This window comes from Sulfitobacter sp. LC.270.F.C4 (genome assembly GCF_032922545.1).
GTDB classification, from domain to species: Bacteria; Pseudomonadota; Alphaproteobacteria; order Rhodobacterales; family Rhodobacteraceae; genus Sulfitobacter; species Sulfitobacter profundi.
Genome location: NZ_CP136692.1, coordinates 672,451 through 772,500, shown reverse-complemented (window position 1 = coordinate 772,500; position 100,050 = coordinate 672,451). Strand labels below are relative to the sequence as shown.

Here is a 100,050-nt window from a genome sequence, read left to right as displayed (position 1 = left end):
CTCAACGAGCGATTTCCGACCGCTCTGAGCCAACCTTCGCGCGCCTCCGTTACGATTTAGGAGGCGACCGCCCCAGTCAAACTACCCGCCACACAGGGTCCCGGAACCGGATAACGGTCCGCGGTTAGACATCAAGCAGAACAAGGGTGGTATCTCAAGGGAGGCTCCACCGAGACTGGCGTCTCGGTTTCAAAGCCCACCACCTATCCTGCACATGTTCGGCCTAATGCCAGTGTGAAGCTGTAGTAAAGGTGCACGGGGTCTTTCCGTCTAACCGCGGGTAACCGGCATCTTGACCGGTAATTCAATTTCGCTGAGTCTATGTTGGAGACAGCGGGGAAGTCGTTACGCCATTCGTGCAGGTCGGAACTTACCCGACAAGGAATTTCGCTACCTTAGGACCGTTATAGTTACGGCCGCCGTTTACCTGGGCTTCAATTCAGAGCTCTCACCCCTCCTTTTAACCTTCAGGCACCGGGCAGGCGTCAGACCCTATACGTCGTCTTGCGACTTCGCAGAGCCCTGTGTTTTTAATAAACAGTCGCCACCCCCTGGTTTGTGCCCCCAGCCTCTAGTTGCCTAGAAACCGGGCCTCCTTCTCGCGAACTTACGGAGGTATTTTGCCGAGTTCCTTCAACATAGTTCTCTCAAGCGCCTTGGTATTCTCTACCTGTCCACCTGTGTCGGTTTAGGGTACGATCTAGCGATGGAGCTATTTCCAGGGACCTCTAAGCAGCCCATTCAATCCGATAAGGATGAACTACCCTCGAGATCCGTCACTTCCATCTGGCCCAGGAATATTAACCTGGTTCCCATCGACTACGCCTTTCGGCCTCGCCTTAGGGGTCGGCTTACCCTGCTCAGATTAGCTTTAAGCAGGAACCCTTGGACTTTCGGCGAGAGTGTCTCTCACACTCTTTGTCGCTACTCATGTCATCATTCTCACTAGTGATCTCTCCACCGGATCGCTCACGCGCCAGCTTCACAGAAAGCTCCTTGTGTCCAATCCTACGGTCCGGTTGGGGTAAACCAAACGAACAAGTGTAGGTAAGGACACATGGAACTATGTCACACTACGCTCTGCTACCATGCAATAAATGCATCCTCAGCTTCGGCTCATGGCTTGAGCCCCGTTACATCTTCGCCGCAAGACAACTTATTTAGACCAGTGAGCTGTTACGCTATCTTTAAAGGATGGCTGCTTCTAAGCCAACCTCCTGGTTGTTTTGGTCGTCTCACCTGCTTTCCCACTTAGCCATGAATTAGGGGCCTTAGCTGGAGGTTAGGGTTGTTTCCCTCTTCACGACGGACGTTAGCATTCGCCGTGTGTCTGCCGACTAGTACTCCTCGGTATTCGGAGTTTGGTTAGGATCAGTAAGCCTGTGGGGCCCCATTACCCATCCAGTGCTCTACCCCCGAGGGTATTCGGTCGACGCTCTACCTAAATAGATTTCGCAGAGAACCAGCTATCTCCGAGTTTGATTGGCCTTTCACCCCTAGGCACAGCTCATCCCGATCTTTTTCAACAGATGTGGGTTCGGTCCTCCAATAAGTGTTACCTTATCTTCAACCTGGCCATGCCTAGATCACTCGGTTTCGGGTCTGATCCCACGAACTCAACGCCCTATTAAGACTCGCTTTCGCTACGCCTACACCTAACGGCTTAAGCTTGCTCGTGAGACCAAGTCGATGACCCATTATACAAAAGGTACGCTGTCAGGACGCAAGGTCCCTCCAACTGTTTGTAGGCGTTCGGTTTCAGGTACTGTTTCACTCCCCTCGTCGGGGTGCTTTTCACCTTTCCCTCACGGTACTGGTTCACTATCGGTCAGTAAGGAGTACTTAGCCTTCGAAGGTGGTCCTCCGATCTTCAGACAGAATTTCACGTGTTCCGCCCTACTTAATACGTCCAATCATGCTTCTTATACGGGACTATCACCCACTTTGGTTGCGCATTCCAACGCATTCTAACCACACTCATGGCTCGGCTGGTCCCCGTTCGCTCGCCGCTACTAGGGGAGTATCATATTGATTTCCTTTCCTCCGGGTACTTAGATGTTTCAGTTCCCCGGGTTTGCCTTTTTAAGCCTATATATTCAGCCTAAAAATACCTGGTTTACCAAGTTATTAGCTGCACCGAAGTGCAGTAATAACAAAGTATCAGGTGGGTTGCCCCATTCAGAAATCCATGGATCAAAGCTTATTCTCAGCTCCCCATGGCTTATCGCAGAGTATCACGTCTTTCATCGCCTCTTACTGCCAAGGCATTCACCAAACGCCCTTTTCGCGCTTGATTTGATCCAGAAAAAGCAAGACTTAGCGTCTCGCGCGAAGATCAGAAGCTGGTAAGAAACTGATCCTCTTTATCCTGTATCAAAAGCATACTTTTACCCGCCCAGACTATCGTCTGGACAATGAGCGATGCAGATAGCGAACCGTCCGTGCAGGAGGTCCGCGTCATCGCTCTGGTTAGTGTACTTGACTTGGACAACATATTCGTTTCGATCGCGATATGTCAGAAAGGCCGAGGAAACAGCCCGTCAAACACCGGCCCCGAAGGGCAGCAACCGAGATCATCCCCTAACGCGGGGCGATCAAACATGTTGTTAGTATCTCTCTTTACGATGTCAATTCGTCTGAAGGACGAAGCGATGCTTCATCCGGGAACAGACGTTCAAACACACTGTATGTGCTTGAAGGTATGTTCCGTGTACCACCTTAGGGAAGATGGTGGGTCGAGGAGGACTTGAACCTCCGACCTCACGCTTATCAGGCGTGCGCTCTAACCACCTGAGCTACCGACCCAGTGTGCGCCGGAGGCGCGCACGTCGCACAAACAGCATATTGCGAAGCAATGTGCGAGTTGTGCAAGAGATTTTGCCTAAGGCAAAACTCGTCGTTCCGGAAGGGCATTCCGAAGGAAGGGCCCGAGAGGAACCAGCCCTTAGTGGTTGAGGTAATAAGGGCCTTATACGCTGCCCTTCTCATCGTTGCTGCGCAACGACTGCCAGGGCGACGCCTTTTGCTCTGCAAAAGGCTTGGTGGAGCCTAGGAGGATCGAACTCCTGACCTCCTGAATGCAAATCAGGCGCTCTCCCAGCTGAGCTAAGGCCCCAAACTTTTGAGACCTACGCCGTCAGCGCAGGACCTATTTCTGAAGAGATATGAGGACGGCTCGGTTCTAATATAGTCGGCTTTGTTTGCCGACTTGCTAAGTGTTCCACGAGTGAGACAAGTCTCGCTGCTAGGAACATCCTTAGAAAGGAGGTGATCCAGCCGCAGGTTCCCCTACGGCTACCTTGTTACGACTTCACCCCAGTCGCTGATCCTACCGTGGTCCGCTGCCTCCTCGAAAGGTTGGCGCACGGCCGTCGGGTAGAACCAACTCCCATGGTGTGACGGGCGGTGTGTACAAGGCCCGGGAACGTATTCACCGTGGCATGCTGTTCCACGATTACTAGCGATTCCGACTTCATGGGGTCGAGTTGCAGACCCCAATCCGAACTGAGACAGCTTTTGGGGATTAACCCATTGTCACTGCCATTGTAGCACGTGTGTAGCCCAACCCGTAAGGGCCATGAGGACTTGACGTCATCCACACCTTCCTCCCGCTTATCACGGGCAGTTTCCTTAGAGTGCCCAGCCGAACTGCTGGCAACTAAGGATGTGGGTTGCGCTCGTTGCCGGACTTAACCGAACATCTCACGACACGAGCTGACGACAGCCATGCAGCACCTGTCACTGCGTCACCGAAGTGAACGCCCGATCTCTCGGGTTAGCACAGGATGTCAAGGGTTGGTAAGGTTCTGCGCGTTGCTTCGAATTAAACCACATGCTCCACCGCTTGTGCGGGCCCCCGTCAATTCCTTTGAGTTTTAATCTTGCGACCGTACTCCCCAGGCGGAATGCTTAATCCGTTAGGTGTGTCACCGAACAGTATACTGCCCGACGACTGGCATTCATCGTTTACGGTGTGGACTACCAGGGTATCTAATCCTGTTTGCTCCCCACACTTTCGTACCTCAGCGTCAGTATCGAGCCAGTGAGCCGCCTTCGCCACTGGTGTTCCTCCAAATATCTACGAATTTCACCTCTACACTTGGAATTCCACTCACCTCTCTCGAACTCAAGACCAGGAGTTTAAGAGGCAGTTCCAGGGTTGAGCCCTGGGATTTCACCCCTTACTTTCTGATCCGCCTACGTACGCTTTACGCCCAGTAATTCCGAACAACGCTAACCCCCTCCGTATTACCGCGGCTGCTGGCACGGAGTTAGCCGGGGTTTCTTTACCAGGTACTGTCATTATCATCCCTGGCGAAAGTGCTTTACGATCCTAAGACCTTCATCACACACGCGGCATGGCTAGATCAGGCTTGCGCCCATTGTCTAAGATTCCCCACTGCTGCCTCCCGTAGGAGTCTGGGCCGTGTCTCAGTCCCAGTGTTGCTGATCATCCTCTAAAACCAGCTATAGATCGTAGACTTGGTAGGCCATTACCCCACCAACTATCTAATCTAACGCGGGCCGATCCTTCTCCGATAAATCTTTCCCCCGAAGGGCGTATGCGGTATTACTCACCGTTTCCAGTGGCTATTCCGCAGAGAAGGGCACGTTCCCACGCGTTACTAACCCGTCCGCCGCTAGACCCGAAGGTCTCGCTCGACTTGCATGTGTTAGGCCTGCCGCCAGCGTTCGTTCTGAGCCAGGATCAAACTCTCAAGTTGAAAAGCTATTGCTAGCTTATCCTTGACGTCGAACCTCTGCACATCGACCTGTATCCCTTACTGAAAGATACAAGCCATTCTCTGTTTGTTGTGCTTGAGACTACAAAGTAGTCGAAAGCCGTCCAAACAGTGAAGCTGACACTCTATCATCGGGCCTAAACCCTAAGAGCGCGATATACAGACGTTGATCCATCGAATGAACCAAACCGCCCACATATCTCTTCAGATATCAAATTTTCAAACAGCGTTGAGACAAAAGAAACTGAGATGCGCCCTAACTTCTTGGCGCGCCCCGCCCTAATACCTCGAATTTTTATCCACCTTCCGAACCGAACTCAGCGTCTCCGCTCCCGTCCGCCCCGTCTGGCGCCCCGCCGCTGCATCTCTGCGCCGCCGGTAGAGGGGGTTCTAAGGCGAGTGACAGAAACCCGCAAGCCATTTTTTGAGGTTTTGTGGAGTTTTTGTGAAATGACTTCAAAGCCCAATTATAACAGTAACTTAACACCTTAAATCATTTGCGCAATCTTGCCCTATCCCCACTTGCGCAGCCCCATTATGTTAACGCCACCAGTTATCCACAGGCCATAGAGCCCATAGGCGCGATTCAGGGGCGTGAATCACGGCTCTTAACTGCGAATCCGATTCACCCCGCCCTGCGAAAGCCTCTGCCGGATGCGCTTGAAGGGAAGGCGGTAGATCAAGAGCGCCAAGATCACTCCGGCGTAGATCAGCGGTTCCAATTGAAGACCCTTTGCCAGCCATAGAAAATGAAGCGCCGCCAGCAGCGCCGCGACATAGGTAAGACGGTGGAGTTTGCGCCAGCGGGCGCCAAGCTTGCGCAGGGACCAGTTGTTGGAGGTGGCCGCCAAGGGGATCAGACAGAGGAACCCCGCCATACCAATGGTGATATAGGGCCGCTTTAGAATATCCGTCCAAACTCGCGAGAGCGTCTGCACATCCAACACGGCCCAGACGGTGAGATGCGCAAGCGCATAGACAAAGGTCATAACGCCAATGGCTCGGCGAAAGCGCAGTAAGTTCAGCCCAAGTGTCCGGCGTAGGGGGGTAACAATCAGCCCAGCAATCAAAAGGCGCAGCGCCCATAGGCCATAGAGATGCTCCAACCCCTTCACCGGGTCACGACCCAGCCCACCGTTGAGCCCCTGATAGAAGAACCACGGGATCGGCAGGGCCAGCAGCAGATAGACGGACCAAACCGGAACGCGGCGGGCGAGACTGTTCAGAGTGTCAATCGCCCCCGCCATCACACGGCCACCCCGGGCAACACGCGTCCGCCGAGGCGGTCAAAAGCTCTGTGCATATATAGTGTGTCGCGCATCAGAAGTTCGCGGTCAGGTCCATGCCCTCGTAGAGCCCTGCCACCTCTTCTTCGTAGCCGTTGAACATCAACGTCGGCTGACGCCGCGCAAACAGCCCGCCACCGATGGGGCGCTCATCGGCCTGCGACCAACGCGGATGGCTCACGTCGGGGTTTACGTTACTGTAGAAGCCGTATTCCCGCGGCGCGGCCTTGTTCCAGCTGGTGGGCGGCTGTTTGTCTGTCAGGGTGATCCGCACGACGGATTTGATCGACTTGTAGCCATATTTCCACGGCACCACCAAACGCAGCGGCGCGCCGTTCTGGTTCGGGATGTCTTTGCCATAGATGCCGGTGGCCATGATTGTCAGCGGATGCATCGCCTCATCCAGACGCAGCCCTTCGACATAGGGCCAGTCGAGCACGGGGAAGCGGACGCCGGGCATTTCCTCAGGCCGGTAGGCCGTCTCGAACGCGACGTATTTCGCACCGGATTGCACCCCGGCCATATTCAGGAGATCGGCCAACTCGAACCCGTTCCACGGCACCACCATCGACCAAGCTTCGACGCAGCGCAGGCGGTAGATGCGCTCTTCGATGGTCATGGCCTTCATGATGTCCTCAAAAGCGTAATCGCCTGGCTTGTCGACCATCCCTTCGATGGTCACTGTCCACGGCTTGGTCGTCAGGCTCCCTGCGTATTTCGCGGGGTCACCCTTGCCGGTGCCGAATTCGTAGTAATTGTTGTATTGGGTGATGTCCTCATAGTCATTCGGGGTAAGCTCCTCTTGGGCCATGGCCCCCTGCCCCAAGCCGGCCAGACCAAGCCCCGCCATCGCGCCGCCCATGATCTGACGCCGGTTAAAGTACTGCGCCTCGTCGGTCACGTCTCGGTCTGTCAGTCGATTGATCCAGCGATTGGCCATTTCAGCACTCCCTACTATACTCAATAGAAGTTAGCGCCCGCCGCGGGTGGCACCAAATCCTTTCGCCCGGATTTCAGCCAGCACACCGGAATGTTAGGCGCCGTTATTAAAGGAGTGCCGCCATGATCCGTTTCCTTTTTGCCGCCGGTCTGATGCTGGCCAGCGCCGCGCAGGCGGATGAGATGGTCACTTATACCACGGATCAGAGCTTCGGCGATGTGACCTTTGGGGTGGAGAATGCGATCCTGAACCAAGGGCTGATCCCCGAAAACGTCAGCCATGTGGGTGAGATGCTGGACCGCACACGCGCGGATGTCGGCTCTGACGTGGTGCTGTTCGAGGCGGCGGAGGTGTTCAGCTTTTGCTCGGCCGCGCTGTCGCGCAAGGTGATGGAGGCGGATGTGATGAACATCGGCTTTTGCCCCTACGACATTTTCGTGATGCAACTGCCAGAGAGCGACGAGGTGACCGTCGGCTACCGCGCCTTCCCTGAGGGCGCGATGCAAGAGGTGCAAACCCTGCTAGATACCATCGTGAAGGAAGCGATTGGCGAATAATGGGCGCCTTTCGCGGGTTTTAGTCCAAGCAAAAAGGCCGGGAAAACCCCGGCCTTTCTTAACGTCTTGGGCGTTTAATGCACCGTGGCATCATCCGGTTTGGGCCGGTTCGACGCGGCCACCTGATCGCCAATGATCAACCCATCGGCCCCGGCACGGACGGTGACGGTATCGCCGTCTTTCACGTCTCCGGCCAGCAGCATCTCAGCCAGCGGATCCTGCACGGTGCGCTGGATCACCCGCTTGAGTGGCCGCGCGCCGAAGACCGGATCATAGCCCTCATCCGCCAGCCATTTCCGCGCAGCATCATCCAGATCAAGCGTGATCTTCCGCCCCGCAAGCCGCTTGAGCAGCCGTGCCATCTGGATATCGACGATCCCGTCCATATCCGCACGGCCCAGACGGTCAAAGATGATCGTCTCGTCCAGACGGTTCAGGAACTCAGGCCGGAAATGCGCCCGGACCGCGTCCATCACGTCGCGCTTGGCCCCGGCCATGTCACCGCCCTCGGGCAGTTGGCTCAGCGCCTGCGCCCCGAGGTTTGAGGTCAGGATGATCAGCGTCTGCTTGAAGTCGACCGTGCGGCCCTGACCATCGGTCAGCACACCATCGTCGAGCACCTGCAACAGCACGTTGAAGACATCCGGATGCGCCTTTTCGACCTCATCAAAAAGCACGACCTGATAAGGACGCCGCCGCACCGCTTCGGTCAGCACACCGCCCTCGTCATAGCCGACATAGCCCGGAGGGGCACCGATCAGACGGGCCACCGAATGCTTCTCCATAAACTCGGACATGTCGATGCGGACCATCGCATTGTCGTCGTCAAAGAGAAACTCGGCCACGGCCTTGGTCAATTCGGTCTTACCCACGCCAGTCGGCCCTAGGAAGAGGAAGCTGCCAAGCGGGCGGTTTTCGTCGTTCAGCCCCGCCCGCGCACGGCGCACGGCATTGGCGACCGCTTTGACAGCCGCGCTCTGACCGATCACCCGATCATGCAATTGCTCCTCCATCCGCAACAGCTTGTCCCGCTCCCCTTCCAGCATTTTGCCGGCAGGGATACCGGTCCAACGCTCGACGACGCTGGCAATCTGATCCGGGCGCACGGCCTCTTCGACCATCATGTCGTCTTCGCGGCCCTCGGCGGCTTCAAGGTCGCGCTCCAACTGCGGGATCACGCCATAAGATAGCTCGCCCGCGCGCGCGAGGTTGCCTTCGCGTTTAGCAATGTCGAGGTCGGCCCGCGCATGGTCCAGCTTTTCCTTGATGTCGCGCGCACCGGCCAGCTTGTCCCGCTCGGCCTGCCACTGCGCCGTCATCTCGGCGCTGCGGTCTTGCAGATCGCTCAGGTCTTTCTGCAAAGCCTCCAACCGATCCTTGGACGCGGTATCGTCTTCTTTCTTCAGCGCTTCGGCTTCGATCTGAAGCTGCAGGATCTGACGGTCCAGCGCGTCCAGTTCTTCGGGTTTGCTGTCGACTTCCATGCGCAGACGGCTGGCGGCTTCGTCCATCAGGTCGATCGCCTTGTCGGGCAAGAAACGGTCGGTGATATAGCGATGGCTCAGCGTCGCCGCCGCGACCAGCGCGGTGTCGGAAATGCGCACACCGTGGTGCAACTCATACTTCTCTTTGATGCCACGCAGGATCGAAACGGTGTCCTCCACCGTCGGCTCCTGCACGATTACTGGCTGGAACCGCCGCGCAAGTGCTGCGTCTTTCTCGACATATTTGCGGTATTCTTCGAGCGTGGTGGCACCCACACAGTGCAGCTCACCCCGCGCCAGCGCAGGTTTCAGCAGGTTCGACGCATCCATCGCGCCGTCGGCCTTACCGGCACCGACCAGCGTGTGCATCTCGTCGATGAACAAGATCACCTCGCCCGCGGCTTCGGTCACCTCGGTCAGAACCGCCTTCAGCCGCTCCTCGAACTCGCCACGGTATTTCGCCCCGGCGATCAGCGCGCCCATGTCGAGCGCGAGCAGGCGTTTGTTGCGCAGAGATTCAGGCACGTCACCGTGCACGATCCGCAGGGCCAAGCCTTCGGCAATGGCGGTCTTACCCACACCCGGCTCACCGATCAGCACCGGGTTGTTCTTGGTCCGGCGGCTCAGCACCTGCATCGCGCGGCGGATTTCCTCATCCCGGCCAATGATAGGGTCAATCTTGCCCTCTTCGGCCCGCGCGGTCAGGTCGAGGCTGTATTTCTCCAAAGCCTCATAGCTGTCTTCGGCGGTGGCGCTGTCGGCCTTGCGTCCCTTGCGCACATCATTGATCGCGGTGTTCAGGGCTTGAGCCGTTACTTTGCCCGCTTCCAACGCCGTCTTCGCGCCGGACTTCACCATGCAAAGCGCGGTCAGAATGCGTTCGACAGTGACAAAACTATCGCCCGCTTTCTTGGCCATGGTTTCGGCCTCAGCCAACACTTTGGCGGTGGTGCCGTCCAAATAGACCTGCCCCGCATCGCCGGTGACTTTCGGGATTTTGCCAAGCGCGAGGTCAAGCGCCTGCATCACGCGCGCACCATCGCCGCCCGAGGCCGCGATCAGGTTGCGCGCCAGCCCTTGGTCGTCGTCCAGCAGTGCTTTGAGTACATGTTCAGGGGACAGCCGCTGATGGCTTTCCCGTGTCGCAATGGTTTGCGCCGCTTGAATAAAGCCGCGCGATCTTTCCGTGAACTTGCTCAAGTCCATGGGTCTCTCCTTTTCTACAAGCGCTCCAAAATGCCGCGCCCGATATGTGGCACGCAGCGGTCTGAGCCTCGGTATCAATTTGGGAAGCGGTGCTGCGGGTTCAAGACCGTACGGGCGCAAAATACCGCCGCCAAAGAAGCCGCCAATAGGAAGAATTCAGCCAATAAGGCGAAAATACGGCAACTTTGCGTCAAAAAATACCATCCTATGCCATTGATATAAATACATTGTTAACCTTTATCCACAGAAAGTGTAACCATAATGAAACCATTTGGCTGCCTCTCGCGTTTATTCCCCAGACGAGAGCAGGACGACAAAGCCTGCCAAGGTTCAGAAGAACACAAGAGGTGAAACGATGCAGACGCGCCCTATCCAGTTGACAGAAGTCACCTACAATGCGGCCACTCAGTGTTTCGAAGCGCTGGTGACCGTCCAAGACGGGGAGCAGCTGCGCCGCTACGCTTGTGCCATCGATGCCCCGATTACCATGTCATACCGCGATGCCGCTGACGGCCTGTCCCGTCAAGCGCTCCGCCGCCACGCCCAGAAACGTGGTTTGAGTTCCGAAGTCCTGCGCCACGTCCCCGCTCAGCGGGCCGGACGCCGCAGCTTCGATCCGCTGCGTTGGTTGGAAGAGGTCATGGACCTCCCCGGCCGCGACGCAGCCTAACCCTCTTCCGTGCGGCACCTGCCTGCCGCGCGGCTGCCCGCGGACCTGCTGCCACCTCATCTGTCCCGATGTGGCGTTCCGCATACCAGAGACCGGTGCCTGCCTGCTAAGTCTCTGATCACTTGGCCCGGACCCCGCAACGCGGTGTTCGGGCCTCTTTTTTGCGCCCCTATTTTTTTGCGCCCCTATTGCATGAATGATGGACTTGCCCCGCGCCGCGGCGTAGGTCAAAGCCGTTTGAAAATTGGCAGGAGCCCTCGCATGTCTGATGACCGTCTGATTGTCGCCCTTGATGTTCCCCATGCGGTCGCGGGGCTGGAACTGGCCGAAAAGCTCGGCGATGCGGTGGGCTTTTACAAAATCGGCCTCGGCATGCTGACGGGCGGCGGCTTGGCCTTGGCCAATGAACTGAAACAGGAACATGGCAAGCGCATCTTCCTTGATATGAAGCTTTTCGACATCGGTGCCACCGTTGAGGCGGCGGTGCGCGGGCTGGCCCAGTTCGATCTGGATTTCCTGACCGTCCACGGCGACCCGCATGTGGTGGCGGCGGCCAAGCAAGGTGCCGCCGGCACCGACATGAAGATCCTCGCCGTCACGATCCTCACCTCGCTTGACCGCGCCGACCTTGACGCCGCGCTGATCCAACCGGGCAATCTGGGCGATCTGGTGCTGACCCGTGCGGGCCGCGCGTTGGACGCAGGCGCGGATGGCGTCATCGCCTCCCCTCAAGAGGCCGCCGCGATCCGCGCCCTCCCCGAAGCAAACGGCAAGCTTATCGTCACGCCGGGCGTGCGCCCCCAAGGTGCCGCATTGGGCGATCAGAAACGGGTCGCCACCCCCGGTCAGGCCATCGCGGATGGCGCCGATCACATCGTGGTGGGCCGCCCGATCTGGCAGGCCGAAGACCCCGCTGCCGCTGCCCGCGCCGTGCTTCAGGAAATTTCTGAACTTTAACAAGAACCTCCCTCGCCCTGTAGCAAATCGACCACAGCGCGCCGGGATGCGCCGCGGGGGCGGCCATCAATGTTAGGCGAAAACCGCGTAACATGTTATGTTGAACTCAGGTGATACTCCCCGACGAACTGGTTCTTCCTGATGTTCGTCACCTCCCCCCGCTCACGCAGGCGGGGGGCCTTTATTTCCCCCTCTAGTGCTGGTCTTTTTCTGTCGCGCTTTGCGCCAGATAGACCCGCAAACGGTCCTGAAATGCGGGCACCGCTCGGGGGTGGGTCAGAAACTCATCCTGCGTCATCAAACGCCAGCGCTGCCCCTCGTCGCCAAAGACAATCTGGGCCTCGGCCTCGGCAGGCAAGCGCGCAACGAAGAACCATTTGATCCGCCCCGCCTCATCAAAACTGCCTTGCCAGATCACCGCGTCTTCGGGCACCACGATCCCCAACTCTTCGCGGCATTCGCGCAGCGCGCAGGCCAGCGGGGTCTCTGCCCCCTCGCGGCCCCCACCGGGCAGATCCCAATGATCCGCAAAGGGCAGGCCCGGCGTGTCATCGCGCAGGATCACGGCCAGCTTCTCTCCAAGGTACAGCGCCAGCTTTGCGCCATCAAAGCCCATGTTAAATCCCTCGCGATCTGGTTAGAATTGTCGCCCGAACCCTGCCCTCCCGGTGTACTCATGGCTACCCTCTGTCGCGACTGTCTTTCTGAAATCGCTCCGGCGCGGCGCTGTCCGCGCTGTGGCAGCCCGCGTGTGCTGTCCCACCCGGAACTCTTCGACCTGTCAATCGCCCATATGGATTGCGATGCCTTCTATGCCTCGGTGGAAAAACGCGACAATCCCGAACTGGCTGGCAAACCCGTCATCATCGGCGGCGGGCGGCGCGGGGTCGTGTCGACCGCCTGCTATGTTGCGCGGATACGGGGCGTGCGCTCGGCCATGCCGATGTTTCAGGCGCTCAAGCTGTGCCCCGAGGCGGTGATCATCAAGCCACGCATGGAGGTCTATGTCGAAGCCTCCCGCGCGATTCGCGCGATGATGGAAGAGATGACCCCGGCGATTGAGCCCTTGTCGCTGGACGAAGCATTTCTCGATATGACCGGCACCGCGCGGCTGCACGGTCAGCCCCCGGCGGTGATGCTGGCGCGTTTGGTGCGGCGGATGAAGGTGGAACTGGGGCTGACAGGTTCTATCGGGCTGAGTCATAACAAGTTTCTGGCCAAGGTCGCCTCGGACCTCGACAAGCCGCATGGGTTCTCTGTCATCGGCGCCGGCGAAACGGCGGCGTTTTTGCGCGACAAACCGGTGGGCATGATCTGGGGCGTCGGGGCCGCCACGCAGACCGCGCTGGAAAAGGCCGGCATCCGCAGTTTTTCCGATCTGTTGCGGTGGGACCAGACCGATCTCATCGCCCGCTTTGGCAGCATGGGCGACCGGCTGTGGCATCTCGCGCGCGGGCAAGACAAACGGCGCGTGTCGCGGCACCGTCCGGTAAAGTCGATCAGCAATGAGACAACATTTTCTGACGATACCGGCGATGCAGAGATTCTCGATGGCCACATCTGGCGCTTGGCGGAAAAGGTGGCGGACCGTGCCAAGGCGAAAGAGATGGCAGGCCGGGTGGTGACGCTAAAACTGAAGCGCGCCGATCACTCTTTGCTAACACGCCGCCTGTCGCTGCACGATCCGACGCAACTGGCCGACCGCATTTATCGCACCGCCCGCGCCCTGTTCGATCAGGTCGACCACAATAGCGCCTATCGGCTGATCGGCGTGGGGCTATCGGATTCTTCGGGCGCAGAGGGGGCGGATATGGCCGGCGATCTACTTGATCCCGGAGCCGCACAGCGCAGCCGCGCCGAACGCGCAGCCGACAACATTCGCAGCCGTTTCGGCGATAAAGCAATCGTGAAAGGCCGCGCCCTGCGCTGACCTACTCCGCAGCGAGGGGAAGCCGCTGCTGTCCGATCTGCGCCACTTCGGCCACCACACGCTGCAACGCTGCCTGCACCGCCTCGAAAGCACCGTTGGGCCGAATCAACCGCTCGTTCATATAGAGCGCCCGGTCGATCTCGACCTGCACGGCATGCTGCCCGCGCGAGGGACGGCCATAGGCTTGGGTAATATAGGCCCCGGCAAAGGGCGAATTGCGCGTCACCACGAACCCCGCCTCGACAAAGGCGGCTTCGATCCGGTCGACCACCTCCCCCCCCGCCGCCGCGCCAAAGCGGTCGCCCAACACGACATCGGGCCGCCGCATCCCGCCGCGCGCGACGCCATCCATCGCCTCATGCGGCATGGAGTGGCAATCGACCAGCACCGCCTGCCCGTGACGGCGATGCGCCCCGCTCAGCAACTCCTGCAATTTCGCGTGATAGGGCCGCCAGTAGCTGTCGATGCGCAGCTGCGCCTCCTCTTGGGAAAGCTTGCCACGATAAATCGCCCGACCATTGGCCACCACGCGGGGAATCACCCCAAGCCCCGAGGCCACGCGCGGGTTATGACCCTGCCGCGGGATCCCTTCGATGACCGATGGGTCCAACTCCTCTGGCGCGCGGTTGAGGTCGATATAGGCCCGCGGCGCACCAGCTTTGATGAAAGAGGCCCCATGCAGCGGCGCGCAATCGAACAACAGATCGACAAAAGCATCCTCGGACGAGCGGATCGCATGTTCGTCCAAAACCGACCGCCGCAGGAAAGACGCCGCATAATCCCGACCCGAATGGGGCGAGGCAAAGACCACGCAAGAGCGGTTTCGGTCGGGATGCAGTACTTCGTAGGCGGTCATCGGCATAATAATTCCTTCTAAGTCGAACATAGCGTGTTTATTCCGCTCCAAAAGCCCTTGATCCCGTCGCCGACTCCTTTTATAGCACCCCAACGGCGCGAAATTTCGCGCCCCATTTAGTTTTGGGGCCGGTATGGAAACGCTTAAAAGTGGGTGATTAGCTCAGCGGTAGAGCACTTCGTTGACATCGAAGGGGTCACTGGTTCGATCCCAGTATCGCCCACCATTATTCATCGACCTGCCTTTGGCAGGTTGCCCGCAACCCAGGCGCTGGCCCGCGCCACGACATGAGGAGACGACCATGAAGGTTCGCAATTCGCTCCGCTCGCTCAAGAATCGGCATCGCGATTGCCGTGTTGTGCGTCGCAAAGGCCGCGTTTACGTCATCAACAAGACGCAGCGCCGGTTCAAAGCCCGTCAGGGCTGAGCTTCGCAGCTTTTTAGAATTAAAGGCCGCTCCTTCGGGGGCGGCCTTTTTCGTTGCGGATAACGGCTTGCAACCCCGGCGCAAAACCCCACCTTCAAAGCAGACTTGAATAACAAGGAAGACCATCATGTCGGACACGCCCGAATATACGCCCCCAAAGGTTTGGAAATGGGAATCAGAAAGCGGCGGCAAATTCGCCAGCACCAACCGGCCCATCGCCGGTGCGACCCATGACAAGGACCTGCCCGTCGGCGACCACCCCTTTCAGCTTTATTCCCTCGCCACGCCCAATGGCGTCAAAGTCACGGTGATGTTCGAAGAGCTGCTAGAGGCGGGCCATAAGGCGGCTGAATACGACGCATGGCTGATTGATATTTCCGAGGGCGATCAGTTCGGTTCGGGCTTTGTCGAGGTGAACCCCAACTCCAAAATACCCGCGCTGATGGACCACTCTGGCGATGCGCCCCAGCGGGTCTTCGAATCGGGGGCGATCCTGCTCTATCTCGCTGAGAAGTTTGGCGCCTTTCTGCCCCAAGACCCCGCCCGCCGGACCGAGGCGCTGTCGTGGCTCTTTTGGCAGATGGGCAGCGCGCCCTACCTTGGCGGCGGCTTCGGCCATTTCTACGCCTACGCCCCAGAGAAGTTCGAATACCCCATCAACCGTTTCGCGATGGAAACCAAGCGTCAGCTTGATGTGATGGACAAGCATTTGGCCGAGCATGAGTATTTCGCCGATGAATACTCCATCGCCGATATGGCGATCTGGAGCTGGTATGGTCAATTGGTGCTCGGGCGGCTCTATTCGGCGGCTGAGTTCCTTGACGTGACCTCTTACAAAAACGTCATGCGTTGGGCCGAAGCGATTGACGCACGCCCTGCCGTGACCCGGGGCCGTATGGTCAACCGCGCCTTCGGCGACGACCTGTCGATGCAACTGCATGAGCGGCACGACGCCAGCGATTTCGACACCAAGACCCAAGACAAAATCGGCGGCAAAGACTGACCGCTTAGCCCTCGGCCTGATGCGGCCGGGGGCTTTCCGACCAAATTTATCGGAATTGGTTGCAGGGCCGGATAAAATCTGTTTCTTACTGTTTCAGTCAAGTTATCCCAAATGGAACAGGACCCTGATATGACCTTCTGCAAAACATCGACTGCCGCCGCCGCGCTGATGGCGCTGGCCCTTCCTGCGCTGGCCGATGGCGAGTTGAATCTCTACTCTTCGCGTCACTACGACACTGACGAGCGGCTCTACTCCGACTTTACCGAAGCAACCGGCATCACCATCAACCGCATCGAAGGCAAAGCCGACGAACTGCTGGCCCGTATGGAAGCCGAAGGCGCGAACTCCCCCGCCGACGTCCTGCTGACCGTGGACACCAGCCGCCTCAAGCGCGCCAAAGACATGGACCTGCTGCAAGCGGTCGAGAGCGACACGCTCGAAGAGCGCATCCCCGGCAACCTGCAGGACGACGACAACCAGTGGTTCGGTCTGTCCCAACGCGCGCGGATCATCTTCTACAACAAAGAGACGATGGACAATCCGCCAGCGACCTACATGGATCTTGCCGATCCGGCTTACAAAGGTCAGGTCTGCATCCGGTCTTCGACCAACACCTACAACCAGACCCTGCTGGCCTCCATCGTGACCCATGAGGGCGAAGAAGCCGCGACCGAATGGGCGCAGGGCGTGGTCGACAACATGGCGCGCGCACCCCAAGGCGGCGACACCGACCAGCTGCGCGGCATCGTTTCGGGTGAGTGCGACATCGCGGTCTCCAACAGCTATTACTTCGCGCGCGCGATCCGCACCGATGTCGACGGCGTGAGCGCCGATATCGGCAAGATCGGCCTGATCTGGCCGGACCAAGAAGGCAACGGCGCGCATATGAACCTCTCGGGCGGCGGCGTGGCCAAGAACGCCCCGAACCGTGAGAACGCGGTGAAATTCCTTGAGTATCTCGCCTCCGATCAGGCGCAGGTCTATTTCTCGGCGGGCAACGATGAATTCCCCACCGTGGAAGGCGTAGAACTGGCCGACAGCGTCAAGCAGTTGGGTGAGTTCAAAGCCGACGAGGTGAACCTGTCGGACGTGGCCGAGAACATCGGCACCGCGCAGAAGATCTTCAACTCGGTCGGCTGGGAATAATTCAACCTAGCGAGTAATGCAGAAGGCGGGCTTTCGGGCCCGCCTTTTTTTATGCGCGGCGCTTCCCGCAAGCGCCCGCCCGGGGGCACCCCGGGCATCACCCTCCCCCTCATCGCGCCCCGGCCCGGAATCAAGCCGCAGGCGCCGGGCCATCGCCTGCCCGTGGGGAGGCGATTTGGTGAGGCAGGGCAAGCCCTAGCGAACACACACCAAGATTGCACCCTAAAGTGGCACCAAGGCACGTCAGGATCGCCACCCCACGGGCAGGCGCTGGCCCTTCCGCGTTACCGCTGCCGCCCCACCTGCCGGCAGATCAGGATCACCGGCAGCAGCCCCATCGCCACGATCACCAAGCTCGGCACCGCCGCTCCGTTCAAGCGTTCATCACTCGCCAAACGGTAGGCCTGCACCGCCAGCGTGTCATAGTTGAATGGCCGCATGATCAGCGTGGCGGGCAGTTCCTTCATCACATCGACAAAGACGATCAGCAGCGCGGTCAGCAGGCTCGGCGCAAGGATCGGCAGATGCACCCGGCGCAGCGTCCCCAAGGGCGTCTGCCCCAGTGACCGCGCGGCGGCGTCCATATTCGCATGCACCATCGACTGCCCGCCCTCATAGGCCCCAAGCGCCGCAGCGAGGAAGCGCACCAGATAGGCCAGCACCAAGAGCCAAATTGAACCGGTAATCAAAAGCCCGGTGGAAACATCAAAGGTCTCGCGCATCCAAGCGTCGAGCGCGTTGTCGAAGGCCGCGAAGGGCACCAGCAGCCCCACGGCGATCACCCCGCCCGGCACCGCATAGCCCAACCGCGCGACATAAGCCGCCCCCTGCGAGACCCGGCCCGGGCGCAGCCGCCGGTAAAACCCCACGCTGATCGCCGCCAGCACCGTCAGCGCAGCCGCGACCCCCGCCAGCGTCACCGAATTGCGCATGAAACCGAGGTAGCGCGGGCTGAAAAGGCTCTGCTCGCTATCAAGCCCCATGGTCACGAGGATGACCACCGGCAGCACCGCGCCAAAGAGCACCGGCACACCACAAAGCACGATCGCCGCTGCGGCCTGCCAGCCTTTCAGCTCGGCTGGCGGTGCGGATTGGGTCCGACGCGCGGGGTCGTGATACTTGGCCTTGCCGCGCTGCGCCCGCTCCAGCATCGCCAGCAATAGCGCGAAACTCAGCAGGCAAAGCGCCAGTTGCGCGGCGGCGGCCCGGTCGAACATGGAGAACCAGCTGGTGTAGATGCCGGTGGCAAAGGTCTGGACGCCGAAATAGGCCACGGTGCCGAAATCGGCGATGGTCTCCATCACCGCCAGCAACACGCCGCCCGCAATGGCGGGCCGCGCCAGCGGCAAGCTGACCTTGAAAAACGCGGCCCAAGCGCTGGAGCCGAGCGCGCGGGCGGCCAGGAATGTCGTCCCGCTTTGTTGCAGAAATGCGGCGCGGGCCAGCAGGTAGACGTAAGGATAAAGCACCAACACCAGCATCGCCGCCGCCCCGCCAAGCGAGCGGATCTCGGGGAACCAGTAGTCACGCGGGCCCCAGCCCGTCACGTCGCGCAGCATGGTCTGCACAATGCCGGGATGGTCGAGCACATGGGTATAGGCGTAGGCCAGCACATAGGCCGGGAAGGCCAGCGGCAACACCAGTGCAATCTCCAACAGCTTGGCGCCGGGGAAACGTGTCATCGTCACCAGCCATGCCGCCCCCACACCGATGGCAAAGGTGCCGAGAGATACCAGCAGCACCAAAAGCAGCGTCGTCACCGTGTAGCGGCCCAGCACCGTGTCGATCAGATGCTGCACCGTCTCCGTCCCGCCGCTCAGCGCGGCGATCAGGACCGCCAGCATCGGCAGCGCACAGATGGTGGCGACGGTCAGGGCGACAGCCGACAGCGCGCGCAGCCCGTCGCGGGCGCGGCGCAGATGAGGCGTCTCAGAGGAGGCGGTGTTCAGCGTCATGCGCCCTATTTCGACGATTTCACTCGGAAATGCCAGAGGGCGCGACGCCGCGCCTCAATCGTAGCTGCGGGTATCTTCGATCACCAACCCGTCGCGCGGCAGGCTGCCGGGGGCAACCAGCTCGACCCGGCCCTTGAGCTTGAGTAGATCGGCGACGGATCGGGCATAGGCGTCCTTGTCCTCTCCGGCGGTTTCGATCTGAACTGTCATCACATCGGCCTCGCCTTCCCGGCTGGCGATGACGCGGGCCTTTTGGATCTCCTCGTGCTGGGCGACCAGTGCCGCCACCTGCTCGGGCCGGACGAACATGCCCTTGATCTTGGTGGTCTGATCGGCGCGGCCCATCCAGCCCTTGATCCGCATGTTGGTCCGCCCACAGGGGCTTTCGCCCTCCAAAACGGCACTAAGGTCGCCAGTGGCGAAGCGAATGAGCGGGTAATCGGGGTTCAGCGTGGTGACCACCACCTCACCGACCTCACCGGGCGCGACCGGGATTCCGGTGCCGGGAGTGACGATCTCGACGATGACCTGCTCGTCGACGATCAGCCCCTCCATCGCCGGGCTTTCATAGGCGATATTGCCCAGATCGGCGGTGGCATAGGATTGCAAACAGGTGATACCGCGCTCTTGATAGAAGGCCCGCAGGCTGGGGAAAAGCGCGCCGCCGCCGACTGCCGCCTTGGTGATTTTCAGCTCAACCCCCATGGCATCGGCCTTTTCCAAGATCACCTTGAGGTAATCCGGCGTGCCCGCATAGGCGGTTGAGCCCACATCACGGGCGGCGGTGACCTGTAGCTCGGTCTGGCCAGTGCCTGCGGGCAAGACGGTCGCCCCAACCGCACGCGCACCGGATTCGAAAATCATGCCGGCAGGGGTCAGGTGGTAGCCAAAGCAGTTGTGCACCACATCGCCCGCGCCGATGCCCGCGGCATGCAGGAAGCGCCCCATCCGCCACCAGTCAGGATCGTTGCTGGAGGGCTCGTAGATCGGGCCGGGCGACTGGAAGACATGGCTGAACTCCGTCACCGGCTTGGTCGTGAACCCGCCGAAGGGCGGCTGCCCCGCCTGCGCCTTGCCAAGCTCAGATTTGCGCAGCACCGGGAGGTCGGCTAGGGCGGCGGCTGAGGTGATCTGTGATGCGTCCACCCCTTTGAGCGTCTCGCCATAACCCGGCAAGCCCTGTGCGCGGGCGATCTGCTGCGGCAGCGCCTGCGCCAAATCGGCCGCCCGTTGGTCGGCGCTGCGGGTTTCCAGATCGTCGAAATGGGGCTTGGTCAGCATCCCTGTCACTTTCCTGCTATGGCATCACTGGAGAGGGCACAGGCCCGCTCTGGTCTTGTCTTGGGTCTTTCTGGTCCGGTCGGGTACCGGCTTAACTCAGCCAGCGTTTGCGGCGGCGGTAGCTGCGCACGTCGCGAAAGCTCTTGCGGCCTTCGTCGGACATGCCGAGGTAGAATTCCTTCACGTCTTGGTTCTCGCGCAGGTCTTTGGCGGGGCCGTCCATCACCACGCGACCGGATTCGAGGATGTAGCCGTAATGCGCAAAGCGCAGCGCGACGTTGGTGTTCTGCTCGGCCAGCAAGAAGGTCACGCCCTCCTGTTCGTTCACCGATTTCACGATCTCGAAAATCTGCTCAACCAGTTGCGGCGCAAGGCCCATCGACGGCTCGTCCAAAAGGATCGTCTCAGGCCGGGACATCAGGGCGCGGCCAATGGCGCACATCTGCTGCTCGCCGCCCGAGGTATAGCCAGCCTGCGAGCGGCGGCGCTCTTTCAGGCGGGGGAAATAATTATAGACCATCTCAAGGTCCTGCTGGATCGCGGCATTGCCATCGGTGCGGGTATAGGCACCGGTCAGAAGGTTTTCTTCGATGGTGAGGTGCTCAAAACAGTGACGGCCTTCCATGACCTGCACGACACCTTTCTTCACGGTCTCGGCAGGATCCTGATGCTGGATCGGACCGCCGCGGTATTTGATCGAGCCTTTGGTAACCTCGCCTCGCTCCGAGGCCAGCAGCCCCGAGATCGCCTTGAGCGTCGTCGTCTTGCCCGCGCCATTGCCGCCCAGCAGCGCGGTGATGCCGCCCTTGGGCACATTCAGGCTGACGCCCTTCAGCACGAGGATGACGTGGTTGTAGATCACCTCGATATTGTTGACCTCAAGCAGGTTGTCGACTGCGACGTCATTGGTGTTGGCGGCATCCAGCATGGGAAGGACCTTTCTTGGCGCTTGGGTAGGTTCCCGGCCACCCAGAAGGGCAGCCGGGAGCGGTATCTTAGCAGTTGCCTTCGATGGCGTTTTCGTCGGCATAGGCCGAGCTATCCGCATCGATCAGCGGCTGGATCACGTCTTGATCCGACTGCATGAAGTCCGACACGAGGTTCCATTCCTTGGCTTCCGCATCCCACTGGGTCACGGCGACAAAGCCTTCGCCACCATGGTTTTCACAGGAGACCGAGAACTCAGGCCCGAAGTCCGGCAAGCCAAGCGCCGCCATCTTCTCTTCGGTGATCTCAAGCTGCTCCATCCCGTCGCGCATCTGGCCGCCGGAGATGTCGCTCACACCGTGGATTTCCTGCGCCGTACGGGCCGCTTCAGACACCAGCATGGCGGCATAGACGCCACGGTTATAAAGCACCGAACCAACCTGATCGCCTGCACCGGCAGCTTTGCCCGCATCGACGACGTACTTCTGCAGATCGTCATAGAGCGGATAGTCGGAGCCCACGTTGTGGAAGGTCAGCGCCTTGTAGCCATCGGCCTTGGCACCCGCCGCCAGAACGTCGTTTTCCGAACCGGACCACCAGATGCCAATGAACTTATCCATCGGGAAGCGGATGTTGGCGGCTTCTTGAACCGCAACTTGGTTCATCACGCCCCAGCCATACATGATCACATAGTCAGGCTTGTCGCGGCGGATTTGCAGCCACTGCGATTTCTGCTCCTGACCGGGGTGATCGACGGGCACTTCTTTCAGCTCGAAACCATGCTTCTCGCTCAGCTCTTGCAGCGTGCGGATCGGCTCCTTGCCATAGGCGGAGTTGTGGTACACGAGCGCGATCTTCTTGCCCTCAAGGCTGCCGCCTTCCTGCTCCATGATGTGCTTGATCGCAACAGACGCGCCATCCCAGTAGTTCGCAGGGAAGTTAAAGACGTGGCTGAAAGTGTTGCCGTTCTTGGCCGAGGTACGGCCCAGACCCGATGTCAGCATCGGGATGTCGTCTGCGGTGACTTTGGGGATCAGCTGGTAGGTGATGCCGGTCGAGAGCGGCTGATACACCAGCGCGCCTTCGCCCTTGGTCGACTCGTAGCACTCAACGCCTTTTTCGGTGTTATAGGCCGTCTCGCACTCTGGCACACGGATGGTTTCGCCACCGATGCCGCCGTCACGCTCGTTCAGCAACGTGAAGTAATCGGCGTAGCCATCGGCGAAGGGGATGCCGCCCGCCGCGTAGGGCCCGGTACGATAGCTCAGCGATGGAAAGACAAGGTCCGCCATCACGGGGCTTGCGGCCATCAGGCCAGCTACGGCCAGTGTTCCCAGTTTATATTTCATCGGTGTTTCCTCCCTTGGATTGTCCGACTTGGGTGTTTGGGCCGGGTTTCCTCCCTCCGGCCTCGCTTTTCATGGCCGTCCCTTAGTGCGGGAAGGGCCACAATCTCAGTTTTTCCTTGGCAACGCGCCAGAGCTGCGCCAGCCCGTGGGGTTCTGCGATCAGGAAGATGATGATCAACCCGCCGACGATCACAAGCTGCAAATGCGCCACGATATCCGTGGGCCAGCCCAGCCAGTCGACGCCGACGATCTTCAGAAGCACCGGCAGCAGCACAAGGAATGCGGCCCCCGCAAAGCTGCCAAAGATGCTGCCCAATCCTCCGATGATGATCATAAAGAGCACAAGGAACGATTTGGTGATGCCGAAGGCTTCGCCCACTTCGACCGCGCCGAGATAGATCGAAAAGAACAACGCGCCGGAGATGCCGATGAAGAAAGAGCTCACCGCAAAGGCCGTCAGTTTCGCCCGCAGCGGGTTCACCCCGATGATCTCGGCGGCGATGTCCATGTCGCGGATCGCCATCCATTTACGGCCCACCGAGCCGCGCGTCAGGTTGCGCGCCACCAGCGCCGAGAAGACGGTGAAAATCAGGCAGAACATATAGGTGGCCCAGGCTTCGGCGCTCGGTCCGGTGATCAGGATGCCAAAAGTGTCCCGCTCAGGTGCGCTGATCTGGCCGGAGGCCGAGTAGTTGTAGAACCACGGCACCCGGTTAAACAGCCACACAAGGAAGAACTGCGCCGCAAGTGTCGCCACGGCAAGGTAGAACCCCTTAATCCGCAGGCTTGGCAGGCCGAAGAGCGCCCCAACGGCGGCGGTGATCAACCCGGCGAGCAGGATATGGATGAACATGCTCACATCTGGCATCGCCGTCATCAGTTTGTAGCAGGCGTAAGCGCCCACCGCCATGAAGCCCCCGGTGCCAAGGCTCACCTGCCCGCAATAGCCGACAAGGATGTTCAGCCCAATCGCCGCAATGGCGTAGATCAGGAAGGGCAGGAACAGCGAGTTTACCCAGTAGTCATTGACCATAAAGGGAATGACTAAGATCGCGACGAACAGCACCACATAGTAACGGTAGCGGTCGAATTTGATCGGAAAGGTCTGTTGGTCTTCGGCGTAAGTCGTGCTGAAATCGCCTGCTTCACGATAGAACATTAGACTGATTTCCCTTCTGCGATCATTGTGTCGTTGGATGCACAGTGGCGCATCATGCCTGTATCAAACCCGTTCAATGATCTTCTCCCCAAACAGGCCCTGTGGGCGGAAGACGAGGAAGACCAGCGCCAGCATATAGGCGAACCAGTTCTCAGTCGCGCCGCCCAGGAAGGGGGCACCGATCAGGAATTCGAACAATTTCTCACCCACACCGATGATCAGCCCGCCGACAATCGCACCGGGGATCGAGGTGAAGCCACCCAACATCAGCACTGGCAGCGCCTTCAGCGCGATGAGCGACAGCGAGAACTGCACGCCCGACTTGGCGCCCCACATGATGCCCGCGACCAAGGCCACGAACCCCGCCAGCGACCAGACCAAGATCCAGATGAAGTTGAGCGAGACCCCCACCGACAGCGCGGCCTGATGGTCGTCCGCCACAGCCCGCATGGCGCGGCCCTGCTTGGTGTATTGCGCGAACATCACCAACCCAATCACAAGGATCGCCGCGACGATGGAGGCCACGATATCGAGGTTGTCGATAAAGAAGCCGTAGCCTGTGGCGTCAAAGGTAAATTCATCAATCCAGATGTTAATGCCCTGCGGCAGCCCCACGTCGAGCGTCTTGATCTCAGACCCCCACATCAGATCGCCGACGCCTTCAAGGAAATAGGCCAGACCGATGGTCGCCATGAACAGAATGATCGGCTCTTGGCCCACAAGGTAGCGGAATACGAACCGCTGCACGCAATAGGCCAGCACGATCATCACCACCATCGTCAGCAGGATGGCAAGGAAGGCGGGCACATGCCAACCGAAGTGATGCACCTCGGTGCCGAGGATCGCGTTAATCAGATGGCTAAAGGGCACCTGCCCGTCCATGATCCCGACCAGTGTCAGCGCGGCAAAAAGCGCCATAACACCTTGAGCATAATTAAAAATGCCCGAAGCCTTGTAGATCAGCACGAAGCCAAGCGCCACGAGCGCATAGAGCACCCCGGCCATCAGCCCGTTCATGAAGACCTCGATTGTAAACGCCAGTTGCTCAGGCATCATTGGCCCTCCCCAAAGTCAGAACGGCAGTGTTGCTGCCTGCGGTCGCCATGCAAAGATCACTCATGTGCCACCCCCAGATAGGCGTCGATCACCTCTTGATTGTTGCGCACGTCGTGGGGCGAGCCGTCACCGATCTTGCGGCCGTAATCCATCACGACGACGCGGTCGGACAGGTCCATGACCACGCCCATGTCATGCTCAATCAGCGCGATGGTGGTGCCGAATTCGTCGTTCACGTCGAGAATAAAGCGGGACATGTCCTCTTTCTCTTCGACGTTCATGCCAGCCATCGGCTCATCCAGCAGCAGGATCGTTGGCTCAGCCGCCAAGGCGCGGGCCAGTTCAACGCGCTTTTTCAGACCGTAAGGCAGACGCGCGACCGGGGTTTTACGGATCGCCTGAATCTCCAGAAAGTCGATGACCTTCTCGGCGATCTCGCGGTTCTCGACCTCTTCGCGCTCGGCCTTGCCCTTCCACAAAGACTGCGCCAGCAGGCCCGATTTCATCTGCGTCAGACGACCCGTCATCACGTTGTCGAGCACTGACATGCCCTCAAACAGCGCGATGTTCTGAAAGGTCCGTGCGATGCCCTGCTGCGCCACCTGGTAGGGTTTCATCGGCGGACGCTGCGCGCCTTTGTACCAAACCTCACCCTCCTGCGGGACGTAGAAGCCGCTGATTACATTGAGCATCGAGGACTTCCCCGCCCCGTTCGGCCCAATAATCGCGCGGATTTCACCCTCGCGGATGTCGAATGAGATGTCCTTGATCGCCTCCACGCCGCCAAAGCGCAGGGTGATGTTCTTCATCTCCATCACCGTCGGGCCGATGGTGCGGCCGTCGTCGGTGACATAGCTGTCAGGATTATCTTTCATTATGATGGCCCACCCATTATGCCGCGACAAATCAACCAGTAAATAAGCAGAGCAAACGCCTCGATTACGAACCCATCTGAGAAGCCAGTGATTTGGCGTTCGGCATACAATGCCCCCGTCCCGAAGATGATAGCGATGAATGAGTACCCATAGTCGCTATGACGATTCTCTGCTCCAGCTAACCAACTCGGTGCGCCATCCTTCCAAAGGACGCTTATACCCAAGCCTGCAGCCCCTATTATCCAAGGCACTACTGTAATCATTCCGCTGCCATCTTGTGGCTGGTCGGCTGCACCGCGGCGTCGCGAATCTCGAGCGTCGCCTTGATTGAGCCCTTGCGGCCATCCTCATAAGTCACTTCCGTCTCGGTGCTGACCTGTTTGGAGCCGTCATAAAGCGCGGTGATGATGTCGGCGTATTTCTCTTCGATGATCTTGCGGCGCACCTTGCGGGTGCGGGTCAATTCACCGTCGTCGGCGTCCAACTCTTTGTGCAGCACGACAAAACGGTGCACCTGACAGCCCGAAAGCATCTCATCCTCGGCGACCGAGCGGTTCACCTCCTCCACATGGCTTTGGATCGTGTCCATCACCTGCGGATGCCGCGCGAGTTCTTGGTAAGAGGCGTAGCCGATGTTGTTGCGCTCGGCCCAGTTGCCCACCGCCGTGAGGTCGATGTTGATGAAAGCGGTGCATTCGCTGCGCTGGTTGCCAAAAACCACAGTCTCAAGGATGTTGGGGAAGAACTTGAGCTTGTTCTCCACATATTTCGGCGCAAAGAGCCGCCCATCGGCCATCTGGCCCACATCCTTGGCGCGGTCGATGATCCGCAAGTGGCCCGAACCTTCTTCGATAAAGCCCGCATCGCCCGTGGCGACCCAGCCCTCGGCATCCTTGGTGTCGGCGGTGCTTTCGGGGTTCTTGTAGTATTCCACAAAGACGCCGGGCGAGCGGTAGAAGACCTCGCCATTGTCCGCGATTTTCAACTCAACGCCGGGGCAGGTCACGCCCACGGTATCGCTGCGCACCTCGCCGTCGGGTTGGGCGGTGATGAACACCGTCGCCTCGGTCTGGCCGTAGAGCTGTTTGAGGTTGATGCCGAGCGAGCGGTAGAAGTCGAAAATCTCCGGCCCGATCGCCTCGCCGGCGGTATAGCCCACGCGCACGCGGCTGAACCCCAGCGTGTTCTTCAGCGGGCCATAGATCATCAGCTCACCAAGCGCATATTTCGCGCGGTCCATGAACGAGACCTTCTTGCCGTCCAAAATCGCAGGCCCAACCTTGCGGGCATGGGCCATGAAGGTATCGAACAGCCATTTCTTAAAGCGGCTCGCGTCTTCCATACGGATCATAACGCTGGTCAGCTGTGTCTCGAACACACGCGGCGGAGCGAAGTAATAGGTCGGCCCGATCTCGCGCAGATCGACATGCATCGTCTCGGCGCTTTCGGGGCAGTTGGTGCAGAACCCGGTCCAGAGCGCTTGGCCCACGGAGAAGATGAAATCACCAACCCATGCCATCGGCAGATAGGCGAGGATCTCATCATTGCGTTTGAGATTGTCGAATTCCGAAGACGACTTTGCCGTCTCAATCACGTTGCGGTTGCTCAACACCACGCCCTTGGGCTTGCCTGTGGTGCCCGAGGTGTAAAGCATCACGCCGGTCGAATCGTAGTTCAGCTTGGCCTGACGCGCCTCCAACTCGGCGATGTGCTTTTCGCGATTGGCGCGGCCCAGTTCCTGCACGGCGCTGTATTGGTCAAGTTTGGAGTGGTCGTATTTACGCAGGCCCCGCGGGTCGAGATAGACCATCCGCTCAAAGTCGGGCAGCTGCGCCTGCACTTCGATGATCTTGTCGACCTGCTCCTGATCGCCCACCACGGCAATACGCGCGCCACAGTGGCCCATGACATAGGCCATCTCTTCGGCGTTGGCGTCTTGGTAAAGCGGCACGGGAATGGCGCCAGCCATCTGCGCCGCCATCATCGCCCAATAGAGGTATGGTCGGTTGCGCCCGATAACGGCGACGAAATCGCCCTCATCCAACCCCAGTTCCAAAAATCCGAGCGCCAGCGCTTCAACCTCGTCGCGGGTCTGCGACCAGGTCCAGCTTTGCCAGATCCCGTATTCCTTCTCCCGATAAGCGGGGGCGTTTGCGAATTCACTTGCGTTGCGATGCAACAGCGCCGGCACGGACTGAGGTCCGTCGGCACGCGTCAGCGGCTTGGCCAAATTGTCTTCCTCCCATGCCCGCCCTCCCCGGCGGGTTCGATCGCTTGTGCGATTTCTATGATCTCACAAGTGACGTTCTCTTTTTTGTGGAGGTCAACTTTTTCCTGATCTTTTCCGAATCCTAACGAATTGTTACAGCGCGATTTAGCCGCCTTTTGCGCCTACTTTCTTTCGCGCCTAATCAATGCCATTGGCGCGCTGCACCTCGCGCACATAGGTCACGATGGATTTAACCTCGGCCTGGGTGATCCCTTCGACCGGGGGCATATTGCCGAAAGACCAGTGATGCTGGCGTACGCCATTGGTTGCCGCGACCAGAAAGGCGCCATCGCCGTGGTGGCTGGGTTCATAGATTTTATGGATCAGCGGCGGGCCTGCGCCTTCGCGCCCGGCGGCATTGACCCCGTGACAAGCCGAGCATTTCGCCTCAAATGCACGCGCGCCGATCTGCGCCTGCTCGCTCAGGCTTTCCGGCAGGGTGACGGCTGCCATCGCCGCGCCGCTTGCTGTGGGGGCCGGGGCCTCTTCGGCACGCCACCACATATATCCGCCAATCGCGACCACCGCAGCCACCGCCACCATTCCAAAGTTCTTGTCCATGCTCTGCCTTTCGGGTTTCATTTGCCGCGCTTCTCCGGGCCTCCAGCGCAAGAAGGTCAAGCGCCATTTGGCCTTTCCTCTGCGCGGTGCTGGCCCTACCGTCGACGGATGCCAATGCAGATCACCGATGACCAAACCAAAGCCCTGACCCAAGCCGGTCTGAACCTGATCGCTCAGGCGCTGACGATCTATGACAGCGACCTGCGCCTTGCGGTCTGCAACGGGCCGTTTCAATCCATGTTCGACCTGCCCGATGAACTGGTCACTCCCGGCGCGCCGTTTGAGGATACGATCCGCCACCTTGCCGGAACCGGCGAATATGGTGAGGTCACGGATGTCGATGCCTTCGTGGCCGAGCGTGTCGAACAGGCGCAGGCTTTTGTGCCGCATTACATGGAACGCACCCGCGCGAACGGGCGCACCATCAGCGTCGAAGGCTCCCCGCTGCCGCAGGGCGGCTGGGTCACCGTCTATACCGACATCACCAACACCAAACGGCAAGAGGCGCTGTTGCGCGCGCGGTCCGATGCGCTGAGCGATCAACTGCTCTCCCATGCCGAACAGCTCGCCGCCAGCAACCGCAAACTCGAAGCGACGATCACGGCGCTGGAAGAAGCCAAACGGCAGGTCACCGAAAGCGAAGCCCGCACCCGCCTGACAACCGAGATGATGCCCGCCCATATCGCCCATGTCGACGAGAATGGCCGCTATATCTATTCCAACCGCCGTCTGAGCAGTGTGATGCCGGGGCGGCCCAGCAATATCTACGGTCTGCATATCAGCGACGCGCTTGGGGCCTCCGCCTATGCGCGGATCAAACCGGCGCTGACCCAAGCCTATGCGGGCAGCCCGGCGGTGATCGAGTTCACTCATGACGCCTCTGCCCGCCGGATACGCGGTGCCTTCACCCCCGATGGGCGCGGCGGGGTTTACATCCTGTCGATGGACATCACCGAAGAAACCCAGACCCGCGTCGCCCTGCAACAGACGCTGAAACGCGAGCTCGCCTCACGGATGATCTCTGGGCTGGCGCATGATTTCTCAAACCTTTTGACGATCATTCTGGGGATGCAGTCGAAACTTGCCCGCCTGCCTGACATGCCGCGCCAAGCGGGCGAATTGGTCGAAGGCACCTTGGCCGCCGCGCGGCGGGGCGGCACGCTGCTGAGTTCCATCGCCGATGTGACCGAACCCCGCGCCCTGCGCCCCGCGGCCACCGATCTCGCCGACCTGCTGAACGAGCTTTCGACCCTCGCCGCCCCCACTCTGCCGCCGAAATGCGCGCTGGTGGTGCGCAATGACGCGCCGGAGGGGGCTGTCCTGCTCGATAAAGGGCGGGTGCAGGACGCGCTTTTGAACCTCATCCTCAACGCCCGCGATGCCTGCGGCGCGCAGGGCACGATCACGCTGACCCAACGGCTGGTGCATGACACATGGACCGAATGGGTGATCCACGATACCGGGCCGGGCTTCTCTCCCTCTGCGCTGGAGCGTGGGGTCGAGCCGTTTTTCACCACAAAGGGCAGCGAGGGGTCGGGGCTGGGCCTGTCGATGGTCTACGACATGACCAAATCCGCAGGCGGCGATCTGCGGCTGAGCAATGCCCCCGAGGGCGGCGCGCAGATCAGCCTGCGCCTGCCCTACCGCGCCACCGTGCCCGCCACGACAGGACTGGTGCTGCTGGTCGAAGACACCAGTGATATCCGCGCTGTGGTGCGCGACATGTTGATGGATCAGGGCCATTCGGTGATCGAGGCCACCAGCGCCGATGAGGCCACGGCCCTGATCGCTGATTTGCCCGACATCACCCTTGTCCTCTCGGACATCCAACTCACCGGCGAAGGCACCGGCATCGACCTTGCCCGGCGCGTCGGCAGCAGCCTGCCGCTGTTGCTGATGACCTCCTTGCCCCCCGACCACCCGCTTTTCGTCGAGGCGCAGACCCTCGCGCCGGTGCTGCGCAAACCCTTTGAAAAAGACGATCTGCAAGCGTTGATCGCCCCATTGAAAGCCACCGCCCCATGAGCCGTGATACCGCCCCGCGCCCACTGGTCACCATTCTGGATGACGAACCCGAGATCCGGCAGATGCTGTCGGACACGTTGCAGGAAGCGGGCTTCGACACGCTCAGCTTTGGCCGCGCGCGGGCTTTTGAGGCCGCCTTGGCCAACCATACGCCCGATGTCTGCCTTGTCGATCTTAGCCTGCCCGACACCGACGGGCTGACGCTGGTACATCGGCTGGCGCTGGAACAAGGCGCGATCGTCATCATCATCTCGGGCCGCGCGCAGGTGCAAGACCGGGTGACAGGGCTGGAGCTTGGGGCCGACGATTACATCATCAAACCTTTCGACCCCGCCGAAGTGGTCGCCCGCATTCGCGCCCGCCTGCGCAGTGCCAAGCCGACGCCACAGGCTGGCACCACCGCGCGGTTCAACGGCTGGACCGCGCATTTCGACCGCTATGTCTTGCAGGATGCGACAGGCACCGAGGTGACATTTTCCCACGCCGAAGGCGAGGTGCTGCGCCTGTTCCTAGACGCACCGAAACGCCTGATCAGCCGCGCGCAGATGCAAGAAAGCCTTGGCGGCGTCGCCTCGGAAAGCTTTGACCGGGCGATGGACGTGCGCATCTCGCGGTTGCGCACGAAACTTGGCGAAGACCCGAAGAACCCGCAGTTGATCAAGACGATCTATGGCGCGGGCTATATCTTCCTTGGCGATGTGGATTGGGACTGACGGCGCTCAAAGCGCCGCGACGGCCCGGCCCAGCACCTCAACCGCCGCGACCAGATCGTCTTCGGCTGTGTCCTCTTCGAAAGCATGGCTGATCCCGTTGATCGACGGTGCGAACAACATCGCCACAGGCATCAGCCGGGCCACATTGGTCGCGTCGTGCAAAGCCCCCGAGGGCATCTTGCGCCACTTGCCCGGCGCTACCGTCTCCGCCGCATCGGCCAGCGCGTCGCGCAGCCGGGCATCCATCGCCACCGGCTCCAACCCCAACATCGGACCAAAAGACAGCTCCATCCCGCGGGTCTGGGCGACCTCTTCGGCAGTCTCGCGGATGATCGCTTCCATCCGGGACAGACGGTCGCTGTCGCCGTCCCGCCACTGCATGGAAAATACCGCTTTGCCCGGCACGATGGACGAGGCATTGGGATGCAGGCTGACATGGCCGATGGTCCAGACCGTGCTCGGCGTCACCACATTGCGCAGCCGATCGTTGAGCAGGCTGTTGAAGGCAGATACCGCTTGAAAGGCATCCTTGCGCACCGCCATCGGCGTGGTGCCCGCGTGGTTCTGCTGGCCTTCAAAGGTCACCTTCATATCGCGAATGCCGACGATATCAATGACGACACCGATCTGCTCGCCACTGTCATCCAGCGTCGGACCCTGTTCGATGTGCAACTCAATATAGCCGGTGAACTGCGCGGGATCGACGGGGCCGGTGACCATACCCGTCATCGCGCGGCGCGCCTCGGCCAGGCTGACCCCGGCGTGATCGGTGAGACTGTCAGCATCCATCTGATCCAAAGCGCCGGACCAGACGGTCGAACCGGTGGTCACGCCAAAGCGCCCCTCTTCGTCCTGAAACGACACGACCGAGACCGCAGGCCCCCCGGCCTCCTGTGCTGCGCGGGCCACTTCAAGTGCGGCGATCACACCCAAGGCACCATCAAGCCAGCCGCCTTCGGGCTGGCTGTCGGAATGCGACCCCAGCAGGATCGACGGCCCCTCGGCAAGTCCGAAGAGGTTACCCATGGCGTCGACCTCAACGGTCAGCCCTGCGTCGCGCATCCGCCCGGCAAGCCATTCCCGCGCCTCAACATCGGCGGCGGAATAGGCCGGGCGCACCACGCCCTTGCCCACACCCGCAGCACCGATGGCACGCAGGTCGTGCAGGTCTTTCAGAAATCGGGCGGCATCAATCTTCATCTTTAAAACTTTCTTTACTCGGCGGCGACGGCCCCTTTTGCCGCCTCCACCCTAACGGCAGAGAACTTAAACTCCGGGATCTTGCCGTAGGGGTCAACCGCTGGATTTGTCAGGATATTCGCCGCCGCTTCGACATAGGCGAAGGGCAGGAAGACCATGTCGGGTGATACTGCGCGATCCTCGCGGGCCATGATTTCGATACTGCCGCGTTTGGTCGACAGCCGCACATGTTCGCCCGGGGCGACGCCGAGACGACGCAGGGTCGACGGGTGCAACGAGCAATTCGCCTCCGGTTCCAGCCCGTCGAGCACCTTGGACCGCCGCGTCATCGACCCGGTATGCCAATGCTCCAACTGGCGCCCCGTGGTCAGGATCATCGGATACTCCGCATCGGGCACATCATCAGGGGCCACGATCGCGGCGGGGGTGAATTTGGCACGGCCTTCGGGACGCGGGAAACCCTCGCTAAAGACAATCGCCTGCCCCGGATCGCTTTCGCTGAGCGACGGGTAGGTCACTGCATTTTCATGCGCCAAACGGTCCCATGTGATGTTGTCGAGTGAGGCCATGTTGCGTTTCATCTCCGCAAAGACCTCCGCCGGGCTCTCGTAGTCCCAACCCAGCCCCAGCCGCTTGGCCAGTTCCACCTCGATCCACCAATCCTCGCGCGCCTCACCGGGGGGCGACACCGCGGGGCGGCCCATTTGGACCTGTCGGTTGGTGTTGGTCACAGTGCCCGCCTTTTCGGCAAAGGCGCTGGCGGGGAGGATCACATCGGCGTAATTCGCCGTTTCGGTCAGGAAAATGTCCTGCACCACCAGATGATCAAGCTTGGCAAGGGCCGCGCGGGCGTGGTCAACATCCGGGTCCGACATCGCCGGGTTTTCCCCCAGCACATACATCGCCTTGATGTCCCCATCATGCACCGCGTCCATGATCTCGGTCACGGTCAGCCCCTTCTCGGCGCTGAAATCGCCCGAGCCCCAAACCTCGGTAAACGCACTGCGCACCCCATCGTCGCCGACGGGCTGATAATCGGGCAGGAACATCGGGATCAGCCCCGCATCCGACGCGCCCTGCACGTTGTTCTGCCCCCGAAGCGGATGCAGCCCAGCGCCGGGGCGTCCAATCTGGCCGGTCATCAGCGCAAGAGAGATCAGGCAGCGCGAATTGTCGGTGCCGTGGATGTGCTGGCTCACCCCCATGCCCCAAAAGATCATCGCCGCATTGGCCCCTGCAAAGGTTCGCGCCACATCGCGCAGCACCTCGGCCCCGATCCCGCAGATGGGGGCCATCTTCTCGGGGCTGAAGTCCTTCAGATGTGCCTTCTCGGCCTCCCAATTCTCGGTATAGGCCGCGATATATTGTTCGTCATAGAGCCCCTCTTCGACGATCACATGCATGATCGCGTTGAGCATCGACACATCGGTGCCGGGGCGGAATTGCAGCATATGGCTGGCGAAACGCCGCAGCCCCACACCACGCGGGTCCATCACGATCAGCTTGCCGCCGCGTTTGGTAAACTGTTTGAAATAGGTTGCGGCGACGGGGTGGTTCTCAACCGGGTTCGCGCCGATCACGATGGCCACATCGGCGTTCTCAATCTCGTTAAAGGTTGCCGTCACCGCGCCCGATCCGACGTTCTCCATCAGCGCTGCCACGGATGAGGCATGGCACAGCCGTGTGCAGTGATCGACGTTGTTATGGCCAAAGCCCTGACGGATCATTTTCTGGAACAGATAGGCTTCCTCATTGGTACATTTCGCACTGCCAAAGCCCGCTACTTCGCGCCCGCGTCCTTTGAGACCCTTTGCTGCAAAGTCCAGCGCCTCCTCCCAAGACGCTTCGCGAAAGACCTCGCCCCAATTGCCGGGATCGACGTTCAGCCCTTTCGCGGGCGCATCGTTGCGGCGGATCAGCGGTTTGGTCAGGCGGTGATCGTGGTGGATATAGTCAAAGCCAAAGCGGCCTTTGACGCAGAGTCGCCCTTCGTTGGCAGGGCCGTTGATGCCTTCGACATATTTGACCTTATTGTCCTTCACCTTCAACGAAATCTGGCAACCCACGCCGCAGAAGGGGCAAATGCTTTGGACCTCGCTGTCGTAATCCGCACTGTCACCGACCTGCGCCTCATCCACCACCGTGGCAGGCATCAGCGCCCCCGTCGGGCAGGCCTGCACACATTCACCGCAGGCCACGCAGGTCGATGCGCCCATCGGATCGTCGATGTCAAACACCGGATAGGCATCGTGACCGCGCCCGGCCATGCCGATCACGTCGTTGACCTGCACCTCGCGGCAGGCGCGGACGCAGAGGTTGCACTGGATACAGGCGTCGAGGTTCACGCGCATCGCGACATGGGTGTCGTCGAGAAGCGGCACACGGTCGCGCTCCAACTTCGGGAAACGGCTTTCTTCCACGCCATTCAGCGCCGCCATTTCGCGCATGTGGCTCGATTTGTCGTGGGCCACCTCCTGCGCGGGTTGGTCGGCCAGCAGCAGCTCCATCACCATTTTGCGGGCATTCTCGGCGCGCGCATTGTTGGTGGTGACGACCATCTCCTCGGCAGGCTCGCGGATGCAGGAGGCCGCCAGCACCCGCTCTCCTTCGATCTCGACCATACAGGCGCGGCAGTTGCCGTCGGGGCGGTAGCCGGGGGCGGGCTTATGACACAGATGCGGGATTTTAAGACCCCGACCATTGGCCACTTCCCAAATGGTCATGCCAGCCTCTGCCTCAACGGTTTGCCCATCAAGCGTGAATGTGATCCTCTCGGCCATGGCTGCCCCTCCCGCTAGCTATTGCCCAAACTATAAGCAAAACTCGGCCCTTGTCAGGGGCCAATCCCGACACCCCGTCACGGATAAACGCCGCGGCGGTGCATTGCATTGTATGGCCCGACAAGCTGCCCTATCACTTGGGCGAACAGTGAAAGCCATTTGATGTCCCACATTACCCTGATCCGCCACGGCCAAGCCAATTCCACCGCCAAGGACGAGTTGAGCTATGACCGTCTCAGCCCGCTGGGTCATGAGCAGGCCGCGTGGCTGGGCGACCATTTGCGCCAGAGTGAAACCCACCACACGCGGCTTTATACCGGCACGTTGACCCGCCACATCGAGACGGCGGAGGGGATGAACACCGGGCTGGAACCCATTCGCGACGCACGGCTGAACGAGTTGGAGTATTTCACCCTCGCCAATCTGATGGAGCAGCAGCACAAGGTGCCCTTTCCCCGCGCGGGCGAGTTTGTGCATCACCTGCCGCAGGTCTTTGACTATTGGAAAGCGGGCAAGCTTGCCGACACGCCCGAAACCTATGAGAACTTTGAAACGCGGGTGCAATCGGCTCTGGCTGAAATTGCCGAAGGTGAAGGCCCGGCGCTGGTGGTGACTTCGGGCGGGCTGATTTCTTTAGCGATGGCGCAGGCCATGGGCGTGGGCATCCCGGCCATGGCGCGTTTGGCGCTGGCGATCATGCATACTTCGATGCACCGGCTCTTTCCCATCGGCGGGCATTGGTCGCCCGTGCTGTTCAATGCCGTGCCGCATCTTGACCGTCCCGACCGCCGCCTTGCACAAACGCATATCTGATCCCTCGCCCGCGAAAGGCTGCCCCCATGCTGAAACTCCACTACGCCCCCGGCACAATCTCAGTCGCCGTTGCCATTGCACTTGAAGAAGCGGGGCTGGCCTATGAGCCGGTGAAGGTCGATTTCGCCGCCGCCGAACAGACCGGCGCGCCCTATCTGGCGTTGAACCCAAAAGGCCGCGTGCCGACCCTCGTGACCGAAGCGGGCAGCGCCCTGACCGAGACCGGCGCGCTTTTGGACTATGTCGCCGCCCGTGCGCCCGATGCGGCGCTGGTCCCGGCTGACCCTGAGGCCGCGGCGCATATGCGCGGGGTGATGTACTACCTCGCCTCGACCATGCATGTGGCCCACGCGCATAAAATGCGCGGCCACCGCTGGGCCGACCAGCAATCGAGCTTTGACGACATGAAAGCCAAGGTGCCGCAGACCATGGCCGATTGCGCGGCCTATGTCGAAAACCACGCCTTCCGGGGCGATTACGTCGCGGGCGACAGGCTCTCGCTGGCCGATCCTTATCTCTTTGTCGTGTCGGGCTGGCTCGAGGGGGACGGGGTCGACCGCGCCAATTTCCCCCAGCTAAAGGCTTTCGCCGCCCGCATGGAGGACCGCGCCAGCGTGAAAGCCATCCGGGAAAAAGGAATGTTGGCATGACCCATCTGTGGCTGCGTGCCGAACAGCGCGACAATGAGACCCGCACCGGCCTGACGCCCGAAGGGGCCGCCGCGCTGATCGCGACAGGCATGAAGGTGAGCGTCGAAGACAGCGACAGCCGCGTGATCCCCACCGCCGCCTATGCGCAAGCGGGCTGCGAGATCGTCCCCGCGCATAGCTGGCCTGACGCCCCGCACGATGCCGTGATCTTTGGCCTGAAGGAACTGCCCGAAGACGGGACGCCCCTGCCCCATATCCACATCATGTTCGGCCACGCCTACAAGGGCCAATCCTCGGGGCGGACGCTGTTGGAACGGTTCAAGGCCGGTGGCGGCACCTTGCTGGATTTGGAATATTTGACCGATGATACTGGCCGCCGCGTTGCCGCCTTTGGCTATTGGGCGGGATTTGCCGGGGCTGCGGTGTCTGTCAAATGCCGCATCGCGCAGCTGCGCGGAGAGACTTGCGGCCCGGTGCAGCCCTACCCCGACGCCGAAGCCTTGAAATCGGCGCTGGCCGAAGACCTCGCGCAGGTCGATGCAGGCCAAGACCGCGCGCTGGTGATCGGCGCTTTGGGCCGCGTGGGGCGCGGGGCGAGCGATCTTTGCGAGGCTTTGGGCATTCCCGTCACCGGCTGGGATATGCCTGAGACCGCCCACGGCGGGCCATTCCCTGAGATCCTCAAGCATGCCTATTTCTTCAATTGCATCCTCGCAGGCCCCGAGACTCCGGCCTTCGTCCGCCCCGATGCCTCAAAGGCAGAGCGCGCGCTGCGGGTGATCGGCGACATCGCCTGCGACCCAGACAGCGCCTTCAACCCTGTGCAGGTCTATGCCCGGGCGACCACTTGGGCGGAGCCAGCGCTGCGTGTGCATGACGCCCCGCCGCTGGATGTCATGGCCATCGACAACCTGCCCTCAATGCTGCCGCGCGAAAGCTCTGAGGATTTTGCAGGCCAGTTGCTACCGACCCTTCGAGCCTTGCCAGAGGCGGGAAATCCCGTCTGGCAAGGTGCGCGGGAGCTGTTTGACCAGCATGTCGCAGAGGTCTGAATTTAGGAAAAGAACCGGTAGTAAAGCCAGTCTGGCAAGAACCGCCCCAAACGGAACAGCAGCGAAAACCCGTAAGGGAAATCCAGTTTGAAACTGTCGCCGTTCATATGCTCATAGACCCGCCGCGCGGCGTCTTTCGGCTCCATCAAAAAGGGCATTTTGAAATCGTTTTTGTCGGTCAACTGGGTCTTGATGAAACCGGGGTTGATCACCTGAACCTGTACGCCGGTCTTGCGCAGATCGGCGTGCATCGATTCCGCCAAAGACAGGGTCGCCGCCTTGGAGGCCGTATAGCCGATTGAGCCGGGCAAACCGCGATAGGCGGTCAGGCTGGAGGTGATGACGATATGCCCGTGGTCGCGCGCGACCATCTCTGGCACCACTTGTCCCAGGACACGCATCAACCCGGTGAAGTTCACATCGGCCATGGTCACGCCATGCTCGGCCTGCCACTCCTGCGCAGCAAAGGGCCAATAGGCCCCCGCCAGATAAACCAACCCGTCGATTGGCCCCACATCCTTTGCCGCCTGCGCCACATCCGCGTCATCGGTCACATCCAAGACCCGCACCCGCGCCCGGCCCGGCAGGGCCTGCGCCAGCTCGATCAGCTTGTCCTCGGAGCGAGCCGAGAGGATCACCTCGACCCCGGTGCGGCTAAGCTGATGTGCCAGTGCCGCCCCAAGCCCGTCGCTTGCGCCCACCAGCCAATAGGTCTTGCCTTGCCAGTCTTTCATCTTTCCTCCGCCGGTCGCAACGTGGCGACCAATTCTGCTACTTTGATCCCGAATTTCCGAAACTGGCTGCGGTTCACGATGGTGCCATCGGGGGTGAGATACATCCAATCGACAGTTTTCAGCACATGACTGCCCAGTTCTTCGGGCAGTCGGATACGATAGCGCAGCTGCAAGGTCGGTCCAGCCTGAACGCCCTGCCCCACGCCGATCACATCCGGGGCGGTGCTGGTGAAATTGCCGTTCTCGCCCAATGTGACGGTCCATTCGCGCTCCTGACGCGAACCGTCGTTATAGCGAAAGGTTTCGGCCACGGTGGCCACATTCCCCTCCCAAGACACGTCGAAATTGGCCGTGAAGCTGCTGGTGACCCGGCCTAGGGGGCCGAAAATCACGCCTTCGCAAATCATCTCATCGCGCAGATGCAACCGCAGGTCGAAGACGGGGAAAGAATCGACATAGTCGCTTGGCGACTGGCCATGAAACTCCCCCAAACGGCGGCGCAAAAAAGTGAGCAATAGACCAAGGCCAAGCCCGACAGCGATAAAGATCAACGGCTCTGTCACGGTGTCTCCACGTCTTTTGCACTGGCGAGCAGAGCGATCGCCAGCAATTTCAAGACGCAAGGTACACCGGCATAGAACCAGATCAACAGGGATATGGATGTGTCGGAACTGGTTCCCGCTGCGGTCTGCAGCCCTGCGCGTTCTAAAGCTGGAAGTAGAGCAACGGCCGCGAAAGCCAAGGTCAATTTGGAGACGAAGGACCAGAGGCCAAAACCTTCGGCAGCCGAGGGGGAAATCTGCGCCATGCGGCTGGCGAACATGGCAGGCAAAAGGGTCAAATCCGCGCCCAATACCGCGCCTGAGGCCAGACAGACTAAGGCGAAAAGCGCAACATCCCCCGGCCCCAGCAACAGCGCCCCGCCGAAGGATGCGATGCCCAAAGCCATTGCGACCAGCAGCACCCGACGCGGGCCGTGCCGCTCTGCCAAGATCCCCCAAAGCGGTGCCGCCGCTGCCGCTGCAAGGAAAAACAGCAGCAAAAGCGGCCCCTCCCACCCCGGCGCCTCAAGCGCCAGTTCGACGTAGAAAAGAAACAGGGTCGAGGTCACGGCAACCGGGGCGGCATTGACCAGCGCGATCAACAACAGCCGCCGCGCCTGCGCATCGCGCAACACGGTGCCGAAGCCACTTTCCATCGGCAGCACCGCCGCCCGCCACTCGCCCCGCATGGCGACCGTGGCCCAAAGCGCCAAGATCGCAAAGCCAACAGCAAACCCGGCAAAGGGACGATCCAGCCCGACGCCCAGTAGCAAAGGCGCGACAGAGGCCAGACAAACCCCCAAAAGCGCGCCCGTCTCGCGCCAGCGGGCAAGGGTCAAATGCCCCGCGCCCGGCAGGCTGTCGGCCTTGGCAACCCCTTGTGCATAGAAACAGATGGTCAGAAAGCTGAAGGCGGAAAACACCAGCGTCAGCATCAGCGCGAACCACAGCACCGGCGCCACCGGCGCGGGCATGGCAAAAAGCCCCAGCATCGCCAGCGCCATCACCGCGCCTGCCACCGTCACCGCAGTGCCGCGCTTGTCGCGCAGCTTTTGGGCCAACCAACCAAGGGCGGGGTCCTGCACCACGTCCAACAGCCGCAAACCAAAAAGCACCGACCCAAGTGCCGTCAGCGAGACCCCGTATTCATCGACATAGAACTTCGGCGCGTGAATGTAGATCGGCAGCCCCGCCGACGCGAGCAATGCCGCGAAAAGCGCATAGGCGGGCAGCCGGGCCGCGCGTCCTGTCATCGGCCACCCGTGCCATGCGCCGCATCACGGGATACGTCGATATTGGGCGCCTCGGGGCGGACGCGAAAACCCGCCCGTTTCAGCCAAAGCTTCAACGCCTGCCAATGGATCAGCGCCAGCACCCGTCGCGCACCGAAAGGGCGGCGCAGCAGCGACCAAAGGATACCGCGATTGGTCAGCGGCGCACGCGGCCCGGTCAAAGTGGCAATCAACCCGTTCTCCCCATCCGAGAAATCGATCCAGATGCCGATCCGCTCAGAGGTGATATCGAAACGAAAGACATAGCCACCCGAGACATCTTGGAAGGGGGAGACATGCATGAGCTTTGCCGCCTTCAGCCTGTCGTCGGGCGCGATCGGGCGTAGGTCTGCATGATGGCACAGATAGGAATGCCGGTCGCCATAGGTGTTCGTCACCTCGGCGATCACCGCGATCAGCGCATCATCCGCCCGACGGCACAGCCAAAAGCTGACCGGATTGAAGACATGGCCCAGCACCCGCGGCTGCGCCACAAGCTCAATCCGCGCGACCCCGACAATGCCATGCGCCGCCAAAACCTCGCGCACCCAAAGGGCTCCACGCCCCTGCCCCGGCGCGCCGCCGTGGTCACTGTCTTGCAGGCTGGTCAGGCCCGGCCCGTTGCGGGCGAAAAGCGCGGGCGTCCTCAGCGCCGTGGCCTCGGCATCGCAGATCACATAGTCGACCGAATAGCGGAAACGGTTCTCTACCGCACCTTTGCGGCCATGAAAGGTTTGGCCCCGGATATGATCGACGCCCGCCGTCACTCCGCCGCCAAGGGTGCCGCCCGCGCGGCCTGCATCCGCTCGACCACATCCACCGCGCTGGCCAGCCCGTCTTCGTGAAAGCCATGCCGCATCCAAGCGCCGCAGAACCATGTATTCTGGCTGCCGTTGAAGGCGCGCACCTCGTCCTGTGCGGCCAAGGCGGCAAGGTCATAGACCGGATGGCGCAGGGTGACTTGATCATAAATCAGATCTTCGCGGATGCTGCGTTTGGTATTGAGCGTCACGAAATGCAGATCGTCCTGTGGGATCGGCTGCAGCGAGTTCATCCAATAGGTCAGGTCGATCCGGTCTGATTTTTGTTCTCGATCCTCGGTATAGACCCATGACGCCCAAGTAGAACGCCGCTTGGGCATGATGCTGGCATCGGCGTGCAAAACGATGTCGTTGGGCTGATAGCGGATTGCGCCCAAGGCGCGCTTCTCGGCCTTAGTCGGATCGGAAAGCATCGCCAACGTGTCATCGGAATGAGTAGCAAAAATCACCTCGTCGAACGCCTCCCACTCGCCGCCCCATGCGCGTACCTCTGCGCCTTGCGCGGTGCGGCGCACGGCCTGCACCGCGCAATCGGTACGCAGGTCAACGCCATTGGCGCGCAGAGCATTCTCCAACCGGTCAACATACTGCCGCGAGCCGCCCTTCACCGTGTACCACTGATGCTGGCCGGAATAATTCAGCAGCGCGTGGTTCTCAAAAAAGTTGACCATGGCATGGGCCGGGAAGTCCATGATTTTCTTGGTCGGGGTGGACCAGATCGCGCCGGAAAGCGGCGAGAGATAGAAGTCGCGGAAATAGCGCCCGGTGCCAAGCCGGTCGAGAAACTCTGCGATGGTCATCGACGGGTCACGCGACACCGCCAGCGCGTTCTTGTTGAAATGCACGATATCGCGCAGCATCCGCAGGAAAGGCGGGCTGAACATATTGCGTTTCTGGGCAAAGACCGCGTTGAAACTGGTCAGCGCATATTCCAGCCGCCCGCCATCAATCGACGCGCCAAAGCTCATGTTCGACGGCACCACCGGCACGTCCAATTCGGCAAACAGCGCCGCGAGATGCGGATAGTTGGCATAGTTGAACACGATAAACCCGGTATCGACCGGCTGATCGCCGTTCTTTCCGGCCATCACCGTCCGCGCATGGCCGCCGATCTTGGCTCCCGCCTCAAAAAGGGTCACGCGGTCCGTTGGCGCCAGCATATGCGCCGCCCCCATGCCGGAAATACCGCCACCAATCACGGCGACGCGCCGGCCGCGCGGATGCTGGGGGTCGGTGCTGTCGTTCAGAGCTTCAAAAGGCATAAGGGTCCTGCTTTGGTCCGGGACTTTGGATATGGGGCACACACGGGTAAAAAGGAGTTAAAGTTGCACTGCCCGATACATTTTCTTGGAGAGGGTCTCGCCGCCGAAAGACTGCCTGCGACCGCGCAAAGGGGTGCTATGACAGCAGGCTTTCAAGCGCCGCTTGGCCGCGGCTCAACTGGCCCAGATAGGTTTCGGTGTCGATATTGGCCCCACAGACGATCACCCCCACACGCCGCCCCGCCAGTTGCGCGCGCAGGGGCCCGAGCGCCCCGGCCATCGCAGCCCCGGCGGCAGGTTCCACCGCCAATTTCGCGGCCTGCTGCAGCACCACCATCCCGGCGCAGATCGCATCGTCGCTGACCGTCACCACATCATCGACATAGACCGCACAAAGCGCATGGCCAAAGGGCAGCGCCATCGGCGGGCCAAGGCTGTCGGCGATGGTATTGACCTCAGGGATGGTCACGGGCGCGCCAGAGGCGAGGCTTCGCGACATGCTGTCGGCGCCTATCGGCTCCACGCCGTACACCCGACAAGCGGGGTTGATCGCCTTGACCGCGGCGGCCACACCGCTGATCAACCCGCCGCCGCCAACAGAGACGACGACCGCATCCAAATCCGCCGCCTGCGCCATCAGTTCCAGCCCCACCCCCGCGGTGCCGAGCGACGTGTGCAGCCCCTCGAAAGGGTGGATAAAAAACCGCCCCTCTTCGCGCACCAGCCGCTCCGCCTCGGCAAAGGTCTCTTGCCCGGCAGGTTTCATCACGACCTCGGCCCCGGTGGCACGGGCAAGGGCGACGCGAAAGGGGTTGGCGTTATCCTGCATCACCACCTTGGCGCTGATCCCCAGCTTTGCCGCAGCCCAACCGGCAGCGATGGCATGGTTGCCCGCGCTGGCCGCAGTGATCCCTCGCCCGCGGGTGTCATCATCCAACTGTCGCGCCACCGAAAGCGCGCCGCGGGCCTTGAAGGTGCCGGTATGCTGAAAACACTCCAGCTTGAGCGCAACCTGTGCGCCGCCCAGCACATCATCGACCATGGGAGAAGAGAGGGTCACCACCGGTGTTTTCACGATATCGCTCCGCAACGCGGCGGCCCGCGTCTGCATCGCCTCCAGCGTCATCCCGGTAATGTCCACGTCGTTCATTCAGCCGTTCCCTTCGGGTGTCCTTAGGGGAACAATAGCCTCGGTTTTGTTTTCTGCCAGTTCTTCGAAGTCGAAATTATGCAAGCGGCCCGCGCGTTTGGCGGCTTTTTCGCTGCTGACTTTGATCTCTTCGACATCGCGCCGCGCTTGGCTGAAATGCCGATCAAGGTTGCCGACACGCATCGCCAGCCGTTCGACATCCTTGTTCAGATTGCCCAACTCTTTGCGAATCGCGCCTGCCTGTTCGCGCATCCGCGCATCCTTCAAGATCGCGCGCATGGTGTTGAGCGTGGCCATGCAGGTCGTCGGGCTGACGATCCAGACGCGCTTTTCAAACCCCTCGCGGACGAGTTCGGGAAAGTTGGCGTGCAATTCGGCATAGACGGCTTCGGAGGGCAGGAACATCAACGCGCCTTCGGCGGTCTCACCCTCCAGAATATACTTGTCGGCAATCGCATTCAGATGCACCCGCACGGCGACCTTCATCTGCTGGGCGGCGGCGCGGGTCTCGGCTTCGGTCTTGGCGCGGCGCAGGGCCTCATAGGCTTCCAGCGGGAATTTACTGTCGATTACGATCGGCCCCGGCGGGTTGGGCAGGTGGATCAGACAATCGGGCCGTTTGCCGTTGCTGAGCGTGGCTTGCAAAGAATAGCTGTCGCTCGGCAGGGCTTTCGACACGATATCGCGCAGTTGGATTTCACCGAAGGATCCGCGCGTTTGCTTGTTGCTGAGGATGTCTTGCAGCGACAGCACGTCGCCGGACAGTTTGGTGATATTATCCTGCGCCTTGTCGATCGAGGCCAGACGCTCCTGCAACTGCGCAAGACTGGTGGTGGTGCGTTTCGACGAGCCGTGCAGCGTCTCGGTCATGCGCTGCTGCATCTCGGCCAAGGACCGGGCCGAGCGGGCGGCGTTGTCGGCCAGCCGGTCCTGCATCTGCTGCTGCACATAGGCGAGCCGCGCCTCCATGCTCTGCATCATCTGCGCTTGGGTGTTGCTTTGTGTATCCGAGACCATCTGCAACCCGCCGCGCAGCTGCTCCTGCCCCTGCCCCAACTGCTGCACATGCCCCCCAAGCACGCGCATCTGCTGCGCCAAGGGGGCGGCCACACGGGCCGAGCGGCCAGCGGCGCGCACCGCCATGATCAGCAAGATAACGATGAGCAACAGCAACCCGGCCCCGGCAAGGGCGGCCAGCGTCACAGGGTCAGACAGGTTCAACGTCGTGCCGCCAAGCTCCATCAAGTGCGCCCGAAAAGCCGTTCGATGTCGGCGAGTTTGAGTTCGACATAGGTGGGCCGCCCGTGGTTGCACTGGCCGGAATGCGGGGTCGCCTCCATCTCGCGCAAGAGCGCGTTCATCTCTTCGGCGCGCATCCAGCGGCCCGAACGGATCGACCCATGACAGGCGACACGGCTCAGGATCGCTTCGATCTTGGCCTGCACGATGTTGCTGCTGTCGCCTTCGTCCAATTCGTCAAGCACATCAAGGATCAGCGCGCGGGCGTTCACGGTGCCAAGGATCGCGGGCGTTTCGCGCACGGCGATGGCATTGCCGCCGAAAGCTTCGATGCCAAGGCCGAGTTTGGCAAGCTCGTCCGCCAGTTCCAGCAGCCGCGCGCAGTCATTGGCGGAAAGCTCGACAATCTCGGGGATCAGCAGCGCTTGGGCCGCGACGCCGTTGGCTTCCATCTGGCGCTTCAGCTTCTCGTAAACCAACCGCTCATGCGCGGCGTGTTGGTCTACGATGACCATGCCACTGGCGGTTTGCGCGATGATGTAATTCTCATGCACCTGCCCGCGGGCGGTGCCGAGCGGGTAGTCGGGGGCGGGGGCCGCCTCCTCGCCCTCGGGCTTGGCATTGAACGGCGCGGGCGCTTCGGGCATCGGCGTGCCCTCCACCCGGCCCCAGACGCCTGCAGTTTCGGCAAAGCCCGGCGCCTGCGCGTTATAGGCCGCTTGCCGCGCGGCGGGGCTGGGGCGGTCCATGCCCGCGCGGTCCATCTGGTAGACCCGCGCGCCCTGCGGTTCCGGCTGCATCGCGCCCAAAGTCGCCTGAGCCACGGTGGTCGAAGCGCGGTGCCCCGCCTCGGCCAGCGCATGGCGCAGGGCCGAGACGATCAGCCCCCGCGCCAGACCGGGATCGCGGAAACGCACCTCTGATTTCGCCGGGTGCACGTTCACATCGACCAGCGTTGGCGGGCATTCCACGAACAGCGCCGCCGCTGGGTGGCGGTCCCGGCTGAGGAAATCGAAGTACGCGCCGCGCAGCGCACCAGTCAGCAGTTTGTCCCGCACCGGGCGGCCATTCACGAAGAGATACTGCGCCACCGCAGAGCCACGCGAGTAGGTCGGCAGTGCTGCGAACCCCGTCAGATGCAGCCCTTCGCGCATGGCGTCGATGGGCAGGGAGTTTTCCGCGAACTCTCGGCCCAGCACCTGCGCCAAACGGCCATGCAGCGCCTCAAACAGATCGCCCTGCTCAGCCTCGGCGCGGAATACATCGCGGCCCTTACCGTCACCCGAGACATCGCGCAGCACGAAGCGCACGAAGGGTTCGGCCATGGCCAGCCGCTTGATGACATCGCCAATCGCCTGCGCCTCTGCCCGGTCGGTGCGCAGGAACTTGAGCCGCGCAGGTGTGGCGAAAAACAGATCGCGCAGGGTGACGATGGTGCCGCTGTTCAGCGCCGCCGGGCGTACCTCGCCCATGCGGCCACCGTCGACGGTGATCTCGGCCCCGTCAAACCCCGACGCTCGGCTGGTGATCGTCAGCCGCCCGACAGCACCGAGGGACGGCAGGGCCTCCCCCCGAAACCCGAAAGTGTGGATATCAAGCAGGTCAGAGCCATCGATTTTGGAGGTCGCGTGGCGCGACAAGGCCAGCGCCAAATCCTCGGGCGCGATGCCGCAGCCATCGTCGGTCACGCGGATCATCGTCTTGCCGCCGTCGGCATATTCCACGGTGATGCGCCGCGCGCCCGCGTCGATGGCGTTTTCGACCAGTTCCTTCACGGCGGAGGCGGGGCGCTCGACCACCTCGCCCGCAGCGATGCGGTTGATCGCGGAATCGTCCAACTGGCGGATGACGGGGCGGTTTTCGCTTATATTGGGGGTCGGGCTTGGCATACCGCAAGACCTAGCATGGGCCATTCCGATTCTGCCAGATCGGATTGCGTCTATCAGAGGGGGAAGACAGAGTCAGCGGACCGCCGCCAAGACTGGGGCGATCCGCTTCTGGGTCGGCTACTCGGCGCACTGGTGCTTTTGTTATTCCGGTCTTATCAGAGCGGCGGGCGACCCGGGTACAAGTCGTCTCCGGCGGAGCTTGCACCCTGTATAAACGCAGGACGAATCACAGGTCAAAGCAAAATCGAATCGGTTGCCCAGAAAACGAATCGTTGCGATTCGATTAAGCGGCGGGGGCAGCGGCGCCTCTTTGCCGATGCGGCCCCATAAGTGCCGCAAACCCAAGGATAACACCCGAAACCGTGGCGATCATCCCCGCCGCTGACACCGAATCCCGCATGCCGATCCACAGCGGCCCGTATCCGGCCAGCACATAGCCCAGCACAGCGGCCAAAGTGGCAAAGAGCACCGACCACGCAATCTGGTACTCCAATCGGTTGGTCATCATCCGCGCGGCGGCGGGGGGGCAGATGAACATGGCGATGACGATGATACTGCCCACCGCGTCAAAGGCAGCCACAGCGGCAATCGCCGCAACGATGACCAGACCAAGACCCAGTGGCCCGGTCTTCATGCCGATGGTACGGGCGAAGCCCTCGTCGAAGGTGCTGATCTTGAGCGGCCGCCAGAAGATCGCGGTAAAAAGCGCGACGAAGAGCAGCGTCACCGCCATGCGCGGCAGCTCCACCGGGAGGGTCGCTAGCGCCTCGGGGTCGAACAGCGACCCCCAGCCGGTCGCATCCAGCCAGATCAGGCTTTCAAGGTTGCCGTAAAGCGCATGTTCCACGTCGAGATGCACATTGCTGGTGTCCGATTGCTCAAGCAGCAGCACGCCGCCCGCGAACATCGCGGTAAAGACCACGCCCATCGCCGCGCCGGATTCGATCTTGCCCAAACGCCGCACGCCTTCGATGGCCAGCACGGCGACCAGCGCCGCCCCCGCAGCGCCCAGTAGCATCGGCCAAGTGCTGACCACGCCGGTCAGCAGAAACGCCACCACAATCCCCGGCAGCACCACATGGCTGATCGCATCGCCGATCAATGCTTGGCGGCGCAGGACGAGGAAATTCCCCGGCAGGGCACAAGCCACGGCAACGAAGATGCCCGTCAGCATCGGCACCAGCGACAGGGGGACAAATTCGGAACCGTTCATGCCATCACCCCGCCGCGCATGTCGATGCGGCTGTCAATTTCGCGGATTTGGTCGGCGGTCAGCACCGTCTCGATGGGGGTCAGACCATCATATTGCTGGGCCGCCGCCTCGTAAGCTGGATCGCGGCGGATCAACTGCCAGCGGGTTTCGTCCCGCAGCGCCTTGGCGGCGCGGCCCCGGCCCGCTTTGGTGGCGACCCCATCGGGCAGCGCATAGCCTTCGGCACGCAGCAGGCGCAGGGTCAGTTGTTCGTAGATCGGTTGTCCATGGGCAAGCGCCAGCAGCCCCTGTCGCAGATGCACCCGGCGCTGATACCGGCGGTGGCGCAGCAGAGCCGAAAGCGCGCCGCGCCCCGGTGCCAACAGCAGCGACAGCGCAAAGAGCGCAAAGCCCACCAGCACAATGATCGGCCCCGTCGGCAGGTTCGGCTGGGCCGCAGACAGCGCTGCGCCGACATAGGCCGCGATACCGCCAAGCGCACCGGAGATCAGCACCACGTGATCGGTGCGCTCGCTCCAAAACCGGGCGGTGACGGGCGGGATGATCAAGAGCGCGACAATCAGGATCAGCCCAACGATTTTAAGGCCCACCACGGTCACCGCCAGCACCAGCCCCATCATCGCCAGATCCGTGCGCGGTACGTTCTGGCCAATGGCGGTGCCATATTCAGGATCGAACGAGGCGAGCGTCAGCGGACGCCGAAGCAGCAGCACCAGCGCCAGCGTCAGCGCCGCGGCCACCGCAATGATCAGAGCGTCGTTGCGCAGCATCCCGGCGGTGGAGCCCAAAAGGAAATCCTCAAGCCCCGCCTGCCGTCCGGCACTCATGGTCTGGATCACTGTCAGCAAGACGATGCCAAGCCCAAAGAAAACCGACAGGACCGAGCCAATCGCCGCATCTTCGGCCAGACGTGTGCGGTTGCTGAGCCATGAGACCAAAAGCAGCCCCGCCGCCGCAGACAAGGCCGCGCCTAGCAGCAGGCCGATCAGGTTGCGGCCGTCCCCGCCAAACGCGACCATCACCATGAAAGCCAGCGCCACACCGGGCAGCGTCGCATGGGAAATCGCGTCGCTGACCAGCGCCCGTTTGCGCAGGAATAGAAAGGTGCCGCCAACGCCCGCAGCCATGCCCAGCAGCGTCGCCCCAAGTGTTACCAGCGTGGCGTTATAGCCCAGTTGCAGCGTCAGCGCGTCCCAGATCATGACAGTTGCAACGCATCCATCTGCGCACCCGCCAAGCGGCCGCCATAGGCATCTTGCAGGTGGTTGGCTTGGAATACCTCTTCGACGCTGCCTTCGGCGACGCGGTGGGTGTTGATCAGGAAGACGTTGTCGAAATACTCGGCCACGGTGGATAGGTCATGGTGAACCGCCACAACCGTTTTGCCTGCGTCGCGCAGGGATTTCAGCACGGCGATGATCGCCTTTTCAGTTGCCGCATCGACCCCGGCAAAGGGTTCGTCCAGCAGATAGAGGTCTGCATCCTGCGCCAAGGCGCGGGCGAGAAAGACCCGCTGTTGCTGGCCCCCAGACAATTGGCCGATCTGACGGGTGGCGAAATCTTCCATGCCGACGCGGGCCAGACAATCGGTGGCGCGGGCGCGGTGCACAGGGCGGATGCGGCCCAGCAGGCCCAGTTGCGGATAGAGCCCCATCAGCACCACGTCGATCACGCGGGTCGGGAAATCCCAATCCACGCTGGCGCGCTGCGGCACATAGGCGATGCGGTGGCGTTGTTCGGCCACCGGCTTGCCATAGACGGTGGCGGTGCCCGCCAGCGGGGTCAGAATGCCCAAAGCAGCCTTGAGCAAAGTCGACTTGCCCGCGCCATTCGGGCCGATGATCGCGGTCATCTTGCCGGGCGCAACGGTCATATCGACCGAAAAAACCGCAGGTTTCTGCCCGTAGGAGACGGTCATGCCGCGCACGGCGAGCGGGCTGTCGGCACGCGATGTCAGCGCGGTCTCACGACTGCTGGCGAGTTCAAGTGTCATGGATCAGCTTCCCTGTGCCAGCTTGCCGGTCATCCCGCCCGCAGCCACCGGCGCGCCGAGCGCGCGGGCGATGGTGGTGACATTGTGATCGATCATACCGATATAAGTGCCCTCATAGCTGCCCGGTTCCCCCATGGCGTCGCTATAGAGCGATCCGCCGATCACGACCTCATGACCGCGCGCCGCAGCCCCTTCGACAAGCGCACGCATGTTGCGGTCGGAAACCGACGTTTCGACAAAGACGGCGCCGATTTCGCGGTCGACCAGTTCATCGACCAACGCAGAGATGCGGTTCAGCCCCGCCTCGCTGTTGGTTGAGATGCCCTGAATGCCGATCACCTCGAACCCAAAGGCGCGCCCGAAATAGCTGAAAGCGTCATGGGCCGTGACCAGCACGCGCTGGCTTTCTGGCACCTGTGCCACGGTCTCGGCGGCATAGGTGGCCAATTGTTCCAGCTCGGCGCGGTAGGTGGCCGCGTTCTGGGCGAAAGTCTCGGCTCCTGCGGGATGGGCCTCGGTCAGGGCGCGGGTCACCTCATCAACCACGGCGATCCAAGTTTTCGGGTCCATCCAGACGTGGGGGTCATAGCGCCCCTCGTAATCCGGGTGGCTGAGCAGATCATCCTTGGGTAGCGCGTCGGCCACAGCGACCACGGCGCGCTTGCGGCCCAGATCCTCAAAAAACCGCTCCATCTGCGCCTCAAGGTAGAGACCATGCCAGAGCACCAGATCGGCCCGTGTCAGCGCCACGATGTCACTGCGCGTCTGGCGGTAGCTGTGCGGATCGACCCCTGAGCCCATGAGCGAGCGGACCTCGACCAAGTCGCCCCCCACGCGGCGGGCGGCGTCGGCAATCATACCTGTCGTGGCGACAACGTTAAGCTTTTGTGCCGCGAAGGCGGCTGGCGCGGCCCCGAGAAGTGCAAAGGCACTCATGCCACCGATCAATGCGGTGCGGCGGGACGGGCGAAAAGGGTCAGATGTATGTTTCATGAGGTATTAATGAGAACGATTCTCAATTAAGTCAACAGTTGCGAATGGTTCTCATTAACAATTGCGGTATCTTGCCTGTTTTTCGGGCAATCGCCCCGTGACGCGGGGTTAGCGTCGCTTGCTTTGGCCCCTGCCCCATGCCATTTTGCCCGCCTGACCAAACCGGAGAGACCCGATGGCCACCCAAACGACCCCGCGCGAAAGCACGACTGAAACCGGCGCCACCGGCCATCTGCCGCAGGTGACCGAACGACGTGTCGAGCCTATGCCGCTTGATATGGACTGGCTGCGCTCGGTGCAGGCGAACACCTCAGCGATCGAGCGCCGCGCCGCCGCCCTGCCCGCCCGCCGTTCGCTGAAAAAAGCACATCAGGCCGCGTGGCTGCTGCGCGCCGTGACCTGTATCGACCTGACGACCCTTTCGGGCGACGACACTGCGCGCCGGGTCGAGCGGCTCTGCGCCAAGGCCCGCCAACCGATTGCGCCCGATCTGCTTGATGCGCTTGGCATGGCCCCGATCACCACCGGTGCGGTCTGTGTGTACCACGAGATGATCCCCGCCGCGCGGCGGGCGTTGGAAGGCACCAATATCCCGATCGCTGCCGTTTCCACCGGTTTCCCGGCGGGCCTGTCGCCGCTGGAACTGCGCATTCGTGAGATCGAGATGAGCGTTGAAGCAGGGGCGACAGAGATCGACATCGTGATCTCGCGCCGCCACGTGCTCTCGGGCGACTGGCAGGCGCTTTATGATGAGATGCGCGCCTTCCGTGAGGCCTGTGGCGAGGCCCATGTGAAAGCGATCCTTGCGACGGGCGAATTGGGATCGCTGCGCAATGTGGCGCGCGCGTCGCTGGTCTGCATGATGGCCGGGGCCGATTTCATCAAGACCTCGACCGGCAAGGAAAGCGTCAACGCCACCCTGCCCGTCAGCCTCGTGATGATCCGCGCGATCCGTGAGTATTATGAACGCACCGGGGTGCGTGTGGGCTACAAACCTGCGGGTGGCATTTCCAAAGCCAAGGATGCGATCACCTATTTGGCGCTGATGAAAGAAGAGCTGGGCGACCGTTGGTTGCAGCCTGACCTGTTCCGCTTTGGCGCGTCTTCGCTTTTGGGCGATATCGAGCGGCAGTTGGAACATCATGTGACCGGCAATTATTCGGCGGCTTACCGTCACGCGACCTCCTGAGCCTGTTGCAGGCTGCGGGACGGTATTTGGAAAAGGATGAAGGCATGAGCGTGTCTGAGATTTTTGAGAGCATGGAATACGGGCCAGCCCCGGAATCGGCGGCAGATGCGCTGGCTTGGATCGTGGATCAAGGCGGGCGTTTTGGTCATTTCATTGATGGGGCGTTCACCGCGCCGGGCGCGGGTTTCGACAGCACCAACCCGGCAACGGGAGAGGTTTTGGCCAGCCTGACGCAGGCGACGCAAGGCGATGTCGATAGCGCCGTGAAGGCCGCGCGAAAAGCGCAGCGGAAGTGGGAGAAGCTGGGCGGCCATGGCCGGGCGCGTCATATCTATGCGCTGGCGCGGTTGCTGCAGAAACACGCGCGGCTCTTTGCCGTGCTGGAGGTATTGGACAACGGCAAGCCGATCCGTGAGGCGCGTGATATCGATGTGCCTTTGGCGCAGCGGCATTTCTATTACCACGCCGGCATGGCGCAACTGATGGAGAGTGAGCTGCCCGATGCGCAGGCGCTTGGGGTGTGTGGACAGATCATTCCGTGGAACTTCCCGCTGCTGATGCTGGCGTGGAAAATCGCGCCTGCGCTGGCGATGGGCAACACGGTGGTGTTGAAGCCTGCGGAGTATACTTCGCTGACGGTGCTGCTTTTTGCTGACATTTGCCGTCAGGCTGGATTGCCGAAGGGTGTGGTTAACATTGTCACCGGTGATGGCGCTGTGGGCGAGATGATTGTTACCCATGAGGATATCGACAAGATCGCCTTTACCGGCTCCACCGCCGTGGGGCGCCGCATTCGTGAGGCGACGGCAGGCTCGGGCAAGGCGCTGACTTTGGAGTTGGGCGGCAAGTCGCCTTACATCGTGTTTGATGACGCCGATCTGGATAGCGCGGTCGAAGGGCTGGTTGACGCGATTTGGTTCAATCAGGGGCAGGTCTGCTGTGCAGGCTCGCGGTTGTTGGTGCATGAGCCTGTTGCGGATCGCTTCTATGCCAAGCTGCGCACGCGGATGGAGAAGCTGCGTATCGGTGATCCGCTGGACAAGAGCATTGACGTGGGCGCGCTGGTGGACCCGGTGCAATACAAGCGCGTGAGCGAGATGGTGGAGGCAAACACCGCGGGCGAGCGTTTTGTTACGCCGGGCGACATGCCTGAGCAGGGATGTTTCTATCCGCCGACGCTGATCACCGGGCTGAACCCGGCCGATACGCTGATGCAGGAAGAGATTTTCGGGCCGGTGTTGGTCTCGACCACTTTCCGTACGCCTGGCGAGGCGGTGCAGCTTGCTAATAACACGCGCTATGGGCTGGCGGCGACGGTCTGGACCGAAAATGTGAACCTCGCACTCGACATTGCGCCGCAGTTGGAAACCGGGATCGTTTGGGTCAACGGCACCAATATGATGGATGCCGCTGCCGGGTTTGGCGGCAAGCGCGAGAGTGGCTTTGGCCGTGAGGGCGGCTGGGAAGGTCTGGCGGGCTATACCAAGCCCAAGACCGCCCAGAAGCCGTTGAAAGAGATCGAAGCATTCAGCGGTGAAGGTGGCCCGGAAGACGGGATCGACCGCACCGCAAAGCTTTATATCGGGGGCAAGCAGGCGCGGCCCGATGGGGGATATTCCGCGCCGGTCTGGGGCAAGTCTGGTGGGCTGTTGGGCCATGTGAGCCTTGCCAGTCGCAAGGATGTCCGCAACGCGGTTGAAGCAGCGCATGCGGCGAAGGGGTGGTCGAAAACCACCGGCCATCTGCGGGCGCAGATCCTCTACTACATTGCCGAAAACCTCTCGGCGCGGGGCGATGAATTCGCCGCGCGGCTGGATGCGATGCAGGGGACAAAGAATGGTCGCAAAGAGGTTGATGCCGCTATTGACCGGCTGTTCACCTATGCCGCTTGGGCCGACAAATACGACGGTCAGGTGCACGGCGTGCCGATCCGGGGCGTGGCCTTGGCGATGAAGGAGCCTGTGGGCGTGATCGGGGCGCTTTGCCCGGCAGAGGCACCGCTATTGGGGTTGGTCGCTTGCATGGCGCCAGCGATTGCCATGGGCAACCGGGTGATCCTGTCGGCGAGCGAACCCTTCCCGCTGGCGGCGACCGATTTCGTGCAGGTGCTTGAAACATCGGACGTACCTGCCGGGGTGGTCAATATCTTGACCGGGCCACAGGCCGATTTGGCCGAGCCGATGGCGCGGCATATGGATATTGATGCCGTCTGGTGCTTTGGCGCAGCGGAATTGTCTGGCGTGGTTGAGAAAGGGGCGGCGAGCAATATCAAGCGTACCTGGGTAAACCACGGTATGGCGCGCGATTGGTTCGGGACCGATGGCACGGGGCGCGAATTCCTGCAAGCCGCGACAGAGGTTAAGAATATCTGGGTGCCTTACGGCGAATAAGCCCTGTCACCAGAGACAAGTTGAAAGCGCCGCCCCTGTGGGAGCGGCGCTTTTTTCATTCTTGTGGTGGGGTAGAAGCCTCAAGCCCTTCAGGTTGGCCAACCACCACGAAATGCAGGTTTTCGGGGTCCAGCAATTCAGCCGCGACGCGCTTGACGTCGTCCAGCGTGACCGCTTCGACCTTGCCGCTGCGGGTCGCGATATAGTCGGTCGGCAGGCCAAGCATCTGCATCCCGACGAGGATATTGGCGATCGGGCTGTTGCCGTCAAACCGCAGCGGATAGGCGCCGGTGATATAGGTTTTGGCGGCCTCCAGTTCCTCTTGGGTGATGCCTTCGGTCGCGGCTTTGGCCCATTCGGCGCGGATCACCTCAATAGCCTCACCGATACGGTCGTTGGCTGAACTGACGGAGCCGAGGTAGGTCTCAGCCAGATCGCGCGGGGCGAGGTAGGAATAGACGCCATAGGTCAGACCGCGCTTCTCACGTACCTCGGTCATCAGACGGGATTCGAAACCGCCACCGCCGAGGACGTGGTTCAGCACTGTCGCAGTGAACCAATCGGGGTCGTCCTGCGCGAGGCCGGGCTGGCCGAAGATCGCAACGGATTGCGGTGTGGCGAAATCGACCACTGTCGTGCCCGCGGGGATATCCACATCTGCAGTCGGGGGCATCGGCGCGCCCTTGGCGGGCAGATCGCCCAACAGCGTATCGAGCAACTCGCCCAGTTCTTCGGGGGTGATGTCGCCTACCGCGCCGACATAGATGCGATCACGGGCCAGCACGGCCTTATGCGCCCCAATCAGGTCCTCGCGGGTCAACCCGGCCACCGTCTCAAGCGTGCCGTTCAGCGAACTGCCGTAGGGGTGGTCGCCGAACGCGATCTTGTCGAAGGTCTGGCGGGCGATGTCGTTCGGGTCTTTCTGGTTCGACTGGATGTTCGAGATCACCTGACCGCGCACCCGCTCTACCGCGTCTTCGTCAAAACGCGGCTCTAACAATGCGGCGCGCAGAAGCTCGATGGAGGCTTCGCGATTTTCGGTCAGGAAACGGGCCGAGACGGAAAGCGAATCGTCCGACACGTCAAAGCTGAGGTTGGTTGCCAGCGCTTCGGTCTCGCGGCTAAAGGCGCGCGCGTCCATGTCGCCTGCGCCCTCTTCCAAGAGGCCGGTCATCAAGTTGATCGCGCCGCGTTTGCCGGGGGCGTCCAGTGACGCGCCGCCCCGGAAACGGATTTCCAACGCTACAAAGGGGATCGAATGCTCTTCGACCAGCCAAGCGTCGATGCCGCCGGGGCTGGTGACGGGCTGGATGTCGACTTCGGCACGGGCGGGAAGTGCGGCGAAAACCGTCAGGATCAGGGCGTAGAACAGTTTCATTGCGCGTCCTCCTTCATCAGCCAACCGGTGACCGATGCGCGTTTGTCGAACAGGGTGCGGGCCGCCTGCATGATGTCTTCGGCGGTGACGGCTTGCAGCACATCGGGCCAGTCCTGCACGTCTTCGACGGTCAGGCCGATGGCAAGGGCCGAGCCGTAGCGATTTGCAACGCGGTCGGCATCGTCGCGGGCGTAAATCTGATCGGCGCGCAACTGTGATTTGAGGCGCTCAAGATGCTCGGGGTCCACCCCGGCTTCCATGAACTGCACGAGCACCTCGTCCAGCGCCTCTTCGGCCTGCTGGAGGCTGACACCGGGCACGGGCAGCACCACGACATCAAAGGTCGTGTCGTCGAGCGTATCGGCCTTGTAGAAGGCACCGGTGTAATTGGCGATCTGTTCGTCGAATTGCAGCTTTTCAGCGAGGTAGGAAGTGGTGCCGCCGCCCAGCAATTCGCTGAGAAGAAAGAGCGCCGCCGCCTCTTCCTGCGCACCGCTGTCACGCTCTTGAGCGAGGTAAGAGCGGCGCACATAGGGCTGGGCCACGCGGGCGTCTTTGTAGATCAACCGGCGCTCGGCAATCTGCGGTGGCTCTTCGGTGCGCAGGCGCTCGGGCAGGTCAGGGTTGGCGGGAATCTGGCCATAGGTGGCTTCGGCCAATTCGCGCACGTCCTCTGGCGTCACATCGCCGGAGACGACGAGGATGGCGTTGTTGGGCGAATAGTAGAGCTCATAGAACGACAGCGCATCTTCAAGGTCCAACTCCTCCATCTCATGTTTCCACCCGATGATCGGCACGCCGTAGCGGTGGTTGAGAAATTGCGCGGCGTTGAGTTGTTCGCTGAAGAGGGCGGCGGGGTTGTTCTCGGTCCGCTGGTTGCGCTCTTCCAAGATCACATCGCGTTCGGTTTCGATGTTTTCGGGCGTGAGGCGGATGTTCTTCATCCGGTCGGCCTCCATCTCCATCATCAGGCCGAGGCGGTCGGCGGCGACGCGCTGGAAATAGGCGGTGTAATCGTAGCTGGTGAAGGCATTGTCGCGCCCGCCGTTGGCCGCGACGGTGGCCGAAAACTCGCCCGCTTCCAGTTTGTCGGTGGCTTTGAACAGCAGGTGTTCAAGAAAATGCGCCACCCCGGATGACCCTTTGGGTTCATCGGCTGAGCCTGCGCGGTACCAGACCATCTGCTGCACGACCGGGGCGCGGTGGTCTTCGACGACCACGACCTCCATGCCGTTATCGAGGGTGAAATGGGTTACCGCCTCATTCTCGTTATCGCGCGCCTGCGCGGAGGGGGCTGTGAAGAGCGTCGCCACCAGGGCCGCCATCATCGGCAGTCGGATCATTGCTTACCTCGAAATATATCGCCTCCCGCATTACCTACGCGGTCTGGCGCTACTTTCAAGAAGCCTAGCGAAAACGTGTGTTTTGCGGCGGGTAAGACGGCGTGCGTCCGCCTGCGTCGCGCCAACGCTCTGCCTCGGTATAGGCATCGAGAGTTTGACGCTCATAGGCTTGGCTATAGCGGTCGACTGGCACGATGCGGAACTGGGTAAACCGCCCCTTACGCTTGCGGAACTCCGCGTCAGATTGCGCTAAAGTTGCCCGAATACCGGGCTGCACGCCCATACGGCCCGTATGCTGCACCAGCGCCGCGTCCCCGGCAGGGATCGCCGTAGAAGTATCCAAACGCCCGCCAAATGCCGCCACACCTTCGGCCACTGCCGAGCGGTCTGTCAGGTTCGCCTGCCCCGGTACGGGGGTCGGCAGGGTGTTGAGATTATCGGGGCGTTCCAAGGGCTTGACCGGCTGGATCAAGAATTCGTCCGGTCCTTCAGAGACAGGCTGCAAATCGCGAAGGCCCTGATTGCTGCAGGCGGCGAGGGCCAGCGGGATCAAGCTGATGAGGGCAATGCGACGCATGGTGTCTCCTTTCGGGGTCTGCTTGTTCAATATCGCAGGCAAGCGGGCAATGTCACTGACCTTTTTTGCCCCGGCGCTTGGGCGCGCTTTTTGGCTCTCCGGTAAAGAGGATCAGCCCCAAGGCCCCGGCAAAGATAAAGACATCCGCCAAGTTGTAGACGAAAGGGTTGTTAATGCCACAGCAAGAGTTGTTCAGGAAATCCAGCACATAGCCATAGATCAGCCGGTCCGCCACATTCGCCAGCGCCCCGCCGACCAACAGGCCGCCGCTCAGCTGTGCCCACCGCCCATGCGGGCTGCGCCAGAGCCACAGAGTGACGCCCGCGCAGATCACCAGCGCCACCACGACCAGCACCAATTGGCTCATGTCACCCCCGAGGCCAAAGTTGATGCCCCGGTTTTCGCCATAGCGGAAATTCAGCACCGGAGGCAGCACTTCGATGGAGCGGATACGTGCCAGTTCCATCATGTGAATGACCACATATTTGCTGATCTGATCGATCATAAAGGCCACGAAGGCCGCGATGCCGAATGTCCGCATGGTGCTGCCCTTCGCTTAGTGCCGGAAGTGGCGCATGTTGGTGAAGACCATGGCAAGGCCCGCTTCATCCGCTGCCGCGATCACCTCTTCGTCCCGCATTGAGCCGCCGGGCTGGATCAGCGCCGTGGCACCGGCTTCTGCCGCTGTGATCAGACCGTCCGCGAAGGGGAAGAACGCATCGGATGCCACGACCGAGCCTTGGGTCAGCGGCGCGTCGATGTCCATCACCTCGGCCATGTCTTGGGCCTTGCGCGCGGCGATGCGGGTGCTGTCCACCCGGCTCATCTGGCCTGCGCCAACGCCGACGGTGGCACCGTCTTTGACATAGATGATGGCGTTGGATTTGACGTGTTTCGCCACGGTCCACGCAAACAGCATGTCGTCGAGTTCTTGATCCGACGGCTTGCGCTTGGTCACGACCTTGAGGTCATCGCGGCTCACGCGGCCCACGTCTTTGTCCTGCACAAGGAACCCGCCCGAGACCTGACGCACGGCCAAAGCGGCGGCGGCAGGGTCGGCCAGACCTTCGGTGGTCAGCAGACGCAGGTTCTTCTTGGCGGCAAAGATGCGTTTGGCATCCTCATCCGCGCCGGGGGCGATGACGACTTCAGTAAAGATCGCAGCAATGGCTTCGGCAGTCGGGCCGTCGAGCGGCTGGTTCAGCGCGATGATGCCACCAAAGGCCGAGGTACGGTCACAGTCAAAGGCGCGTTTGTAGGCGTCGAGCATCGTCTCACCCCGTGCCACGCCGCAGGGGTTGGCGTGTTTAATGATCGCGCAGGCGGGGCCGTCTTTAGGGTCAAATTCGCTGACCAGCGCAAAGGCGGCGTCGGTGTCGTTGATGTTGTTGTAGGACAGTTCCTTGCCCTGATGCTGCACGGCGTTCGCCAGACCGGGGGCGGTGGAGCCATCGGTGTAGAAAGCCGCCTGCTGGTGCGGGTTTTCACCATAGCGCAGGGTTTGCGCCAGCGTGCCGCCAAAGGTCCGGCGGCGCGGGGTGCCTGCGACCTGCTCGGCCATCCAAGTGCTGACGGCAGTGTCATAGGCCGCGGTGCGGGCATAGGCGGTTTGGGCCAAGCGCTGGCGCAGGGCATAGGTGGTCTGGCCGTCGTTGGCCTCAAGCTCCGCGATCACTTCGGCGTAGTCCTCAACATCGACCACGACATTGACGAAGCCGTGGTTCTTGGCCGCCGAACGGATCATCGCCGGTCCGCCGATGTCGATGTTCTCAATCACCTCGCCGTATTCCGCGCCTTTGGCGACGGTTTCCTCAAACGGATAAAGGTTCACCACCACCAGATCGATCGCGCCGATGTTATGCTCATTCATCGCGCCGACGTGCTCATCGTTGTCGCGCAGGGCCAGCAGACCGCCGTGGACCACCGGATGCAGCGTTTTCACGCGCCCGTCCATCATCTCGGGAAAGCCCGTCACATCGGCCACATCCAGCACCTCAAGCCCCGCCTCGCGCAGCGCTTTAGCGGTGCCGCCGGTGCTGAGCAACTCAACGCCCCGCGCCGCCAAAGCTTTGCCAAGGTCCAAAAGACCGGTCTTGTCGGATACGGAAAGAAGCGCGCGTTTGATGGGATAGAGGTCGGGCATGGGGCTGGTTCCTTGGTCAGTCTTCATCAGCATAGGGATCGTCGATCGACAAATCTCGCACGCCAATCGCAGTTTCCTGCGCTTTTGACAACGACCAGCGCACCCGCGTGGCATAGTTCATGGCATATCCGGTCAGCACGATCTGCTGCGCAGCACGTGGCTTCAGCCGCGTCGTCTCAAGGTAAACCCCCGGTTCCAAAGACAGATTATGCGTACCGTCATGGCGAAACACCCAAATTTCACCGCTTTTCAGCGCCATGGATATTGCAGCCCCGCCAAGGTCGACCGTGGCATCGACATCCGGATGCAGGTGAAAACGGATGTCGAACGGCACGCCCTTCAGTTGTGTGGCGCTCAACACCTTATCAAAGCGCCGCTTCTCCGCCCCCTCTATCGCCAGCAGCATATCCTCCCCCGTCAGCCCGCGCCCGTCCGAGGTGAGTTCGAGCCGCCGCGCATGGGTCAGCCCGTGGCTGCGCAGATAGGCGTCATGGCCGCCCTCAAAACGCAGCCCATCCGCCGCCTCTCCGATCTCCACTGGCACTTGGCTCGGACCCGCGATGAGCGCCTCTGTCCCGCTGTGGGGGTCAGGCTCCGCCAGTCGGGCGCTGGAATGGCCGACAAGCGACAGGGCCGAATGCGACGGCGTGGCCCGCCCCGCCCGCCGCCATTCCAGCCCGAAAGACGCGCCTGAGCCGCAGTTCACCACCAAGGGCCGCCGCCCCGAGGTCAGCTCGAACGCCAGTGTCGAGGCATGGGCATTGCCCGACGCCGCGCCGCCCGGCGGAGCCGCCGCATCGACGATCACGCTGGTGCGCCCTGCCGACAGCCTTGCATAGCCCATGGCCAGCCCATCAGGCTGCCGCGTCTTGACCTTGGCCGCCGCCAGCGCGTGGTCCAGCCAGCCCTCCATACCGCGCCCGCCGCCATGAAACCGCGCCAAGGCGCCATCGGCATGACGCAGGCTGCGCAGGGTCGGCGCGATACGCTCAATCGCGGTAAGGTGCTCTTTGGGCGTGCTGCGGCCTGCATCGCTGAGCGCCGCTGCGGCCCATGTAAGCAGGGTAAAAACGGCGAGCAGTTCTTCGGGGTTTCGGGTCGGCAGACCGCCCTCGGCGTCGATCTGGCTGGCACATTCGCGTGCTAATGCCTTGATGGCGGGATCGGCCAGTTCCTCTAGCCCCTCCAGCGACAGGCCCGCGTAAATCAACCCGGTCAGCGCTTCGAAGCGCGGCAGGCCCGGCGCAGAGGCGCGCCAGCGTTTTGACAGGAAACGGGTCTGCTGTTCGAGGGACCGGTAGAAGGCATCGCTCTGCGCGGTGTCCGTCCCGCGCAGCATGAAAAGTGCGTGGTTGATCCAGCGGATCAGCCGCCGACCGGTCAGCGCCGGGGTCCAGCCCGGCCCCTGCCCGCGCCCGAAACAGTCGATCCAGCCCCAAAGCCAATCCTGCGCTGACGCCCGCGCCCGTGCATCCCCCACGGCGGCAAGATCATCCAGCCATGCAAAACCGTGCAGTTCCGCCGCAAAGGCAGGGCCAGGCGGGGTCAGATCCCACATCGCGGTCTGCGGCGCGGTTAGCAGGCTGCCGGCAAAAAGGTAATTGCCCGCCATCAACTGCCGCCCCCGCGCGAAAGAGCCGATGGTGCGCGGCTCGGGCGACGCGGTGAAACCCGCCACCCGCCCCCGGCCCCGGGTCGCACGCCAAGCGTGCCAGCGGTTCAAAAACCGCACCCTTCGGGCCATGACGCTGGAAAGATTAATCATATCAAGCTGCCCCTGACGCTCTGATGGCGTTTGGCGGCAGCATAACCGCGGCCCTGCAATGAGTCACCGGATTTTCCCCGCGCGCCGGGGGATCGGCGGGGAACGGACGGTTGCCAGCCCGCAGGGGTGCCGCCTAAACAAGGGCACCGCAACCGGAGCGCACCGATGATCGCCAGCCTGATGATGTACCTACGGCCAGAAACCGCCGCGGCCACGGCCCGCTACTGGGCGTTGATCCGCGACGGGCTGCGCGCGCGAGGCGTTGTGGCCCCGGAAGAGTTGGACAATGCGCGAGAGGAATTCGCGGTCTGGAAAGCCCGCGACCTGACCCTTTCGCAAACCTGCGGGATGCCCTACCGCCTGTGGCTGCACGACCATGTTACGCTGATCGGGACACCAGACTTTGCCGTTGAGGGCTGCCCGCAGGGCTATTACAACAGCGTCTTCGTGGTCCGCGCCAATGATCCCCGTGAAACAATTTCCGACTTTCGCGCGGCGCGGTTCACCTACAACCAGACGTTTTCGCAGTCAGGCTACGCCGCCGCCTACGCGCATTGCAGCGCAGAGGGTTTCTGGTTTGCAGATCGCAGTCAAAGCCACGGGCACCGGAACTCCGCCAAAACCGTGGCCGAGGGGCGGGCGGATATTGCGGCGCTGGACGGGGTGTCGTGGCGGCTGATCCAGCGGTATGACGCTTTCGCGGGTGGCTTGCGGGTTCTGGAAACCACGACGCCGACGCCCGGCCTGCCCTATATCGCGGCGGCAGATACCGATCGCGAAGCCACATTTGCAGCGGTCCGCGATGCCATCGCCGGGCTTACGCCCGAGGATGCCGCGACGCTGGGCCTGCGCGGCCTGGTCGAGATACCGAAATCCGCATACCTCGCTGTGCCCTCCCCACCCGACGGGGCGTGAGGGTCAGCCCTTCCGCAGACACGCGATATAGAAACCGTCCATCCCGCCTTTGTCAGCCCAAAAGTCAGGACGCAGACGCAACCCGCCCTCTTCGGTGACCCACTCAGCCGCGACCCCCGGCAACTCCAGCGCAGCGCGGTCGACCGTCATGTCGCCGTGCCGTTCCAACGCCTCATCGACCTGCACTTCGCCCTCGTCGGGCAGCAGGCTACAGGTACAGAACACCAGCCGCCCGCCGGGTTTCAGCAGGGTCCATGCGTGGTCGATCAACTCGGATTGCAGTTCAATCAGGTCCCCGAATTCCGAGCCATCCTTGGCATGGGGCAGATCGGGGTGGCGACGGATGGTGCCGGTGGCGGAACAGGGCGCGTCGAGCAGGATCGCGTCGAACGCGCCCTCTACGGCACGGGCGTCCTTGGTGAGCGTCTTGGCCTTAAGCCCCACGCGGGCAAGGTTTTCCTTCACCCGCTGCATCCGTGGATGCGATTGGTCGACGGCAGTGACAACGGCCCCCGCAGCGGCAAGCTGCATGGTCTTGCCCCCCGGCGCGGCGCAGAGGTCGAGCACGGCTTCACCTTCCGTCGGGGCCAGCACCCGCACCGGGATCGCGGCGGCGGCATCCTGCACCCACCAGTCACCTTCGGCAAATCCCGGCATGGTGGAGACCTGCCCTGCGTTCATTACGCGCACCGACCCTGTCGGCAACAGCGTGCCGCCCACGGCCTCGGCCAAGGCGGCCGGATCCCCCTTGGCGGTCAGATCCAGCGGTGCGCCCGCGAAATGCGCCTCTTCCATCTTGGCGATGGCGTCGGTGCCCCAAGCCTCGGCCAGTGGACCGCGCAGCCATTTGGGCAAGCGCGGTGCGCGCAGGGCGCCCCAAGCCTCAGGCCCCTGTGCGGCGATCTTGCGCAGCACGGCGTTGGTCAGCCCCTTGAGATGGCTCAGCGTGCGATGCTGCGACACGAGATTGACCATCGTGTTCACGACCCCATGCGCCGCGCCGCCCTGACACAGCTCAATCGTGCCGACGCGCAGCACGTTGCGCACGGTCAACGGCGGGGCCTTTTGCAGATGTTTTTGCAACAGCCGGTCGGCACGCTCCAACCCGCGTAGCGTGTCCTGTGCCAGACGTTGTGCCCGCGCCCGGTCATCGGGGGGCAGCTTGTCCAACGCGCCGGAGGCGAGCAGTTCCGACATCAGACGTGGCTCATCGCCCAAAACCTGATCCAGCAGATATACCGCGCTTCTGCGGGCCTGAACGCCTGTGTCTGCCATGGTCATGTCCTATCTGGGTCTCGCTTGAGGGGTTGCCGGGTTGTCTGGGCCAGCGCGCGACGTATATCAAGGGAGAACTTGGCTCAAGAGGACCATGATGCCCGATCAACGCCCCATTCCCGACAGCAAACCCGGCCCTGACCCAACCCCTAGCCCCGCGCCGGACCTGCCACCGCAGCCCAAACCGGGGCCAAAGCCGATCCCCGACACGCCGCATGACCCGACGCCGCAGCCCGGCCCCGATCTGCCTGCCGCCGCACAGCGCGCGCTGGCCGAGGCCGCCGCGCGCCGCAAGGCCGCAGCCGCGCTGGACCTGCCCGCTGAACTGGGCGGGCGCGATGGGCCGGAGCCGGTGCGCTATGGCGATTGGGAGAAAAAAGGCATCGCCGTCGATTTCTAAGCGGCCTTAGCGCAGGGTCAGCACCGCCAACTCGCCCGCACCCTTGTCAGAGGTGAAGCGGAGTTTCGCGCCATCGCGCATCACGACTTGGCAATTATAGCCCAAATCCTTGCCGCCCCAAACCAGCGTGCGGCAGAAATAGCCGTCTTTCCACGACCAACTGCCGGTGATCTGCCAAGCGGCCCCCTTGCCAGCGATGGCCCCGCCGGGGGTCACCTGCAGATTGACGAGCGGACGGGTCAGCCTTTTGCCATTCACTGCCGCGACAAAATCTGACTTGCTCTGAATACGGGCATACTCCGCCGCCGCGGGCAGGCCGCTTAGCGCCAGCACCGCAGTCGCGGCGAGTGCAAAGGTAATCCTCATCGAAACCTCCCTTGGTGAATTGCCTTTGGCATTCACGTAAGCAAAAGAGGTAAAGTTTCAGATAATCTGCATCTGGTTCAGCGTTTCAGGCCCAGCACATCAAGCATGTCATATTCGCCCGGCGTCTGCCCCCGCCCCCAAAGCGCGGCCTTCAGCGCGCCGCGCGCGAAAAGGGCGCGGTCAGACGCGATGTGGCGCAGGATGATCCGCTCCCCGGCGGCGGCGAACATCACGTCATGCTCCCCCACGATGTCACCGCCCCGGATCGCGGTGAAACCGATATCGCCCTGCTGCCGCGCGCCGGTGATCCCATCGCGGCCCCGGTCTGACACATCAGCCAGCTTTACGCCGCGCCCTTCGGCGGCGGCTTCGCCCAGCATCAGAGCCGTGCCAGAGGGGGCATCGACTTTCTGGTTGTGGTGCGATTCGATGATCTCAATGTCGTAATCCACGTCCAGTGCAGCGGCGACCTGACGGGTGAGCTGTGTCAGCAGGTTCACGCCAAGGCTCATATTGCCTGCACGGATGATGATGGCCCCCTGTTCGGCGGCTGGGGCAAGCTGCGCGATTTCCTCATCGGTCATCCCGGTGGTGCCGATGACATGCACGATCCCGGCCTTCGCAGCCGCAGCGGCAAAGGCGATCGTGGCTTGGGGCGCGGTGAAGTCGATCACGGCCTGCACCTTGGCAAACGCCTCAGCGGCATCATCGGTCACGGTGACGCCCAGCGCCGCACCGCCCATCGCCTCGCCCACATCGCGGCCAACCCAATCATGACCCGTCCGCTCTACCGCTGCCGCCAGATGCATCTTGTCGCTGACGGTGATCTCACGGATCAACATTTGGCCCATGCGGCCAGAGGCGCCTGTAACGGCGATGCCGGGGGTCTGTGTCATGAGGTAACTCCTGCGGTTCGGGGGCATGAATGGCTCGGCTGGTTTAGCCCGTCGGCGAGCGCTTGGCAAAGTGCAACCGAAGCCTTAGATGGGGTTCATGGCAAAGAACAAGTTTCATGAGGGCGCAGGCCCGTCGCAACGACAACTCCGCGTGGGCGAAACCGTCCGCCGCGCCTTGTCTGATGTTCTCGCACGTGGGGACGTGCATGACACCGATCTCAACCGGCTGTCGATCACCGTGGGCGAGGTGCGCATCTCTCCTGATCTCAAGATCGCAACGGCCTATGTGCTGCCGCTGGGCGGTGAAGGTCAGGATGAGGTGCTCAAACTGCTGGCGCGCAATAAGAACGAATTGCGCCGGCAAGTGGCTAAGAAACTTACGCTCAAGTTCTCTCCTGATCTGCGGTTCCAATTGGATCGGACATTCGACCGGATGGACGACACGCGCCGGATGCTGAACCAAGATGTGGTGCGCCGCGATGCGGACGCGCCAGACGATGACGCTGCAGACAGCGCGCCGGATCAGTGATCCGCGCCGGTCTGATCGCAATGGCGCTGATCGCGCTGAAAGGCACGCCTTCGGACGCTGCTGAATGCCGCAACATCACGTTCGACGGCAGCTCCTACACCGTTTGCGAGGTCGATCTGGAGCGTGACGATCTGCGGCTCTTTCTCAACGATGACGCAGGCGCGGCCTATGGGTTCTTCGGCTCGCTTGATGAAGCGCTGAAAGCGCAAGGCCTCCGGCTCGGCTTTGCCATGAACGCGGGCATGTACCACGAGGATCGCTCTCCGGTCGGACATTACATCGAAGAGGGTGTCGAGGCGCGCGGCGTGATCGACAGCGCAGGGCCCGGCAACTTTGGTTTGCTGCCCAATGGCGTCTTCTGCCTGCGCGATGGCCGCGCCGATGTGATCGAGACCAAGCGCTATCTTAGGAACAGGCCCGCCTGCCGCTTTGCCACGCAATCCGGCCCGATGTTGGTAATCGATGGCGCTTTGCATCCGCGGTTTTTGCCCGACAGCACCTCGCGCTATATCCGCAATGGGGTTGGTACCAGCACCGATGGCAAACGCGCGGTCTTTGCGATTTCCAATGACGTGGTCACCTTTCATGAGTTTGCCCGGCTCTACCGGGATGAGCTGGACCTGCCTAACGCGCTGTATTTCGACGGCAATATCTCGCGCCTGCGGGCGCCGGGATTGCGCCGCACCGGGGCGGGGTTCACCACGCTGGGGCCGATCGTCGGCATCGTCACGCCTGCAAAGTGACCTTTTCCCCGCTTGGGGGCTGGGCAGCGCGGCATGGCTCCGTTAGAGGGCAGCACCACAAAGGCGAAGGGGCAAGACATGGCACGCAAACGCAAGGGTCGCGATATTTCAGGCTGGCTGGTGGTGGACAAACCCGCCGGGCCGACATCGACCGCCGTGGTCAACAAGGTCCGCTGGGCGCTGGAGGCCAAAAAGGCGGGCCACGCAGGCACCCTTGACCCCGAAGCGACCGGCGTTCTGGCCATCGCCTTGGGCGAAGCGACCAAGACCGTGCCCTATATCACCGACGCGCTGAAAGCCTATGAGTTCACCGTGCGTCTTGGCATTGCCACCAACACCGACGATGCCGAAGGCGAAGTGATCGGCACCTCTGATCTGCGCCCCGACGATGCAGCCATCAAGGACGCGCTGAGCGACTTCATCGGGGACATCCAGCAGGTGCCGCCGCAGTTCTCAGCGGTGAAGATCGACGGCCAGCGCGCCTATAAACGCGCCCGCGACGGCGAAGAGATGGACATCGCCGCGCGCGCGCTCTGGGTGGAAAGCCTGCTGCTGCTTGATCGGCCTGATGCCGATCACGTCACGCTTGAGATGGTCTGCGGCAAGGGCGGCTATGTCCGCTCCATCGCCCGCGATCTGGGGCAGAAGCTTGGCTGCCTCGGCCACGTCCGCGAGCTGCGCCGTACCTGGTCTGGCCCGTTTGAGGCCGCGAATGCCCTGACACTGGCACAGATCGACGAGATCGCCCGCACGCCAGAACTCGACACGCATCTGCTGCCGCTGGCCGAAGGCTTGACGGAACTGCCCGAGGTCAAAGCCACTCCCGAAGGCGCGACGCGTCTGCGCAATGGCAACCCCGGCATGGTGATCGCCCATGACGTGGAATATGGCGATGAATGCTGGGCCTCGCTGGATGGCCAGCCCGTCGCCGTGGGCCGCTTCAAGGCAGGCGAATTGCACCCCAGCCGGGTGTTCAACCTATCTTCGGACACGAACGAAGGCTGAATGGCCCTGATCACCCGCAGCCATACCAAGGGCGATGCGCCCTCGACGGCGGTCTATTCCCCTTGTGAGCAGTATCGCTACAGCCTCACACGGATCTGGGACAACGCTGCGCCGCGGGTGATGTTTGTCATGCTGAACCCCTCCACCGCGACCGAGGTGCAGAACGATCCCACCGTCGAGCGTTGCGAGCGTCGGGCGCGGGTGCTGGGCTTTGGCGGTTTCCGGGTGACCAATATCTTTGCCTTCCGCGCCACCGATCCGCGCGACATGCGCGCGGCGGTTGATCCCATCGGCCCCGAGAATGACGCCACGCTTATCGAGGGGGCCGGTTGGGCTGACCGGATCATCGCCGCTTGGGGCGTGCATGGCGCACATCTGGACCGGGGTTTGGCCGTCGCCGCTCGGTTGGCGCGGGGGGATAAACCGCTTTACCACCTTGGTCTCTCCAAAGCTGGCCACCCGCGCCATCCGCTTTACCTGCCCTATACCCAGGAGCCGGTTTTGTGGCAGCCCTAGCGCACTGCGCTAGCAACCACGCGTTAACCATTCTCCGTCTATTCCTTTGATTTTAAAGCCGCGCCATGGCCTTTTAAGGGTGGGATGATGTGTAGGGCATTAGGCAATGAACGGTGGAACTGCGGATGCTGTGGCTGGCTGGAATGATGGGATTAATGGCGGTTGGCGCTGTCACATTTGTGGAAATCGAAACACCGTCAGAGGATGATACGCCTGAAGCCGACACCCCGCGCGGCGGCAGCGCTACTTTGGGGGACATCCTTACCGGCAGCGATGCCGGTGAGGCGGTGCAGGGCGGTAGCGGCGAGGACCAACTTGGCGGCTACGGCGGGAATGATTTGCTGAATGGTGCTGCTGGCAATGATGATCTGCACGGCCATGACGGCAATGACACGCTGCACGGCGACGAAGGTAACGACAGCCTGCACGGCAATGACGGTGATGATGACCTTTTCGGCGGCGCGGGCAACGACAGCCTTTTTGGCCACAATGGCGATGACTTTCTCTATGGCGGCGCGGGTGATGACGCGCTGCAAGGCTCTGCGGGTGATGACCTGCTGAATGGCGACGCAGGAAACGACGCACTCCAAGGCGGGCTTGGCGATGATGCGCTGCGGGGTGGCAACGACGAAGATACGCTTTTTGGCGGCTGGGGGGATGACACGCTCAACGGGGCGGATGACGAGCAGAGCCGAGACTACCTTAATGGCGGCGGCGGGGATGACCTGATTGTCGCAGGCGCGCAGGACGTTGTGACGTCAGGCGAAGGTACGGATCAAATTGTTTTGGGGGATTGGATTACCGAGCAGGGCGCGGCACAGATCATGGACTATCACGCACAGAATGATTCGCTTTTGTTTGTCTGGGATGACAGCACCGCCACCGGGTCAGAGCCGCCTCTTTCCATCCTTCCCGATCCCGACCAACCGAACCAGACGCTCGTCCTGCTGGATGACATCATCGTCGCGCGGGTCGCCGGAGATAGTGTCGCGCTGGAAGATATTGCTCTGATCCCGCTCAGCGCGGCCCTTGCACTTGTTCCTGCCGCGTGACGCATGCAACCGCCGCCGCACAAATCACCCTTTGCCAAAGGCGCAAATTCGCCCTATACGCCCCCATCGCCTGCTGATTCCGTCAGCGGGTGATATCTCCATGGGCCTGAGCTGGACGACATCCCGGCCTGCGCCATCCATTTAAACTCTTTTCGAAAGGAGACCCCGATGTCGATTACTGCTGAAGAAAAAGCAAAAGTCATGAAAGATTTCGGCACCAAAGAAGGCGACACAGGTTCGCCCGAAGTACAGGTTGCCATTCTGACCTCGCGCATCGTCACGCTGACCGAGCACTTCAAGACCCACAAAAAAGACAACCACGGCCGCCGTGGTCTTTTGAAAATGGTCGCGACGCGCCGCAAGCTGCTGGATTACGTTAAGGCCAAAGATGACGCCCGTTATCAGGACCTCATCAAGCGTCTGGGCCTGCGCCGCTAAGCGCACGCCACCGGGTTACCCGGTGACAGAACTGATAAAACCTCCCGGCCCGCGCCGGGAGGTTTTTTTGTGCGCGCAGCCTGCACGATAGCGCAGCGGAAAGAACCCGCCGCTTATAGCTCTGCCACGATAGAACGCTTCCCATTTGCCTTGAAAACCTGTATGTCCGCGCAATCTGAAATCCGGCGCGCGGACTCCTGCGCCTGAAAAAGAAGATACCGGAGTCAGGGGCAATACGGCCCCTATGCAATGGCCAATGGGCCAAAAAGGAAACGTAGATGTTTAATGTAACGAAAAAATCGATCCAGTGGGGCGAAGAGACGCTGACACTGGAAACCGGTAAGGTTGCCCGTCAGGCGGACGGGTCGGTGATTGCCACGCTGGGGGAAACCAGCGTTATGGCCAACGTGACGTACGCACGTCAGCAAAAGCCGGGCCAGGACTTCTTCCCCCTGACCGTGCACTACCAAGAGAAATATTATGCCGCCGGTAAAGTACCGGGTGGCTTCTTCAAGCGTGAGGCCCGCCCCACCGAGAAAGAGACCCTGACCGCGCGTCTGATCGACCGTCCGATCCGCCCGCTCTTTGTCCCCGGCTTCAAAAACGAAGTTCTGGTGATGTGCACCGTGCTGAGCCACGATCTGGTCAACGACCCCGATATGGTCGCCATGATCGCCGCTTCCGCCGCGCTGACGATCTCCGGCGCGCCGTTCCGTGGCCCGATCGCTGGCTGCCGCGTGGGCTATGAGGATGGCGATTACATCCTGAACCCAACAATCGACGACATGCAGGACCTGCGCCTGAACCCCGAGCAGCGCCTCGATCTGGTTGTCGCCGGCACCAAAGACGCCGTGATGATGGTCGAATCCGAAGCCTATGAGCTGTCGGAAGAGGAAATGCTGGGTGCGGTGAAATTCGCCCACGAGCAAATCCAGCCGGTTATCGACCTGATCATTGATCTGGCCGAAGACGCCGCGAAAGAGCCGTTCGACTTCCAGCCCGATGATTACTCTGAGCTGTCCGCCGCTGTAAAAGCCGCCGGTGAAGAAGAAATGCGTGCCGCATTCGCCATCGCCGACAAGCAAGAGCGCACCGCCGCTGTTGCCGCCGCCCGCGAGACGATCAAAGGCAAGCTCAGCGAAGAGCAGCTGGAGGACAAGAACCTCGGCTCCGCGATGAAGGGCCTTGAGGCCAGCATCCTGCGCGGCGACGTGGTGAAAACCGGCAAGCGTATCGACGGCCGTCGCACCGACGAAATCCGCGACATCGTGGCCGAAACCGGCATCCTGCCGCGGACCCACGGTTCGGCGCTGTTCACCCGTGGTGAAACGCAAGGTTTGGTTGTGACCACGCTCGGCACCGGCGATGACGAACAGTTCATCGACGCGCTGCACGGCAACTTCAAATCGAACTTCCTGCTGCACTATAACTTCCCTCCCTATTCGGTTGGTGAAGTTGGTCGCGTGGGCCCTCCCGGCCGTCGCGAAGTCGGCCACGGTAAGCTCGCTTGGCGTGCCCTGCAGGCGGTTCTGCCCGCAGCGACAGACTTCCCCTACACCATCCGTCTCGTGTCCGAGATCACCGAATCCAACGGCTCCTCGTCGATGGCATCGGTCTGTGGTGGTTCGCTGTCCATGATGGACGCGGGCGTGCCGCTGAAATCGGCTGTGGCCGGTGTGGCGATGGGCCTGATCCTCGAAGATGACGGCTCCTACGCGATCCTGTCGGACATCCTGGGTGACGAAGACCACCTCGGCGACATGGACTTCAAAGTGGCCGGGACCGAAGCGGGCATCACCTCGTTGCAGATGGACATCAAGGTTGCAGGCATCACGCCCGAGATCATGGAAAAAGCTCTGGCTCAGGCCAAAGAAGGCCGTATCCACATCCTTGGCGAGATGAACAAAGCGATCTCCGGCGCAGCGGACTTCTCCGTGCACGCACCGCGCATCGAGACCATGCAGATCCCCACCGACAAGATCCGTGAAGTGATCGGGTCCGGCGGCAAGGTGATCCGCGAGATCGTCGAAGTCTCTGGCGCCAAGGTCGACATCAACGACGAAGGCATCATCAAGATCGCCAGCGCCAATGGCGACGCCATCAAAAAGGCCTACGACATGATCTATTCGATCGTGGCAGAGCCCGAAGAGGGCGCCGTCTACACCGGCACCGTGGTCAAGATCGTCGATTTCGGCGCCTTCGTGAACTTCTTTGGCAAGCGCGACGGTCTGGTCCACGTGTCCCAGATCGAAAACCGCCGCCTGAACCACCCTTCGGACGTTCTGAAGGAAGGTCAGGAAGTGAAAGTGAAGCTTTTGGGCTTTGACGATCGCGGCAAGGTGCGCCTGTCGATGAAAGTCGTCGATCAGGAAACTGGTGAAGAAGTCGCTGCCGAGAAGAAAGAACCGGCAGAAGGTTGATTAAAACCTGCTGCGGACCCTCACCGGGGTCCGCAGTTTTTCCCGCAGGGCAGTACAAGACATGAGCGCAGAGAATCTGGTCACGATTTGCATCACCATGGGGCTGCGCCCCGATGTCCTGCAACAAACGCTCGAAAGCCTCGGCCCGGAACTGCGTAAGCTCCCCATCATTGGCATCAACGACTTTGGCGATGCCGAAACAAGCGCGGTCTTCGACCGTCTCTGCCCCCACGGCCAACGCATTGATCTGGGCAAACAGGTCGGACACCACCCCGCCGTTGACGCCATGTATGCCAAGGTGCGCACGCCTTATGTCTTTCACATGGAAGACGACTGGGAATTCACCCGCCACGATTTTTTAGATGACGCCCTGCGCCTGCTAGAGGCACATCCCGATGTTTCCTCGGTCTGTTTCCGCGACACCGATAACTTCTTCATCGAAGACGCGGCCCGCGCCCAGATCGTCAAGGAGGACTGTGCAGGCGTCTCCTACGCGCGCATGGATGCTCTCAGCCCTAAATGGTATGGCTATACGTTCAACCCGCATCTTGCCCCCCTCTCCCTCTGGAAAGAGGTTGGCGGCTTCAGCGGTTTCAAACGTGAAAGCCATATTTCGCGTCACCTGCGCAAACAGGGTAAATTCACGGCCTTTCTGAAACCCGGCGCTTGCCAGCACATCGGGTTTGTCAGCGTCGCCCACAAACCGCCTTCCGCCTTCAAACGATTCAAAAACTGGCTGCGCGGTCGACCCACCCCCAAAGTTTAACCCGTAAGAACCTGTTGCCGTCCCCCGGGCCGACAGGGATGAGGTCAAATCCATGCCGCAGCGCCCCAAGGGATTCGTCATCAATCTCGCCGCCTCCCCCCAACGGCTGGACAGCGCGAAGGCCGAACTGGACGGGGCGCAAGTCGACCCGATCCGCGTAGACGCATTTGACGGGCGTGAAATCGACCTCGCGCAGTTCGCGCCCTATGATGATAGCAAAGCCCGACGGTTCATGGGCCGCTCGATGACCCAAGGTGAGGTCGGATGCTACGTCTCCCACCAGCGCGCCGCCACGGCCTTTCTAGAAAGCGGCGATGAGATCGGCTTCGTTTTCGAAGATGATATCGCCCTGCAGCCTGATTTCAAAACTGCCGTACCGCAACTGATAAAATGGCTCCGCGCCCGCGACGATTGGCACTGCGTCAACTTAGGCGCAACGCCCTTGAAGATCACCAGTCCCATGGCCAAGGTCGCAGGCATTGAGGTGCTCCGCGCCCACTATTTCCCCATGCTCGCCCATGCGCTGATCTGGAACCGCGCCGGAGCCAATGCTTTCCTTGCCGCCTCCGAGCCTATTTTCTGCCCCGCAGACAATATGTTAAGACAAGTCCTCACACGTTCCGACATGGGGCTGGCAACCGCCCAAAGCCTCGTGACCGCTGGCCGGTTCGACAGTGACATTTCCGCCCGTTCAGGCGGAAATCGGGGACAATTCCGCCGGTCGCCGCTCTATGGCCTGCGCAAACAGCGCCGCTTGCTGCATGAAAAAGCGATGGCCTTCGCGCATAAGCTCGGCCATCGCTAACAGCGCATCAACCCGGCAGCTTGGCCTTACGCAGATAGGGCAACACAGTCTCAAACGCCCCGAACTTCGCCTTGGCGTCCTCGTCTGACACGGTCGCGGGAATGATCACATCCTCGCCCACCTGCCAATCCGCCGGCGTTGCGACGCCATTCTTGCCGGCAGTCTGCAACCCATCCAGCGCCCGCAGGACCTCGGCAAAGTTGCGGCCCACGTTCATCGGGTAGGTCATGCTCAGCTTCAACTGCTTATCCGGCGAAATGATAAAGACCGAGCGTACAGTGGCACTGTCATTGGGCGTGCGGCCATCAGGCATATAGGCTTCGGCGGGCAGCATATCAAAAGCCTTCGATACCTCGAGCCCTGCGTCAGCGATAATCGGGAAACCGGCCTTCGTCCCCGCAACCTTCTCAATATCGCCCTTCCACTTTTTATGCTCTTCCACCCCGTCAACACTCACGCCGATCACCTTGGTGCCGCGCTTTTCCCACTCATCGGAGAGCCGCGCCACGGCGCCGAATTCGGTCGTGCAAACGGGGGTGAAATCCTTCGGATGCGAGAACAGGATCGCCCAGCTGTCACCGACGAACTCATGCAGCGAAAAACTGCCCTGATCGGTTTCGACGGTAAGGTCGGGAATAGTGTCGTTGATACGCAAGCCCATGATATCCTCCGGGTCAATCTGTGAACAGATAGGCTAGAGGTAATCGCAAACCCCGCCATTTTCACCCCCCGATTGCCACAAAGCAAAACTTCACCGCAGCGCCACGGCCCCCTTCTCCTTCATCCTTTCTTAAATACCGATCCCGCCCCCGCCTCACATCGAAAGGCTGGGCACGGAGCGCCCTTCAGAACGGCGCCTTCGCCCGGACCTTGGTCGATGCCCCGCCCTGCGGATGGTTAAACCGCAACTCTTCACTGTGCAGCATCAACCGAGGAAAATCCCGCGCAGGCCCGGTGGCATAGAACGGATCGCCCAGAATAGGATGCCCAAGCGCCAGCATATGCACGCGCAGCTGGTGGCTGCGTCCTGTTTTGGGGAACAGGCGCATGCGCGCGGTCTCGCCATCGGACTTGATCTTTTTCCAGTCGGTCTGCGCGGGCTTGCCGGTCTCATGACACACCATCTGCAGCGGACGATTGGGCCAATCAACGATCAGCGGCAGATCGACCGTGCCGGACTTCTCTTCCGGCACACCCCAGACCCGAGCAACATAGGTTTTTCGCGTCATGCGTTTTTCAAACTGCAGCCCAAGATGGCGCTGTGCATGGGGTGTCATCGCAAAGATCATCACGCCCGAGGTGTCCCGATCCAACCGATGCACCAGCAACGCCTCGGGAAAGACCGCCTGCACCCGCGCGATCAGGCAATCGGCCAGATGCTCGCCTTTGCCGGGCACGCTCAGCAAACCAGAAGGCTTATCGACCAGCAAAACTTCGGCGTCTTCATGCAGAATGACCAGCGGGTCCTGCGGCGGGTTATATTCGCTATCCATGGTTCCCCCTCGCAGATGCCGCCCCGCGGATCAAGCGGCGCGTGGCGGTCAGGCGACCGCAGCGAAACTGTCTTTGAGGATCGCGGCCAATGCATCGGCATCCGCTTGGGTGAATGCATTGGGCTGGTCGCTGTCGATATCAAAGACCCCCAGCAAGTCCCCCGCGCCGTTCCAGACCGGCAGCACCAATTCCGACCGCGTCGACGAGGCGCAGGCGATATGGCCCGGGAAGGCATCGACATCTTCCACCAATTGCACCTCGCCCGTGCGGGCCGCAGCCCCGCAGACCCCGCGCGAAAACGGGATCACCAAACAGCCGTGTCCGCCTTGATAGGGCCCGATCTTAAGCAGCTCAGGCGCGGTGACACGGTAGAACCCGGTCCAGTCGAACCGGTCATCTGCGTGATGTACCTCGCAGGCGATGGTGGCCATCAGCGCCACGGCATCGTCTTCGCCCTCCGTCAGAGCGGCAATGGTTTTCGATAGGGTTTGGTAGTCGACTGTCATGGAAAAACTCATATTGCGGATAGAGAAAGGGAGGCAGCCCGCCCCCCTTTGGATACGTGAAAAAGCCGTGGGATCAGGGGCGTTCAATCGCGATGGCCGTGCCTTCGCCGCCGCCGATGCAGATCGCCGCGATACCGCGCTTCAACCCGCGCTTCTCCAGTGCGTTCAACAGGGTCACCATGATCCGCGCGCCTGAGGCACCGATGGGATGGCCAAGCGCACAGGCGCCGCCGTTGACGTTCACGATGTCATGCGAGAGGTCCATTTCATGCATGAAGGCCAGCGGCACCACGGCGAAGGCTTCATTGACCTCCCACAGGTCCACGTCTTCTTTTTTCCAGCCGATCCGCTCCAGCAGTTTCTGCGCTGCGGGCACGGGTGCGGTGGTGAAAAGCCCCGGCGCTTGGGCGTGGCTGGCATGGCCGACGATCCGAGCGCGGATAGTCTGGCCGCGGGTCTTGGCGGTCTCCTCATCCGCCAGCACCAACGCCGCCGCCCCGTCGGAGATCGACGAGGAATTCGCCGCCGTCACCGTACCCCCCTCACGGAAGGCTGGTTTTAACTGAGGGATCTTCTCAGGCCGGGCGCTGGCAGGCTGCTCATCCGCGCCGACCGTGGTGCTGCCCTTGCGCGATGTCACCTCAACCGGGGCGATTTCATCGGCAAAGGCACCGCCCTCTTGGGCCTCAATCGCCCGCGACAGCGACGCGAGTGCATAGTTGTCTTGGGTCTCACGGGTAAACTGAAACCGCTCGGCGCAATCTTCGGCAAAGGTGCCCATCAGACGGCCTTTGTCATAGGCGTCTTCCAAGCCATCAAGGAACATATGGTCGATCACCTGCCCATGGCCCAACCGCGCCCCGCCGCGCATTTTCGGCAGCACATAGGGCGCGTTGGTCATGCTCTCCATGCCGCCCGCGACCATCACATCGGTATGGCCAAGCGCGATCTGGTCAAAGGCCATCATCGCCGCTTTCATGCCAGAGCCGCACATTTTATTGAGCGTGGTGGCGGGCACACCTTCCCCCAGCCCCGCCTTGAACCCGGCCTGACGCGCGGGCGCTTGGCCCTGCCCTGCGGGCAAAACGCAGCCCATCAGCAGCTCCTGCACTTCGGCGGGGTCCGTCGTCCCCAACGCCGCCTTAATCGCACTGCCGCCCAATTCCGCGGCTGTCAGCCCTTGGAAAGCCCCTTGAAAACCGCCCATCGGGGTTCTGGCTGCACCGGTTATCACGACATTGCGCATCACGTTCTCCTAGAGTTGCACCGCACACCAGTTGGTAAGGTTTTACGGTTAATCACGTCTCGAACTTCAAAGTCTCGAGGCATGTTTATGGAAGTTTCCGCCAAAACAGAAGACCGCTTTTGCGTGGTCAGCGTGCTGCACGAACGGATCGACGCCGCCGCCGCGCTGGAGTTCAAGGACGCGGTGCGCCGCGCCACCACCCAAGCGCCATCGGTGGTGATCCTTGACCTGCACCGGGTCAACTTCATCGATTCCAGCGGGCTGGGCGCGATCGTGGCGGCGATGAAACATCTGGCACCGCAGCGGGCCTTGGTGCTGGCCGGGCTAACTCCGGCGGTGGAAAAGGTCTTTACCCTTACCCGGATGGACACGGTCTTTGGCATTTTTCACACGCTGGACGCCGCCCTCATCGCGCACCGGGGATAGCGCCATGCGGCAACCCGCCGCGCGCTCTGCGCTTTGCCCGTTTGAGATCACCGTTCACAGCGGCCCCCACGCCGCGCGGGAGGCTCTGACGCTTTTGCTGGACGGTCTCACTTGCCTCGCGCTTGAGGCCAAAGAGGTCTGCGTGGTGCGATTGGTCGTCGCCGAAATGCTCAACAATATCGTCGAACATGCCTATTCGGATGCCGACCTTCCCGGCCCCATCCATATTGCCTGTCATCATGCGCCCGATGGCCTGCACCTTGCCGTGTCGGACGAGGGGCTGCCGATGCCCGACCTGCAAGCGCCCTTAGGCCTGCCGCAAGAGATCGACCGCCCGGTCTGCGATCTTCCCGAAGGGGGTTTTGGCTGGTTTCTGATCCGCGATCTAGCAAAAGACCTGAGCTATCGCCGTCTGGCCCAAGAAAACCGGATCGACCTGCGGCTCCCGGTCGGGTTGCCGCCGCGTTAACCCCTGCGGCAGTGCAGCAGGCAGATTTCGCAAAACGGCCCCGCTGGGATCACAATTGCGCCTTGGTTGTAGGGCAAAAGAGTGCCTGTAGCTGCAAAAAGCTTCCCTCGGCACCGTGTTTAATAGCCCCCACCCAGTACGCGGTGCCGAGGATCTTTCCCCGCATTGGCAGAACCGAAATGACCGTCTAGGGTCACGCTGATATATCAGCGAGGGACAGCACATGCGCGATTTTCACTTTCCCGGCCGGTCACCGGTCTTGGCCACCAATGGCATCTGCGCCACGTCGCACCCGCTCGCCGCGCGGGCGGCGGTCGATATCCTTGCGCGCGGGGGCAACGCCATGGACGCGGCCATTGCCGGGGCCGTTCTGCTGGGCATTTGCGAGCCGCAGATGACCGGGATCGGCGGCGATTGCTTCGTGCTCTACTCTCCAGCGGGGAGCGAAGAAGTCCATGCACTAAACGGCTCAGGCCGCGCACCCGCGGCGCTGGACGCCGCCAAGCTGCGCGACAAGGGCGAGAAGACGGTGCCGCTGCGCTCAGCCGATGCGGTGACCATTCCCACCGCCATAGATGCCTTTTGCCACCTGTCCGACAGCCTCGGCAAGCTGGGGCTGGACGCGTTGCTGGCCCCTGCGATCCACTATGCCGACGCCGGGGTGCCCGTCGCCCCGCGCGTGGCTTTTGATTGGGCCACGGACGGCGGCACCCTTCAGGGGCGCGCGCGGGACCACTTCCTCATCAAAGGTAAAACGCCCCGCGTCGGTGATATTTTCCGCGCGCCGGGACAGGCCGAAGTGCTGCGCCGCGTGGCCGCGAAAGGGCGCGATGCCTTCTACACCGGAGAGATCGCCGAAGACATGATCGCCACCCTGCAAGCCGCAGGTGGCAGCCATAGCGCCGAGGATTTCGCCAGCGCCCGCGCCGAGGTCTCGACGCCCGTGTCGGGCCACTACAAAGACCTCGAAGTGGTCGAACATCCGCCCAATGGCCAAGGGGCGACCGCCTTGCTGCTGATGAATATCCTAGATCACTTCGACATCGCCGGAATGGACCCACTGGGAGCCGAGCGGCTGCATATTGAGGCCGAGGCCACCAAACTGGCCTATGACGCGCGCAACCGGTTTCTGGCGGACCCGGATCACACCACGCGGTTGGAGCATATGTTGGCGGCAGAGACCGCCCGCGCCCTTGCAGCGCTGATCGATCCCAAACGCGCCATGGCCGCCGCCGCGCCGATCAGCGAGGCGGTGCACAAAGACACGATCTATATCACCGTGGTGGATGGGGACGGGATGTCGGTCTCGCTGATCTATTCGATCTTCCATGGCTTCGGCTCTGGCATCGCGTCGGATAAGTTCGGCATCCTGCTGCAAAACCGTGGCGCGGGCTTCACGCTGGAACAAGGCCACCCGAATGAGCTGAAAGGCGGCAAACGCCCGATGCATACGATCATTCCCGGCATGATCCGCGAAAACGGTCGCGTGACCATGCCCTTTGGCGTGATGGGCGGGGCCTATCAGCCCTGCGGCCACGCGCGCTTTGCGTCCAACCTCACCGATTTCGGCATGGACGTGCAAAGCGCCATCGACGCGCCGCGCGCCTTTGCCGATGGGCAAGTGATGAAGGTCGAACGCGGCTTTGGCGACGACGTCCGCCAAACCTTGAGCGATCTGGGCCATAAGGTTGAGGTGCCTGAAACGGCAATCGGCGGCGCACAGGCGATCCGCATCCGCGAAGATGGCGTGCTGGAAGGCGCGAGCGACCCGCGCAAGGACGGCTGTGCCTTGGGGTATTGATGAAATGTCCGGCGGGCAAGCGACGGCCCGCCGGGCTCAGTTCATCTGGAAATGCAGCGGATAGGCACCGTCGGTGAAGGGGCCGAAAAGATCGGGGATATCGGGGTGGTCCACAGGCTCCCCCGAATAATCAGCCACGAGGTTCTGCTCGGACACATAGGCCACATAGTAGCTCTGATCATTCTCGGCCAAGAGATGATAGAACGGCTGGTCTTTCACCGGACGGTTCTCTTCGGGAATCGCCTCATACCATTCTTCGGTATTTGCGAATTCCGGGTCGACGTCAAAAATCACACCCCGAAAGGGATGCTTCTTGTGACGGACGATTTGCCCGAGGTGATATTTTGCGCGCGTACGTATCATAACATGCTGCCCCTACCCCTCGACGGTAGCCCTTTCAAGGGGCTTTTGTCCAATCAAGGCGGCTCCGCGCGGGGAAACAGACTGTGAACGCAGCACCGACAGTGGGTTTCCGGCAGCACTCCGGGCGGGCGATCAACAGGTTTGTCGGGATTTCGCGGAATACCGCCTGCGCAGGGCTGCGCGGTCAGCGCAATATCGCGCAACGCGGCGCGCATTTTCCCAATTTAGTGATGTGATGAAGGGGGTGAATCGGTTAAAGTCCTTTGAAAAAACGTCCCCTAACAAAAAACGAGAGGCGAGAGGCAGATGAGCAAGCATTTTTGCGCAATGATGATCGTACTGCTGGTGGCATCCTGCGGCGGCGGGCCTCAAACGGCCCCGCGTGATCTGGATAACGCCTGCACGATCCTGAAAGAGCATCCCGACTATCTGAGGGCATTCCGCGCGACCGAGCGCAAATGGGGTGTACCGATCCACGTGCAGATGGCCACCATCCACCAAGAAAGCAAATTCGTGGCCGACGCGCGGACGCCGTTCAAATACGTGCTGGGCGTGATCCCGATGGGCCGCCAGTCCAGCGCCTTTGGCTATTCACAGGCCTTGGACGCGACATGGGATGAATATCTGGAATCCGAAGGCCGCTGGCGTGCGAAACGCGATGAGATCCGCGACGCGAGCGATTTCATGGGTTGGTACATGAACCTGACGCGCGACCGGAACGGCATTTCCCTGCACGACGCCAGGAACCAATACCTCGCCTATCACGAGGGGCACACGGGTTTTTCCCGGCAGAGTTACAACAGCAAGGCTTGGCTGGTCGGGGTCGCGGGCAAGGTCGATTCCCGCGCCAAACTGTATGAAAGACAGATCGCCGGCTGCCGTTTGGGCCGCTGGTAAAAACGATCTAATCCAATGCAAAACGCCCCGGCTGGATCAGCCGGGGCGTTTTTTTGTTCAGCAGGGCCGCTTAGCGTTTGCTGCCTGCCCGTGCGCCTGCGGTGTCAAACAGGCTGTTGGAGATATTGCCCCCCACCTGCATGTCACCCAGCACAACGGTCGTGGCACTGCCATTGCCGTCGTTGATGATCCACTGACGCAGCTGCACCGGGTTGCCGGTGAACTTCATCTGGATGTTGCCATATTGCGGGTTGGCGGGGTCTTGGGCCGTGACTGTGGTGGCGGTGCCGTCATAGCTGTGACCGGTCACCATTTTCGCCCGGCCCAGATTGACGTTATCCGCCAAGATGATCGACAGCGGGGTGCGTGCCAGCGGATAGGTCTCGGCCGGCTGGTTGGATTTCTTGTCATAGATCACAACCGTATTGGCACCCGCAACGACCAGACCGGAATCAGGGGCGTTATATTCGAAACGTACCTTACCGGGGCGTTTGATATAGATCGTGCCCGTGCTGATCGACCCATCATCGTTGATCTGGGTAAAGTCGCCCTTGGCGGTGCGAAGCTGGTTCAGATAGCCCGAGATCTCGTTCAGCGACAGTTGCTGTGCCGCCGCCGCGAGGGGGGCCGATACGGCCAGACCAACCGCCAGAATAGCAGAAGTAAGTTTACGCATGTTGTTCGTCCTGTGTTGCCTCACGTTCTGACATAGGGCGGGTGGGCGTGATATTCGATATCAGGGGGCGGTTTTTCGCTATCGCGGCCTCTGCCCCATAAAAAAAACACCGCCGGGAGGGAGGCCCGGCGGTGTTTTTTATGCCCCCCCCCCCCCCCCGAGAGGGGAGGGGGGGGGGCGTAGCCTTTATGCCTGTTCCGGCACCAGAATCTCGCGCTTGCCGACATGGTTGGCCGGAGACACGAGCCCCTCTTCCTCCATCTGCTCCACCAAACGCGCGGCCTTGTTATAGCCGATCGCCAGTTTGCGCTGGATGTAAGAAGTCGAGCATTTGCGGTCTTTGATGACCACCTGAACGGCGGTGTCATAAAGCGCGTCTTCACCATCGGTATTGCCGCCAAGGCCCAGCACCGCGTCGATGTTGCTTTCTTTATCCTCGGACGGCCCTTCAACCACGCCACCGACATAGTCGGGCTCACCGAACTGCTTGAGGTGGTTAACGATCTCTTCGACCTCTTCGTCGCTGACAAAGGGGCCGTGACAACGGGTAATCTTGGCCCCGCCCGCCATATAGAGCATGTCGCCCATGCCCAGCAGCTGCTCGGCACCCATCTCACCCAAGATCGTGCGGCTGTCGATTTTCGAGGTCACTTGGAAGGAAATCCGCGTCGGGAAGTTCGCCTTGATCGTGCCGGTGATAACATCGACCGAGGGGCGCTGCGTCGCCATGATCAGGTGGATACCCGATGCCCGCGCCATCTGCGCCAGACGCTGAATGCAGGCTTCGATTTCCTTGCCCGCGACCATCATCAGGTCGGCCATCTCGTCTACGATAACGACGATATAGGGCAGCGCCTCGGGGGTATTTTCCTCGGTCTCAAAGATCGGCTCGCCGGTATCTTCGTCAAAGCCGGTTTGCACGGTACGAGAGAACATCTCGCCCTTGGCCAGCGCTTCGCGGACGCGGCCGTTGTAGCCTTCGATGTTGCGCACGCCCATTTTGGACATCTTGCGATAGCGCTCTTCCATCTCGCCCACGGTCCATTTCAGCGCGACAACGGCCTTTTTCGGGTCGGTCACAACGGGGGACAGCAGGTGAGGGATGCCGTCATAGACCGACAGTTCCAGCATCTTGGGGTCGATCATGATCATCCGGCATTCTTGCGGCGTCAGCTTGTACAGCAGCGACAGGATCATCGTGTTGATCGCCACGGATTTACCCGAACCGGTGGTCCCCGCGATCAGCAGGTGCGGCATTTTCGCAAGGTTGGCGACAACCGGATCACCGCCAATGTCCTTACCAAGCGCCAGCGGCAGGCGCTGGTTGCCGTCGCCGAAATCACGACTCGACAGGATTTCGCGCAGGATCACCTTCTCGCGGTGTTCATTCGGCAGTTCGATCCCGATCACGCTGCGGCCCGGTACGGTCGAGACACGCGCCGACAGCGCGGCCATGGAGCGCGCGATGTCATCCGCAAGACCGATGACGCGGCTGGCCTTGAGACCCGGCGCAGGCTCAAGCTCATACATGGTGACGACGGGGCCGGGGCGCACGGCGACGATCTCGCCCTTGACGCCATAATCATCCAGAACGGTTTCCAGCATCCGCGCGTTTTCTTCCAGCGCCTCGTCGCTCAGGTGCAAACGCTGCACGCCTTCGGGGCTTTCCAAAAGGCTCAGCGGCGGCAGTTCGAAACCGGGGTGCGTGTCGTCGAAGGTCAAGGTGGGCTGCGCTTCGACCTGCGCCTGTTTCGAGGGTTGGACGGCCTTGCGGACTGGCTGCTGCACCACTTTGCGCGGCTCGGCCACGGGAATTTTCATCGCTTCGGGTGCAGGCGCTTGCTGCAAAGGCAGGGTTTCAGAGGCCACTGTATCCTCGTAGCCCTGAACCATCGGCTCTTGCATCACCCGCTCTTCGTGCATCGGTGCCGGTGCCGGCTCGGGCTGAACCTGCGGCCTACGCAGCAGCGGCTCGGGGCGCAAGGTCGCGGCGCCGGCGGTCAAAGGCGGCTCGGCGCGCAGGGTGGCGGGCTGGCTGGTGTTCAGCAACAGCGGGTCCGGTCCACGGCCCCGGCCTTTGGTCAGCGGCGCGGTTGTCGGCGTGTGGATCGCATTGGCATTACGGACGCGGTTCTTGATGACATCGGCGATCTTGCTCTTGATGCGCTCCTCGCCCGGTGTCTCATCCACGATGGCGTCGCTGTAGGTCTCGATCAGTTCCGGCTCGGGCATATCGTCCGCTTCGGGGCGTTTGATAAGACCGGGCATGCGGCCAAACAGGCTGCGCGGCTCTGCTTCCGGCTCAGGCATAGGGGCTTGCTGCGCGTAATAATCCTGACCAGCATCCTGTGCGGCCCAAGTCTCGGCTTCCTCAGCCTCCTGGCGGCGGCGCTCACGGCGTTCGGCCTGACGGGCCGACAGGTTCTGCGCGGCAACGACGGCACCGCTGGCCCCCCGGCCCAACAGGGTCATCAACCCGGCATAGGCCATGATCAGACCGACCAGCAGGAACCGCGTGATGCGCATCAACTCGGCCTTGGTGAAGCCCAGCACAAAAGCACCCAGAGCCACGATTGCCACGCCCATCAAAAGCGACATCAGCTTGACCGTCAGGGTCGAGCCGATGGGCAGGATCGTCAGCAGCGCGCCCATGACGGTATCGCCAAAAAGCCCGCCCAGACCGAAGCTATGGGTCAACAGCCATTCCTGACCGGGGGCCAAGGTCGCGGCATAGATGGCGCCAAGCGCCACGGCGATGGGGGCAAAGATCAGACGCCCGAGGGCGCGGTCATCGCCTTGATGCAGCGCGAAACGCCCGCCCCAGAACAGCAGGACAATGGCAATGCCCCAAGCGCCCCAGCCAACGATCATGAACAACGGTGCAGCGATGGAGGCACCGATCCGGCCCATCCAGTTCTGCACCGGCGCATCCGTCGAGACCATCCAGTTGGGATCGTCGGGCGTATAGCTGCCGATCATCATGGCGGCCATAATGCCCAGCATGATCAGCGCCAGCCCCAGCAGTTCACGACCGCGCTTTTCGATTGCCTCGGCCATGTTGCTGTCTAGCAATGGATCGCGTCCCCGTGTCTGATATGCCATGTCGTCCCTCGCTTATGTCGAATACAGACAGTCGCGGATCGCTTCCAACCCGCGCGTCGTTTCGTCTTTTGGGGCCACCAAGGCGACCCGAATGTAATTCTGACCGGGATTAACCCCGTCTACGTTCTGCGCCAGATAGCTGCCGGGCAGCACCCGCACGCCTGTCTCGCGCCACAGTTTCAGCGCTGCGGCCTCGTCATCCTCGACCGGGAGCCACAAGAAGAACCCCGCCTCGGGGCTCGCATAGCCCGGCACATTGCCAAAGATCCGGTCGGCGATGGCGTATTTCTCTTGGTAGAGCGCGCGGTTCTCTTTCACATGCGCCTCATCCGCCCAAACAGCGGCAGCGGCCTGTTGCAAGGGCAGCGGCAATGGCGCGCCCGCGTAGTTGCGCAGCTGCTTGATCTCGCGCATCGTCTCTGCCCCGCTGGCGGCAAAGCCCGAACGCAGCCCCGGCAGGTTGGAGCGTTTCGACAGCGAGTGAAAGATCACCACCCGGTTGCGGTCGGTGCCGAGCTCCTTAACCACCTCCAGCGCGCCAGTTGGCGGCGTGTCGCGGTAGATCTCGGAATAGCATTCATCGGCGAAGATCAGGAAATCATATTTCTCGGCCAGCGCGATCAGTTCGGCCCGATAATCGCGCGAGGCGACAACGCCCTGCGGGTTGGCGGGCGAGCAAAGATAGGCCGCCGTGGTGCGGCGCAGCACCTCTTCGGGCAGGCTGGCGAAATCGGGCAGATGGCCCGTCTCCGCCGTGGCGGGCACCATGATGGGCTCTGCTTCTCCGGAAATCGCGCCGATCATATAAACTTGGTAGAACGGGTTCGGCATCAGGATGGCCGATTTCTCCCCATTCTTCGTCGCGGGGCAAAGCGCTATGACGGCATTGTATAGCCCCTCGCGCGTGCCGTTCAGGGCCATAACCTCGCTGTCGGGGTCCATTTCAACACCGTAGCGCCGCGCGATCCATGCGGCGATGGCGGCGCGCAACTCGGGCGAGCCGTCGTTTGGCGGGTATCTGTTGAAACCTTCGGCGTGTTTCGTGATCTCATCCGTGACCCAAGCCGGGAAAGCATGTTTCGGCTCGCCAATGGTCATATGGATAGGCGTACCGCCGCCCTCATGCCCATCAAGCAAGGCACGCAGGCGCGGCCACACGTGGGCCGGAAGGTTCGAAAACCGCTCGGAATACATCATCAAAACTGCCTCGGATCGGGATCATTTGCGCCCCGTTTGCCCCAAGGTACCCAAGGCCGCCTCTCCCGTCCAGAAAAACCGGGAGATTTGCGGCCCTTGTGGCTTTTCGGTCGTGCGCTGTTATGCCTCGCGCAGGGCCGCTTCAGCCGCTGCACCAAGGCGCAAAAGCTGCTCTTCTGCGTTGGGGGCGGACATGAAAGAGATGCCGCAGGACGGCGCACCAGTCGGCAACGTAAGCGCGCAAAGCCCCATGAGATTCGCGACTCGCGTATTGCGCAGCGAAAGGAGATTCTGCGCGAGGTAATAGTCGTGATCGCTGTTCAGCCGCTCGATGTTCGGCGGCAGCATCGGCGCGGTCGGCACCAGCACCGCGTCATAGCCCGCAACGGCCCGGTCATAGCCCGCCCGCGCAAGATCAAGCTTGGCCCACGCGGCGACGTAATCGGGGCCGGAGAACCCCTTACCCAACCGAAAACGCTCAAGAATTTCAGTGAACATCGCTTGCGGATCGGCCTCGATCACATCGCGCCACAGCCCATAGGCTTCGGTGGTGTAGAGACAAGAACTCAGCGGCATCGCGTCTTCGACCTCGGGCACGGCGATTTCATCAACCGTGGCACCGGCCTTTCTCAGCCGCTCCACTGCCGCGTCGAAAGCAGCTTTCGGCTCCTCGGAAAGCGCTTCCATCACCACATTGGTCAGCACCGCAAAGCGGCAGCCTTCCAACTCACTCTCTTGCAAATCGGCGGGTTTAGCCCCTTCCAGAACGCCCAGCAGCAGTGCCGCATCCTCGACAGAGCGGCAAATCGGGCCAACCGTGTCGAACTTTGCCGCCAGCGGCACCGTCCCGGCGAGGGAGACCCGTCCCGCCGTGGTTTTAAGCCCGACCAGATCATTCCACGCTGCAGGAATACGCACTGACCCGCCGGTATCCGACCCAATCGCCGCCGCCGCCAGTCCAAAGGCGACCGAGGCCGCAGCCCCCGAGGACGATCCACCAGAGACACTGTCAGGCTCGTTCACGCAGGGCGGCGTCGCAGTGCTGGGGTTATGGCCAAGGCCCGAGAAGGCCAATTCGCTCATGTGGGTCTTGCCAAGGCAGACCAGCCCCATCGCCGTGGCATTGGCCAGCACTTCTGCATCACGCTCCGGCACACGACCTTCGAGCAGTTTGGTCCCCGCCTCCGTCGCCGTGCCGGCGGTGTCAAAAAGGTCTTTCCAAGAGATTGGCACGCCATCAAGCGGCGAAAGGCGCTGCCCATCGCGGGCGCGCTCTGCCGCCGTCGCCGCTTCGGCGCGGGCGCGCTCGGGGGTGACGCGGGCATAGATACGGTCGCGCATCGGATGCGCGTCGATGGCATCAAGAAAGGTATCGCAAAGCGCCACGGGGTCGATATCGCCCGCCGCGATTCCGCGCCCCAGATCCGCTGCCGTCATTTCCAACCATTCGCGCATGTCGTACCCCTTGCCGATGTTCGTGGCGAACCTAGCGACCGTTCGGCGCATGGACAATCCCTGCGCGCAGGTCATATCTAGGGCCATGGATTTTGACCACGATATCGCGATCATCGGCGGCGGGCTGAACGGCCCTGCCCTTGCTCTGGCCCTCAGCCGCGCGGGTTTGCGCGTGGCGGTGATTGACGCCCTGCCCGCGCAGACCTTTGAGAATGCCGACTTCGATGGCCGCGCCTATGCGCTGGCGCTGACCTCGGTCAGGTTGATGGAAGGCATCGGCATCTGGCCCGAGATCGCCGGCGACGCCCAGCCGATGCTTGAGATCAAGGTCACCGATGGGCGCGCCGGAACCGGCCCCTCGCCCATGTTCATGCATTTCGACCATGCCGAGATCGAAGAAGGCCCGATGGGCCATATGGTCGAAGACCGCCACCTGCGCCGCGCCTTGCTAAAGGCCGTTGCGGCCGATCCGGCGATCACCCTGTTGAACGACACCCGCGTCACCGATCAAACGGTAGAGCCGACAGGCATCACCCTGACGCTGGAGGGTGGCAAGACCCTGCGCGCGCGACTGGCAGTCGGGGCCGATGGGCGCGGCAGCGGCACCGCCGAACGCGCCGGGATCAAGCGCATCGCATGGTCCTATGCACAAACCGCATTGGTCTGTGTGGTCAACCACGAGAAACCCCACCACGGCACCGCGCATCAGTTCTTCATGCCGCCCGGCCCGCTGGCAATCCTGCCGTTGACGGGTAACCGCTCGCTCATCGTCTGGAGCGAAGCCAAAGCCAATGCCGCCGCGATCGACGCCCTGCCAAACGCGCAATATCTCGACGTCCTGCGCCCGCGTTTTGGCAGCTTTCTGGGTGAGATTTCTCTGACCGGCCCGCGCTACAGCTATCCACTTGGCCTATCACTTGCGCATTCCATGACCGCCCCGCGTGTGGCGCTTTTGGGGGATGCTGCGCATGGGGTCCACCCCATTGCAGGTCAGGGATTGAACGCAGGTCTGCGCGATGTGGCGGCCTTGGCCGAGGTGATCGCCGATGCGGTGCGACGGGGCGAAGACCCCGGAAACGACGCGGTACTGGCGCGTTATCAGGAATGGCGGCGCTTCGACAATGCCAGCCTCGCGCTGGCGACAGACAGCTTTAACCGGCTGTTTTCGAACGACAATGCACTTTTGCGCTTGGCCCGCGACATGGGCATGGCCGCGATCAACGCCCTTCCCGGCCTGCGCCGGACCTTCATCCGCGAAGCGGCGGGGCTGACGGGTGAGCTGCCCAGATTGATGCGTGGAAAGCCCCTGTAGCGGGGGCCAGTTACAGCGTCCGCGCTTCGTCCGGCAGCATCACCGGAATGCCATTGCGGATCGGATAAGCCAGTCCGGCGGCCTTCGACAGCAGCTCTTGTTTTTCCGCATCATAGGTCAGCGTGGTTTGGGTGCGCGGGCAGATCAATGCCTCCAACATCCGGCGGTCGAATTGAACGGTCGCATCCGTCATTGCATCAAGCCCTCTTCCTGACCGCCGCGCATCGCGAATTCGATCAATGTCACCAATGTCTCGCGCCGGGTTTCCAGCGACGGCGCCTCTAGCAACGCCTGTTTGTCCTCGGCCTCAAACTCCAACATCATCGACAGGGAGTTTATCAGCAGCTCATCCTCGGCATCTTTCAACGTGTCCCAATCAGCCGAGAGACCGCGGGTGTCGAAATACCGCCCCAAGAGATCAAGAAAACGCACCCGGTCGAAACTGTCGTCGACCTCATCCTCGCCCAAGTCACGGTCAAAGCCCGCCCAGTTCACATCGCAGCGGCGATAGGGGGAAAAGCCTTCAATCTCTTCCACCACGCGAAAGCGCGAGACGCCGCCAAGAGTCACCATATAGCGGCCATCCTCGGTCTCGGAAAACTGGGTGATGCGGCCCGCGCAGCCGATCTGGTGCAGCCCGTTGCCGTCGCGGCCGGGCATCTCGTTGGGCTGGACCATGCCAATCAACCGCGTATCGGTCTTGAGCGCGTCTTCGATCATCTGAAGGTAACGCGGCTCGAAGATATGCAGCGGCAGGCGCGAGCGGGGCAGCAGCAGCGCCCCTGCCAACGGAAAGATCGCAATAGTCTTGGGCAATTCTGCGGGCTTGATCATGACAAAGGACTTAGTGCGCCCGTCTCCTCAGGCAAATATCATTGACGACAGTTTGCGACGGCCATTCAGCACCACCGGATCATTGGGTTTAAGCGCCTCAAAAATGGTGAAAAGCTGCGTCTTGGCGGCGCCCTCGTTCCACTCTTTGTCGCGGCGGAAAAGCTCCAGCAGATGATCGACAGCGGCCTCGGCATTGTCATGGGCGTAAAGCGCTTGGGCCAGATCGAACCGCGCCTGATGATCGTCGGGGTTCGCCTCTACCTTCTCGGTCAACTCGGCCACGGGGCCGGCATCGGCGGCCTGATGCGCCAGTTGCAATTGGGCATGGGCGGCTTCAAGTTCGGGGGCCTTGGAGATCTCAATCGGCGCACCGTTGAGCAGGGCTTCGGCCTGATCCAAAGCGCCCATGGCGATATGGGACCGGACCATGCCGCCATAGGCGGGCGCGTTCATCGGGTCTTCTTCCAGAATTGCGGCAAAGGTCTGCGCCGCATCCGTGGCGGCCCCCTCGGCCAGCATCTCTTCGGCTGCGGCGACGGCATCGGCCAGCGTATCACCGGGGGCTTCGCCGCCCCCCGCCTTTACCACGCGGTCGACGAAAGCCTTGATCTCGGACTGCGGCAGCGCGCCTTGGAAACCGTCGACCGGCTGGCCTTTGAAAAAGGCATAGACCGTGGGGATCGATTGGATCTGCAATTGGCCCGCGATGTTCTGGGCCTCATCGACATTGACCTTCACCATCTTCACCGCGCCCTTGGCCGCGCGCACGGCGTCCTCCAACATCGGGCCAAGCGTCTTGCAGGGGCCGCACCACGGCGCCCAGAAATCAACGATGACCGGCACCGTTTGCGAGGCATCGACCACGTCAGCCATGAAGGTCGCCTCGGTCGTGTCCTTGATCAGGTCGGCATCCGCAGGGGCGGCGGTGGAAAGGTTCAGGTCGGTCATGCTGTTATCCTCGCTAATCGCGTTTGGCCTTATATGGACGTGCGGGGACGCGATTCAAAGGTCAAAACTGGCAAAAACCGGCGCGTGGTCGCTGGGTTTCTCCCACCCGCGCGCATCGCGGACGATATGGCTGGAGTGCCCGGACTGCGCGATATCCGATGTGGCCCAGATATGATCGAGCCTGCGACCCTTGTCGGCGGCATCCCAATCGGCAGCGCGGTAGGACCACCAGCTATAGAGATTGCCCGCGGGCACATCTTGGCGGGTGATATCGACCCAATTGCCCGCATCCTGCACCGCGCCAAGCGCTTCGACCTCGACGGGCGTGTGGCTGACGATCTTCAACAGCTTTTTGTGGTCCCAGACATCATCCTCACGCGGGGCGATGTTCAGGTCGCCCACAAGGATCGACTTCTCGGGTTTGTCGCCGTGGAACCAGTCGCGCATTTCCGAGAGGTAATCGAGTTTCTGGCCAAACTTCTCATTGATCTCGCGGTTGGGTTTGTCGCCGCCTGCGGGGACGTAGAAATTGTGGATCGTGGTGCCGTTTTCCAGCTTGGCCGCCACATGGCGGGCGTGGCCCAACATGGCGAAATCCTGATCGCCCGCATCCACCAAGGGCAGCTTTGACAGGATCGCCACACCGTTGTAGCCCTTCTGCCCACGCGCAACCATATGGGTGTATCCCGCCGCCTTGAACGCCTCGACCGGGATCTTGTCGACCGGGCTTTTGCATTCTTGAAGGCAGAGCACATCCGGCCCGTGTTCGGCCAGCAGCTTCAACACCAAAGGCTCGCGCAGACGGACAGAGTTGATGTTCCAAGTGGCGAGAGAAAAGGACATGGGGGCAGGCTCCGGTCTGGGGGTAGGTCGGCACAATAACGCGGGTGGCGCGGCGGTGCCATGCGGAAATGGGGTTCCTTGCGGTAAGGGCCATCGCCTGCCCGCGAGTCGGCGACCCAAGGCCGCTTGTTGCCACTTTATGGTGCGGCCTTGATGTGTGTTCTGAAGGTCGCGCCCAGCCTCTCTAAATCGCCTATCCGGTCGCACCGGAGGTGCGCTCAGAATGATACGGCACGCCTTTGGCGTGACGGGCGGGCAGGCGATGGCCCGGCGCCTGCGGCGTGTCTCCGGGCAGGAGTGACGATCTCAACCCCGCCCCGGACAAAAAAAGGCCGGGCACTATGGCCCGGCCAGTCCAACAGGGAGGTATGTACCTTTACCCGGGTACAAAAGTCGGGCTTCAAACCGAGTGGCGGGTCATGAAAACCCCGCCTCTCAGGGTTTCCAACCAAACGAGGTTGGAAATGGTTCCCGGTTTTTATGCCATCAGGCGATAACCACCGGATTCGGTCACCAGCAAGCGGGCATTCGAAGGGTCAGGCTCGATCTTCTGCCGCAGGCGGTAAATATGGGTTTCAAGCGTGTGGGTCGTGACGCCCGCGTTGTAACCCCAGACCTCATGCAGCAACACATCGCGCGGCACCACACCATCGTTGGAGCGGTAGAGGAACTTGAGGATATTGGTCTCTTTCTCGGTCAGACGCACCTTGCGGTCGTCCTCCGTGGTCAGAACCTTCATCGCGGGTTTGAACGTATAGGGTCCAAGCTGGAACACCGCATCTTCGGACTGCTCGTGCTGGCGGAGCTGCGCACGGATACGGGCCAGAAGGACGGGGAATTTGAACGGTTTGGTGACATAGTCATTCGCCCCCGCATCAAGGCCGAGGATGGTATCGGCATCGGTGTCATGACCGGTCAGCATCAGGATCGGGCTTTTCACCCCCTGTTTGCGCATCAGACGGCAAAGCTCACGGCCATCGGTATCGGGCAGACCCACGTCGAGGATGATAAGATCATAGAGCGCCTCTTTCGCCTTGGTCATCGCCTCGGTGCCGTTGGCGGCCTCGAACACATCGAAATCCTCGGTCATGATAAGCTGTTCGCTCAGCGCTTCGCGCAGGTCATCGTCATCGTCAACGAGCAGGATTTTCTTAAGCTGGGCCATCTATCTCTCCGTCTGTTGCCTTATACATGCGCTTCGGCACGGGCTCCGACAAGGTATGTGACCTCTGTCTCACAGCCTCGTGTCAACAAAGCGTGAAATGTTTCAATTCCTTGGGAAATAACTTAGATAAACGCTGAAGCCTTTGCGGAGTTGCAACAAACCATGAGTTTCGCCCCGGACATCACCGAACAACTGGCGCGTGCGCGGGCCGATTTACGCATGGGCGTGCCCGTGGTTTTGGCCGGTGGGGCGCAGGCCGCGCTTGTTCTGGCGGCGGAAACGCTGACCGCGCAGCGCCTTGCGGATGTGCTGGCCTTGGGCGGTGCGCCGGTGTTGGCGATCACGGCGCGGCGGGCGGAAACGCTTAAGGCGCGCGCCTATGATGGCAATCTCGCGCGCGTGCTGCTGCCCCCCGGTGCAACGCCCGCTTGGGTGCAAAGCATCGCCGACCCGGCGGATGACCTGCGCGCCCCGATGAAAGGGCCCCTGCAGACCGCGCGGGGCGGGGATACGGCCGCCCACAGCGCCGCGCTTGATCTGGTAAAGGCCGCGCGGATGCTCCCCGCCGCATTGGTGCTGGACCTGCCGCAGGGCGCTGACTTCGCGCGACTGCATGGGTTGACCCTGATCGATCTCACCGCCGCCGCCCCCATCCTCGCCCGTCGCAGCGCCCTGCACCCGGTGGTCAACGCCCGCCTGCCGATGGAGGTGTCCGAGGCCGGGCGTCTGCATATCTTCCGCCCTGAGGACGGTGGCGAAGAGCATTACGCCATCGAGATTGGCCGCCCTGCCCGCAACACGCCCGTCCTCTGCCGGCTGCATTCGGCCTGTTTTACTGGCGATCTGATGGGCAGCCTAAAATGCGACTGCGGCCCGCAGCTTCGGGCTGCATTGGCGCAGATGGGCGGTGAGGGCAATGGCGTGCTGCTTTACCTCAACCAAGAGGGGCGCGGCATCGGCCTTGCCAATAAGATGCGCGCCTATTCCTTGCAGGATCAGGGTTTCGACACGGTTGAGGCCAATCACCGGCTGGGGTTTGAGGATGATGAGCGCGACTTCCGCCTCGGGGCCGACATCCTGCGCTCGATGGGGTTCTCCGCCGTTCGTCTGCTGACCGACAACCCCCGCAAGGTCGGCATGATGGAGCAAAGTGGCATTGCGGTGACCGAGCGCGTCCCGCTGGCCGTGGGCGAGAACCGCCATAACACCGCCTATCTGGCCACCAAAGCCGCGAAGTCTGGGCATCTGCTGTGACCCCGAACGATATGGTTTTGACCCCGACGGGGCTGCGGTTTCAGGGGCGGCGCTATGCCTGCAGCATCGGCAAGGGCGGTCTGACCCATGACAAGCGCGAAGGCGATGGTGCCACGCCGCGTGGGGTCCATCGCTTGGTCGGCATGCTCTACCGGCCTGACCGCATCCCGGCCCCAAGCGCTTGGGCGCAGCCGATCGGGCCCGGTGATCTGTGGTCCGACGCCAGCGGCCAGCCTGACTACAACCACCGCGTCCATGCCCCCTACCCCCATAGCCACGAGGCGCTGCGCCGCGCCGATCCGCTCTATGACTTGGTGATCCTGACCGATTGGAACTGGCCAGAGGCCGAGGCCGGGCGCGGCTCCGCGATCTTTATTCACCAGTGGCGGCGGCCCGGCTACCCGACCGAGGGCTGCATCGCCTTTGCGCGGGACGATCTTCATGAGATCGCGGCCCGTGTCGGCCCGGCGACGCGGCTGATTATTCGCTAACCCGCTCGCCAAAGATGGCAGAGCCGACGCGCACATGGGTAGCACCAAGCGCGATGGCCTGCTCAAAGTCACCGCTCATGCCCATCGACAGGCCGCTTAGATCGTTGCGCGCGGCAATCTTGGCCAGCAGGGCGAAATGCAGCGATGGGGCCTCATCCACCGGGGGGATGCACATCAGCCCCTTGACCGGCAGGTCCAGCGCACGGCATTCGGCAATGAAATCATCCGCCTCACGGGGCATCACCCCGGCCTTCTGATCTTCTTCGCCGGTGTTGACCTGAATGAACAGATCGGGACAGCGGCCCATTTCCTGCGCCAGACGCGCGATGGTCTTGGCCAGTTTGGGCCGGTCGACCGTGTGGATCGCCTCTGCCAGTTCCATCGCCTGACGGACTTTGTTGCTTTGCAAGGGGCCGATGATGTGCAGGTCGATGCCGTCGAATTCTTCGCGGAAGCCGGGCCATTTGCCCGCCGCCTCTTGCACGCGGTTCTCGCCGAAAGAGCGGTGTCCCTCTTCCAAGACCGCACGCACACGCGCGTCGGGCTGAACCTTGCTGACGGCGATCAAGGTGACCGACCCCGCCGCGCGGCCTGCATCGGCTTCGGCTTTCGTGATGCGGTTTTGGATGTCGCTCAGACTCATTTTCGGCCCTCCATTTCAGGCGCGCAGAAAACAACAGCCTTGAGTAAAAGAAAAGGGGCAGACCGAAAGGCCTGCCCCAATATTCAGAGTATGTCGTTCAACTTAGAAGTTGAAGCGAACACCCATGTCGGCGCGGTCGTCGCCGTTGAAGCGGTGAGCAACACCACCACGCAGGGAGACACCGCCGCCCAGGTCGTGGTTGAAGTCAACGCCGTAACCGGTGTCGTTGCCTGCGCCGTCTTGGTCAGCAACATAGACTTCTACGTCTGTCGCTGCGCCAACGTCGAAACGACCGGCCAGAACAACGCGGTCACCGTTGGTGCCGTTGTCAGCAAACGCCAGTGTCACGTCGGCGATGCCGAAGGAACCGCCAGCTGTTGCTGTGAACTCGGTGTCGCCTGCGTCGTCGGAGTCTTGACCACCAACTGCGAAGGTCCAGCCGCTCCATGTGTAAGCAACGTAACCAGCAACGCGGTCGTTGGTGTCGGAAGCCGACACGTGAACCGACAGATCGCCAGCGGAGTACATGACTTCAACGCCGTTGGAGCCAGCTGCGCCGTTACCACCGGAGGAGTATGCGTCGCCGTTGCCGGCGTAGGCGGTGTAGTCATAGCCCAGGCCGGTCAGGCCGAGGTCGATCGGGTACTGACCCGGCATGGATTCCAGAGCACCGAAGATGTTGCCAACGCCGACTTCAAAGCCACCGGAACGAGCGAAGAAACGAACGCCGTTGATGCCTGTGCCTGCGGGACCAGCATTTTCTGCGAAGTCGTCAGCTGTGCCGAGAATGTTGTCGGGACCAGCGTTGATCGACTGCTGCTCATCGGAGTTGTTCTGCTGGATACGTGCACGGGCACCAACAACAACGCCAGCGTCGGACTCAGCTGTCGCGTCGATCTGCAGACGGAAACGGCTGGTGACGTCTGTGGAGTCGCCTGCTGCTGTGTCGTTGTACAGGATACCAAAACGGCCGTAGCCGCCGAATGTTACGTCTGCTGCTGCTACACCGGCGGTCGCAACCAGGGCTGTTGTAGCGAAGAGAACTTTTTTCATGAGTTTTCCCTCGGTTTGAATTCATATGCCCAGACCGGGGAATCCGGTAAGGGTATGAAGGGTGTTTGCCCCCAATGCCCCGCACTTGGCAAGGTTCGCGCGCCCCCCGCCCTCAATGTCGCTGACGCTGGTGCAGCTATGCCACAGTTTCGCCGCCCGGGCCTGCCCCGCCTGCCCGTTACTGCCTTTGGCGCAGGGGCAGAGCGCCCGAACAGGCACCTATGACATAGACCTTGCCGATAAGGGCCTGCTTGGATAGACCGGAGCGCAAACAGGCAAAGGAAAGCTGCAATGGCCCTTCGTACCGCTTGCAAGATGGCGATCTCCGTTCTGGCGCTCAGCGCGCTTGCCGCCTGTGGTGGGGGCTTTGGCAGCCCAGCCACGGAACGGCCGGATCAATACACCAACCCGAACAATCCCAATAACATTGAGACCAATCCAGACAATACGATCTGGTCGATCTTCAATCGCAAGAACACGGATTCCAGCGTTTCAGTGAACAAGTACCTCTGGTCGGCCTCGCTGGAAGTGTTGAACTTCCTGCCGGTGCAATCGGTCGATCCTTTCACCGGGGTTATCGTCACGGGCTACGGCACCCCTCCGGGCGGTGGCCGTGCCTATCGCGCGACCGTGCTGATCGACGACCCGGCACTGGATGCCCGCTCGCTCAACGTGGCGCTGCAATCCTCGGGCGGCCAGCCGGTGGCACGGGCGACAACCCGCGCGGTAGAGGATGCGATCCTCAGCCGGGCGCGGGAGATGCGCGTGTCCGACAGCAAATTCTGAGCCCGCTTAACTCAACACGTTTCCAACGCCGGGCCTTGTGAGAGCAGCAGCCCGGCGTTTTTCATGTCACGAAGGTCCCCTCATGCCCCGCTATACCCCCGCCGAGATCGAAGCCCGCTGGCAGCAAGCCTGGGAAAAGGATGGCGTCTTTCAGGCCACCCGCAACGCCGAAAAGCCGAAATACTATGTGCTTGAGATGTTCCCCTATCCGTCGGGCCGGATCCATATGGGCCATGTGCGCAACTACACGATGGGCGACGTAATCGCGCGCTACAAGATCGCAACGGGGCATAACGTGCTGCACCCGATGGGCTGGGATGCCTTTGGTATGCCCGCCGAAAACGCAGCGATGGCCATCGGTGGCCACCCGGCGGATTGGACCTATGCCAATATCGCTGAGATGAAAAAACAGATGAAGCCGCTCGGCCTGTCGATCGACTGGTCGCGCGAGATCGCCACCTGCCACCCCGGTTACTACGGCCAGCAGCAGGCGCTGTTTTTGGACTTCCTCAAAGAGGGGCTGGTCTACCGCAAAAACGCCGTGGTGAACTGGGACCCGGTCGATATGACCGTGCTGGCCAACGAGCAGGTCGAAAACGGCTGCGGCTGGCGCTCTGGCGCGCCGGTAGAGCGGCGCGAGTTGACGCAGTGGTTCTTCAAGATTTCGGACCACTCCGAAGAGTTGCTCTCGGCGCTCGACAGCCTCGACAACTGGCCCGCGAAGGTAAAGCTGATGCAGGCGAACTGGATCGGCAAATCGCGCGGGCTGCAGTTTGCCTTCTCGACCATCGAAGCGCCTGAAGGTTTCGACCGCATCGAAGTCTATACCACCCGCCCCGATACGCTGCTGGGCGCGTCTTTTGTCGGCATTTCGCCCGACCACCCGCTGGCCAAAACGCTGGAGCGGGACGATGAAGCCGTCGCCGCCTTCTGCGCCGAATGCCGCAAGGGCGGCACCACCGAAGAGGCGATCGAGACCGCCGAGAAGCTGGGCTATGACACCGGCATCCGCGTGCGCCATCCCTTTGATACGGCCCATGAACTGCCCGTCTATATCGCCAACTTCATCTTGATGGACTACGGCACCGGCGCGATCTTTGGCTGCCCGGGCCACGACCAGCGCGATTTCGACTTTGCCAGCAAATACGATCTGCCGATCATCTCGACCTTTCTGCCCTCGGAAGATGCCTCACCCAAGTTCGACGAAGCCTTCGTGCCGCAGAAATCGGAAAAGGTCTTCTACAACCGTGGCTTTGCGGGTGACCCGTGGCAGACCGGCGAAGACGCCGTCGATGCGGCCATCGCCTTTTGCGAGGAAAACGGCATTGGCCAAGGCGTCACTAAATACCGCCTGCGGGACTGGGGCCTCTCGCGCCAGCGCTACTGGGGTTGCCCGATCCCGGTTGTCCATTGTGACGACTGCGGCGTGGTGCCCGAAAAGAAAGAGAACCTGCCGATCGAGCTGCCCTACGACGTCACTTTTGACACCCCCGGCAACCCGCTTGACCGCCACCCGACATGGCGCAACTGCGCCTGCCCCGCCTGCGGCAAGGACGCCCTGCGCGAGACCGACACGATGGACACCTTCGTCGACAGTTCGTGGTATTTCGCCCGTTTCACCGCGCCGCGCGCGGACACGCCCACCGTCATGGAAGACGCGCAATATTGGATGAACGTCGATCAATATATCGGCGGCATCGAACACGCGATCCTGCACCTGCTCTACTCGCGCTTCTTTGCCCGTGCGATGCAGATCACCGGCCACCTGCCCGAAAGCGCTGTTGAGCCTTTCGACGCGCTCTTTACCCAAGGCATGGTGACGCATGAGATCTACCAGACCCGCGACGATAATGGCCGCCCGGTCTATCACCTCCCCGAAGAGGTGACCGAGGGCAAACTCAGCGACGGCACCGAGGTTGAAATCATCCCCTCCGCCAAAATGTCGAAGTCCAAGAAGAACGTCGTCGACCCGCTGCACATCATCTCGAACTACGGCGCCGACACCGCGCGTTGGTTCGTGCTCAGCGATTCGCCCCCAGAGCGCGATGTGGAATGGACCGCCAGCGGGGCCGAGGCTTCTTACAAGCACCTGTCGCGCGTGTGGAACATCTGCGACCGCGTGAGCGAGATGGACCGCGAAGCACCCGGCACCGGTGATGATGACCTGCTGCGCGCCCTGCACAAGACGATCCATGACGTGACCATGGGCGTGGAATCCTTCGGCTTCAACGCGGCGATTGCCAAGCTTTACGCCTTCACCGCGACATTGCAGAAATCCAAGGCAGGCTATGCCGCGCAGCGCGAAGCGATCATGACGCTGGCGCAGCTCATGTCCCCGATGACCCCGCACCTGGCCGAAGACATCTGGGCACATCAAGGCGGCGAAGGGCTGATCACCAAGGCCCCATGGCCCAAGGCCGATGAGAAGATGCTGGTCGATGACACCGTGACCCTGCCGATCCAGATCAACGGCAAACGCCGGGCAGAAATTCAGGTACCTGCCGACATGCCCAAGGAAGAGGTTGAAAAAATCGCGCTGGCGCATGAAGCTGTCATTCGAACGCTGGACGGGGCCACACCGAAAAAGGTCATCGTCGTGCCCGGACGGATTGTGAATGTCGTTGCCTAAGCCCACCCATATGCGCCGCCGCTTCCTGTTGGCTCTGCCCCTGCTGGCGCTCGCCGCCTGCGGGTTCGAGCCGGTCTATGGCCCCGGCGGCGCGGGCACGGCCCTGCAAAACCGCGTGCTGGTCGATGCGCCCGAAGACCGGTTTGGCTATTTTCTGGTGCGCGAGGTGGAAACCCGCTTGGGCCGTGCCGCCACCCCCCGCTGGGGGCTGGCGCTGACCACCACCACAACCGAAGACGGGCTGGCCATCGACAGCGAAGGCAACACCCGGCGCTATAACCTGCTTGGCACCACCTCTTACGCGCTGCGCGATCTCGACAGCGGACAAATCGTGACCTCGGGCAAGGTCGAAAGCTTTACCGGCTATTCCGCCACCGGCACCACCGTCGCCACCCGTGCCGCCGAGTTGGACGCGCAAGAGCGCCTAATGGTGATTCTGGCTGACCTCGTCGTGAGCCGCCTTTATGCAGCTGACCTGCCGCAATGAAGCTCACCCCGCGCGAGGCGAAACCCTATTTCGCGCGGCCTGATCCCGCGCGGACGGGGCTTTTGATCTACGGCAGCGATGCCATG

At 61.7% G+C, this 100,050-nt stretch carries 89 protein-coding genes, 3 tRNA genes and 2 rRNA genes (2 of these 94 cut by a window edge); 37 read left to right on the top strand and 57 right to left on the bottom strand.

All coding sequences use genetic code 11. The annotated features are described in order from the left end of the window. From R1T45_RS07580 to msrP, 6 genes are all read right to left on the bottom strand, one after another. Positions 1-2,296 (bottom strand): 23S ribosomal RNA (locus tag R1T45_RS07580); it reaches 563 nt to the left of the window's first position. 432 nt (positions 2,297-2,728) lie between these two features. Continuing rightward, a tRNA-Ile gene (locus tag R1T45_RS07575) sits at positions 2,729-2,805 on the bottom strand. Between the two features lie 234 nt (positions 2,806-3,039). Next, positions 3,040-3,115: transfer RNA gene (locus R1T45_RS07570), tRNA-Ala, on the bottom strand. A 145-nt stretch (positions 3,116-3,260) separates the two neighbouring features. Next, positions 3,261-4,724: ribosomal RNA gene (locus R1T45_RS07565) — 16S ribosomal RNA — on the bottom strand. The 16S and 23S rRNA genes sit together here with 2 tRNA genes alongside, the layout of an rRNA operon. A 626-nt stretch (positions 4,725-5,350) precedes the next feature. Next, positions 5,351-5,989: a protein-methionine-sulfoxide reductase heme-binding subunit MsrQ gene (gene msrQ, locus R1T45_RS07560; protein WP_132444161.1), complete on the bottom strand. Its 639-nt coding sequence runs from the start codon at positions 5,987-5,989 to the stop codon at positions 5,351-5,353. Between the two features lie 73 nt (positions 5,990-6,062). Then, complete coding sequence (gene msrP / locus R1T45_RS07555) at positions 6,063-6,968, bottom strand: protein-methionine-sulfoxide reductase catalytic subunit MsrP (protein ID WP_317390545.1); 906 nt, start codon at positions 6,966-6,968, stop codon at positions 6,063-6,065. Between the two features lie 122 nt (positions 6,969-7,090). Here msrP and R1T45_RS07550 point away from each other — a divergent pair, with 122 nt between their 5' ends. After that, complete coding sequence (locus R1T45_RS07550; protein ID WP_067630017.1) at positions 7,091-7,525, top strand: hypothetical protein; 435 nt, start codon at positions 7,091-7,093, stop codon at positions 7,523-7,525. A gap of 74 nt (positions 7,526-7,599) precedes the next feature. Here the strand turns inward: R1T45_RS07550 and clpB are convergent, their stop codons facing one another. Further along, positions 7,600-10,215: an ATP-dependent chaperone ClpB gene (gene clpB / locus R1T45_RS07545; RefSeq protein WP_067630019.1), complete on the bottom strand. Its 2,616-nt coding sequence runs from the start codon at positions 10,213-10,215 to the stop codon at positions 7,600-7,602. Positions 10,216-10,570: 355 nt separating this feature from the next. Here clpB and R1T45_RS07540 point away from each other — a divergent pair, with 355 nt between their 5' ends. Together R1T45_RS07540 and pyrF are read left to right on the top strand one after the other, a co-directional pair. Further along, positions 10,571-10,885: an orotidine 5-phosphate decarboxylase gene (locus R1T45_RS07540; RefSeq protein WP_132444159.1), complete on the top strand. Its 315-nt coding sequence runs from the start codon at positions 10,571-10,573 to the stop codon at positions 10,883-10,885. A 261-nt stretch (positions 10,886-11,146) separates the two neighbouring features. After that, complete coding sequence (gene pyrF / locus R1T45_RS07535; protein WP_317390544.1) at positions 11,147-11,842, top strand: orotidine-5'-phosphate decarboxylase; 696 nt, start codon at positions 11,147-11,149, stop codon at positions 11,840-11,842. A gap of 193 nt (positions 11,843-12,035) precedes the next feature. Here pyrF and R1T45_RS07530 read toward each other — a convergent pair whose 3' ends face one another. Continuing rightward, complete coding sequence (locus R1T45_RS07530) at positions 12,036-12,458, bottom strand: NUDIX hydrolase (protein ID WP_132444158.1); 423 nt, start codon at positions 12,456-12,458, stop codon at positions 12,036-12,038. A 60-nt stretch (positions 12,459-12,518) separates the two neighbouring features. Between R1T45_RS07530 and R1T45_RS07525 the strand changes: the two genes are divergently transcribed. Continuing rightward, complete coding sequence (locus R1T45_RS07525; RefSeq protein WP_317390543.1) at positions 12,519-13,772, top strand: DNA polymerase IV; 1,254 nt, start codon at positions 12,519-12,521, stop codon at positions 13,770-13,772. 1 nt (position 13,773) lies between these two features. On the opposite strand, the gene R1T45_RS07520 is transcribed toward R1T45_RS07525, so the two are convergent. Next, entirely contained in the window at positions 13,774-14,634 is an 861-nt protein-coding gene (locus tag R1T45_RS07520; RefSeq protein ID WP_067630037.1) for an N-formylglutamate amidohydrolase, read from the bottom strand. Positions 14,635-14,779: 145 nt separating this feature from the next. On the opposite strand from R1T45_RS07520, the gene R1T45_RS07515 reads away from it, so the two are divergent. The 4 genes from R1T45_RS07515 (at position 14,780) to R1T45_RS07500 (ending at position 17,204) form a co-directional block, all read left to right on the top strand. Continuing rightward, a tRNA-Val gene (locus tag R1T45_RS07515) sits at positions 14,780-14,854 on the top strand. Positions 14,855-14,929: 75 nt separating this feature from the next. Next, positions 14,930-15,055: a type B 50S ribosomal protein L36 gene (gene ykgO, locus R1T45_RS07510; RefSeq protein ID WP_005850168.1), complete on the top strand. Its 126-nt coding sequence runs from the start codon at positions 14,930-14,932 to the stop codon at positions 15,053-15,055. 127 nt (positions 15,056-15,182) lie between these two features. Next, entirely contained in the window at positions 15,183-16,058 is an 876-nt protein-coding gene (gene yghU, locus R1T45_RS07505; protein WP_260011272.1) for a glutathione-dependent disulfide-bond oxidoreductase, read from the top strand. 129 nt (positions 16,059-16,187) lie between these two features. Beyond that, positions 16,188-17,204 carry a Fe(3+) ABC transporter substrate-binding protein gene (locus R1T45_RS07500; protein WP_132444155.1) on the top strand — a complete coding sequence of 339 codons (1,017 nt, stop codon included), beginning with the start codon at positions 16,188-16,190 and terminating at the stop codon, positions 17,202-17,204. 284 nt (positions 17,205-17,488) lie between these two features. On the opposite strand, the gene R1T45_RS07495 is transcribed toward R1T45_RS07500, so the two are convergent. The 9 genes from R1T45_RS07495 to R1T45_RS07455 form a co-directional block, all read right to left on the bottom strand. Next, positions 17,489-19,159, bottom strand: a complete 1,671-nt coding sequence (locus tag R1T45_RS07495) for an ABC transporter permease (RefSeq protein ID WP_260011269.1) — start codon at positions 19,157-19,159, stop codon at positions 17,489-17,491. A gap of 54 nt (positions 19,160-19,213) precedes the next feature. Next, positions 19,214-20,440, bottom strand: coding sequence for a phenylacetate--CoA ligase family protein (locus R1T45_RS07490; protein WP_120350063.1), 1,227 nt, complete (start codon positions 20,438-20,440; stop codon positions 19,214-19,216). Between the two features lie 91 nt (positions 20,441-20,531). Next, a complete protein-coding gene (locus R1T45_RS07485) occupies positions 20,532-21,368 on the bottom strand; it encodes an ABC transporter ATP-binding protein (protein WP_067630052.1) in 837 nt (278 codons plus the stop codon). Positions 21,369-21,435: 67 nt separating this feature from the next. After that, positions 21,436-22,716: an ABC transporter substrate-binding protein gene (locus R1T45_RS07480; RefSeq protein ID WP_067630058.1), complete on the bottom strand. Its 1,281-nt coding sequence runs from the start codon at positions 22,714-22,716 to the stop codon at positions 21,436-21,438. An 82-nt stretch (positions 22,717-22,798) separates the two neighbouring features. Then, complete coding sequence (locus tag R1T45_RS07475; protein ID WP_317390542.1) at positions 22,799-23,875, bottom strand: branched-chain amino acid ABC transporter permease; 1,077 nt, start codon at positions 23,873-23,875, stop codon at positions 22,799-22,801. A gap of 63 nt (positions 23,876-23,938) precedes the next feature. Next, positions 23,939-24,928 (bottom strand): branched-chain amino acid ABC transporter permease, encoded by a 990-nt coding sequence (locus tag R1T45_RS07470; RefSeq protein WP_132444191.1) that lies wholly within the window; start codon positions 24,926-24,928, stop codon positions 23,939-23,941. Positions 24,929-24,987: 59 nt separating this feature from the next. Next, positions 24,988-25,806 (bottom strand): ABC transporter ATP-binding protein, encoded by an 819-nt coding sequence (locus tag R1T45_RS07465; RefSeq protein ID WP_300054418.1) that lies wholly within the window; start codon positions 25,804-25,806, stop codon positions 24,988-24,990. A gap of 259 nt (positions 25,807-26,065) precedes the next feature. Further along, positions 26,066-27,997, bottom strand: coding sequence for an AMP-binding protein (locus tag R1T45_RS07460; RefSeq protein WP_317390541.1), 1,932 nt, complete (start codon positions 27,995-27,997; stop codon positions 26,066-26,068). 216 nt (positions 27,998-28,213) lie between these two features. Next, positions 28,214-28,636, bottom strand: a complete 423-nt coding sequence (locus R1T45_RS07455) for a cytochrome c (RefSeq protein WP_317390540.1) — start codon at positions 28,634-28,636, stop codon at positions 28,214-28,216. Positions 28,637-28,750: 114 nt separating this feature from the next. Here R1T45_RS07455 and R1T45_RS07450 point away from each other — a divergent pair, with 114 nt between their 5' ends. Continuing rightward, a complete protein-coding gene (locus tag R1T45_RS07450; RefSeq protein ID WP_317390539.1) occupies positions 28,751-30,661 on the top strand; it encodes a PAS-domain containing protein in 1,911 nt (636 codons plus the stop codon). Beyond that, the gene (locus R1T45_RS07445) at positions 30,658-31,374 is read left to right on the top strand and encodes a response regulator transcription factor (protein WP_132444152.1); all 717 of its coding nucleotides are present in this window, start codon (positions 30,658-30,660) and stop codon (positions 31,372-31,374) included. Before R1T45_RS07450 ends, R1T45_RS07445 begins: the two co-directional genes overlap by 4 nt. A gap of 6 nt (positions 31,375-31,380) precedes the next feature. On the opposite strand, the gene R1T45_RS07440 is transcribed toward R1T45_RS07445, so the two are convergent. Beyond that, positions 31,381-32,574 (bottom strand): hydantoinase/carbamoylase family amidase, encoded by a 1,194-nt coding sequence (locus R1T45_RS07440; RefSeq protein ID WP_317390538.1) that lies wholly within the window; start codon positions 32,572-32,574, stop codon positions 31,381-31,383. Between the two features lie 14 nt (positions 32,575-32,588). Further along, positions 32,589-35,354 carry a formate dehydrogenase subunit alpha gene (gene fdhF, locus R1T45_RS07435; protein WP_317390537.1) on the bottom strand — a complete coding sequence of 922 codons (2,766 nt, stop codon included), beginning with the start codon at positions 35,352-35,354 and terminating at the stop codon, positions 32,589-32,591. A 162-nt stretch (positions 35,355-35,516) separates the two neighbouring features. On the opposite strand from fdhF, the gene R1T45_RS07430 reads away from it, so the two are divergent. From R1T45_RS07430 to R1T45_RS07420, 3 genes are read left to right on the top strand one after another with little or no spacing between them, the layout of a single operon-like run. Continuing rightward, positions 35,517-36,167 (top strand): histidine phosphatase family protein, encoded by a 651-nt coding sequence (locus tag R1T45_RS07430; RefSeq protein ID WP_317390536.1) that lies wholly within the window; start codon positions 35,517-35,519, stop codon positions 36,165-36,167. Positions 36,168-36,193: 26 nt separating this feature from the next. Further along, entirely contained in the window at positions 36,194-36,817 is a 624-nt protein-coding gene (locus R1T45_RS07425) for a glutathione S-transferase family protein (protein ID WP_317390535.1), read from the top strand. Then, entirely contained in the window at positions 36,814-37,869 is a 1,056-nt protein-coding gene (locus R1T45_RS07420; RefSeq protein WP_317390534.1) for a saccharopine dehydrogenase, read from the top strand. Before R1T45_RS07425 ends, R1T45_RS07420 begins: the two co-directional genes overlap by 4 nt. Before the next feature lie 2 nt (positions 37,870-37,871). Here R1T45_RS07420 and R1T45_RS07415 read toward each other — a convergent pair whose 3' ends face one another. From R1T45_RS07415 to R1T45_RS07360, 12 genes are all read right to left on the bottom strand, one after another. Beyond that, on the bottom strand, positions 37,872-38,603 hold the full coding sequence (locus R1T45_RS07415) for an SDR family NAD(P)-dependent oxidoreductase (protein WP_317390533.1): 732 nt from the start codon (positions 38,601-38,603) through the stop codon (positions 37,872-37,874). Further along, the gene (locus tag R1T45_RS07410; protein WP_205570893.1) at positions 38,600-39,166 is read right to left on the bottom strand and encodes a DUF3833 family protein; all 567 of its coding nucleotides are present in this window, start codon (positions 39,164-39,166) and stop codon (positions 38,600-38,602) included. The genes R1T45_RS07415 and R1T45_RS07410 overlap by 4 nt, the downstream gene beginning before the upstream one ends. Further along, positions 39,163-40,398, bottom strand: coding sequence for an MFS transporter (locus R1T45_RS07405; protein ID WP_317390532.1), 1,236 nt, complete (start codon positions 40,396-40,398; stop codon positions 39,163-39,165). The genes R1T45_RS07410 and R1T45_RS07405 overlap by 4 nt, the downstream gene beginning before the upstream one ends. Then, complete coding sequence (locus R1T45_RS07400) at positions 40,395-41,183, bottom strand: DUF1365 domain-containing protein (protein ID WP_317390531.1); 789 nt, start codon at positions 41,181-41,183, stop codon at positions 40,395-40,397. The genes R1T45_RS07405 and R1T45_RS07400 overlap by 4 nt, the downstream gene beginning before the upstream one ends. After that, complete coding sequence (locus tag R1T45_RS07395) at positions 41,180-42,499, bottom strand: NAD(P)/FAD-dependent oxidoreductase (RefSeq protein WP_317390530.1); 1,320 nt, start codon at positions 42,497-42,499, stop codon at positions 41,180-41,182. The genes R1T45_RS07400 and R1T45_RS07395 overlap by 4 nt, the downstream gene beginning before the upstream one ends. A 136-nt stretch (positions 42,500-42,635) precedes the next feature. Beyond that, positions 42,636-43,649: a pyridoxal-phosphate dependent enzyme gene (locus R1T45_RS07390; RefSeq protein ID WP_317390529.1), complete on the bottom strand. Its 1,014-nt coding sequence runs from the start codon at positions 43,647-43,649 to the stop codon at positions 42,636-42,638. Continuing rightward, positions 43,650-44,894, bottom strand: a complete 1,245-nt coding sequence (locus R1T45_RS07385; RefSeq protein ID WP_317390528.1) for a DNA recombination protein RmuC — start codon at positions 44,892-44,894, stop codon at positions 43,650-43,652. Continuing rightward, positions 44,891-46,777, bottom strand: a complete 1,887-nt coding sequence (mutL, locus tag R1T45_RS07380) for a DNA mismatch repair endonuclease MutL (RefSeq protein WP_317390527.1) — start codon at positions 46,775-46,777, stop codon at positions 44,891-44,893. Before mutL ends, R1T45_RS07385 begins: the two co-directional genes overlap by 4 nt. Before the next feature lie 283 nt (positions 46,778-47,060). Further along, positions 47,061-47,990 (bottom strand): metal ABC transporter permease, encoded by a 930-nt coding sequence (locus R1T45_RS07375; protein WP_317390526.1) that lies wholly within the window; start codon positions 47,988-47,990, stop codon positions 47,061-47,063. Continuing rightward, on the bottom strand, positions 47,987-49,192 hold the full coding sequence (locus R1T45_RS07370; RefSeq protein ID WP_120350044.1) for a metal ABC transporter permease: 1,206 nt from the start codon (positions 49,190-49,192) through the stop codon (positions 47,987-47,989). Before R1T45_RS07370 ends, R1T45_RS07375 begins: the two co-directional genes overlap by 4 nt. After that, a complete protein-coding gene (locus R1T45_RS07365) occupies positions 49,189-49,983 on the bottom strand; it encodes a metal ABC transporter ATP-binding protein (protein WP_317390525.1) in 795 nt (264 codons plus the stop codon). The genes R1T45_RS07370 and R1T45_RS07365 overlap by 4 nt, the downstream gene beginning before the upstream one ends. Positions 49,984-49,986: 3 nt before the next feature. Beyond that, a complete protein-coding gene (locus R1T45_RS07360; RefSeq protein WP_411041358.1) occupies positions 49,987-50,976 on the bottom strand; it encodes a metal ABC transporter solute-binding protein, Zn/Mn family in 990 nt (329 codons plus the stop codon). Between the two features lie 175 nt (positions 50,977-51,151). On the opposite strand from R1T45_RS07360, the gene deoC reads away from it, so the two are divergent. Next, complete coding sequence (deoC, locus tag R1T45_RS07355) at positions 51,152-52,165, top strand: deoxyribose-phosphate aldolase (RefSeq protein ID WP_317390524.1); 1,014 nt, start codon at positions 51,152-51,154, stop codon at positions 52,163-52,165. Positions 52,166-52,209: 44 nt separating this feature from the next. Beyond that, positions 52,210-54,555 carry an aldehyde dehydrogenase family protein gene (locus R1T45_RS07350; protein ID WP_317390523.1) on the top strand — a complete coding sequence of 782 codons (2,346 nt, stop codon included), beginning with the start codon at positions 52,210-52,212 and terminating at the stop codon, positions 54,553-54,555. A gap of 55 nt (positions 54,556-54,610) precedes the next feature. On the opposite strand, the gene R1T45_RS07345 is transcribed toward R1T45_RS07350, so the two are convergent. The 6 genes from R1T45_RS07345 to R1T45_RS07320 all read right to left on the bottom strand — a co-directional run bounded on the left by R1T45_RS07345 (position 54,611) and on the right by R1T45_RS07320 (position 61,761). After that, positions 54,611-55,933: a pitrilysin family protein gene (locus tag R1T45_RS07345; protein WP_317390522.1), complete on the bottom strand. Its 1,323-nt coding sequence runs from the start codon at positions 55,931-55,933 to the stop codon at positions 54,611-54,613. Continuing rightward, positions 55,930-57,276, bottom strand: a complete 1,347-nt coding sequence (locus tag R1T45_RS07340; RefSeq protein ID WP_317390521.1) for a pitrilysin family protein — start codon at positions 57,274-57,276, stop codon at positions 55,930-55,932. Before R1T45_RS07340 ends, R1T45_RS07345 begins: the two co-directional genes overlap by 4 nt. Positions 57,277-57,340: 64 nt before the next feature. Continuing rightward, positions 57,341-57,853: a DUF3035 domain-containing protein gene (locus tag R1T45_RS07335; protein WP_317390520.1), complete on the bottom strand. Its 513-nt coding sequence runs from the start codon at positions 57,851-57,853 to the stop codon at positions 57,341-57,343. A gap of 52 nt (positions 57,854-57,905) precedes the next feature. Beyond that, positions 57,906-58,394 carry a signal peptidase II gene (lspA, locus tag R1T45_RS07330; protein ID WP_317390519.1) on the bottom strand — a complete coding sequence of 163 codons (489 nt, stop codon included), beginning with the start codon at positions 58,392-58,394 and terminating at the stop codon, positions 57,906-57,908. Between the two features lie 15 nt (positions 58,395-58,409). Then, positions 58,410-59,996 (bottom strand): bifunctional phosphoribosylaminoimidazolecarboxamide formyltransferase/IMP cyclohydrolase, encoded by a 1,587-nt coding sequence (purH, locus tag R1T45_RS07325; protein ID WP_317390518.1) that lies wholly within the window; start codon positions 59,994-59,996, stop codon positions 58,410-58,412. 16 nt (positions 59,997-60,012) lie between these two features. Then, on the bottom strand, positions 60,013-61,761 hold the full coding sequence (locus tag R1T45_RS07320) for a heparinase II/III family protein (protein ID WP_317390517.1): 1,749 nt from the start codon (positions 61,759-61,761) through the stop codon (positions 60,013-60,015). A 165-nt stretch (positions 61,762-61,926) separates the two neighbouring features. Here R1T45_RS07320 and R1T45_RS07315 point away from each other — a divergent pair, with 165 nt between their 5' ends. After that, positions 61,927-62,676, top strand: a complete 750-nt coding sequence (locus R1T45_RS07315) for a phosphate/phosphite/phosphonate ABC transporter substrate-binding protein (RefSeq protein WP_317390516.1) — start codon at positions 61,927-61,929, stop codon at positions 62,674-62,676. 3 nt (positions 62,677-62,679) lie between these two features. Here the strand turns inward: R1T45_RS07315 and R1T45_RS07310 are convergent, their stop codons facing one another. Next, on the bottom strand, positions 62,680-63,951 hold the full coding sequence (locus tag R1T45_RS07310) for an RsmB/NOP family class I SAM-dependent RNA methyltransferase (RefSeq protein ID WP_317390515.1): 1,272 nt from the start codon (positions 63,949-63,951) through the stop codon (positions 62,680-62,682). Positions 63,952-64,150: 199 nt separating this feature from the next. Between R1T45_RS07310 and R1T45_RS07305 the strand changes: the two genes are divergently transcribed. Beyond that, complete coding sequence (locus R1T45_RS07305) at positions 64,151-64,351, top strand: DUF1674 domain-containing protein (RefSeq protein ID WP_201722073.1); 201 nt, start codon at positions 64,151-64,153, stop codon at positions 64,349-64,351. Positions 64,352-64,357: 6 nt separating this feature from the next. Here the strand turns inward: R1T45_RS07305 and R1T45_RS07300 are convergent, their stop codons facing one another. Together R1T45_RS07300 and dapB are read right to left on the bottom strand one after the other, a co-directional pair. Continuing rightward, the gene (locus R1T45_RS07300) at positions 64,358-64,717 is read right to left on the bottom strand and encodes a dihydrodipicolinate reductase (RefSeq protein WP_317390514.1); all 360 of its coding nucleotides are present in this window, start codon (positions 64,715-64,717) and stop codon (positions 64,358-64,360) included. 77 nt (positions 64,718-64,794) lie between these two features. Next, entirely contained in the window at positions 64,795-65,613 is an 819-nt protein-coding gene (gene dapB / locus R1T45_RS07295) for a 4-hydroxy-tetrahydrodipicolinate reductase (RefSeq protein WP_317390513.1), read from the bottom strand. Between the two features lie 97 nt (positions 65,614-65,710). On the opposite strand from dapB, the gene rbfA reads away from it, so the two are divergent. From rbfA to R1T45_RS07250, 9 genes are all read left to right on the top strand, one after another. Next, the gene (rbfA, locus tag R1T45_RS07290) at positions 65,711-66,142 is read left to right on the top strand and encodes a 30S ribosome-binding factor RbfA (protein WP_067626238.1); all 432 of its coding nucleotides are present in this window, start codon (positions 65,711-65,713) and stop codon (positions 66,140-66,142) included. Then, the gene (locus tag R1T45_RS07285) at positions 66,139-66,885 is read left to right on the top strand and encodes a phosphodiester glycosidase family protein (RefSeq protein ID WP_317390512.1); all 747 of its coding nucleotides are present in this window, start codon (positions 66,139-66,141) and stop codon (positions 66,883-66,885) included. The genes rbfA and R1T45_RS07285 overlap by 4 nt, the downstream gene beginning before the upstream one ends. 78 nt (positions 66,886-66,963) lie before the next feature. After that, complete coding sequence (gene truB / locus R1T45_RS07280; protein WP_317390511.1) at positions 66,964-67,890, top strand: tRNA pseudouridine(55) synthase TruB; 927 nt, start codon at positions 66,964-66,966, stop codon at positions 67,888-67,890. A 6-nt stretch (positions 67,891-67,896) separates the two neighbouring features. After that, positions 67,897-68,406, top strand: a complete 510-nt coding sequence (locus tag R1T45_RS07275; protein ID WP_260012776.1) for a DUF1643 domain-containing protein — start codon at positions 67,897-67,899, stop codon at positions 68,404-68,406. A gap of 155 nt (positions 68,407-68,561) precedes the next feature. Next, positions 68,562-69,458, top strand: coding sequence for a calcium-binding protein (locus R1T45_RS07270; RefSeq protein ID WP_317390510.1), 897 nt, complete (start codon positions 68,562-68,564; stop codon positions 69,456-69,458). Between the two features lie 168 nt (positions 69,459-69,626). Beyond that, positions 69,627-69,896 carry a 30S ribosomal protein S15 gene (gene rpsO / locus R1T45_RS07265; RefSeq protein ID WP_007118755.1) on the top strand — a complete coding sequence of 90 codons (270 nt, stop codon included), beginning with the start codon at positions 69,627-69,629 and terminating at the stop codon, positions 69,894-69,896. Between the two features lie 278 nt (positions 69,897-70,174). Continuing rightward, a complete protein-coding gene (gene pnp / locus R1T45_RS07260) occupies positions 70,175-72,316 on the top strand; it encodes a polyribonucleotide nucleotidyltransferase (RefSeq protein WP_317390509.1) in 2,142 nt (713 codons plus the stop codon). A 61-nt stretch (positions 72,317-72,377) separates the two neighbouring features. Then, positions 72,378-73,082: a glycosyltransferase gene (locus R1T45_RS07255; RefSeq protein WP_067624305.1), complete on the top strand. Its 705-nt coding sequence runs from the start codon at positions 72,378-72,380 to the stop codon at positions 73,080-73,082. Between the two features lie 52 nt (positions 73,083-73,134). Then, positions 73,135-73,887 carry a glycosyltransferase family 25 protein gene (locus R1T45_RS07250; protein ID WP_317390508.1) on the top strand — a complete coding sequence of 251 codons (753 nt, stop codon included), beginning with the start codon at positions 73,135-73,137 and terminating at the stop codon, positions 73,885-73,887. 7 nt (positions 73,888-73,894) lie between these two features. Here R1T45_RS07250 and R1T45_RS07245 read toward each other — a convergent pair whose 3' ends face one another. From R1T45_RS07245 to R1T45_RS07230, 4 genes are all read right to left on the bottom strand, one after another. Continuing rightward, positions 73,895-74,548, bottom strand: coding sequence for a peroxiredoxin (locus R1T45_RS07245; protein ID WP_067937672.1), 654 nt, complete (start codon positions 74,546-74,548; stop codon positions 73,895-73,897). A 184-nt stretch (positions 74,549-74,732) separates the two neighbouring features. Next, positions 74,733-75,380, bottom strand: coding sequence for a pseudouridine synthase (locus R1T45_RS07240; protein WP_120350023.1), 648 nt, complete (start codon positions 75,378-75,380; stop codon positions 74,733-74,735). A gap of 48 nt (positions 75,381-75,428) precedes the next feature. Further along, positions 75,429-75,887 (bottom strand): GAF domain-containing protein, encoded by a 459-nt coding sequence (locus tag R1T45_RS07235; protein ID WP_259947224.1) that lies wholly within the window; start codon positions 75,885-75,887, stop codon positions 75,429-75,431. Positions 75,888-75,960: 73 nt separating this feature from the next. Beyond that, complete coding sequence (locus tag R1T45_RS07230) at positions 75,961-77,133, bottom strand: acetyl-CoA C-acyltransferase (protein ID WP_317390507.1); 1,173 nt, start codon at positions 77,131-77,133, stop codon at positions 75,961-75,963. Positions 77,134-77,220: 87 nt separating this feature from the next. Here R1T45_RS07230 and R1T45_RS07225 point away from each other — a divergent pair, with 87 nt between their 5' ends. From R1T45_RS07225 to R1T45_RS07215, 3 genes are all read left to right on the top strand, one after another. Further along, positions 77,221-77,559, top strand: a complete 339-nt coding sequence (locus R1T45_RS07225) for an STAS domain-containing protein (protein ID WP_132444187.1) — start codon at positions 77,221-77,223, stop codon at positions 77,557-77,559. A gap of 4 nt (positions 77,560-77,563) precedes the next feature. Further along, entirely contained in the window at positions 77,564-78,028 is a 465-nt protein-coding gene (locus R1T45_RS07220) for an ATP-binding protein (protein WP_317390506.1), read from the top strand. Between the two features lie 223 nt (positions 78,029-78,251). Then, positions 78,252-79,829, top strand: a complete 1,578-nt coding sequence (locus R1T45_RS07215; RefSeq protein ID WP_317390505.1) for a gamma-glutamyltransferase family protein — start codon at positions 78,252-78,254, stop codon at positions 79,827-79,829. A gap of 36 nt (positions 79,830-79,865) precedes the next feature. Here the strand turns inward: R1T45_RS07215 and hspQ are convergent, their stop codons facing one another. Continuing rightward, positions 79,866-80,192, bottom strand: coding sequence for a heat shock protein HspQ (gene hspQ / locus R1T45_RS07210; protein ID WP_067261750.1), 327 nt, complete (start codon positions 80,190-80,192; stop codon positions 79,866-79,868). Between the two features lie 306 nt (positions 80,193-80,498). Here hspQ and R1T45_RS07205 point away from each other — a divergent pair, with 306 nt between their 5' ends. Then, entirely contained in the window at positions 80,499-81,089 is a 591-nt protein-coding gene (locus tag R1T45_RS07205; protein WP_067936426.1) for a lytic transglycosylase, read from the top strand. A 70-nt stretch (positions 81,090-81,159) separates the two neighbouring features. Here R1T45_RS07205 and R1T45_RS07200 read toward each other — a convergent pair whose 3' ends face one another. The 4 genes from R1T45_RS07200 to R1T45_RS07185 form a co-directional block, all read right to left on the bottom strand. Further along, complete coding sequence (locus tag R1T45_RS07200) at positions 81,160-81,765, bottom strand: outer membrane lipoprotein carrier protein LolA (protein WP_317390504.1); 606 nt, start codon at positions 81,763-81,765, stop codon at positions 81,160-81,162. A 186-nt stretch (positions 81,766-81,951) separates the two neighbouring features. Continuing rightward, positions 81,952-84,867 carry a DNA translocase FtsK gene (locus tag R1T45_RS07195; RefSeq protein ID WP_317390503.1) on the bottom strand — a complete coding sequence of 972 codons (2,916 nt, stop codon included), beginning with the start codon at positions 84,865-84,867 and terminating at the stop codon, positions 81,952-81,954. Between the two features lie 12 nt (positions 84,868-84,879). Further along, positions 84,880-86,064 (bottom strand): aminotransferase class I/II-fold pyridoxal phosphate-dependent enzyme, encoded by a 1,185-nt coding sequence (locus tag R1T45_RS07190; RefSeq protein WP_317390502.1) that lies wholly within the window; start codon positions 86,062-86,064, stop codon positions 84,880-84,882. Between the two features lie 120 nt (positions 86,065-86,184). Beyond that, entirely contained in the window at positions 86,185-87,519 is a 1,335-nt protein-coding gene (locus tag R1T45_RS07185) for an amidase (protein WP_317391049.1), read from the bottom strand. Positions 87,520-87,604: 85 nt separating this feature from the next. Between R1T45_RS07185 and R1T45_RS07180 the strand changes: the two genes are divergently transcribed. Next, positions 87,605-88,831: an FAD-dependent monooxygenase gene (locus R1T45_RS07180; RefSeq protein ID WP_317390501.1), complete on the top strand. Its 1,227-nt coding sequence runs from the start codon at positions 87,605-87,607 to the stop codon at positions 88,829-88,831. A 10-nt stretch (positions 88,832-88,841) separates the two neighbouring features. On the opposite strand, the gene R1T45_RS07175 is transcribed toward R1T45_RS07180, so the two are convergent. From R1T45_RS07175 to R1T45_RS07155, 5 genes are all read right to left on the bottom strand, one after another. Continuing rightward, a complete protein-coding gene (locus R1T45_RS07175) occupies positions 88,842-89,024 on the bottom strand; it encodes a Trm112 family protein (RefSeq protein WP_317390500.1) in 183 nt (60 codons plus the stop codon). Next, positions 89,021-89,665, bottom strand: coding sequence for an LON peptidase substrate-binding domain-containing protein (locus tag R1T45_RS07170; RefSeq protein ID WP_067624388.1), 645 nt, complete (start codon positions 89,663-89,665; stop codon positions 89,021-89,023). The genes R1T45_RS07175 and R1T45_RS07170 overlap by 4 nt, the downstream gene beginning before the upstream one ends. A 27-nt stretch (positions 89,666-89,692) precedes the next feature. Beyond that, entirely contained in the window at positions 89,693-90,613 is a 921-nt protein-coding gene (trxA, locus tag R1T45_RS07165; RefSeq protein WP_317390499.1) for a thioredoxin, read from the bottom strand. A 54-nt stretch (positions 90,614-90,667) separates the two neighbouring features. Continuing rightward, complete coding sequence (locus R1T45_RS07160; RefSeq protein ID WP_317390498.1) at positions 90,668-91,456, bottom strand: exodeoxyribonuclease III; 789 nt, start codon at positions 91,454-91,456, stop codon at positions 90,668-90,670. Positions 91,457-91,934: 478 nt separating this feature from the next. After that, on the bottom strand, positions 91,935-92,621 hold the full coding sequence (locus R1T45_RS07155) for a response regulator transcription factor (protein WP_067261731.1): 687 nt from the start codon (positions 92,619-92,621) through the stop codon (positions 91,935-91,937). 162 nt (positions 92,622-92,783) lie between these two features. Here R1T45_RS07155 and ribA point away from each other — a divergent pair, with 162 nt between their 5' ends. Together ribA and R1T45_RS07145 are read left to right on the top strand one after the other, a co-directional pair. Further along, positions 92,784-93,875 carry a GTP cyclohydrolase II gene (gene ribA / locus R1T45_RS07150; RefSeq protein WP_317390497.1) on the top strand — a complete coding sequence of 364 codons (1,092 nt, stop codon included), beginning with the start codon at positions 92,784-92,786 and terminating at the stop codon, positions 93,873-93,875. Further along, positions 93,872-94,366: a L,D-transpeptidase gene (locus tag R1T45_RS07145; protein ID WP_259947209.1), complete on the top strand. Its 495-nt coding sequence runs from the start codon at positions 93,872-93,874 to the stop codon at positions 94,364-94,366. Before ribA ends, R1T45_RS07145 begins: the two co-directional genes overlap by 4 nt. On the opposite strand, the gene R1T45_RS07140 is transcribed toward R1T45_RS07145, so the two are convergent. Both R1T45_RS07140 and R1T45_RS07135 read right to left on the bottom strand, forming a co-directional pair. Next, positions 94,356-95,009, bottom strand: coding sequence for a YggS family pyridoxal phosphate-dependent enzyme (locus tag R1T45_RS07140; RefSeq protein WP_132444117.1), 654 nt, complete (start codon positions 95,007-95,009; stop codon positions 94,356-94,358). The genes R1T45_RS07145 and R1T45_RS07140 overlap by 11 nt on opposite strands. Before the next feature lie 102 nt (positions 95,010-95,111). Continuing rightward, entirely contained in the window at positions 95,112-96,062 is a 951-nt protein-coding gene (locus R1T45_RS07135; RefSeq protein ID WP_120350008.1) for a porin, read from the bottom strand. Positions 96,063-96,353: 291 nt separating this feature from the next. On the opposite strand from R1T45_RS07135, the gene R1T45_RS07130 reads away from it, so the two are divergent. From R1T45_RS07130 to holA, 4 genes are all read left to right on the top strand, one after another. Then, positions 96,354-96,848, top strand: coding sequence for a DUF3576 domain-containing protein (locus tag R1T45_RS07130; protein ID WP_259947204.1), 495 nt, complete (start codon positions 96,354-96,356; stop codon positions 96,846-96,848). An 82-nt stretch (positions 96,849-96,930) separates the two neighbouring features. After that, positions 96,931-99,477 (top strand): leucine--tRNA ligase, encoded by a 2,547-nt coding sequence (gene leuS, locus R1T45_RS07125; RefSeq protein WP_317390496.1) that lies wholly within the window; start codon positions 96,931-96,933, stop codon positions 99,475-99,477. Further along, a complete protein-coding gene (gene lptE / locus R1T45_RS07120) occupies positions 99,464-99,964 on the top strand; it encodes an LPS assembly lipoprotein LptE (protein ID WP_120350005.1) in 501 nt (166 codons plus the stop codon). The genes leuS and lptE overlap by 14 nt, the downstream gene beginning before the upstream one ends. Beyond that, positions 99,961-100,050, top strand: partial view of a DNA polymerase III subunit delta gene (gene holA, locus R1T45_RS07115; protein ID WP_093927856.1) — the beginning only. Its footprint extends 909 nt past the window's final position; the window shows 90 of its 999 coding nt (coding positions 1-90); it begins with the start codon at positions 99,961-99,963; the stop codon falls past the right edge of the window. The genes lptE and holA overlap by 4 nt, the downstream gene beginning before the upstream one ends.

Bases quoted from the DNA above. Each gene is read 5' to 3' on its own strand.
- R1T45_RS07340 (WP_317390521.1), bottom strand. From the start codon at position 57,276: ATGATCCGACTGCCGATGATGGCGGCCCTGGTGGCGACGCTCTTCACA.
- R1T45_RS07375 (WP_317390526.1), bottom strand. From the start codon at position 47,990: ATGAACGGTTCCGAATTTGTCCCCCTGTCGCTGGTGCCGATGCTGACG.
- R1T45_RS07205 (WP_067936426.1), top strand. From the start codon at position 80,499: ATGAGCAAGCATTTTTGCGCAATGATGATCGTACTGCTGGTGGCATCC.
- R1T45_RS07520 (WP_067630037.1), bottom strand. From the start codon at position 14,634: ATGCCGATGACCGCCTACGAAGTACTGCATCCCGACCGAAACCGCTCT.
- mutL (WP_317390527.1), bottom strand. From the start codon at position 46,777: ATGCCAAGCCCGACCCCCAATATAAGCGAAAACCGCCCCGTCATCCGC.
- rpsO (WP_007118755.1), top strand. From the start codon at position 69,627: ATGTCGATTACTGCTGAAGAAAAAGCAAAAGTCATGAAAGATTTCGGC.
- lptE (WP_120350005.1), top strand. From the start codon at position 99,464: ATGTCGTTGCCTAAGCCCACCCATATGCGCCGCCGCTTCCTGTTGGCT.
- R1T45_RS07465 (WP_300054418.1), bottom strand. From the start codon at position 25,806: ATGAAAGATAATCCTGACAGCTATGTCACCGACGACGGCCGCACCATC.
- R1T45_RS07170 (WP_067624388.1), bottom strand. From the start codon at position 89,665: ATGATCAAGCCCGCAGAATTGCCCAAGACTATTGCGATCTTTCCGTTG.
- R1T45_RS07405 (WP_317390532.1), bottom strand. From the start codon at position 40,398: ATGACAGGACGCGCGGCCCGGCTGCCCGCCTATGCGCTTTTCGCGGCA.
- leuS (WP_317390496.1), top strand. From the start codon at position 96,931: ATGCCCCGCTATACCCCCGCCGAGATCGAAGCCCGCTGGCAGCAAGCC.
- R1T45_RS07190 (WP_317390502.1), bottom strand. From the start codon at position 86,064: ATGATGTATTCCGAGCGGTTTTCGAACCTTCCGGCCCACGTGTGGCCG.
- R1T45_RS07185 (WP_317391049.1), bottom strand. From the start codon at position 87,519: ATGCGCGAATGGTTGGAAATGACGGCAGCGGATCTGGGGCGCGGAATC.
- R1T45_RS07320 (WP_317390517.1), bottom strand. From the start codon at position 61,761: ATGATTAATCTTTCCAGCGTCATGGCCCGAAGGGTGCGGTTTTTGAAC.
- R1T45_RS07500 (WP_132444155.1), top strand. From the start codon at position 16,188: ATGACCTTCTGCAAAACATCGACTGCCGCCGCCGCGCTGATGGCGCTG.
- R1T45_RS07395 (WP_317390530.1), bottom strand. From the start codon at position 42,499: ATGCCTTTTGAAGCTCTGAACGACAGCACCGACCCCCAGCATCCGCGC.
- R1T45_RS07315 (WP_317390516.1), top strand. From the start codon at position 61,927: ATGATCGCCAGCCTGATGATGTACCTACGGCCAGAAACCGCCGCGGCC.
- R1T45_RS07350 (WP_317390523.1), top strand. From the start codon at position 52,210: ATGAGCGTGTCTGAGATTTTTGAGAGCATGGAATACGGGCCAGCCCCG.
- R1T45_RS07300 (WP_317390514.1), bottom strand. From the start codon at position 64,717: ATGAGGATTACCTTTGCACTCGCCGCGACTGCGGTGCTGGCGCTAAGC.
- R1T45_RS07425 (WP_317390535.1), top strand. From the start codon at position 36,194: ATGCTGAAACTCCACTACGCCCCCGGCACAATCTCAGTCGCCGTTGCC.
- R1T45_RS07430 (WP_317390536.1), top strand. From the start codon at position 35,517: ATGTCCCACATTACCCTGATCCGCCACGGCCAAGCCAATTCCACCGCC.
- R1T45_RS07270 (WP_317390510.1), top strand. From the start codon at position 68,562: ATGGCGGTTGGCGCTGTCACATTTGTGGAAATCGAAACACCGTCAGAG.
- R1T45_RS07480 (WP_067630058.1), bottom strand. From the start codon at position 22,716: ATGAAATATAAACTGGGAACACTGGCCGTAGCTGGCCTGATGGCCGCA.
- R1T45_RS07220 (WP_317390506.1), top strand. From the start codon at position 77,564: ATGCGGCAACCCGCCGCGCGCTCTGCGCTTTGCCCGTTTGAGATCACC.
- R1T45_RS07240 (WP_120350023.1), bottom strand. From the start codon at position 75,380: ATGGATAGCGAATATAACCCGCCGCAGGACCCGCTGGTCATTCTGCAT.
- R1T45_RS07140 (WP_132444117.1), bottom strand. From the start codon at position 95,009: ATGAGTCTGAGCGACATCCAAAACCGCATCACGAAAGCCGAAGCCGAT.
- R1T45_RS07225 (WP_132444187.1), top strand. From the start codon at position 77,221: ATGGAAGTTTCCGCCAAAACAGAAGACCGCTTTTGCGTGGTCAGCGTG.
- R1T45_RS07215 (WP_317390505.1), top strand. From the start codon at position 78,252: ATGCGCGATTTTCACTTTCCCGGCCGGTCACCGGTCTTGGCCACCAAT.
- ribA (WP_317390497.1), top strand. From the start codon at position 92,784: ATGAGTTTCGCCCCGGACATCACCGAACAACTGGCGCGTGCGCGGGCC.
- hspQ (WP_067261750.1), bottom strand. From the start codon at position 80,192: ATGATACGTACGCGCGCAAAATATCACCTCGGGCAAATCGTCCGTCAC.
- clpB (WP_067630019.1), bottom strand. From the start codon at position 10,215: ATGGACTTGAGCAAGTTCACGGAAAGATCGCGCGGCTTTATTCAAGCG.
- pnp (WP_317390509.1), top strand. From the start codon at position 70,175: ATGTTTAATGTAACGAAAAAATCGATCCAGTGGGGCGAAGAGACGCTG.
- R1T45_RS07255 (WP_067624305.1), top strand. From the start codon at position 72,378: ATGAGCGCAGAGAATCTGGTCACGATTTGCATCACCATGGGGCTGCGC.
- R1T45_RS07335 (WP_317390520.1), bottom strand. From the start codon at position 57,853: ATGCGTCGCATTGCCCTCATCAGCTTGATCCCGCTGGCCCTCGCCGCC.
- R1T45_RS07175 (WP_317390500.1), bottom strand. From the start codon at position 89,024: ATGACGGATGCGACCGTTCAATTCGACCGCCGGATGTTGGAGGCATTG.
- R1T45_RS07200 (WP_317390504.1), bottom strand. From the start codon at position 81,765: ATGCGTAAACTTACTTCTGCTATTCTGGCGGTTGGTCTGGCCGTATCG.
- R1T45_RS07470 (WP_132444191.1), bottom strand. From the start codon at position 24,928: ATGCCTGAGCAACTGGCGTTTACAATCGAGGTCTTCATGAACGGGCTG.
- R1T45_RS07450 (WP_317390539.1), top strand. From the start codon at position 28,751: ATGCAGATCACCGATGACCAAACCAAAGCCCTGACCCAAGCCGGTCTG.
- R1T45_RS07490 (WP_120350063.1), bottom strand. From the start codon at position 20,440: ATGCTGACCAAGCCCCATTTCGACGATCTGGAAACCCGCAGCGCCGAC.
- R1T45_RS07195 (WP_317390503.1), bottom strand. From the start codon at position 84,867: ATGGCATATCAGACACGGGGACGCGATCCATTGCTAGACAGCAACATG.
- R1T45_RS07130 (WP_259947204.1), top strand. From the start codon at position 96,354: ATGGCCCTTCGTACCGCTTGCAAGATGGCGATCTCCGTTCTGGCGCTC.
- R1T45_RS07530 (WP_132444158.1), bottom strand. From the start codon at position 12,458: ATGGGCTTTGATGGCGCAAAGCTGGCGCTGTACCTTGGAGAGAAGCTG.
- R1T45_RS07180 (WP_317390501.1), top strand. From the start codon at position 87,605: ATGGATTTTGACCACGATATCGCGATCATCGGCGGCGGGCTGAACGGC.
- R1T45_RS07475 (WP_317390542.1), bottom strand. From the start codon at position 23,875: ATGTTCTATCGTGAAGCAGGCGATTTCAGCACGACTTACGCCGAAGAC.
- R1T45_RS07160 (WP_317390498.1), bottom strand. From the start codon at position 91,456: ATGTCCTTTTCTCTCGCCACTTGGAACATCAACTCTGTCCGTCTGCGC.
- pyrF (WP_317390544.1), top strand. From the start codon at position 11,147: ATGTCTGATGACCGTCTGATTGTCGCCCTTGATGTTCCCCATGCGGTC.
- R1T45_RS07245 (WP_067937672.1), bottom strand. From the start codon at position 74,548: ATGGGCTTGCGTATCAACGACACTATTCCCGACCTTACCGTCGAAACC.
- msrP (WP_317390545.1), bottom strand. From the start codon at position 6,968: ATGGCCAATCGCTGGATCAATCGACTGACAGACCGAGACGTGACCGAC.
- R1T45_RS07440 (WP_317390538.1), bottom strand. From the start codon at position 32,574: ATGAAGATTGATGCCGCCCGATTTCTGAAAGACCTGCACGACCTGCGT.
- lspA (WP_317390519.1), bottom strand. From the start codon at position 58,394: ATGCGGACATTCGGCATCGCGGCCTTCGTGGCCTTTATGATCGATCAG.
- R1T45_RS07485 (WP_067630052.1), bottom strand. From the start codon at position 21,368: ATGCTGGATGCCGCCAACACCAATGACGTCGCAGTCGACAACCTGCTT.
- R1T45_RS07155 (WP_067261731.1), bottom strand. From the start codon at position 92,621: ATGGCCCAGCTTAAGAAAATCCTGCTCGTTGACGATGACGATGACCTG.
- R1T45_RS07550 (WP_067630017.1), top strand. From the start codon at position 7,091: ATGATCCGTTTCCTTTTTGCCGCCGGTCTGATGCTGGCCAGCGCCGCG.
- R1T45_RS07250 (WP_317390508.1), top strand. From the start codon at position 73,135: ATGCCGCAGCGCCCCAAGGGATTCGTCATCAATCTCGCCGCCTCCCCC.
- truB (WP_317390511.1), top strand. From the start codon at position 66,964: ATGGCACGCAAACGCAAGGGTCGCGATATTTCAGGCTGGCTGGTGGTG.
- R1T45_RS07365 (WP_317390525.1), bottom strand. From the start codon at position 49,983: ATGACACTTGAACTCGCCAGCAGTCGTGAGACCGCGCTGACATCGCGT.
- R1T45_RS07455 (WP_317390540.1), bottom strand. From the start codon at position 28,636: ATGGACAAGAACTTTGGAATGGTGGCGGTGGCTGCGGTGGTCGCGATT.
- R1T45_RS07415 (WP_317390533.1), bottom strand. From the start codon at position 38,603: ATGAAAGACTGGCAAGGCAAGACCTATTGGCTGGTGGGCGCAAGCGAC.
- R1T45_RS07370 (WP_120350044.1), bottom strand. From the start codon at position 49,192: ATGATCTGGGACGCGCTGACGCTGCAACTGGGCTATAACGCCACGCTG.
- R1T45_RS07495 (WP_260011269.1), bottom strand. From the start codon at position 19,159: ATGACGCTGAACACCGCCTCCTCTGAGACGCCTCATCTGCGCCGCGCC.
- trxA (WP_317390499.1), bottom strand. From the start codon at position 90,613: ATGACCGACCTGAACCTTTCCACCGCCGCCCCTGCGGATGCCGACCTG.
- dapB (WP_317390513.1), bottom strand. From the start codon at position 65,613: ATGACACAGACCCCCGGCATCGCCGTTACAGGCGCCTCTGGCCGCATG.
- R1T45_RS07525 (WP_317390543.1), top strand. From the start codon at position 12,519: ATGGCTACCCTCTGTCGCGACTGTCTTTCTGAAATCGCTCCGGCGCGG.
- purH (WP_317390518.1), bottom strand. From the start codon at position 59,996: ATGCCCGACCTCTATCCCATCAAACGCGCGCTTCTTTCCGTATCCGAC.
- R1T45_RS07345 (WP_317390522.1), bottom strand. From the start codon at position 55,933: ATGAAACTGTTCTACGCCCTGATCCTGACGGTTTTCGCCGCACTTCCC.
- R1T45_RS07420 (WP_317390534.1), top strand. From the start codon at position 36,814: ATGACCCATCTGTGGCTGCGTGCCGAACAGCGCGACAATGAGACCCGC.
- R1T45_RS07230 (WP_317390507.1), bottom strand. From the start codon at position 77,133: ATGCGCAATGTCGTGATAACCGGTGCAGCCAGAACCCCGATGGGCGGT.
- fdhF (WP_317390537.1), bottom strand. From the start codon at position 35,354: ATGGCCGAGAGGATCACATTCACGCTTGATGGGCAAACCGTTGAGGCA.
- ykgO (WP_005850168.1), top strand. From the start codon at position 14,930: ATGAAGGTTCGCAATTCGCTCCGCTCGCTCAAGAATCGGCATCGCGAT.
- R1T45_RS07360 (WP_411041358.1), bottom strand. From the start codon at position 50,976: ATGAAACATACATCTGACCCTTTTCGCCCGTCCCGCCGCACCGCATTG.
- rbfA (WP_067626238.1), top strand. From the start codon at position 65,711: ATGGCAAAGAACAAGTTTCATGAGGGCGCAGGCCCGTCGCAACGACAA.
- R1T45_RS07235 (WP_259947224.1), bottom strand. From the start codon at position 75,887: ATGACAGTCGACTACCAAACCCTATCGAAAACCATTGCCGCTCTGACG.
- deoC (WP_317390524.1), top strand. From the start codon at position 51,152: ATGGCCACCCAAACGACCCCGCGCGAAAGCACGACTGAAACCGGCGCC.
- R1T45_RS07310 (WP_317390515.1), bottom strand. From the start codon at position 63,951: ATGGCAGACACAGGCGTTCAGGCCCGCAGAAGCGCGGTATATCTGCTG.
- R1T45_RS07135 (WP_120350008.1), bottom strand. From the start codon at position 96,062: ATGAAAAAAGTTCTCTTCGCTACAACAGCCCTGGTTGCGACCGCCGGT.
- msrQ (WP_132444161.1), bottom strand. From the start codon at position 5,989: ATGGCGGGGGCGATTGACACTCTGAACAGTCTCGCCCGCCGCGTTCCG.
- yghU (WP_260011272.1), top strand. From the start codon at position 15,183: ATGTCGGACACGCCCGAATATACGCCCCCAAAGGTTTGGAAATGGGAA.
- R1T45_RS07540 (WP_132444159.1), top strand. From the start codon at position 10,571: ATGCAGACGCGCCCTATCCAGTTGACAGAAGTCACCTACAATGCGGCC.
- R1T45_RS07445 (WP_132444152.1), top strand. From the start codon at position 30,658: ATGAGCCGTGATACCGCCCCGCGCCCACTGGTCACCATTCTGGATGAC.
- R1T45_RS07390 (WP_317390529.1), bottom strand. From the start codon at position 43,649: ATGAACGACGTGGACATTACCGGGATGACGCTGGAGGCGATGCAGACG.